Annotated in this window: 116 protein-coding genes, 1 tRNA gene and 1 pseudogene (2 of these 118 cut by a window edge); 47 read left to right on the top strand and 71 right to left on the bottom strand. The window is 58.5% G+C overall.

Annotation, left to right across the window (positions count from 1 at the left end):
* Window positions 1-1607, bottom strand: partial view of a methyl-accepting chemotaxis protein gene (locus AC097R_RS07030; RefSeq protein WP_479597049.1) — the 5' portion only. 361 nt of this gene lie to the left of the window's left edge; the window shows 1607 of its 1968 coding nt (coding positions 1-1607); it begins with the start codon at window positions 1605-1607; its stop codon lies off the left edge, out of view.
* A 193-nt stretch (window positions 1608-1800) separates the two neighbouring features.
* On the opposite strand from AC097R_RS07030, the gene prmC reads away from it, so the two are divergent.
* Window positions 1801-2622 (top strand): peptide chain release factor N(5)-glutamine methyltransferase, encoded by an 822-nt coding sequence (gene prmC, locus AC097R_RS07025; protein ID WP_479597047.1) that lies wholly within the window; start codon window positions 1801-1803, stop codon window positions 2620-2622.
* 75 nt (window positions 2623-2697) lie between these two features.
* On the opposite strand, the gene leuA is transcribed toward prmC, so the two are convergent.
* Window positions 2698-4425 carry a 2-isopropylmalate synthase gene (gene leuA, locus AC097R_RS07020; RefSeq protein WP_479597045.1) on the bottom strand — a complete coding sequence of 576 codons (1728 nt, stop codon included), beginning with the start codon at window positions 4423-4425 and terminating at the stop codon, window positions 2698-2700.
* Window positions 4426-4594: 169 nt separating this feature from the next.
* Window positions 4595-5071, bottom strand: a complete 477-nt coding sequence (locus AC097R_RS07015) for an FKBP-type peptidyl-prolyl cis-trans isomerase (protein WP_479597042.1) — start codon at window positions 5069-5071, stop codon at window positions 4595-4597.
* Between the two features lie 123 nt (window positions 5072-5194).
* Here AC097R_RS07015 and grxD point away from each other — a divergent pair, with 123 nt between their 5' ends.
* Together grxD and AC097R_RS07005 are read left to right on the top strand one after the other, a co-directional pair.
* Window positions 5195-5521, top strand: a complete 327-nt coding sequence (gene grxD, locus AC097R_RS07010) for a Grx4 family monothiol glutaredoxin (protein ID WP_479597040.1) — start codon at window positions 5195-5197, stop codon at window positions 5519-5521.
* A 395-nt stretch (window positions 5522-5916) separates the two neighbouring features.
* Entirely contained in the window at window positions 5917-6912 is a 996-nt protein-coding gene (locus AC097R_RS07005) for an AAA family ATPase (RefSeq protein ID WP_479597038.1), read from the top strand.
* A gap of 9 nt (window positions 6913-6921) precedes the next feature.
* On the opposite strand, the gene AC097R_RS07000 is transcribed toward AC097R_RS07005, so the two are convergent.
* A complete protein-coding gene (locus tag AC097R_RS07000; RefSeq protein ID WP_479597035.1) occupies window positions 6922-7563 on the bottom strand; it encodes a lytic transglycosylase domain-containing protein in 642 nt (213 codons plus the stop codon).
* On the bottom strand, window positions 7560-9302 hold the full coding sequence (locus tag AC097R_RS06995) for a proline--tRNA ligase (protein WP_479597032.1): 1743 nt from the start codon (window positions 9300-9302) through the stop codon (window positions 7560-7562). The genes AC097R_RS07000 and AC097R_RS06995 overlap by 4 nt, the downstream gene beginning before the upstream one ends.
* A gap of 91 nt (window positions 9303-9393) precedes the next feature.
* On the opposite strand from AC097R_RS06995, the gene AC097R_RS06990 reads away from it, so the two are divergent.
* Both AC097R_RS06990 and AC097R_RS06985 read left to right on the top strand, forming a co-directional pair.
* A complete protein-coding gene (locus tag AC097R_RS06990) occupies window positions 9394-10020 on the top strand; it encodes an RNA pyrophosphohydrolase (RefSeq protein ID WP_479597030.1) in 627 nt (208 codons plus the stop codon).
* Window positions 10013-10540 (top strand): CNP1-like family protein, encoded by a 528-nt coding sequence (locus AC097R_RS06985; protein WP_479597028.1) that lies wholly within the window; start codon window positions 10013-10015, stop codon window positions 10538-10540. Before AC097R_RS06990 ends, AC097R_RS06985 begins: the two co-directional genes overlap by 8 nt.
* A 7-nt stretch (window positions 10541-10547) precedes the next feature.
* Here the strand turns inward: AC097R_RS06985 and proB are convergent, their stop codons facing one another.
* From proB to rplU, 4 genes are all read right to left on the bottom strand, one after another.
* Complete coding sequence (gene proB / locus AC097R_RS06980) at window positions 10548-11684, bottom strand: glutamate 5-kinase (RefSeq protein ID WP_479597026.1); 1137 nt, start codon at window positions 11682-11684, stop codon at window positions 10548-10550.
* A 55-nt stretch (window positions 11685-11739) separates the two neighbouring features.
* A complete protein-coding gene (cgtA, locus tag AC097R_RS06975; RefSeq protein ID WP_479597024.1) occupies window positions 11740-12831 on the bottom strand; it encodes an Obg family GTPase CgtA in 1092 nt (363 codons plus the stop codon).
* A gap of 71 nt (window positions 12832-12902) precedes the next feature.
* Window positions 12903-13160 carry a 50S ribosomal protein L27 gene (gene rpmA / locus AC097R_RS06970; RefSeq protein ID WP_479597022.1) on the bottom strand — a complete coding sequence of 86 codons (258 nt, stop codon included), beginning with the start codon at window positions 13158-13160 and terminating at the stop codon, window positions 12903-12905.
* Window positions 13161-13172: 12 nt separating this feature from the next.
* The gene (rplU, locus tag AC097R_RS06965; protein WP_310339810.1) at window positions 13173-13484 is read right to left on the bottom strand and encodes a 50S ribosomal protein L21; all 312 of its coding nucleotides are present in this window, start codon (window positions 13482-13484) and stop codon (window positions 13173-13175) included.
* Window positions 13485-13690: 206 nt separating this feature from the next.
* Between rplU and AC097R_RS06960 the strand changes: the two genes are divergently transcribed.
* On the top strand, window positions 13691-14620 hold the full coding sequence (locus AC097R_RS06960; protein ID WP_479598105.1) for a polyprenyl synthetase family protein: 930 nt from the start codon (window positions 13691-13693) through the stop codon (window positions 14618-14620).
* A 185-nt stretch (window positions 14621-14805) separates the two neighbouring features.
* On the opposite strand, the pseudogene AC097R_RS06955 reads toward AC097R_RS06960, so the two are convergent.
* The 4 genes and pseudogenes from AC097R_RS06955 to galE form a co-directional block, all read right to left on the bottom strand.
* Window positions 14806-15282: pseudogene (locus AC097R_RS06955) on the bottom strand (FxDxF family PEP-CTERM protein); the annotation flags it as partial.
* Between the two features lie 179 nt (window positions 15283-15461).
* Entirely contained in the window at window positions 15462-16901 is a 1440-nt protein-coding gene (locus AC097R_RS06950; protein ID WP_479597019.1) for a mannose-1-phosphate guanylyltransferase/mannose-6-phosphate isomerase, read from the bottom strand.
* 30 nt (window positions 16902-16931) lie between these two features.
* Complete coding sequence (locus AC097R_RS06945) at window positions 16932-18035, bottom strand: nucleotidyltransferase family protein (protein ID WP_479597017.1); 1104 nt, start codon at window positions 18033-18035, stop codon at window positions 16932-16934.
* Window positions 18036-19052, bottom strand: coding sequence for a UDP-glucose 4-epimerase GalE (gene galE, locus AC097R_RS06940; RefSeq protein WP_479597015.1), 1017 nt, complete (start codon window positions 19050-19052; stop codon window positions 18036-18038). It lies immediately after the preceding gene.
* 371 nt (window positions 19053-19423) lie between these two features.
* Here galE and epsA point away from each other — a divergent pair, with 371 nt between their 5' ends.
* From epsA to AC097R_RS06815, 25 genes are all read left to right on the top strand, one after another.
* A complete protein-coding gene (epsA, locus tag AC097R_RS06935) occupies window positions 19424-20218 on the top strand; it encodes an XrtB/PEP-CTERM-associated transcriptional regulator EpsA (protein WP_479597013.1) in 795 nt (264 codons plus the stop codon).
* Window positions 20211-21632, top strand: a complete 1422-nt coding sequence (locus AC097R_RS06930; RefSeq protein WP_479597011.1) for an undecaprenyl-phosphate glucose phosphotransferase — start codon at window positions 20211-20213, stop codon at window positions 21630-21632. The genes epsA and AC097R_RS06930 overlap by 8 nt, the downstream gene beginning before the upstream one ends.
* A gap of 4 nt (window positions 21633-21636) precedes the next feature.
* Window positions 21637-22839, top strand: a complete 1203-nt coding sequence (gene epsL, locus AC097R_RS06925) for an XrtB/PEP-CTERM-associated polysaccharide biosynthesis outer membrane protein EpsL (RefSeq protein ID WP_479597009.1) — start codon at window positions 21637-21639, stop codon at window positions 22837-22839.
* Window positions 22840-22851: 12 nt separating this feature from the next.
* On the top strand, window positions 22852-23799 hold the full coding sequence (locus tag AC097R_RS06920; RefSeq protein WP_479597007.1) for an EpsD family peptidyl-prolyl cis-trans isomerase: 948 nt from the start codon (window positions 22852-22854) through the stop codon (window positions 23797-23799).
* Window positions 23800-23829: 30 nt separating this feature from the next.
* Entirely contained in the window at window positions 23830-24636 is an 807-nt protein-coding gene (gene epsE / locus AC097R_RS06915) for a polysaccharide export protein EpsE (protein ID WP_479597005.1), read from the top strand.
* Window positions 24637-24652: 16 nt separating this feature from the next.
* Window positions 24653-26029: a chain length determinant protein EpsF gene (gene epsF / locus AC097R_RS06910; RefSeq protein ID WP_479597003.1), complete on the top strand. Its 1377-nt coding sequence runs from the start codon at window positions 24653-24655 to the stop codon at window positions 26027-26029.
* A complete protein-coding gene (gene epsG, locus AC097R_RS06905) occupies window positions 26026-26874 on the top strand; it encodes a chain length determinant protein tyrosine kinase EpsG (RefSeq protein ID WP_479597001.1) in 849 nt (282 codons plus the stop codon). Before epsF ends, epsG begins: the two co-directional genes overlap by 4 nt.
* Window positions 26871-27764 (top strand): exosortase B, encoded by an 894-nt coding sequence (gene xrtB / locus AC097R_RS06900; RefSeq protein WP_479596999.1) that lies wholly within the window; start codon window positions 26871-26873, stop codon window positions 27762-27764. The genes epsG and xrtB overlap by 4 nt, the downstream gene beginning before the upstream one ends.
* Before the next feature lie 3 nt (window positions 27765-27767).
* Entirely contained in the window at window positions 27768-28451 is a 684-nt protein-coding gene (gene epsI / locus AC097R_RS06895; protein ID WP_479596997.1) for an exosortase-associated protein EpsI, B-type, read from the top strand.
* A gap of 38 nt (window positions 28452-28489) precedes the next feature.
* Window positions 28490-29782: an oligosaccharide flippase family protein gene (locus AC097R_RS06890; RefSeq protein WP_479596995.1), complete on the top strand. Its 1293-nt coding sequence runs from the start codon at window positions 28490-28492 to the stop codon at window positions 29780-29782.
* The gene (locus AC097R_RS06885) at window positions 29783-30943 is read left to right on the top strand and encodes a polysaccharide pyruvyl transferase family protein (RefSeq protein WP_479596993.1); all 1161 of its coding nucleotides are present in this window, start codon (window positions 29783-29785) and stop codon (window positions 30941-30943) included.
* Window positions 30936-32138, top strand: a complete 1203-nt coding sequence (locus tag AC097R_RS06880; protein ID WP_479596991.1) for a Coenzyme F420 hydrogenase/dehydrogenase, beta subunit C-terminal domain — start codon at window positions 30936-30938, stop codon at window positions 32136-32138. The genes AC097R_RS06885 and AC097R_RS06880 overlap by 8 nt, the downstream gene beginning before the upstream one ends.
* A 5-nt stretch (window positions 32139-32143) precedes the next feature.
* Window positions 32144-33520 (top strand): O-antigen ligase family protein, encoded by a 1377-nt coding sequence (locus tag AC097R_RS06875; RefSeq protein ID WP_479596989.1) that lies wholly within the window; start codon window positions 32144-32146, stop codon window positions 33518-33520.
* A complete protein-coding gene (locus AC097R_RS06870) occupies window positions 33510-35552 on the top strand; it encodes an acyltransferase family protein (protein WP_479596987.1) in 2043 nt (680 codons plus the stop codon). Before AC097R_RS06875 ends, AC097R_RS06870 begins: the two co-directional genes overlap by 11 nt.
* Window positions 35553-35588: 36 nt before the next feature.
* A complete protein-coding gene (locus tag AC097R_RS06865) occupies window positions 35589-36644 on the top strand; it encodes an acyltransferase family protein (protein WP_479596985.1) in 1056 nt (351 codons plus the stop codon).
* Window positions 36644-37669 carry a glycosyltransferase family 2 protein gene (locus AC097R_RS06860; RefSeq protein WP_479596983.1) on the top strand — a complete coding sequence of 342 codons (1026 nt, stop codon included), beginning with the start codon at window positions 36644-36646 and terminating at the stop codon, window positions 37667-37669. Before AC097R_RS06865 ends, AC097R_RS06860 begins: the two co-directional genes overlap by 1 nt.
* Window positions 37659-38594, top strand: coding sequence for a glycosyltransferase family 2 protein (locus AC097R_RS06855; RefSeq protein WP_479596981.1), 936 nt, complete (start codon window positions 37659-37661; stop codon window positions 38592-38594). Before AC097R_RS06860 ends, AC097R_RS06855 begins: the two co-directional genes overlap by 11 nt.
* Before the next feature lie 7 nt (window positions 38595-38601).
* Entirely contained in the window at window positions 38602-39834 is a 1233-nt protein-coding gene (locus AC097R_RS06850; protein ID WP_479596979.1) for a glycosyltransferase, read from the top strand.
* Entirely contained in the window at window positions 39831-40952 is a 1122-nt protein-coding gene (locus AC097R_RS06845; protein ID WP_479596977.1) for a glycosyltransferase family 4 protein, read from the top strand. Before AC097R_RS06850 ends, AC097R_RS06845 begins: the two co-directional genes overlap by 4 nt.
* Window positions 40949-42010, top strand: a complete 1062-nt coding sequence (locus AC097R_RS06840; protein ID WP_479596975.1) for a glycoside hydrolase family 99-like domain-containing protein — start codon at window positions 40949-40951, stop codon at window positions 42008-42010. Before AC097R_RS06845 ends, AC097R_RS06840 begins: the two co-directional genes overlap by 4 nt.
* Before the next feature lie 2 nt (window positions 42011-42012).
* On the top strand, window positions 42013-43113 hold the full coding sequence (locus AC097R_RS06835) for a DUF1972 domain-containing protein (RefSeq protein WP_479596973.1): 1101 nt from the start codon (window positions 42013-42015) through the stop codon (window positions 43111-43113).
* A 59-nt stretch (window positions 43114-43172) separates the two neighbouring features.
* Window positions 43173-44258 carry a glycosyltransferase family 4 protein gene (locus AC097R_RS06830; protein ID WP_479596971.1) on the top strand — a complete coding sequence of 362 codons (1086 nt, stop codon included), beginning with the start codon at window positions 43173-43175 and terminating at the stop codon, window positions 44256-44258.
* An 87-nt stretch (window positions 44259-44345) separates the two neighbouring features.
* A complete protein-coding gene (gmd, locus tag AC097R_RS06825) occupies window positions 44346-45461 on the top strand; it encodes a GDP-mannose 4,6-dehydratase (RefSeq protein ID WP_479596968.1) in 1116 nt (371 codons plus the stop codon).
* Window positions 45462-45469: 8 nt separating this feature from the next.
* Complete coding sequence (locus AC097R_RS06820; protein WP_479596966.1) at window positions 45470-46456, top strand: GDP-L-fucose synthase family protein; 987 nt, start codon at window positions 45470-45472, stop codon at window positions 46454-46456.
* Window positions 46457-46578: 122 nt separating this feature from the next.
* Window positions 46579-48015, top strand: a complete 1437-nt coding sequence (locus tag AC097R_RS06815) for a phosphomannomutase (protein ID WP_479596964.1) — start codon at window positions 46579-46581, stop codon at window positions 48013-48015.
* On the opposite strand, the gene AC097R_RS06810 is transcribed toward AC097R_RS06815, so the two are convergent.
* Window positions 48012-48662 carry a PEP-CTERM sorting domain-containing protein gene (locus AC097R_RS06810; protein WP_479596962.1) on the bottom strand — a complete coding sequence of 217 codons (651 nt, stop codon included), beginning with the start codon at window positions 48660-48662 and terminating at the stop codon, window positions 48012-48014. The two genes, AC097R_RS06815 and AC097R_RS06810, sit on opposite strands and share 4 nt — an antisense overlap.
* 20 nt (window positions 48663-48682) lie before the next feature.
* Window positions 48683-49099, bottom strand: coding sequence for a type II secretion system protein (locus AC097R_RS06805; RefSeq protein ID WP_479596960.1), 417 nt, complete (start codon window positions 49097-49099; stop codon window positions 48683-48685).
* 209 nt (window positions 49100-49308) lie between these two features.
* Here AC097R_RS06805 and rfbB point away from each other — a divergent pair, with 209 nt between their 5' ends.
* The 10 genes from rfbB (at window position 49309) to AC097R_RS06755 (ending at window position 58287) form a co-directional block, all read left to right on the top strand.
* Window positions 49309-50385 (top strand): dTDP-glucose 4,6-dehydratase, encoded by a 1077-nt coding sequence (gene rfbB / locus AC097R_RS06800; protein WP_479596958.1) that lies wholly within the window; start codon window positions 49309-49311, stop codon window positions 50383-50385.
* Window positions 50382-51287 (top strand): dTDP-4-dehydrorhamnose reductase, encoded by a 906-nt coding sequence (gene rfbD / locus AC097R_RS06795; RefSeq protein ID WP_479596956.1) that lies wholly within the window; start codon window positions 50382-50384, stop codon window positions 51285-51287. The genes rfbB and rfbD overlap by 4 nt, the downstream gene beginning before the upstream one ends.
* Window positions 51288-51291: 4 nt before the next feature.
* Window positions 51292-52191: a glucose-1-phosphate thymidylyltransferase RfbA gene (gene rfbA, locus AC097R_RS06790; protein WP_479596954.1), complete on the top strand. Its 900-nt coding sequence runs from the start codon at window positions 51292-51294 to the stop codon at window positions 52189-52191.
* Window positions 52191-52742, top strand: a complete 552-nt coding sequence (gene rfbC / locus AC097R_RS06785; protein WP_479596952.1) for a dTDP-4-dehydrorhamnose 3,5-epimerase — start codon at window positions 52191-52193, stop codon at window positions 52740-52742. Before rfbA ends, rfbC begins: the two co-directional genes overlap by 1 nt.
* 117 nt (window positions 52743-52859) lie before the next feature.
* Entirely contained in the window at window positions 52860-54593 is a 1734-nt protein-coding gene (gene pilB, locus AC097R_RS06780; RefSeq protein ID WP_479596950.1) for a type IV-A pilus assembly ATPase PilB, read from the top strand.
* Between the two features lie 19 nt (window positions 54594-54612).
* Window positions 54613-55830: a type II secretion system F family protein gene (locus AC097R_RS06775; RefSeq protein ID WP_479596948.1), complete on the top strand. Its 1218-nt coding sequence runs from the start codon at window positions 54613-54615 to the stop codon at window positions 55828-55830.
* A 2-nt stretch (window positions 55831-55832) separates the two neighbouring features.
* A complete protein-coding gene (locus AC097R_RS06770; RefSeq protein ID WP_479598104.1) occupies window positions 55833-56675 on the top strand; it encodes a prepilin peptidase in 843 nt (280 codons plus the stop codon).
* A gap of 4 nt (window positions 56676-56679) precedes the next feature.
* Window positions 56680-57288 carry a dephospho-CoA kinase gene (gene coaE, locus AC097R_RS06765; protein ID WP_479596946.1) on the top strand — a complete coding sequence of 203 codons (609 nt, stop codon included), beginning with the start codon at window positions 56680-56682 and terminating at the stop codon, window positions 57286-57288.
* A 22-nt stretch (window positions 57289-57310) separates the two neighbouring features.
* Complete coding sequence (zapD, locus tag AC097R_RS06760) at window positions 57311-58066, top strand: cell division protein ZapD (RefSeq protein ID WP_479598103.1); 756 nt, start codon at window positions 57311-57313, stop codon at window positions 58064-58066.
* Between the two features lie 17 nt (window positions 58067-58083).
* Complete coding sequence (locus tag AC097R_RS06755) at window positions 58084-58287, top strand: DNA gyrase inhibitor YacG (RefSeq protein ID WP_479596944.1); 204 nt, start codon at window positions 58084-58086, stop codon at window positions 58285-58287.
* 28 nt (window positions 58288-58315) lie between these two features.
* Here the strand turns inward: AC097R_RS06755 and AC097R_RS06750 are convergent, their stop codons facing one another.
* The 5 genes from AC097R_RS06750 to AC097R_RS06730 form a co-directional block, all read right to left on the bottom strand.
* Entirely contained in the window at window positions 58316-58804 is a 489-nt protein-coding gene (locus AC097R_RS06750) for an NUDIX domain-containing protein (RefSeq protein ID WP_479596942.1), read from the bottom strand.
* Complete coding sequence (locus tag AC097R_RS06745; RefSeq protein WP_479596940.1) at window positions 58801-59685, bottom strand: ATP-binding protein; 885 nt, start codon at window positions 59683-59685, stop codon at window positions 58801-58803. Before AC097R_RS06745 ends, AC097R_RS06750 begins: the two co-directional genes overlap by 4 nt.
* 11 nt (window positions 59686-59696) lie before the next feature.
* Window positions 59697-60926: a bifunctional glutamate N-acetyltransferase/amino-acid acetyltransferase ArgJ gene (argJ, locus tag AC097R_RS06740; RefSeq protein ID WP_479596936.1), complete on the bottom strand. Its 1230-nt coding sequence runs from the start codon at window positions 60924-60926 to the stop codon at window positions 59697-59699.
* A gap of 10 nt (window positions 60927-60936) precedes the next feature.
* Window positions 60937-63690 (bottom strand): preprotein translocase subunit SecA, encoded by a 2754-nt coding sequence (secA, locus tag AC097R_RS06735; protein ID WP_479596934.1) that lies wholly within the window; start codon window positions 63688-63690, stop codon window positions 60937-60939.
* 142 nt (window positions 63691-63832) lie between these two features.
* Window positions 63833-64789 (bottom strand): M23 family metallopeptidase, encoded by a 957-nt coding sequence (locus AC097R_RS06730; protein ID WP_479596932.1) that lies wholly within the window; start codon window positions 64787-64789, stop codon window positions 63833-63835.
* A gap of 27 nt (window positions 64790-64816) precedes the next feature.
* Here AC097R_RS06730 and AC097R_RS06725 point away from each other — a divergent pair, with 27 nt between their 5' ends.
* Window positions 64817-65134, top strand: coding sequence for a hypothetical protein (locus tag AC097R_RS06725; RefSeq protein ID WP_479596929.1), 318 nt, complete (start codon window positions 64817-64819; stop codon window positions 65132-65134).
* A gap of 19 nt (window positions 65135-65153) precedes the next feature.
* Here the strand turns inward: AC097R_RS06725 and AC097R_RS06720 are convergent.
* The 6 genes from AC097R_RS06720 to petA form a co-directional block, all read right to left on the bottom strand.
* Window positions 65154-65229, bottom strand: a tRNA-Thr gene (locus tag AC097R_RS06720).
* 50 nt (window positions 65230-65279) lie between these two features.
* The gene (locus tag AC097R_RS06715) at window positions 65280-65744 is read right to left on the bottom strand and encodes a ClpXP protease specificity-enhancing factor (RefSeq protein WP_479598102.1); all 465 of its coding nucleotides are present in this window, start codon (window positions 65742-65744) and stop codon (window positions 65280-65282) included.
* 21 nt (window positions 65745-65765) lie between these two features.
* The gene (locus AC097R_RS06710) at window positions 65766-66377 is read right to left on the bottom strand and encodes a glutathione S-transferase N-terminal domain-containing protein (RefSeq protein WP_105262683.1); all 612 of its coding nucleotides are present in this window, start codon (window positions 66375-66377) and stop codon (window positions 65766-65768) included.
* A gap of 103 nt (window positions 66378-66480) precedes the next feature.
* The gene (locus AC097R_RS06705; RefSeq protein WP_479596922.1) at window positions 66481-67236 is read right to left on the bottom strand and encodes a cytochrome c1; all 756 of its coding nucleotides are present in this window, start codon (window positions 67234-67236) and stop codon (window positions 66481-66483) included.
* Between the two features lie 18 nt (window positions 67237-67254).
* Entirely contained in the window at window positions 67255-68691 is a 1437-nt protein-coding gene (locus AC097R_RS06700; protein ID WP_479596918.1) for a cytochrome b, read from the bottom strand.
* Window positions 68692-68702: 11 nt separating this feature from the next.
* The gene (petA, locus tag AC097R_RS06695; RefSeq protein WP_477889737.1) at window positions 68703-69317 is read right to left on the bottom strand and encodes a ubiquinol-cytochrome c reductase iron-sulfur subunit; all 615 of its coding nucleotides are present in this window, start codon (window positions 69315-69317) and stop codon (window positions 68703-68705) included.
* A 153-nt stretch (window positions 69318-69470) separates the two neighbouring features.
* Here petA and mscL point away from each other — a divergent pair, with 153 nt between their 5' ends.
* Window positions 69471-69899: a large conductance mechanosensitive channel protein MscL gene (gene mscL / locus AC097R_RS06690; protein ID WP_479596915.1), complete on the top strand. Its 429-nt coding sequence runs from the start codon at window positions 69471-69473 to the stop codon at window positions 69897-69899.
* Window positions 69900-69980: 81 nt separating this feature from the next.
* Here the strand turns inward: mscL and pdxA are convergent, their stop codons facing one another.
* Genes pdxA through AC097R_RS06675 form a run of 3 tightly spaced genes read right to left on the bottom strand, consistent with a single transcriptional unit; the run spans window position 69981 to window position 72150 of the window.
* Window positions 69981-71027 carry a 4-hydroxythreonine-4-phosphate dehydrogenase PdxA gene (gene pdxA / locus AC097R_RS06685; RefSeq protein ID WP_479596912.1) on the bottom strand — a complete coding sequence of 349 codons (1047 nt, stop codon included), beginning with the start codon at window positions 71025-71027 and terminating at the stop codon, window positions 69981-69983.
* Entirely contained in the window at window positions 71024-71776 is a 753-nt protein-coding gene (locus AC097R_RS06680; protein ID WP_479596910.1) for a Nif3-like dinuclear metal center hexameric protein, read from the bottom strand. The genes pdxA and AC097R_RS06680 overlap by 4 nt, the downstream gene beginning before the upstream one ends.
* Window positions 71773-72150: a hypothetical protein gene (locus AC097R_RS06675; protein ID WP_479596908.1), complete on the bottom strand. Its 378-nt coding sequence runs from the start codon at window positions 72148-72150 to the stop codon at window positions 71773-71775. Before AC097R_RS06675 ends, AC097R_RS06680 begins: the two co-directional genes overlap by 4 nt.
* Window positions 72151-72241: 91 nt before the next feature.
* Between AC097R_RS06675 and AC097R_RS06670 the strand changes: the two genes are divergently transcribed.
* Complete coding sequence (locus tag AC097R_RS06670; RefSeq protein WP_479596906.1) at window positions 72242-73384, top strand: S1C family serine protease; 1143 nt, start codon at window positions 72242-72244, stop codon at window positions 73382-73384.
* 103 nt (window positions 73385-73487) lie between these two features.
* Here the strand turns inward: AC097R_RS06670 and tatC are convergent, their stop codons facing one another.
* From tatC to AC097R_RS06600, 14 genes are all read right to left on the bottom strand, one after another.
* Window positions 73488-74279, bottom strand: coding sequence for a twin-arginine translocase subunit TatC (gene tatC, locus AC097R_RS06665; protein ID WP_310339892.1), 792 nt, complete (start codon window positions 74277-74279; stop codon window positions 73488-73490).
* Between the two features lie 21 nt (window positions 74280-74300).
* A complete protein-coding gene (gene tatB, locus AC097R_RS06660) occupies window positions 74301-74744 on the bottom strand; it encodes a Sec-independent protein translocase protein TatB (RefSeq protein WP_310339894.1) in 444 nt (147 codons plus the stop codon).
* 13 nt (window positions 74745-74757) lie between these two features.
* Complete coding sequence (gene tatA / locus AC097R_RS06655; RefSeq protein ID WP_479596903.1) at window positions 74758-74994, bottom strand: Sec-independent protein translocase subunit TatA; 237 nt, start codon at window positions 74992-74994, stop codon at window positions 74758-74760.
* Between the two features lie 50 nt (window positions 74995-75044).
* Entirely contained in the window at window positions 75045-75419 is a 375-nt protein-coding gene (locus AC097R_RS06650; RefSeq protein ID WP_479596901.1) for a histidine triad nucleotide-binding protein, read from the bottom strand.
* A complete protein-coding gene (locus AC097R_RS06645) occupies window positions 75416-75811 on the bottom strand; it encodes a DUF4870 family protein (protein WP_479596899.1) in 396 nt (131 codons plus the stop codon). The genes AC097R_RS06650 and AC097R_RS06645 overlap by 4 nt, the downstream gene beginning before the upstream one ends.
* A 13-nt stretch (window positions 75812-75824) precedes the next feature.
* Entirely contained in the window at window positions 75825-76214 is a 390-nt protein-coding gene (locus AC097R_RS06640) for a phosphoribosyl-ATP diphosphatase (protein ID WP_479596897.1), read from the bottom strand.
* A gap of 4 nt (window positions 76215-76218) precedes the next feature.
* Window positions 76219-76632: a phosphoribosyl-AMP cyclohydrolase gene (hisI, locus tag AC097R_RS06635; protein ID WP_201740886.1), complete on the bottom strand. Its 414-nt coding sequence runs from the start codon at window positions 76630-76632 to the stop codon at window positions 76219-76221.
* A gap of 59 nt (window positions 76633-76691) precedes the next feature.
* Window positions 76692-77471, bottom strand: a complete 780-nt coding sequence (gene hisF / locus AC097R_RS06630; RefSeq protein WP_479596895.1) for an imidazole glycerol phosphate synthase subunit HisF — start codon at window positions 77469-77471, stop codon at window positions 76692-76694.
* Window positions 77471-78211 carry a 1-(5-phosphoribosyl)-5-[(5-phosphoribosylamino)methylideneamino]imidazole-4-carboxamide isomerase gene (gene hisA, locus AC097R_RS06625; protein WP_310339907.1) on the bottom strand — a complete coding sequence of 247 codons (741 nt, stop codon included), beginning with the start codon at window positions 78209-78211 and terminating at the stop codon, window positions 77471-77473. The genes hisF and hisA overlap by 1 nt, the downstream gene beginning before the upstream one ends.
* Before the next feature lie 68 nt (window positions 78212-78279).
* Window positions 78280-78939 (bottom strand): imidazole glycerol phosphate synthase subunit HisH, encoded by a 660-nt coding sequence (gene hisH, locus AC097R_RS06620; RefSeq protein ID WP_479596893.1) that lies wholly within the window; start codon window positions 78937-78939, stop codon window positions 78280-78282.
* Window positions 78939-79571: an imidazoleglycerol-phosphate dehydratase HisB gene (hisB, locus tag AC097R_RS06615; protein ID WP_315495379.1), complete on the bottom strand. Its 633-nt coding sequence runs from the start codon at window positions 79569-79571 to the stop codon at window positions 78939-78941. The genes hisH and hisB overlap by 1 nt, the downstream gene beginning before the upstream one ends.
* Window positions 79568-80716, bottom strand: a complete 1149-nt coding sequence (hisC, locus tag AC097R_RS06610) for a histidinol-phosphate transaminase (RefSeq protein ID WP_479596891.1) — start codon at window positions 80714-80716, stop codon at window positions 79568-79570. The genes hisB and hisC overlap by 4 nt, the downstream gene beginning before the upstream one ends.
* A gap of 24 nt (window positions 80717-80740) precedes the next feature.
* Window positions 80741-81208, bottom strand: coding sequence for a PIN domain-containing protein (locus tag AC097R_RS06605; RefSeq protein WP_479596889.1), 468 nt, complete (start codon window positions 81206-81208; stop codon window positions 80741-80743).
* Window positions 81201-81425 carry a CopG family transcriptional regulator gene (locus tag AC097R_RS06600; RefSeq protein WP_315480798.1) on the bottom strand — a complete coding sequence of 75 codons (225 nt, stop codon included), beginning with the start codon at window positions 81423-81425 and terminating at the stop codon, window positions 81201-81203. The genes AC097R_RS06605 and AC097R_RS06600 overlap by 8 nt, the downstream gene beginning before the upstream one ends.
* Before the next feature lie 215 nt (window positions 81426-81640).
* Here AC097R_RS06600 and AC097R_RS06595 point away from each other — a divergent pair, with 215 nt between their 5' ends.
* Together AC097R_RS06595 and AC097R_RS06590 are read left to right on the top strand one after the other, a co-directional pair.
* Window positions 81641-82261, top strand: coding sequence for an LbetaH domain-containing protein (locus AC097R_RS06595; protein WP_479596887.1), 621 nt, complete (start codon window positions 81641-81643; stop codon window positions 82259-82261).
* Between the two features lie 132 nt (window positions 82262-82393).
* Window positions 82394-83086, top strand: coding sequence for an outer membrane beta-barrel protein (locus AC097R_RS06590; RefSeq protein WP_479596885.1), 693 nt, complete (start codon window positions 82394-82396; stop codon window positions 83084-83086).
* A gap of 13 nt (window positions 83087-83099) precedes the next feature.
* Here the strand turns inward: AC097R_RS06590 and AC097R_RS06585 are convergent, their stop codons facing one another.
* From AC097R_RS06585 to AC097R_RS06450, 28 genes are all read right to left on the bottom strand, one after another.
* Window positions 83100-83471, bottom strand: coding sequence for a hypothetical protein (locus AC097R_RS06585; RefSeq protein ID WP_479596883.1), 372 nt, complete (start codon window positions 83469-83471; stop codon window positions 83100-83102).
* A 29-nt stretch (window positions 83472-83500) separates the two neighbouring features.
* The gene (hisD, locus tag AC097R_RS06580) at window positions 83501-84817 is read right to left on the bottom strand and encodes a histidinol dehydrogenase (protein WP_479596881.1); all 1317 of its coding nucleotides are present in this window, start codon (window positions 84815-84817) and stop codon (window positions 83501-83503) included.
* An 18-nt stretch (window positions 84818-84835) separates the two neighbouring features.
* On the bottom strand, window positions 84836-85474 hold the full coding sequence (gene hisG / locus AC097R_RS06575; protein WP_479596879.1) for an ATP phosphoribosyltransferase: 639 nt from the start codon (window positions 85472-85474) through the stop codon (window positions 84836-84838).
* Window positions 85475-85479: 5 nt separating this feature from the next.
* Window positions 85480-86757 (bottom strand): UDP-N-acetylglucosamine 1-carboxyvinyltransferase, encoded by a 1278-nt coding sequence (murA, locus tag AC097R_RS06570; protein WP_479596877.1) that lies wholly within the window; start codon window positions 86755-86757, stop codon window positions 85480-85482.
* 10 nt (window positions 86758-86767) lie between these two features.
* Window positions 86768-87010 carry a BolA family protein gene (locus AC097R_RS06565; protein WP_479596875.1) on the bottom strand — a complete coding sequence of 81 codons (243 nt, stop codon included), beginning with the start codon at window positions 87008-87010 and terminating at the stop codon, window positions 86768-86770.
* A 6-nt stretch (window positions 87011-87016) separates the two neighbouring features.
* Window positions 87017-87772, bottom strand: coding sequence for an ABC transporter permease (locus AC097R_RS06560; RefSeq protein WP_479596873.1), 756 nt, complete (start codon window positions 87770-87772; stop codon window positions 87017-87019).
* Window positions 87769-88698, bottom strand: a complete 930-nt coding sequence (locus tag AC097R_RS06555; protein ID WP_479596871.1) for an ABC transporter ATP-binding protein — start codon at window positions 88696-88698, stop codon at window positions 87769-87771. Before AC097R_RS06555 ends, AC097R_RS06560 begins: the two co-directional genes overlap by 4 nt.
* A 28-nt stretch (window positions 88699-88726) precedes the next feature.
* Entirely contained in the window at window positions 88727-88993 is a 267-nt protein-coding gene (locus tag AC097R_RS06550) for an STAS domain-containing protein (protein WP_479596869.1), read from the bottom strand.
* A gap of 1 nt (window position 88994) precedes the next feature.
* On the bottom strand, window positions 88995-89639 hold the full coding sequence (locus AC097R_RS06545) for an MlaC/ttg2D family ABC transporter substrate-binding protein (protein ID WP_479596867.1): 645 nt from the start codon (window positions 89637-89639) through the stop codon (window positions 88995-88997).
* Between the two features lie 72 nt (window positions 89640-89711).
* Window positions 89712-90464: an MlaA family lipoprotein gene (locus AC097R_RS06540; RefSeq protein ID WP_479596864.1), complete on the bottom strand. Its 753-nt coding sequence runs from the start codon at window positions 90462-90464 to the stop codon at window positions 89712-89714.
* Window positions 90461-90943 (bottom strand): outer membrane lipid asymmetry maintenance protein MlaD, encoded by a 483-nt coding sequence (gene mlaD / locus AC097R_RS06535; protein ID WP_310339943.1) that lies wholly within the window; start codon window positions 90941-90943, stop codon window positions 90461-90463. The genes AC097R_RS06540 and mlaD overlap by 4 nt, the downstream gene beginning before the upstream one ends.
* A 10-nt stretch (window positions 90944-90953) precedes the next feature.
* Window positions 90954-91736, bottom strand: a complete 783-nt coding sequence (gene mlaE, locus AC097R_RS06530) for a lipid asymmetry maintenance ABC transporter permease subunit MlaE (RefSeq protein ID WP_479596859.1) — start codon at window positions 91734-91736, stop codon at window positions 90954-90956.
* A complete protein-coding gene (locus AC097R_RS06525) occupies window positions 91733-92572 on the bottom strand; it encodes an ABC transporter ATP-binding protein (protein WP_479596857.1) in 840 nt (279 codons plus the stop codon). Before AC097R_RS06525 ends, mlaE begins: the two co-directional genes overlap by 4 nt.
* Window positions 92573-92628: 56 nt before the next feature.
* Window positions 92629-94095 carry a glutamate synthase subunit beta gene (locus AC097R_RS06520; protein ID WP_479596853.1) on the bottom strand — a complete coding sequence of 489 codons (1467 nt, stop codon included), beginning with the start codon at window positions 94093-94095 and terminating at the stop codon, window positions 92629-92631.
* Between the two features lie 69 nt (window positions 94096-94164).
* On the bottom strand, window positions 94165-98898 hold the full coding sequence (locus tag AC097R_RS06515; RefSeq protein WP_479596851.1) for a glutamate synthase-related protein: 4734 nt from the start codon (window positions 98896-98898) through the stop codon (window positions 94165-94167).
* Between the two features lie 184 nt (window positions 98899-99082).
* Window positions 99083-99775 carry an REP-associated tyrosine transposase gene (locus AC097R_RS06510; RefSeq protein ID WP_479596849.1) on the bottom strand — a complete coding sequence of 231 codons (693 nt, stop codon included), beginning with the start codon at window positions 99773-99775 and terminating at the stop codon, window positions 99083-99085.
* A gap of 56 nt (window positions 99776-99831) precedes the next feature.
* Window positions 99832-100299 carry a glycine zipper 2TM domain-containing protein gene (locus AC097R_RS06505; RefSeq protein ID WP_479596847.1) on the bottom strand — a complete coding sequence of 156 codons (468 nt, stop codon included), beginning with the start codon at window positions 100297-100299 and terminating at the stop codon, window positions 99832-99834.
* A gap of 47 nt (window positions 100300-100346) precedes the next feature.
* On the bottom strand, window positions 100347-101276 hold the full coding sequence (locus tag AC097R_RS06500; protein ID WP_479596843.1) for a class I SAM-dependent methyltransferase: 930 nt from the start codon (window positions 101274-101276) through the stop codon (window positions 100347-100349).
* Between the two features lie 12 nt (window positions 101277-101288).
* Window positions 101289-101858, bottom strand: coding sequence for a DUF1415 domain-containing protein (locus AC097R_RS06495; RefSeq protein WP_479596839.1), 570 nt, complete (start codon window positions 101856-101858; stop codon window positions 101289-101291).
* Between the two features lie 3 nt (window positions 101859-101861).
* On the bottom strand, window positions 101862-103058 hold the full coding sequence (locus AC097R_RS06490) for a deoxyguanosinetriphosphate triphosphohydrolase (RefSeq protein WP_479596835.1): 1197 nt from the start codon (window positions 103056-103058) through the stop codon (window positions 101862-101864).
* 60 nt (window positions 103059-103118) lie between these two features.
* Complete coding sequence (gene aroB, locus AC097R_RS06485) at window positions 103119-104228, bottom strand: 3-dehydroquinate synthase (RefSeq protein ID WP_479596833.1); 1110 nt, start codon at window positions 104226-104228, stop codon at window positions 103119-103121.
* Between the two features lie 68 nt (window positions 104229-104296).
* Window positions 104297-104821 (bottom strand): shikimate kinase, encoded by a 525-nt coding sequence (locus tag AC097R_RS06480; protein WP_479598101.1) that lies wholly within the window; start codon window positions 104819-104821, stop codon window positions 104297-104299.
* A 31-nt stretch (window positions 104822-104852) separates the two neighbouring features.
* Window positions 104853-106943 carry a type IV pilus secretin PilQ gene (locus AC097R_RS06475; protein WP_479596831.1) on the bottom strand — a complete coding sequence of 697 codons (2091 nt, stop codon included), beginning with the start codon at window positions 106941-106943 and terminating at the stop codon, window positions 104853-104855.
* Window positions 106940-107482 (bottom strand): pilus assembly protein PilP, encoded by a 543-nt coding sequence (locus AC097R_RS06470; RefSeq protein ID WP_479596829.1) that lies wholly within the window; start codon window positions 107480-107482, stop codon window positions 106940-106942. Before AC097R_RS06470 ends, AC097R_RS06475 begins: the two co-directional genes overlap by 4 nt.
* Complete coding sequence (locus AC097R_RS06465) at window positions 107479-108144, bottom strand: type IV pilus inner membrane component PilO (RefSeq protein WP_479596827.1); 666 nt, start codon at window positions 108142-108144, stop codon at window positions 107479-107481. Before AC097R_RS06465 ends, AC097R_RS06470 begins: the two co-directional genes overlap by 4 nt.
* An 11-nt stretch (window positions 108145-108155) precedes the next feature.
* Entirely contained in the window at window positions 108156-108785 is a 630-nt protein-coding gene (locus tag AC097R_RS06460) for a PilN domain-containing protein (RefSeq protein WP_479596825.1), read from the bottom strand.
* Window positions 108782-109861 carry a pilus assembly protein PilM gene (locus AC097R_RS06455; RefSeq protein WP_479596823.1) on the bottom strand — a complete coding sequence of 360 codons (1080 nt, stop codon included), beginning with the start codon at window positions 109859-109861 and terminating at the stop codon, window positions 108782-108784. Before AC097R_RS06455 ends, AC097R_RS06460 begins: the two co-directional genes overlap by 4 nt.
* Before the next feature lie 48 nt (window positions 109862-109909).
* Window positions 109910-110221, bottom strand: a complete 312-nt coding sequence (locus AC097R_RS06450) for a hypothetical protein (protein WP_479598122.1) — start codon at window positions 110219-110221, stop codon at window positions 109910-109912.
* On the opposite strand from AC097R_RS06450, the gene AC097R_RS06445 reads away from it, so the two are divergent.
* A protein-coding gene (locus AC097R_RS06445; RefSeq protein WP_479596821.1) for a penicillin-binding protein 1A crosses the window boundary here: on the top strand, window positions 110142-112392 show its 5' portion. Its footprint extends 125 nt past the window's final position; only the first 2251 of its 2376 coding nucleotides appear in the window; it begins with the start codon at window positions 110142-110144; its stop codon lies off the right edge, out of view. The two genes, AC097R_RS06450 and AC097R_RS06445, sit on opposite strands and share 80 nt — an antisense overlap.

Below are 112392 nucleotides of genomic sequence, written 5' to 3'. Positions count from 1 at the left end.
ACCGCAAAGCCACGCCCCTGTTCGCCCGCGCGCGCGGCTTCCACCGCCGCGTTTAGCGCCAGGATGTTGGTCTGGAAAGCGATGCCATCGATCACGCTGATGATGTCGCTGATCTTGCGGGAGGCATCGTTGATGCCCTTCATGGTCTCCACCACCTGGCCTACGACGTCACCGCCTTGCACGGCAACCGTAGAAGCGCGCATGGCCAGCTGGTTGGCCTGGCGCGCGTTCTCGGCGTTTTGCTGCACGGTGGAGTTCAGCTCTTCCATGCTCGCGGCGGTTTCCTCCAGCGCACTGGCCTGGTGTTCGGTGCGTGCGCTCAGGTCGTTGTTGCCCTGGGCGATTTCGGCACTCGCATTGGCCACGCTGTCGGCACTGCCGCGCACCTGCGCCAGCACGCCATGGATCTTGGCCACAAACTGGTTGAATCCCGAGCCAATGGCGGCGAGCTCGTCATTGCCCTGCACCTCCAGCTTGGTGCGCAGGTCGGCCTCGCCACTGGAGAGGTTCACCATGGCCTGGCTGAGCGCGCGCAACGGGCGCATCAGCCGCGACACCACGGTAACCAGGATCAGCGCCGTAGCCAGCGCGCACACCACGGACACCACCAAGGTGTAGACCGTGAGTTGGCGCGACGATGCGGTGGCCACGCTGCGCGGAAAGCTCATGCGCACGCTCCAGGGCGCCGTGTCGGTGTGGATCACGACGGGCTGCAACAGATGCACCACGTTCTGCGCGTCACGGTACTCGTACGGCTGACCCTTGCGCACCGCTTCCAACCCCTCGGCGGGAATGTCTTCGGCCTTTTTGTTGATGCGCTCGGCATTGGCGTGGCTGGCGTACAGGCCGCCGTTGGAGATCAGCGCCAGCTCGCCACCGTCCATCACCTTGGTGTCCGCCAGAATCTTGCGCAGCTGAGTCAACGAAAAATCAGCGCTGGCAACCCCCTGGAACTTGCCCCCCACCATGAGCGGCGCCACCAACGAGGCCATCAACACGTCCTTGCCCTCGATGGGGTAGATATAAGGCTCGGTGAAGTAAATCTTGCCGCTCTTCTTGGGGATGTCGTACCAGTCGTCCGCGCCGGCGGTCTTGGGGTCGAACACGATGGGGTCGACATGGAAGGTGTTGCCCGCCGAGCGCGTCCAGTAGGGCATGTAGCGGCCGGTGTCGTCGTACTCGGGCTTCTTGCCCGCGTACTCGGCGTCTTTGCCGTCCAGCGCGTTGGGCTCCCAGGTCACGGCGGAGCCAATGAAGTCCTCGGAGCTGGACAGCGTGGCCTTGGTCAGCTCACTGATCTGCTCGCGCGTGGGTGGCATGTTGGCGGTCTTGGTAGACACCATGGCACCCGCCAACGCGGTCACGTTCGACAGGTTGGAGCGTATACGGGTCTGCAGGGCGCCAGCGGCTTCGCGGGCCGAGGTGCGCGCCAGGTTCATGGTGGCCTCTTCGGCCGCACCACTGCTTTTGATGCCGATGACCGAGGCGGTGATACCCAGGCTGAGCACCACCAGTACCGTAGCGGCCAGGCAGATTTTTACATTCAAGGACAAGCTGCGGCGGGCGCGGGGCACCAGACCGGGGGCAGTGGACAATGTGGCGGCCATTTCGGTTTTCCTTTGGTGCAAAAAGGGCGCCCCACCAACGCCAGACAGGGTGTTGTTCCTCTGTACTTATTTGTAATTTGCATGCTACTCCAACTATTCATTTGCTGTCGATGAAGAAATGCCATGCCTTCCCCATTCCTTTGCCTACCGCACGCACATGCTGCGCCAGCAGCTCCTTTTTTCATAGCACACCGTGACTTCCATCGCCCACAGCATTGATACGCTTTTGTCGCACGGGCTGGACCGGCTGGATGCCCAGCTGCTGGTGCTGCACGTGGCGGGCCGCCCCGCCCACGACCGCGCCTGGCTGCTGACCCACGACACCGATACCCTGCCCGCCCCCGCGCTGGCCAGCCTGCAGACGCTGGCGCAGCGCCGCCTGCAGGGCGAACCCATTGCCTACCTCACGGGCCACAAGGCGTTTTATGGGCTGGATCTGCAGGTGGACGCGCGCGTGCTGGTGCCCCGCCCGGATACGGAAACACTGGTGGACTGGGCGCTGGAAGTGCTGGCTCCCACGCCCAACGCCACGGTGGTGGACCTGGGCACGGGCAGTGGCGCGATTGCGCTGGCGCTGAAACACACGCGCCCCGCGCTGCGGGTGCAGGCGGTGGACTACAGCACCGATGCACTGGCCGTGGCCCAAGCCAATGCGCATCGCCTGGGCCTGGAGGTGGCGTTTGCCCAAGGCTCATGGCTATCGGGCGTTACTGGCACGTTCCACGCCATCGTCTCCAACCCACCCTATATCCGCGAAGACGACGAACACATGCCCGCGCTGCGCCACGAGCCACGCCAGGCCCTGACCTCGGGGGCCGACGGACTGGACGACATCCGCACCATCATCCATCAGGCCCGCAGCCGCCTGCTGCCCGGTGGCTGGCTGTTGCTGGAGCATGGTTATGACCAGGCGCCCGCGGCGCGCGCACTGCTCATGGAGGCGGGTTTCACCGAAGTACACAGCCGCCAGGACCTGGCAGGGATTGAACGTTGCAGTGGTGGAAACTGGTCCTAGCCCCCGTCAAAACTGCGCAAGTTGCTATAAAAACCGTAGCAAACAGTTTCCATAGCCACCCGCACTCACGACTAGTCAGGCGGCTTCGGTCTCCAAAGCACCGGCCTGCACCAACCCCAGGCGGTTCACACCGCTGATGAGGGCCTGGATGGAAGCAGTGACGATGTTGGTGTCCATGCCCACGCCAAAGCGCTCTCCGCCCTTGCCGGTATCGCCGTGGGCAGACACCAGTTCCAGGAAGGCACAGGCTTGGGCGTCGCCGCCGTCGGTGCTGGCTTTGGTGGAGCGCTCTTCATAGCTGCGCACCTGCACCTTCACCCCCATGCCTTGCAGCGCATGCACGGCCGCGTCGATCGGGCCATTGCCTTCGCCACTGAGCAGCATGGGCTGGCCATTCACTTCCACGCCGATGCGGACGCCCTGCACATGCTTGCCGGTCTGGCCGGGGTGGTCGAACAGGTGGTGTTCCACATAACGCACCGCGGCGGTGGGACTGTTCAGGTAGGTGGCATCAAACAGGTCCCAGATGTTTTGGGCCGTCATCTCGCCGCCATGGGCGTCGGTGTGGGCCTGCACCTCTGCGGAGAACTCCACTTGCAGGCGGCGCGGCATTACCACGCCGAACTCGGCTTCCATCAAATACGCCACGCCGCCCTTGCCGCTTTGGCTGTTGACGCGGATGACCGAGTCGTAGCTGCGGCCCAAATCGGCCGGGTCAATGGGCATATAGGGCACGTTCCACAGGCCGTCGGGCTTTTGCGCGGCAAAGCCTTTTTTGATCGCATCCTGGTGCGAGCCGCTGAACGCGGTGAACACCAAATCGCCCACATAGGGGTGGCGTGGGTGGATGGGCAGCTGGTTGCAGTGCTCCACGGTGCGCGCCACGGCGTTGATGTCGGAAAAATCCAGCCCCGGCGCGATGCCCTGGGTGTACATGTTGAGCGCGAGCGTGACCACGTCCACATTGCCGGTGCGCTCGCCATTGCCGAACAAGCAGCCCTCCACGCGGTCGGCGCCGGCCATCAAGCCCAGCTCAGCCGCGGCCACACCGCTGCCGCGGTCGTTGTGCGGGTGCAGGCTCAGGATCACGCTGTCGCGGCGCGCCAGGTTGCGGTGCATCCACTCGATCTGGTCGGCGTACACATTGGGGCTCGCCACTTCCACCGTGGCAGGCAGGTTGAGGATGACCTTGTTGGTGGGCGTGGCGCCCCACTCGGCCGTCACGGCGTTGCAGACCTCCAGCGCAAAGTCCAGCTCGGTGCTGGTGAACACCTCGGGGCTGTACTCCAGCACCCATTCGGTTTCGGGCGCCTGGGCGCACAGCGCCTTGATGAGCCGCACGGACGACACGGCCAGCTCTTTCACCTCGTCGCGGCTCATGCCGAACACCACGTCGCGGAACACGGGGGCCGTGGCGTTGTACACGTGCACGATGGCGCGGCGTGCGCCCTTGAGCGACTCCATGGTGCGGCGGATCAGGTGTTCGCGGGACTGGGTCAGCACCTCAATGGTCACGTCGTCGGGGATATGCCCGTCGGTGATCAGGGTGCGCACAAAGTCAAAGTCGGTTTGCGAGGCGCTGGGGAACGCGACCTCAATCTCCTTGAACCCCACCTGGCACAGGGTGCGAAACATGCGCATCTTGCGCTCGGCGTTCATGGGCTCGAACAGCGACTGGTTACCGTCACGCAGGTCGGTACTCATCCAGATCGGTGCCGCGGTGATGGTGCGGCTGGGCCACTGCCGGTCTGGCAGGTTGACGGGGGGAAAGGCGCGGTACTTGGTGGCGGGGTGGGTCAACATGGCTTACATCTCCTCTTGGGCCGATACAGGTTTAGGTTCCTTGTATCGTAGGCCCGCAGAGGGAGCAGTCGATTGCGAATGCGCGTCTTTTTCGTCTCAATGAAGCTGAATATGCCTTACTTGTCTAAATATCAGCAATATTCAACCCATCAATAAGAAAAACAGGCAATCAATGGTGGTGGCCGTGGGCGCCGTGCACGTGGCCGTGGGCGATTTCTTCTTCGCTGGCAGCGCGCACTTCCAGCACCTTCACCGCAAAGCGCAGAGCCTTGCCGGCGTGGGGGTGGTTGCCGTCCAGGTGCACCACGGGACCCTTGATCTTGGTGACCGTGAAGACGATGGTGTTGCCGTCTTCGGCGCGGCCTTCCAACTGGCCACCCACCTTCACACCAGGGGGAAACTGGGTTTTGGGGATGGTTTGCAGCAGGGCTTCGTTGTAGTCGCCAAAGGCATCGGCCGCTTGCAGCTCGATGGTGGCCGCAAAGCCCACGCCCTGGCCTTCCAGCGCTTCCTCGATCTTGGGGAAGGTGTTGCCGTAGCCGCCGTGCAGGTAGGAAATGGGCTCCTGGCTTTGGTCCAGCAGTTTGCCGGTGGTGTCGGAGACTTTGAATTGCAGCGTGACTGCGGTGTTTTTGGTGATGTTCATGGCCCCTATTATCCGAAAAAATCCGAAAAAGCCCTGCCCGCCGCGCGCCATGTGCGAGGGCCCGCGCACCGGAGGCGGTGAAGGTGAAATAATCGGGCTATCTTTCTCTTCGGAATCTGCACCATGAGCGACGCACAGCAACGCATTGACGATCTCGTCAAATCCAATGAAATCCTGCTCTTCATGAAGGGCACGGCCAGTTTCCCCCAGTGCGGCTTCTCCGGCCGCGCCATCCAGATCCTCAAGGCCTGCGGTGTGGACACCAAGACCGTGAAGACTGTGAACGTGCTGGAAGACGACGGCATCCGCCAGGGCATCAAGGAATACAGCAGCTGGCCCACTATTCCCCAGCTCTACGTCAAGGGCGAGTTCATCGGCGGCTCGGACATCATGATGGAGATGTACGAGAACGGCGAGTTGCAACAGGTCATCGGGACGCCTGCGGCCTGATCTCTCTCTGCGCCTGCGAACTAGCCACCTTCGGGTGGCTTTTTTACGTCGCTCTTTTGTTGACGCCCGCTGCAGGCCCGGGGTAAGTGCCGCCGCTCATGTCCCCCGGCCTGTGGCCTCCTCCTTGACTTCGCTTTGGCACTCACCCCGGACCTGCGGCTTGGTTTGATAGCCGAACGTGAGCGAGCACAGTCGCTGCGGTTCGGGTGGGTGGGGTGTTCTGCACAGTGAGGTCAAGGAGGAGGCCCCTCACGGGCCGGGGGACACGAACGGAGCAGAGCACCCCACCCGCCTGAACCCGAAAAAAAACAGCCCCTAACAAGGCTGTTCGAAGGCTTTGAGCTGGCACACCGCATGCTTTAATGAACGCGTGGTTTGTTGACAAGGAGTACTTTATGGATTCCCGCAGTCTCGTTCCCCATACCCCCGGCTTTCGCCTGCCGATCGCCCACATGCGCAACGTCTTCGCACCCGACGACGTAGAGCGCAAGCTGGCCAAACTCCCCGACCGCGATTGCGAAAGCCTGCGCAGCACCTACCAGCGCATGCTGGAGCGTGGCCCCGAACGCTTCCAGGTCAAACCCTCCGGCATTCCCGACATGGGCGAGCTGTACGCCCAACTGCCCAACTTCACCGACGTGCTCGATGACGTCAAACGCCATGTGGCCCTGAGCCACGACTGCCGTGATGGGCTGGAAGTCACCCCCATCCTGCTGCTGGGCAACCCTGGTATCGGTAAAACCCACTTTGCCAAAAAGCTGGCGCAGCTGCTGGGCACCGGCATGAACCTGGTGCCCATGAGCTCCATGACGGCGGGCTGGCTGCTGTCCGGGTCGTCATCCCAATGGAAAGGCGCCAAACCCGGCAAGGTATTTGAGACGCTGGTCGACGGCCAGTACGCGAACCCCGTGATCGTGGTGGACGAAATTGACAAGGCCGCGTGCGATGCGCAGTACGACCCGCTGGGCGCGCTTTACAGCCTGCTGGAGCATGACACGGCAGGCAGCTTTACCGACGAGTTTGCCGAGGTGGCCATCGACGCCAGCCAGGTGATCTGGATCACCACGGCCAACGACGCGCGCGCGATTCCAGACCCGATTCTGAACCGCATGAATGTGTTTGAGATTGACCCGCCCACGCCGGAACAGGCCCGCGCGATTGCGCGCAACCTGTACCAAAGCATTCGCGGCGAGCACGACTGGGGTCGCCACTTTGGCGCCGAACCGCACAGCGATGTGCTGGACCAACTGGCCGAACTGGCACCCCGGGAAATGCGCCGCGCGCTGATGACGGGCTTTGGCAATGCACGCCTGGCGGGCAGCGAGGAGATCCGCAGCGATGACCTGCCCAAGGCGAGCACGGGTAAAAGCAAGATTGGATTTTTGCAGTAGGCGCAGCGCTTAGCCGGCGAGGTCCCACAGCCGCTTGGCGCCCAGCACGGCGTTGGGGTAAGGGGCTTTGCCGCGCGAACCGTTGTAACGGCCCAGCGCCATGAACACGTCGCCACGCTCACGGTCCAGGTAGTGGCGCAAGATCACGCAGCCAAAACGCAGGTTGGTGCCCATGTGGAACAGCTTGCCGGCATCGCCATCGCCGATCACGCGCGTCCAGAACGGCATGACCTGCATGTAGCCACGCGCGCCCACACTGCTGACGGCGAATTTGCGGAAGTTGCTTTCTACCTGAATCAGTCCCAGTACCAGGGACACGTCCAGCCCCGCGCGCTTGCTCTCGTACCAAACGGTTTGCAGGAAGTCTTTGCGGGTTTGCCAGTCGGGCTTTTTCTTCTTGAGCCGCTCGCTCATGGCGCCCAGCCAGCGCAGGTACTTGAGGCGCGACTCGGTGTCGGCAAACACCGGCTCGGGCGGCGCGGTATTGGCAATGGCCGCACTGAGTGCCGTGCGCACGGCGTCGGCCAAGGGCTCTTCCACCTGGGCACCGGCCTGCGCTTGCTCTGCAAATGAGAGCACCCCGCACAGCGCCAACAAGCGCTGCAGGCCAATTCGCCGTGAAATCCGTGGCTCGGCCTGGCCTGGCGTCATGCCTTCAGGCGTGACAACAGCAGGCCGGCAATCTCCGCCACCGGCACCTTGGTCGCTTCGGTGTCCCGGCGGTGCTGGTACTCCACCACGCCTTCCTTGAGCGCACGGTCGCCAATCGTCACGCGGTGCGGCACGCCAATCAGCTCCCAGTCGGCAAACATGGCGCCGGGGCGCTCGTTGCGGTCGTCCAGGATCACGTCCACGCCGGCTGCCAACAGCTCGGCATACAGCGTGTCAGCCGCGGCCTTCACGTCGGCAAACCGATCGGGGCTGATGGGACACAGCACTACGGTGAAAGGCGCCAATGCGTCGGGCCAGATGATGCCCTTGTCGTCGTGGTTCTGCTCGATAGCCGCTGCGGGCAGGCGGGTGATACCAATGCCGTAGCAGCCCATCTCCATGAACTGGGGCTTGCCGTTCTCCCCCAGGAAGGTGGCGTTCATGGCCTTGCTGTACTTGGTGCCCAGGTAGAACACATGGCCCACTTCGATGCCGCGCTCAATCGCCAGCACGCCCTTGCCGTCGGGCGAGGCATCGCCCGCCACCACATTGCGCAGGTCTGCCACCACATCGGGCTCGGGCAGATCACGGCCCCAGTTGACGCCGCGCAAGTGGTAGTCCACCTCATTGGCGCCGCAGACCATGTCCGCCATCAACGCAACTTCGCGGTCCGCAATCACCTTGAGCGGCTTCTTCAAGCCCACCGGGCCGAGATATCCCGGTTCACAACCAAAATGCTCATCGATTTCGGCGAGTGTGGCAAAGCGGAAGTCGGCCAGGCCGGGGAGCTTGCCAACCTTGACCTCGTTCATGCTGCGGTCTCCACGGATCAGCAGCAGCCAGACCTGGGACTTCACCACCGCCCCCTTGTCGTCGCGCACATCCGTCGCAACCACCAACGATTTGAGCGATTGCTCGAGCGGCAGATTCAAATACACGGCCACATCTTCGCAGGTGCTCTTGCCCGGCGTTGCTACTTTTTCCATAGCAGCCTGCGCAGCAGCTCTGGGGGCTGTAGGCGCCAAAGCCTCTGCCTTCTCCATATTCGCCGCGTACTCACTGTCCGGGCAGTAGACGATGGCATCTTCGCCCGTCGCGGCAATCACCTGGAACTCTTCAGAAAGATCGCCACCAATGGCGCCACTGTCTGCCGCCACCGCGCGGTAACGCAAACCAAAGCGGTCAAAAATCTTGCGGTAAGCGCTGGCCATAACCTGGTAGCTGGCCTTGGCCGACTCCTGGTCGCGGTCAAAGCTGTAGGCGTCTTTCATGATGAACTCGCGGCCGCGCATCAGGCCAAAACGGGGGCGGCGTTCGTCGCGGAACTTGGTCTGGATCTGGTAGAGATTTTTGGGCAGCTGCTTGTAGCTCTTGATTTCCTGGCGTGCGATATCGGTCACCACCTCTTCACTGGTGGGCTGGATGACGAAGTCACGGTCATGCCGGTCCTTGATGCGCAGCAGCTCGGGGCCCATCTTGTCAAAACGACCGGTTTCCTGCCAGAGCTCGGCCGGCTGCACCACGGGCATGGCCAACTCCACGGCGCCAGCGCGGTTCATCTCTTCGCGCACGATGGCTTCTACTTTGCGGATGACGCGCAAGCCCATCGGCATGTAGTTGTAAATGCCAGCGCCCAGCTTCTTGATCATGCCCGCGCGCATCATGAGTTTGTGACTGACCACCTCGGCGTCCGCAGGCGCGTCTTTGAGGGTGGAGATAAGGAATTGGGAGGCTTTCATGGGGGAACTCGCTGGCGACGGAGGCGTTCTGCGCTTGATGCACCGCATTCGCTGTGCATAATGAACGAAGTTTAAAAATTGGGGTTTGATTATGCTCGACCGGGACGGATTTCGGCCCAATGTCGGCATCGTCCTGCTCAACCAGAAAAATCAGGTATTTTGGGGCAAGCGCATACGTACCCATTCGTGGCAGTTTCCGCAGGGCGGCATTGACCGGGGCGAAACTCCCGAGCAGGCCATGTTCCGCGAATTGCACGAGGAAGTGGGGCTCCAGCCGGAGCACGTGAGCATCGTTGCCCGTACCCGAGATTGGTTGCGCTACGAGGTGCCAGACCGGTACATCCGACGTGACGCACGCGGTCACTACAAAGGCCAAAAACAGATCTGGTTTTTGCTCCAACTGGTGGGGCACGACTGGGATTTGAACCTGCGCGCCACCGACCATCCAGAGTTCGACGCTTGGCGCTGGAATGACTACTGGGTGCCGCTGGACGCCGTCGTTGAATTCAAGCGCGGTGTCTATGAAATGGCGCTGACCGAACTCGCGCGCTACCTGCCCCGGCACGAACCGCGCAACCGCTTTTTGCGCCACGGCCACCGGTCGCGGGAGATGGACGAATCCACTCCCGAGCACCAGGCCCCACCGATCATGGAATTACCCCCAGGCGCATCCTTTGAACCCGACCCCGGCACCAATCTACCTACGCACCATGACTAAGGGATCTATCACTAAAAAAGGCTTCACACTAGCCCTGTACTGGCTCGCTGGCGTCGTTTGTGCACAAAATACGTTGGACAACCCGGACTGGGTGGAGGAGAAAGAACCACCGCCGCCCGCCTATTCCACTACAAAAGTACTTCCACTGGAAATGCCCGACTACGTTTCTGTAAAGGTGTCTATAGATCCCTTCACCGTATTGGTTGGCAGCGATGGCATCGTGCGTTATGTAGCGGTCATGACCAACCGCACAGGCACAACGAACGCCGTATATGAAGGTATTCGCTGTGTTAGCGACGAGGTGAAAACCTATGCCCGTGCAGGCTCCAGCGGAGAATGGTCTTTAGTATCTGAGCCCGTATGGAAACCGGTCAATGACAACCTTCCATCCAAACATGCCTATGCGTTCGCTCGGCAAGCAGCATGCCAGTCCAGAGTGGCCAGCAGTAAATCAGAAATTATCAGGGCACTACAAACTCGGAAAAAACCTGGTCAAGGTGATAAGGTCTTTAACGACTGAGGAAGCTTCAGCGTGTCAGCACTAGGTTGTCACGGTGCAGCATTTCCGGCTCTGCCGCATAGCCTAGTAGACGCTCAAACTCCGACGAAGCCTTGCGGCACAGCAACCGCGCCTCCGAGCTGGAATAGTTGGCCAGGCCGCGCGCAATCTCTTGCCCTGCGTTGTCACGCACCGCGATCACGTCACCGCGCGAAAAATCACCTTCCACTTGCACCATGCCAATCGGTAGCAGGCTCTTGCCTTCATCACGCACTTTGGCGGCGGCGCCTGCATCCACCACCACGGCACCACGCAACTGCAGATGGTCCGCCATCCACTGCTTGCGGGCCTGGCTCTTTTTGGTTTGCGCAATGAGCAACGTGCCAATCGCATCGCCCTGCGTCAACCGCATCAAAGCATCGGTCTCACGACCCCAAGCAATCACAGTAGACGCGCCTGAGCCCGCAGCGCGCTTGGCCGCCAGGATTTTGGTCAGCATGCCACCACGGCCAATGGAAGAACCAGCGCCGCCGGCCATCAGCTCCAGTGCGGGGTCGCCTGCCTTCGCTTCGTGCACAAATGTAGCGGCTGGGTCTTTGCGCGGGTCGGCGGTGTACAGACCCTTTTGATCTGTCAGGATCACCAGCGCATCGGCTTCCACCAGGTTGGCAACCAAGGCCCCCAAAGTATCGTTGTCGCCAAACTTGATTTCGTCGTTGACCACCGTGTCGTTCTCGTTGATCACCGGCACTACGCCCAGCTTCAACAGCGTCAACAAGGTGGACCGGGCATTGAGGTAACGCTCGCGGTCTGCCAAATCGGCATGCGTCAACAACACTTGGGCGCTGCCCAGACCATTGGCCTTCAGCTTGGTCTCGTACATCTGCGCCAAGCCCATCTGCCCCACGGCGGCGGCGGCCTGCAGTTCGTGGATAGCCTTGGGGCGGGTGGCCCAGCCCAAGCGCTTCATGCCCTCTGCCACGGCGCCGCTAGACACCATGATGACCTCGCGCCCGTCGCGAATCAGATGTGCCAGTTGGCGGCACCATTCGCCAATGGCCTGCTCATCCAGTCCGCGCCCCTCATTGGTCACCAGGCTGGAGCCCACTTTGACCACCACACGCCGTGCGTCGCGCAATACAGGGGAACTGAACTTCTGAGTCATTTTGGCCTGTAGCCCTTGAATTCACTGCGGACGCAGCTACGAAATTGATAGTGTTTTAGGAAGCAGGCGTATCGGAGGAGTCGACAGAACCGGCGGTGAAGCGTGGATCCACTTCCACGTGCGGTTGCTCTGCCAGCTGCTGTGCTTTAACGTGCTTGTAGATTTCCTTGATCAAAGGTTCGCAGCCCTCGCGCGTCAAGGCGGAAATTTCAAACACCGGGCCTTTGAACTTGTAGCGTTTGACAAAGTCCTTGATGAGGGCAGCGCGCTCGTCGGTGGGCACCATGTCCAGCTTGTTGAGCACCAGCCAGCGCGGCTTTTTGTACAGGTTTTCGTCGTACTTCTTCAACTCGTTGACGATGGCCTTGGCCTGCGCCACCGTGTCCACGCCTTCGTCAAACGGGGCCATGTCCACTACGTGCAGCAGCAAACGGGTGCGCTGCAAGTGGCGCAAGAACTGGTGGCCGAGACCCGCACCTTCTGCGGCGCCCTCGATCAGACCCGGCAAATCAGCGACCACAAAGCTTTGCTCCGGCCCCACACGCACCACGCCCAGATTGGGGTGCAGGGTGGTAAACGGGTAGTCCGCAATGCGAGGGCGTGCGTTGGAAACCGCGGAAATGAAGGTGGACTTGCCCGCATTGGGCATGCCCAGCAGGCCCACATCGGCCAGCACCTTCAGCTCCAGCTTGAGGTTGCGCTTCTCACCGGGCCAGCCCGGTGTTTTCTGGCGCGGTGCACGGTTGATCGCGCTCTTGAAGCGCATATTGCCAAAACCGCCGTCGCCACCCTTGGCGATGGTGATCACTTCACCTGGCACCAGCAGCTCAAACAGCACCTCGCCGGTTTCGGCGTCGGTAATGATGGTGCCCACAGGCATTTTGAGGGTGATGTCATCGCCGGCTGCCCCAAACATGTCGGAGCCCATGCCGTGCTCGCCGCGCTTGGCGTCGTAGCGGCGCGCAAAGCGGTAATCCACCAGGGTGTTGAGGTTGATGTCCGCCACTGCATAAACGTGACCACCACGGCCACCGTCCCCGCCATTGGGGCCACCAAATTCTTTGTACTTCTCGTGCCGGAAAGAGACGCAGCCAGCGCCACCATCTCCCGCGGAGATATCAATGTAGGCTTCGTCAACAAACTTCATGGCATATACCGAGGTTAGAAATGAAAAACCCCGCGCAGAGGGCGCAGGGTTTCTCGGGGAGCATGGGCAGATTACGCTGCGGTCACGCTCACTGTGTGCTTGTTCAGCGCGCCCTTGACGGCGAACGACACATGGCCGTCTACCAGTGCAAACAGGGTGTGGTCCACGCCGATACCGACGTTGTTGCCGGGGTGGAACTTGGTTCCACGTTGGCGCACGATGATGGCGCCAGCGGTGATCAATTCACCGCCAAAGGCCTTCACACCGAGCATCTTGGGCTTGGAATCGCGCCCGTTTCGCGTAGAGCCGCCGCCTTTTTTCTGTGCCATGACCTGTGCCCCTTATGCGGAAATCGCGCCGATTTGCAGTTCTGTGAACTGCTGGCGATGCCCTTGACGTTTCTGGTAATGCTTACGACGACGCATCTTGAAAATGCGCACTTTGTCGTGCTTGCCATGAGAAATTACTGTGACCGTGACGGTCGCACCGGACACCAAGGGTGTGCCAACCTTCAGTTCAGCGCCGTTTCCGACCGCCAGAACCTGATCAAACACAATCTCTTGGCCTACGTCCGCAGCAATCTGTTCTACTTTAATTTTTTCGCCGGCAGCAACGCGATATTGCTTACCGCCGGTTTTTATGACCGCGTACATGTTGACCTCTTCGACTAGGAATTCTGCAAAAGAATTTTTACAGAGCCTTGGAGTATACCATTTTGGCGAATTTGTCCAACCCCTGCACTTGGACCACCCAAAGCACGGTGATGGGCTTCCTATAATGACGGGATAACAAACCGGTCATTGCCTTGCAAGTCACTACTCCCGGCTCATCGACGGGGCTCTCCATCGTCGAACAGGACATGCGCCATGTAGACAGGGTCATTGCCCAGAGGTTGGACTCTGGTGTGCCTCTGGTCGGCAGCGTTTCCCAGTACATCATTTCTGCCGGTGGCAAACGCCTGCGCCCTGCCCTGCTCCTGCTCTGCTGTGGTGCGCTGGGCTACCAAGGGGAACAACGCTACACCCTAGCAGCCGTCGTTGAGTTCATTCACACGGCCACCCTGCTGCACGACGACGTCGTAGACGATTCCGCCTTGCGCCGCGGCCACGCGACCGCCAACGCCAAGTTTGGCAACCCGGCCAGCGTGTTGGTGGGTGACTTTTTGTATTCCCGCGCCTTCCAGATGATGGTGGAAGCCCAGAGCATGCGCATCATGCAAGTGCTGGCGGACGCCACCAATGTGATCGCCGAAGGCGAAGTGTTGCAATTGATGAACATGCACAATGCCGCGCTGGACGAGGCTGGCTATCTGCAAGTGATTCGCTCCAAAACTGCAAAGCTGTTCGAAGCCAGCGCCCGGGTGGGGGCCATCCTGTCAGGTGCCAGCGAGTCCCAAGAAGAAGCCTGCGCCGAATTCGGTCAAGCGTTGGGGACTGCATTCCAGGTGATTGACGACGTGCTGGACTACACAGGCGACGCGGCCGTGATGGGCAAAAACCTGGGTGACGACCTGCGCGAAGGAAAAACCACATTGCCCCTGATTGCCGCCATGCAACGTGGCACGGCAGCCGAGCGGTTGCTCATTCAAACCGCCATTGAAACCGGCGAGCTGAGCATGCTGGGCCAGGTCATCGCCATTGTCAAAAAGACCGGCGCTTTAGACGTGGCCCGCGATGCAGCCCATGCCGAGGCGCAACGCGCCGTAGCTGCCGCGCAGCGGCTTCCCGCCTCTGCGCATACGGACTGCTTGCTGCAACTGGCGACCCAATTGCTAGAGCGAAATCACTGATTTCTGCGATTCATGAAACCCAACACCACGGGTGTGTAGCTTAGGCTGGTAGGGTGCTGGATTCGGGACGTAGAGACCGGAAATTCGAATCTTCTCGCGCCGACCATTTCTAACGTGGTCCCCTTCCGACTCCCAATGAAAAAAGGCTTGTCTTTCGACAAGCCTTTTTTACTAAGCGCATGAAATTACGCGGCCGTAACTTGCTTGCGGCGGCGGGCGATACCACCCATCAGACCCAGACCGGCCAACAGCATGGCGTAGGTTTCGGGCTCTGGCACGGGTGCCGCGCTCAATGCAATACCGTAGCTACCACCGGCAGCTCCAGTCGCGACCCCAGTGATGTCCACATGGTAGCTACCAGCAGAAGGCAGGTTGAAGGTGTAGGTACTGTTATTGCCTGCAAAAGAGCCGAAATTCACAGTCCCGTTGGGATGGCTGTTATTCCAGACGTTTACGGTCAAACCAGCAATGTCAAATAAGGTAGAGCCGAACAAAGACAACACAATATTGTTTGCCGAACCACTCAATACAGAGGGCCCACTCACATCAAAGTTCACGGTGTCAGAGAAGCTACCAGCAGTACCATGCGTAAACAAGTTCGTATTAGCAAGAACTCCAATCGTTCCAACTGAGCGTGTTTCAGCGTGTGCTACGCCTGCAGCCAATGCGGTGGCGATGAAGCCAGCGATCAGTGTTTTTTTCAAAATCATATTTTTCCCTTTTGAGTATGTGAACCCGGCGCATACCCAAAACGGGTTGACTACGAGTTAGGGTAAGTTTCTATGGATCGCCAAATATCGTCTATAGCCTGATCGGACTAGGCGTGTGAATTACTGCACACTTAACGCCCGTAGACGTCCTCAAATCGCACGATATCGTCCTCACCCAAATAGCTACCCGATTGGACTTCAATCATCTCCAGCTCCACTTTGCCGGGGTTCTGCAGGCGGTGCGTCGTACCCAACGGGATGTAAGTCGATTCGTTTTCGGAAAGCAGAAAGGTCTTTTCACCCTGTGTCACCTTGGCAGTGCCGCTCACCACAATCCAGTGCTCCGCACGGTGGTGGTGCATTTGCAGCGACAAGGCCGCACCGGGTTTGACCACAATGCGCTTGACCTGAAACCGCTCGCCCGAGTCCACGCTGTCGTACCAGCCCCAGGGCCGGAACACCTTCCGATGCGTCTGCCCTTCGCTGCGACCGGCCTGTTTCAGGCGATCCACAATCTTCTTCACGTCCTGCGTCTTGTTCTTGTGTGCGACCAAAATCGCATCAGCGGTCTCCACCACGATCAAGTCGTCCACACCCACGCAGGCAATCAACCGCCCCTCGGACAAGGCCAGGGTATTGCGGCTGTCCTGCATCAACACGTCACCCTGCGCCACATTGCCCTCGGAATCTTTGGGCAATACATTCCACAACGCCTCCCAGGCACCCACATCCGACCACCCGGCTGACAGTGGGATCACCACGCCCACAGGCAAGCTGGCGTTTTGGCCAGCAGCAATCCGCTCCATCACCGCGTAATCGATCGAGTCGCTGGGACACAGGCTGAATGCATCCTTGCCGACCCGCACAAACTCGCCATCGGCACTGCCTTGGGACCAGGCAGTTTCGCAAGCTGCGGCAATATCTGGGCGGCAGGCCTCCAAAGCAGCTAGCCACACGGAGGCGCGCATCATGAACAACCCGCTGTTCCAGGAATAGCTTCCTTCGTCGAGATACGCCTGCGCGGTCTCTACATTGGGTTTCTCCACGAAGCGAGCAATCCGTTTGGCACCATCGCTGCCAAAGCTCTCGCCTGACTGGATATAGCCGTAGCCGGTTTCGGGAGCATCGGGCGTAATACCAAAGGTCACCACCACACCGCCATCCGCCAAAGCTGCGCCTTTGCGCACAACGTCCTGAAAGGCCTGGGTATTCACGATCACATGGTCAGCTGGCATAACCAGCAGCACCGGATCCGCTCCGTTTTTCATAGCAGCTAGCGCAGCGATCGTGAGGGCTGGAGCGGTATTTCTCCCCAAAGGCTCCAGTACCACGGTGCCAGGCTTGCCCATTACCCGCAGTTGCTCCGCAATCACGAAACGGTATTCTTCGTTGCACACCACCAATGGCGCAGCCAATTCGACGCCCGCAATGCCATCCACGCGGCGCACTGTCGCTTGCAGCAACGAGTCTTCACCAATCAAGGGCAGCAATTGCTTGGGGTATTTTTCGCGGGACAGAGGCCACAAGCGTGTCCCCGATCCACCAGACAGCACGACCGGTTGAATCAACATATCAGTTCTTTCAAAAGTTAACCTTTGGCTTCAGGCGCGGGCGTCGCCCCAGCGCAGGCGGGCTGTGTCATCACCGCGATATAGCGTCTCGCCATGGCGGTTGACGCAGTAGTGGCGCGACACAATCATTTCGAAGAAGTGCATATCGGCGGGTATGCGTGTGTACTCAAACAGTACGCCACGCGTGATACGGGCGCCCGTGCGGATCACACTCCCATGGCCAATCCAAGCAGGGCCAATAATGGTCGCGCCGGGCTCAATCTTCACGCTCGAGCCGATGTACACCGGCCCTTCAATCTTCACTTGGTCCCAAGGGATTTGCGTGTTCAAACCCACCCATACCCCTGGTTTCACTTCCTTACCCGGCATGCGCATGTAGTCGATTTCACCCTGCAGCACCCGCTGCAGCACCGACCAGTAGTCACTGACTCGGCCGATATCGAGCCAATTGAAGGGGCGGTTTTGCACAAAAAATGGCAGTTTTTCATCTGCCAACTGAGGGAACAGTTGTGAACCAATGTCGTACACCTTGCCCGCCGGGACTTTGTTCAACACTGCAGGTTCAAAGATGTAAATGCCCGTGCTGGCCAGCGTGGATTTGGCTTCTTCAGGCTTGGGCTTTTCCTGGAAGGACTGAATCCGCCCATCGGCATCCGCCACCACCATGCCGTAGGAGGACACCTCTTCCAATGGCACCTCTAGCGCAACTACGCTTGCCAATGCACCCTTCGCCTTGTGTTCGGCCAGGGCGGCGGTGATGTCCAGATCAATCAGCGCATCACCGCACAACACCAGCGTGGTGTCGTCAAAAAAGCCGCTGAAGTCCTGAATATGCCGCATGCCTCCCGCAGAGCCCAGGGGACGGGGAAGGATGTCGCCGTGCTCGCGTACGCCTTCGTAGGAGTAGCCGATTTCCACTCCCCAGCGCTGCCCGTCCCCAAAGTACTCTTCAATGCGCTGGTGGTGATACGCCACATTGACCATGATTTCCTTGACGCCGTGACGCGCAAGGTGCTCGATCAGGTACTCCATCACCGGCTTGCCCAAGATGGGCACCATGGGCTTGGGTAAGTCGCGCGTCAGAGGACGCACACGGGTTCCCTGGCCTGCGGCCAAAATCATTCCTTTTGCCATTTATTTCTCTCCCTTATAACCATTCGGATTCATTTCTTGCCATCGCCAGGTGTCTTCACACATTTGCGAAAGGTTACGTTCCACACGCCATCCCAGCAGCTTTGCGGCAAGGGACGCATCGGCCCAGTAAGCGTCTAAATCACCGGCCCGGCGGGGCCCTATTTCATAGGGTATGGACCTTCCACTGGCGACTTCAAAAGCTTTCACCAAGTCCAACACGCTGCTACCTATGCCGGTGCCGAGGTTGATTGCCAAACATTCAGAGTGGTTTTCAAGGTACTGAATCGCCTTGACATGTCCAAGAGCCAAGTCAACAACGTGGATGTAGTCCCGTACCCCCGTTCCGTCCGGTGTTGGATAGTCGTTGCCCCACACATTCAGGTGCGCACGACGCCCCACAGCCACTTGCGCGACGTAAGGCATAAGGTTGTTGGGCACGCCTTGAGGATCCTCACCCATCAAACCGCTGGGGTGAGCCCCCACAGGGTTGAAATACCGCAACACGGCGATTCGCCAGGTGGAATCGCTGCGATGTAAATCCCGCAGCATGTTCTCAACCACCAATTTGGTGGTGCCATATGTATTGGTGGCTGACAGCCGGTGGTCCTCGGTGTAAGGAAGTTTCTCTGGCACACCATAGACCGTCGCAGACGAGCTAAACACTAGGTTTTTGATATCACAGGCCTGCATGGCCTCCAGCAAACGCACAGTGCCAATCACATTGTTGTCGTAGTACATAAGGGGCAGTGCTTCAGACTCGCCAACCGCCTTCAAGCCCGCAAAATGCACGACAGCTGACGCACCGGACTCGCGCAAGGCCAGCTCCAAAGTGACACGATCGCGGATATCGCCGTGCACTACATGAACGGCCTTGCCGGTGATGCGTTGCACCCGTTCGATGGCTTCTATCTGGCTATTGGAGAAATTGTCATACATGGTGACGTTCATCCCCGCATTGAGCAGCTCTACGCAGGTGTGCGAGCCGATGTAGCCTGCACCTCCAGTCACAAAAATCATGCAGCTGCCCCCCTATTTTTACGTCGGTTGAGTGTACTGGTTACCCCCTAGTCCATATGGACTACGGGGCGTGGCCCATATGTAACCAACACACAAAAACAAAGCCCATCGCTGTCATGGAGATGCCATCACTATGTGAGCCAATGACAGACGCAATGCCCCCTGCGCGGCGTCTGTTACTAAGGTGAAACAGATGAAATTTCATGTCCCAATAATTTTGACAAATGTGCATTAGTTCACATTTGTCTGTCGCTTCGTACCAATTGGCACAAATTCACCCGTTTGGGGGATGGGCACATGACCAAGGCCTACTTATCATCGCGCACTTGTCTCCATATTCGCGTTAACCCTAATACTTGCGTACCCCACCCATGCTGTTCCTGCCCTCGCTTTCTACCGAGGATCTTCACCACTATCACCGGGTTGTGACCCATTCGGTGGAAGTGCGCAGCCACTTTGACGTGCTCATTTGGCTACAAGGCGACATGCAACGTTACTTGCCCCACGACATCCTGGTGGCGGCTTGGGGCGATTTTTCGAGTGGCGCCGTGCAGCACGACATCATTTCCGCGATGGCCGGCGTGCGCTCCCATGTGTCGCATGCCCCGGCCATAACACCACTCCTAATGACGCTGTTCAATCGCTGGGCTGAATTCGGGAACAAACCTTTCAGCCTGAATGCGGGAGAAAGCGGATTCCTGCTGAACGACTCTGGCCTAAAAAGTGCTTTGGGCGGTGCATTGCAAAAAATGCGCTCCGCCACGGTGCACGGCATTCGGGATGAGCGGGGGAGTCACGATTGTCTCTACGTGGCGTTCAGCGTCAAAGACCTCTTCACGGATATAGAGCGCGGAGCTATGTCCATGGTGCTGCCCTATATTGATACAGCTCTGCGGCAAGTGGAGCACCTGCCCCATCAGGCACAACTGCAGTCCCACAGTAACGGCAAAGATACACCGCTGACGGTGGAGCACGAACTTACCGACCGGGAAGCCGAAATCCTGAAATGGGTAGCCCTGGGCAAAACCAACCCCGAGATAGGCAGCATCCTGGAGATCAGCGCCTTCACGGTCAAAAATCACATGCAACGTGTTTTCAAGAAACTCGACGTCTCCAACCGCGCCCAAGCCGTGGGCAAATTCCGCGCATGGGTCAACCATGTCTAAGGCTCACGTTACGCTATCTGCCGCCGCTCTCAACCGCGGCTCAGACCACCCTACGCTAGGGAAAGACAACCTGCTGAGCCTGTTTGAGTCGGCGGTCTGCCCGGGCGCGTTAGTGGCCTCTTTGTGGGTAGTCGCCTATTACTTCGAGGGCAGCTTGCCCCCGGCATACCTGCTGCTGGCCGTACTCACCTTCGCACTGACCTTCCCTGGTGAATCACGGCTGCAAACACCCATGGGCACAGTGTTGCTGGACATTGCCATCAATTGGGTTTGGATTGCAGGCTTGCTGGGCATTACCGGATACGCTACCGGCTACATCAAAGAATTTTCCCTGAATGCGCTAACCGCGTGGCTTTGGGTCGCCCCATCGGCCGAATTGCTCGCCTGCATTACCCTTCGTGCCGCTGCACCCTGGGTACTCAAACTCCAGGGACCCAAACAACGTGCCTTGATTGTGGGAATGAACGAACAAGGCTTGGCGCTGGCGAACAAACTGAAGGACTCCCCCTATTCGCGCATCGAATTTGCAGGCTTTGTGGACAGTCGCGGCACCGACCGCCTTCATCCCAACGCACCCCATGCTTTGCTGGGCAAGATTGATCAACTAGCCGGCATCGCCCAGCAAAACCGTATTCAAGTCATCTACCTGTCGCTGCCGATGGCATCCCAGCCGCGGATCTTGCATATCTTGGACGAACTGAAAGACACCACTGCGTCGATCTACTTTGTGCCCGACATGTTCGTCACTGACCTGATCCAGGGCCACCCTAGTGCCGTATGCGGCATGCCCGTAATATCTGTCTGTGAAACGCCTTTCAGGGGATTCGACGGTGCGGTGAAACGCATGAGCGACGTCGTGTTCTCCGCGCTAATTTTATTGCTTATCACGCCGGTACTCATTGCCATTGCCATTGCAGTCAAACTAGGCTCGCCTGGCCCCATCATCTTCAAGCAGCGCCGCTATGGGCTGGACGGCGAGGAGATCTTGGTTTACAAATTTCGGTCAATGACAGTCACCGAAGATGGTGCAGCCGTCCAGCAAGCCACGAAGAATGACTCACGAATAACTCCCCTAGGGGCTTTCCTGCGCAAGACATCTCTGGACGAACTACCGCAATTCATCAATGTGTTACAGGGCCGCATGAGTATCGTAGGGCCCCGTCCCCATGCCGTAGCCCACAACGAGCTCTACCGCAAGCTCATCAAAGGCTACATGGTCCGCCACAAAGTCAAGCCGGGGATTACTGGCTGGGCTCAGGTCAACGGCTATCGCGGTGAAACCGAAACGCTGGACAAAATGCAGGGCCGTATTGACTACGACCTAGACTACCTGCGCAACTGGTCACTGCGGCTGGACATTCACATCATTCTTAAAACCGTGCGCCTTGTGGTCAAAGACCAGCAAGCGTACTGAGCGCATGCTACACATTGCTCCTCTTCATGGGTCGATTGCGCTACTCCTATGCGTTACGGTACCCGTACACGCCCAGGAAAAGCCCTTGGTGTTCAATGCGAGCTACGCCGTTCAGACCGATAGCAACTTGTTTCGCTTGCCGAGCAACGCGAACACGCAAGCCCTCATTGGCAAAAGCAGCGCGGCAGAACAAATTGGCATCACCACCTTAGGGCTGGGCTTTAACACGCAACAAAGCCTGCAAAAGTTTGAGCTGGATTTGACGTTAGTGGACTACAAATACCAAAACTTCAACTACCTCAGCTTCACGGCCAGCAACTATGCGGCAGCTTGGCATTGGGCGGTGACACCCGACCTTACTGGCAATTTCACTACCGACCGCAAAGAAACACTCAACAGCTATAGCGACTACCAAGGCTACAACGTGCGCAATCAGCGCGTGGACACTACTACTCGCGTGGACGCCATTTACGCTTTGGACGGCCCATGGCGTGTGATTGCGGGCGCAAGTACCACCCGCCAAGCCAATCAGCAAGCATTGCTGGCTGGCGGTGACTACACCATCACGTCGGGAGACGCCGGGCTACGCTATGTGTTTGCCTCAGGCAGCAGTCTGACCTATCAAGCACGCCTAGGGAGCGGAAACTACCTGAGCCGAGTGGTCCCCAACGCAGGCGCATATGACGACCAATTCAAACAACTGGACAACGACCTGCGTTTGCGCTGGAACCTGAACGGCAGTAGCAATGCAGAGGTGTATATCACCCACATTAATCGCGCGCACCCTACCTATGGAGAGCGTGACTACAACGGCTTCAATACGGGGGCCAACCTGGACTGGGGCATTAGCGGGAAATCCTCTTTATCGCTTGGATTTAGCCATTTGCTGGATGCGTACGCCACCAGCAACAGCAACTATAGCCAAACTGACAAGTTTTCTGTGGGGCCCATTTGGCAATTTAGCCCCAAGGCAGCTTTGCGCCTGCGCCATGAATGGGCCCAACGCGACTACCTAGGGAGCCCGACCACCGCGACAAGTAGCCAACGGCACGACGTCACTCGTGACACCAGCGTATCTGTGGACTGGCGCCCGTACCAGCAAGTTTCTCTGAATGCCGGCTTGCAGAACAGCAACCGCGGCTCAACACAAGCCGGGCTTGATTTTGAAAGCACCCTGCTGTTTTTTACTGCCCAAATCAATTTCTGATCGCACTACACCATGAACATTTCCTCACATCGCTTCGCCACCGCCGTCTTGGCTGCATCCATCGCTTTCGGCCTGGCCGCGTGCGGCAACAAAGATGATAAAAAAGTGGCTACGCAAGTCGCTGCCAAAGTTGGTTCGGAAGAAATTTCAGTACACCAAATCAACCAGGTGCTCAGTCGCACCAACATGAACGGTGCCGACCCACAAGCTGTTCAAGCCATGGGACGCGATATTCTGGAAAAACTGATCGATCAGCAATTGGCGGTGGATCAAGCCACAGAAAACAAGCTGCACCGCTCACCTGAGGTGGTGGCCCAAATTGAAGCTGCCCGCCGCGACATTTTGGCCCGTGCGTATATCCAACAAATCAGTGCTGCCACACCCAAGCCGTCGGCGGACGAAACCAAAAAATACTTTGCCGACCACCCTCAGCTGTTTAGCGAACGTCGGGTTTACAACGTACAGGAAATCGTGGTGCCGACATCTGCGGGCGTAGCAGAACCTTTGCGTGCACTCGCCGCTGCTGGCAAGCCCATTGAAGACGCAGCAGCACTACTCAAGTCAAAAAATATCCAATTTGGCGGTGGCGCGGCAACTCGTGCAGCGGAACAAATTCCATTGGAAATTCTGCCTCGCATTCATGCGCTGAAGGATGGTCAAAGCACTCTCATTGAGACACCCCAAACCATCACGCTGCTGCGTGTGGTGTCTTCGCAATCCTCCCCCGTGACGCAAGAGGCTGCGCTACCTCGCATTGAGCAGTTCCTGGTCAACCAACGTGCGGGCGAAGCAGTTGCGGCCAACATCAAGCAGTTGCGCTCCAGCACCAAGATTACCTATATGGGTGAATTTGCCAATGCCGCAAGCGCTCCGGCCGCAGAGATGCCCGCCGCTATATCACCCGCACCGGAAAGCGCGAATAAGACCAACATCGAAAAAGGTGTGGCTGGCCTCAAATAAGTCCGCACATCACTTGCACAGATTGCTTCTATGAAAACACTCCGTCTTCCCCAATTTCTATTCGCCGCATTGTTGACGCTGAGTAGTCTTGTAACATTTGCGCAAGATAAGTCGGATTACCCTTTAGGCGCTGGCGACACCATTCGTGTACAGGTTTTCCAAAACCCGGACCTCACCATCGAAACGAGAGTATCCGAGAGTGGCAGCATTACCTACCCCTTGATTGGCGCAGTGGAACTGGGTGGGTTATCTGTCGCTACCGCAGAAAAGAAAATTGCAGATGCCTTGCAACGCGGCGGTTTCATTCAAAAACCCCAAGTGAACATTGCCCTCATTCAGATCCGTGGCAATCAGGTATCTGTGCTCGGCCAGGTGGCTCGACCTGGGCGTTTTCCGCTGGAAACCGTAAACACCCGGCTGAGCGACATGCTGGCCAGTGCCGGCGGCGCCACCCCCGGAGGAGATGACATTGCGATTGTGACCGGCGTGCGAGACGGCAAACTGTTCCGCAAAGAAATCGACATCCCTTCCATCTTTCTGTCGGAAAAGCTTCAAGACAACCTAATCCTCCAAGGTGGAGACACTATCTACGTCCACCGTGCGCCGGTTTTCTATATTTATGGGGAAGCACAACGCCCCGGTTCCTATCGCATTGAGCGCGACATGACAGTCATGCAAGCCCTTGCCCAAGGTGGTGGTCCCAGTGCCCGCGGATCAGAAAAGCGTCTGCGCCTGCATCGCAAATTGCCCAACGGCGGTATTCAGCAAATTGAACCGCAATTGACCGACCCCGTGCTACCCAATGACGTTATTTACGTCAAAGAAAGCATCTTCTGATTTCGGGCACCACACCATGACACTCCAACAATTTCTACTTATTTTGCGGGCCCGCTATCGCATGGCGTTGCTGGCCTTCGCGGTCACCGTTTTCACCACCGTAGGTATCAGTCTATTGCTGCCCAAACAATACACGGCCAGTGCCGCAGTCGTTGTAGACGTGAAATCGCCTGATCCGGTTAGCGGGCTCATGCTGCAGGGGATGATGGCTCCTGGCTACATGGCCACCCAAGTGGACATTATCAACAGCGATCGCGTTGCACAAGCTGTGGTGAAAGGGTTGGGCATGGAGAAAAGCCCGGCTATTCAAGCACAGTGGCAAGAAGCAACCCTGGGAAAAGGCCAACTGCGTGACTGGCTTGCCAACCTGCTGCAAAAAAATCTTGACGTCAAACCCTCTCGAGAAAGCAACGTCATCAGCATCAACTACACCGGTGCAGACCCCGAATTTTCTGCGATTGTAGCCAACGCCTTTGCCCAAGCGTATATGGATGTAAATCTCGATTTACGCGTTGCGCCAGCCCGTCAGTTCGCCACATTTTTTGATGAACAAACCAAATCGGCCCGCGACAAACTGGAAAAAGCCCAACAAGCTTTGTCCGACTATCAGCAGAAAAACGGCATCACCTCCACCGACGAACGCATGGACTTTGAGACTGCAAAACTCAACGAGACCAGCAGCCAACTGACAGGCGTGCAAGGCCAGACCACTGACAGCCAGAGCAAGCGCCAGAGTGGCAAGGCCGATACCGTGGCAGAAGTCATGCAAAGCCCTCTCATCAATGGCCTTAAAGCAGACATCGCCCGCGCCGAGGCCAAATTGGCGGAAAGCAAAGGGAACCTCGGTGCCAACCATCCTCAAATTCAGCGCGCCGAATCCGAGCTTGCGACCTTGAAAGCGCAACTGGATGCAGAAACACGCAAGATCACAACCTCGATCGAAACCGCCTACCAAGTCGGTAAACAGCGCGAAACTCAGTTGCAGGGTGCGCTTGCAAATCAAAAAGCACGTGTATTGGTACTCAATAAACAACGTGACGAACTGAATGTCCTGCGCCGCGATATTGAATCCGCTCAGCGTGCATTTGAAATTGTGAGTCAGCGCGCGTCGCAAACCAATATTGAAAGCCAGACCAACCAAACCAACATCGCAGTGCTGAACCCTGCCATTGCGCCACCCGACCCGTCCAAACCCAAGATTTTTCTCAACACCCTTGTCTCCATATTCCTCGGGGGGTTGCTGGGCGTTGGGTTGGCATTGGTTCTGGAGCTGATGAACCGCCGCGTGCGCTCGACAGAAGACCTGGTCGAAGCGCTGGAATTGCCTGTACTGGGCGGCATCAGCTCGGCATCGGGCATGTTTAAACGCACGGCCATTGGAGTACGCGCATGAACCAAGTAAGAACCATAGGCGACATTTTGGTGGCCACTGGCCGCCTGAGCCACGACGATGCGGTGCGCATTGTGGAACGCCAACATAAAGACCAGGTGCAGTTTGGTGATGCAGCATTGGCATTGAAAGTACTGACCAAAGACGACATCGACTTCGCCCTCAGCAAGCAGTTTGACTACTCATATCTAAACGACCAGGACGACAGTGTCAGCCACGAGCTGGTCGCAGCCTACAAACCATTCAGCCGCGTAGGTGAAAACTTGCGTGCCGTGCGAAGCCAACTCATGCTGCGCTGGTTCAACACCGATCCTGCTCACAAAGTACTGGCCATCGTGAGCCCGGGCGGCGGCGAAGGGCGAAGCTTCATCGCAGCTAACTTAGCCGTCGTGTTTGCCCAGCAAGGTGAACGCACGCTGCTCATAGATGCAGACATGCGCGCCAAGCCTGATCGTGCACAGCACGCATTGTTCAAGCTGGGCAAGAGCGCCGGCCTGTCCGGAATTTTGGCAAACCGCGCAGGCCTGGAAGTCGCGCAACTTATTCCCGGTTTGCCTGGTTTGGCTGTGCTGCCAGCTGGTGCCATACCGCCCAATCCCCAAGAGCTGCTGGGGCGCCCCGCATTTGGTGATCTGCTCCGCATTGCCAGTCTGCAGTTTGACGTGATCATCATTGACACGCCCGCTGGTACCGAATATGCCGATGCAGAAATTGCTGCTGCACGCGCAGGTGCTGCGCTGCTCGTGGCTCGCAAAAACGCAAGCCTGCTGCCGCAGGCCACCCAACTGTCACGCCGCCTGCAAGACAGCGGGGTCGCTTTGGTGGGCTCGGTACTGAACGACGCATGAACTCCGTGGACCGAGGAAGAACCACCATCCAGGTGCAGCTGCTGACCTGGTTGCCCGTAATACTCGGGCTTGCCGCGTTGTACCTGCCCAGCCTTTACAACCTATTCACTGGTATCTGGGCAAAGGACGAGCAGATGCACGGCCCCATCGTGCTGGGCATCTCCTGCTGGCTCATCTATCGCAATTGGTCCAACATGCTTGCGGCCAACCAAGGCAACGGCCCCTCCGCCTGGGGCTGGCCCTTCTTTGTCTTGGGCTTATTCCTCTATGCGCTGGGCCGCTCGCAAGACATCTTGCTACTGGAGGTTGGCTCCGTCATCTGGCTGTTGGTGGGCATTGCACTCCTCACCCTAGGCCCCAAAGCACTAAAGGCCCAGTGGTTTGCCTTGTTCTTCATGTTCTTCATGGTGCCGCTACCGGGTGTGATCGTGGATGTGGTCACCATGCCCATGAAAATGGCCGTGTCATACGTGGCAGAGCATGTGCTCTTTTGGGCAGGCTATCCGATTGGCCGAAACGGCGTCATTTTGCAAATTGGCCAGTACATGCTGTTGGTGGCCGATGCTTGTGCCGGCCTGCACACACTGCTCACGTTAGAGGCTCTGGGGCTGCTGTACCTCAACATCGTTCGGCGCGACTCTTTGTTTAGAAACGTGGGTTTGGCCGCACTGATCGTACCCATCTCTTTCACCGCCAACGTCATTCGCGTGATGGCGCTGAGCCTCATTACTTACCACTTTGGTGATGCTGCGGGCCAGGGCTTTTTGCATGGCTTTGCAGGCATGGTTTTGTTTTTAACTGCACTATTGCTGATCATCGGGTTCGACAACGCGCTGCAAGCTCTCGAAACTATCAAAGCACGCAAAACAGCGTCACTGAGCCTGAGGTAACCCATGTTGAACCAATCAAAATCCTGGGTTTTGGCACTCTGCATGCTCGGTGCCGCAGTGGCAGCATGGGCCCTTACGCCGCACACACTTATGTCGGACCAGCGGACGAAGGTCACACTTGCGGACCTCATACCCACCGCATTTGGCGACTGGAAAGAACTACCTCAGTCTGGCAGGCAAATTGTCAATCCGCAGCAAACCGCCATCTTGGATGAGATCTACTCCGAGACCCTGTCCCGGGTCTATGTGAATACCAGTGGCGCTACTATCATGCTGTCGCTAGCCTATGGCGCCAACCAGTCTCGCGACCTGCAAATCCACCGTCCCGAGGTCTGCTACTCAGCGCAGGGTTTTCAAATTTTAGGCACCGAGAAAACCAACATCCCCACCAGCGCAGGGGAGGTTCCCGCAATGCATGTGGTCGCCAAGCTGGGCCAGCGCAACGAACCCATCACCTATTGGGTTCGCATTGGCGAGAAAGTTGTGCGCGGCAACCTTGAGCAGGGTTTCGCCCGCCTTGGCTATGGGTTGGGTGGAGTAGTTGCAGACGGCATTCTGTTCCGCGTATCCAGCATCTCGGCAGAAACCGACAAGGCCTACGCCACCCAGAAGCAATTCATTGACGACCTCTTGAACTCTGTCCCCGCCGATACAAAGTCGTATCTGCTTGGCGATGCAAAGTCCTAGCCCTTGCTGGCTAGAACTACCCAACGGAGAGGCATCCTGTGCTACGACACACCATTTTCATGGCGCTATCCACAGCACTGCGGTTGCTCACCGGTGTTGTGATCTTTATCGTCATGGCCCGCATGTGGGGCCCAGAGCGCTTTGGCTCTTTCATGTACTTGTTCACGGTGACTTCACTGGTCGCGCTCATCATCGACTATGGCTTTGGGCAACAGCTCATGCGCGACATAGGGTGTGACAAAAACAGGACTCGGCACATCATGTCGGGTGTGCTCGCCGCCAAGCTGCTCCTATCTGCTGGCGTAGTACTTGTTTTTGCGATCGCATCAATCACTCCTTGGGGCGCATCGCAACCCATTGGAGTGTTCTGGATCTTATTGGCCACTTGCATCGCAAGCTCTTTTGCCGAAACGTACACCTGTGTTTTTCGGGGCCTAGGCCAGTACCAGGAAGAAACGGTCATTGCCGCTTGGGTCAACTTTGTACACTTTGGCGCAGTGCTTGCGCTTCTTGCGCTGGACTACGGCGTCACGGCCGTTGCCTTGGGTTTCCTGGCTTCACGCATCCTTTTCCTCGTGTTGACGCTCCGCACTTACAGACGTATTGCACCTGTGGCCGAGCTCATTCGTAGCTACCGCCTGCGCGAAGGCCTACACAACCTACGTGCCGGGTTACCGTTTGCAGCAGAAGCTGGTTTTACCAATTTTCAATCGCAGGCAGACACCCTCATCGTCCATCACTTTCTGGGGCCAGCTGCAGTGGGCATATACCAGGCTGGCCTGAGGCTCATGCAAGGTGCCAATACATTCGCACAGGTATTGAGCAACGTCTACTTACCCCCCATGGCAAGCAAGATCAACGATGCGCCAGCACTCAAACACCTTGCCAACCGCCTCTTCATTCAGATGCTTCTGCTCGGCACGGCATCGCTGCTGATATTTGGTTTTGGTGCCAATCTCATTACGCACACGCTCTACGGCAACAAGTTCCAGGAACTCAGCAAACTACTGCCCTGGTTTGGTGTATTGCTGCTTTTTCGCTACATCGCCGCGAGCCACGGCGTAACGCTTAGCGCCGTAGGGCTTCAGTCCACACGGGTCGCCGCGATTTCTGCAGCGCTCATTGCGCTGTTCACTTCTGCTTACTTTTTGCTACCGCGCTATGAGCTACCGGGCATGCTCTATGCATCCATCATCGCCATCGCATGCCTCTATGTGGTTTACGCACTAAACCTGGCCAGCCGGGGCTTTCCACTAGGCATCAACAAGCTCAACGGCGCAGCCTTTGCAGCTGTGCTTGGCATCACAGTTTTCTTGATATCTGGAATATAAATGTTAACCATCGGCCTACTTTGGCACTCCCTCAGCTCCAGCAACTTAGGAGTTGGTGCGCTCACGCTTTCCCAGATCGCCATCATTGAAAAAGCCGCTGTCCGCGTTGGCAAGCAAGTGCAATTCAAAGTCTTTGGCACCATCGGCGTAGAAAGCTATGGCACCACACCCGGCGTAGTCAGCATCCTCGGGCTTGAGCGTAACTTCATCGCCCCCTGGAAGTCTCCCTATTTCAAGCAGATACGCAAATGCGATTTGGTGCTCGACATTGGCGAGGGTGACAGCTTCACCGACATCTACGGGCTGGAGCGGTATTTCATCTTGGTGGGTACCAAATACGCAACATGGTTATCCGGCATTCCGCTGATTCTGAGCCCGCAAACCATTGGACCGTTCAATGGCGCAGCTACCCGTGCAGGCGCCAAATTCATCATGCGCCGCAGCAAGCGTGTGTTTGCGCGTGACCACTTGTCCATGGAATATCTGCAAACCAATGGCATCAAAAATGCGGATGAAGTGATTGACGTCGCCTTCGCCCTGCCCTTTGAGAAGCAAACTCCCGCAGTAGATGGAAAGACTCGCGTCGGCATCAATGTCTCTGGCCTGCTGTACCACGGCGGCTACACCCGCAACAACCAGTTTGGCCTTAGCCTGGACTACGCAGCCCTCACCCACGCCATGCTGGATTGGTTCACTGCCAAAGCAGACTGCGAAGTGCATCTGGTTTCTCACGTAGTGCCGGAGTCCATGCCCGTGGAAGACGACTACCAAATCTCTTTGGAGCTGCAAAAGCGCTACCCCACTGTGCACGTGGCCAAGCGCTTCACCTCCCCCAGTGAGGCCAAATCTTATATATCGGGCCTGGACTTTTTTGTGGGTGCACGCATGCACGCCTGCATCGGCGCGTTCTCCAGCGGCGTACCTGTAGTACCACTGGCCTATAGCCGCAAATTCAATGGTCTGTTTGAATCGCTGAACTATCGCCATTTTGGTGATTGCAAAAAAGACAGCTTGGACCAAGCTCTCACCAAAGTGCAAACATCGTTTGACAACCGCCACGCACTCAAAGCTGAAGTAGATGCCGGCAACCTGGTTGCAAAAAACAAACTGGCCAAATACGAAGACTACTTGGCCGGCGTGCTGAAAGACCTCAATGGCTGAAACCAAAAGCATTGGATGGATCACTGCCAGCGGGCTGTGCACGGGTTGCGGCCTGTGCGGTTCCATGTTTCCTGGCAAGGTGAAGATCGGATTGCATGCAGACGGGTACCTGCGCCCTGTGGCTCGCACGCCGCTTACAGCAGCAGAAAACACCAAGCTGTTTGACACCTGCCCCGGCGTTCTGATTCAGCACGAAGCCAAACAGGCCAATTACCACCCGCATTGGGGCCCATTGGTAGAAGTGCGCACCGGCCATGCCGCCGACGCCACCACCCGCCATGAAGGCTCGTCGGGCGGCGTGCTGTCCGGCCTGCTTATTCACTTGCTGGCAAGCAAAGAGGTCGACTTTGTGGCCCACGTCAAAGCCGCTACTGATGACCCCTTGGGCAACGAAGTCTCCATCAGCCGCACGCGCGAAGACGTGCTCGCGGGCGCCGGCTCACGCTACGCACCGTCCGCCCCCCTGGCCAAGTTGGCCGAACTGCTGGCGCTACCCGGGCGCTTTGCCTTTGTCGGCAAACCTTGTGACGTGGCAGCTCTGCGCCGCTACGAAAAACTGAACCCCGACATCAGCGCCAAAGTGCCATACATGCTCTCGTTCATGTGTGCAGGCATTCCCAGCCGCAAGGGCACCGTGGCCATATTGGACAAATTTGGCGTTGCACCAGAGCAGGTCAAGTCATTTGCGTACCGTGGTGACGGCTGGCCTGGCAAAACAACCGCCATTACCCACAGCGACCAGCGCTTTGAGACCGACTACTCCACATCGTGGGGTACCGTGCTCAATCGCCACCTGCAGTTCCGCTGCAAGATTTGCCCAGACGGCACAGGTGAATTTGCCGACGTAGTTGGCGCAGACGCTTGGTACGGCAAAGATGGCTACCCGGACTTTGCCGAACGCGAAGGCCGCAGTCTCGTGCTGTCTCGCACCGCCAGAGGGGAAGCCTTGGTGCAAAGCGCCAAAGCAGCCAACGCCATTGCCACCGAGCCATTGGCCGTGGAAGAAATTGCCAAGATGCAGCCTTACCAGTTGAACCGCAAGCGGCTGGTGCTATCGCGCATCGCCGCGCTGTGGTTTACGCGCCGCCCTGCCCCGCGTTATGCCCACTTCCCTCTCTTTCGCCTGGCAACCCAGCTTAGCCTGCGCGAAAACATCAGCAGCTTCAGAGGCACTCTACGTCGCCTGATTGCCTAAATGCCATGCGCGCACAACAAGCCACCTCAGCGAAAGAAACTAAGTACTTCTATTTGTTCTTAGCTTTGATATTCATATTGCCACTGTGGCCCAATTACGCCGAATTAAAGTTTGGTGGCATACCCAATTTGGCACCAGATCGACTTCTACGCGTCGCTCTATTTTTTGGTTTTATTGGTATTTTCTTCACCAATTCAGTACCGGTGAAGGTAATGAAACAACGTTTGGAAAAGCACTGGGTTCTCGTGCTTATGCTGATAACGTATTACAGCATGCGAATATTGAGTGCTTTGGCATCGCCCAGCACCGTTTTTCAACTTTATGCGTTCTTTCGGAACGAATTTTTAGTCACATTTCCCATATTCTTCTATGCGCTGTTAGCTATTAAAGACGAGAAGAGTGTCAACAAAATATGGGTGACACTTGTGATTTCTGGCTTCTTTGCCAGCCTCGTTGCTTTGGTGGACTACTACAAACAGAAAAATCTCTTCATGGGTTTGGTACCAGTCAATAGTGACTACCTAATGGGCGTGTTTTTGGATAAAACCCGAGATGATGCGTACCGTGCACAAGGCACATTCGAACACCCAATCATGCTTGGGCAGTTTTTTATATTTTTACTGCCAATAATTTGGACACTTTTCCGCCAGAGAACTAAATTTCTGCATCAGGTCTTTTACGCAATTGCTGGCCTTTTGGCCATTGCCTCAATTTACGCCAGTGGATCGAGAGCCGCACTTGGTCTGGGTTTAGTAGTTATTACACTATTCATATTCTGGGAAATATATGCTTGGACCAAAACATCCAAGAATAGAGTATTACAGTATCTTGTAATATCTCAAATTCCCATTCCAATAGTAGGCGCACTTGTCGTTCTATATGCCTATAAAGGAACGGCACTAGGGAAGACTCAAGAGACTCTATCCAGTACCAATGCGCGTATAGATATGCTAATTGGTGGTGGGCCAAAGATTTTCGAATCTCCCATATATGGTCATGGCCTCGGTGAGGCACTTTCTATTTTCTCGTTGGTTGGCAGAGCTGGATTGCGCACACTAGACAACTATTACATTTTAATAGGACTTGAAACGGGTGTTATTTGTTTAATAATATTTTTACTTTTGCTATTAGTCCCCAGTTTCAAGTTATTTCGAAGCAGTCTTAGTACGAAGCATGCCTCATCCAGAATAAATATTGCTTTTGCACTAATTCTTATGTCCTATATGGTGCAAATGGCCGTCCATTCACTTCCACAGCAAATTTGGTTTATTTTTTTACTGTTTGCTTGCAATATCGCGTTGCTGGAACAATCGAGCAAGGTAACAAGCACTGCGCCTAAAAACACAAACAATCATGCATTGAACTTGCAAGATGCAACATAAATACGTTCCGCAAATTGATTCATTGCGTGCATTGGCCGTAATTAGCGTTATCGCATATCATCTGAATTCAAAATTACTTCCCGGCGGTTTCAGTGGTGTTGATGTATTTTTTGTTATTTCAGGATATGTAGTATCCGCCTCCTTAAGCAGTATAGAGAATTTATCTTTTGAAAAATTCATTGCAACTTTTTATGCCAAAAGATTACTCCGAATACTTCCTGCACTTTTGGTTTGCCTAGTCACTGTTGCCTTAGCAACTACCTTATTTATCCCTAAGTCTTGGTTGGGCGGATCCACGACTTATACAATAATTTTGGCGTTCGTAGGGCTGAGCAATTTCACTCTAATGAATGCCGGAGATAGTTATTTCTCCCCACGTACTGATTTCAACCCAGCGACACACACATGGTCCTTAGGCGTTGAAGAACAATTTTATTTGCTTCTTCCGCTTATTTACTACCTCACATTAAACAAACGTCGCGCATTGCGACTGAGTTCAATAGTGACATATGTATTGCCTGCAGCAATCATCGCATCATTCATTTACTCTGCAAGCATATCCGCCTCGGATTCCTCAAAGGCCTATTACTCAATTTTCAGTAGATTCTGGGAGTTGGGTTTAGGAGTCACTCTATTCTCCTTACATAGTCGCGGGGAGCGCCTTCCTTTTTTGGGTGATCGACCTAAGACAACTACGGCGTTGGGTTTTCTTTTAATCTTTATTTCATTTTCATTAGCGAACAAAGATCATTTCCCATATCCTTGGGCTATTGCCTCAACCGTAGGAACTGTGCTTTTGATTGAGGCTGTTACCGGACCGTTTGCGCTCAAAAATCGAGCATCGCAGGTATTGAGCAAATGGCTAGGTCCAGCAATTGGAAGGCGTTCTTATTCGCTATATTTGTGGCATTGGCCAGTTTTTGTTCTATTTAGATGGACTTGTGGAATTGATAGTCTTCCAACACAAGCCTTGGCTCTCTTCACAACTCTATTGCTAGCAGAATTTTCTTTCAGGTATGTTGAGTCCACGACTAGAAACAATGCAACGCTAATAGCTTTAACTTCTTCGCGTTTAGTCGGTACTTTGATTTTTTGCTGCGCAATAGTGGCAAGCATGAGCGGCATCGCGCTCATGTCTCAATCCAAAATTTCTCTTAGTGTTACCAGCAACGCAAGGGAATGGACATCGGACGCAAGTGATGTCTTGGAAATCACCAGAAGCAACGGTTGTCACCTGACTCGGATGGAGAGCGCCATGGGAGGTGGATTCTCTATTTCCTACAAACAAACAGGTTGCTCGCAAGATTCTAAGAATCCACGACTTTTCATAATTGGTGACTCGCACGCAACTGCGCTCAACAGATTCGCAGCGCTATACGCCAATACGCATGAAACAGAAGTCTATATTTATACAAAACTTGGATGCTCATTCCTAAACCTCTACGAAATTACCAAACCCGAGTGTCAAGACTTTTTTGATATCGCTACTACAGCTGTATTAAAAAATACACGTCCAGATGACCAACTTTTGCTCTCGTCACTGCGCTTGAGACGACTCAGTGATCAATGGACGCGCTTCAATACAGCTGATGTTGTAAGAAAATCTTTTGATAACACAGCAGTGATCGCCAGAAAGAATGCAGTAATTGAGGCGAATGCTTGGCTCGATCGAGTGAGTTCAAGCAAATTAAAAATAATATTTCTGGCACCGCCGCCTATCTTTGGTGCCCCAGCATTTAGATGTTCCGATTGGTTTAACAGCAAAAATCCAATTTGCGAAGGATTACTTACTTCAAAGCGTGACTTTCAATTGCAGTACCGAAGCTCTGTTATATCTGCAATGAATGAACTGAAATCCAGGCATGCGGCCGTTTCCATTTTTGATCCTTTTGAACAATTCTGTCCTGATTCAGAATGTTCTACTAAGCAAAATGGGAAAAGTCTATTCTTTGATGGAGATCATCTATCTGGACACGGAAATGACTTTCTCTTTAATTTGTTTGAAATAAAAAAAGAAACGTATGCACAATGAGCGTTCCATCATAGAACGCAATTCATCACAAATCAAATGAATAGATTTATATTTTTGGACTGCATGCGAGGAATAGCGGTATTGCTAGTTATGCTAACTCACTTCACTGAAGGAAAAATGCATGTTATTGATTCAATCAATAATAATTTTCTGCAAATAGGTCAAATGGGGGTATCGATTTTCTTTTTAATTAGTGGCTATATCATTCCACGTTCTATTTCGTCAGCAAAGTCAATGAAGGAATTTTGGACGCATAGATTTTTTCGTTTATTTCCGATCTATTGGCTTTCTATTTCTTTGGCCTGTCTTCTCTCTTATCTTGGTTTGATGCACCTACCAACCAATATCAGCGTGCCGGAGATTTTGCTAAATCTTTCTATGATGCAAGGTTTTTTGGGTGTGCCGAATGTTATCGGTGTTTTCTGGAGTTTGAAATTCGAACTCGTCTTTTACTTTTTGATGACTGTCGTTGCAATATTTCGAGTATTAAATTACTCTGTATTTGTAAGTTTAATTTATTCTTTGATTATCGCCCTCGTCGCCGTTTGGATGTATTTTTTCCAAGGGCGGTATTTTGCGTATGGTCTGTTCCATATACAACTAATGTTGATTGGTTGGGTACTTAGTGAAGCACGAACCACTACAAGTGATGGAATTAAGACAAGCCTAGTAATTGCAGCGGGAGTGCTTGTGGCTGGCCTAACAGCATTTACATCCTTCTATGGGCGTGCTGACTCCAGCGCAGGCGGCACGCTTTCGTTCACCCCAATGATTTCCGCTTGGCTGCTAGGGTTGGCTTTTTTTTCACTAGCTGTGAGATATAGGGGCTCGACTTTCTGGCCTCAATGGCTGAGCTGGATTGGGCGAGTGAGTTATTCCGCTTATTTATTGCATGTACTTGTTCTGTTTGTATTGGCCCCGGTTATGAGGGGTTGGGGGGTATTTGCTTTACCAGTTTTGTTTGGTATTTCTTTGTTGTTAGCTTGGATTGGTTATCGGTTTGTAGAGCTTCCATCTATCGCTGTAGGCAAACGAGTGGCTAACTACTGGGCCGTCAAAAAAACTCATGCTCAATTCGAGGCGTTCAAATAATGTCAACAAACAAGGGAGCCCTGTCCTCAAGGCACGCATCTTGCGCGGTCTTATTGCTGAACTGGAACGGCTGGCGAGACACCATTGAATGTCTGGAAAGCGTCTCCCAAAGCACAGGCGTAGCATTCAGCGTCGTGGTTTGCGACAACGGCTCAAAAGACAATTCGCTGGAGAAAATCACCGCATGGGCCGATGCGGCGGCCAAGCCTTTTGCCTTGTATGACCGCGCACAAGCCGAGGCTGGTGGCGCCATTGGCCAAGACGAACCGTTGGTGTTAATCCAGACCGGAGCCAATTTGGGCTTTGCTGGCGGCAACAACGTGGGACTGCGCTATTGCCTGGCCCATGGCGGCTTTGACTACGTGTGGGTGCTCAATAACGACACAGTGGTGGCACCCGATGCACTGCAGCAGCTGGTAACGCGCATGCAGCAAGACCCGGCTGTGGGCATCTGTGGGTCCAAACTGGTTTTCTACCACCAGCGGGACCAAGTACAGGCCTATGGTGGGTCTGCCTTCAATGCGCGGCGTGGCGTGGTGGCGCCCATTGGGCAGTTTGCGCCCACAGATGCCGCTTGCGATGTGGCTGCAGTGGAGGCTCAAACCGCGTATGTAGTGGGCGCGTCCATGCTCGTCAGCACACCGTTTTTGCAAACAGTAGGGCTGATGTGTGAAGACTATTTTCTGTATTTTGAAGAAATAGACTGGGCCTTTAGGTCGCGGGGCAAGTTCAAGCTGGCCTATGCAGATGCCAGCGTGGTGTGGCACAAAGAGGGCGGAACCATTGGATCCAGCAGTACCAAAGAACCCTCCGCCACATCCACCCGCTACCTCTATCGCAACCGGGTGATCTTCAATTGGCGATACAACCGCGCGCACTTTGTGCGCTGCCTCATGCAAGTGGGCTTTGAAATGCTGGTGTTGCTCAAGCGCAAGCAATTCAAAACCGTGAAGGTAGCGTTGCAGTCCACCCTGGTGGGGTTGCTGGCGCTGCGCCGCACAGGGGGGGGGCCTTATGCAGGCTAAGCCACTGCTATCCATCGTGATAGTGAACTACAACGGCCTGCGTTTTCTGGACGAATGCATTGCGTCGATTACGCAGCATGTGCACTGCAACCATGAAGTCATCATTGTGGACAACGCGTCTGCAGACGACAGTGCGCAGTACATCGCGTCAGCCTTTCCACATGTGCATCTGATCCAGAGTGCCGTCAACACAGGCTTCACCGGTGGCAACAATATTGGGGTGCGAGCTGCGCGGGGCGAACTGGTGCTGCTGCTCAATAACGATACCAAATTGCTAAGCCCATTGGACGACGCAGTGAACGCGTTTGGCGACCCTACGCTAGGGGCGCTGGGGGTGCACCTGTTTTACGGTGATGGGCGCAACCAACCATCGGTGGGCTACGAGCACACACCCCTGCGCATTGTGTTGTCATGGTTGGGCCTGGCGTCTGTCAGTGCTCTACCCAGCGTGTTCCGCCGCACGGAAACACGCACCACTTTTTATGACCGGCCCCACGCCAATGTGGCCTGGGTGTCCGGTGCATTTTTGCTAACGCGCCGCAGCCTGTGGAACACCATCGGTGGGCTGGACGAGCGTTACTTCATGTATGTGGAAGACGTGGACTATTGCAAACATGTGCAGTTAAACGGCTACACCGTGGCCTACCTCCCAGGCGTGCAGGTGTGCCACTACGAAGGTGCGGGCAAGGCCTGGATAGGCCAAGGTGCGCTGACACGCACGGTGCGCTCGTATCGCCTCTATCTCAGCAAACATTACGGTGCGCTGGTAGCGCGCACCACCGGTCTGCTACTGGCAGCAGTGCTGGCGCTCAGGGTGCCGCTGTATGCGCTAAAGCACAGGCTGCAGGGGAATGCGATAGCGGGTGAAAAAGCCAAGGGCTACGCCGCCGCGGCCAAGCAGGCCTTGGCAACGCTGCAGGGATAAGACAGCCATGAAACTCATCGTCTTGTCTCCTTTTGTTTACTACCCGGGCGTGCCGCACGGGGGCGGCGCCCTGTGCTGGGGGCAGCTGGAGGGTTTGGCTGCGGAGCACGAAATTCACTTCGTGGCGTTTGTACAAACGAGTTCTGCGGAGTTGGTGGCTGCGTTGCCACACTTGCAGCGTATTTGCGCCTCCGTCACCACGGTGCACCAGCCGCTGGACAAACTCACTATATTGCGGGCCAAGCTGGCCCAGCTACTGCTTACGCCCGTAGGCGCATCGATATGCAATGTGCCCGCAATGACGGCAGCACTGCAAAAAACCCTAGCCGAGACACAGGCAGACGCCGTACTGGTGCAGTTTCCGCAAATGGCGCAGTACGTGGCTGCGTGCAGCGGCGTACCCACACTGATGGATGTGCAGGACGCCTACTCGGTGTCGGGCTATCGCCAGTACAAGGCTGCAGGCTCTTGGATCAAACGCCTGCTGGGCATGCTGAACTGGCTGGGGTGGCTGCGCTACGAGTCGCGCTGGTACCCCAGGTTCAGCACCGTAGCGGCTATTACCGAGCAAGACCGTTTGGTTCTGGAAGTATTCAGCCCCGGCCTGGCCGCGGCCACCAGCCCCGCAGCGGTTGCCTTGCCAGCCCAAACCTGGGTACCGGTACACACCAAAAAAATTGCGTTCATTGGATCGTTCACCCACCACCCCAATGTTGCGGCCCTGCTTTTTTTCATCCAGCAAGTGCTGCCCCGCGTGCTGCAGGCCCATCCGGATGCGGTGTTTGAAGTGGCAGGCAAAGGCGTGCCACCGGCCGTGCTGGCTTTGGCGAACAAGAACATTCAGTTTGCGGGCATGGTGCCCGATGCCTACGACTTCGTGCGTTCGGCGGCGGTTGTGGTCGTGCCGCTCCTCAGCGGTGGGGGCATCAAGATCAAGACGCTGGAGGCCATGGCCTGCGGTTGCCCCATAGTGACCACCAGCATTGGTGCTGAAGAAACGGGGGCCAGCTCTGGCCAGCAAATGCTAATTGCGGATGCGCCGCACCACTTCGCTCAGCACGTGATCACGCTGCTGGACAACCCGACGTTGAGCCAGCAGTTGGGCGACAACGCCAGAGCGCTGGCGCAGCAGCATTTCTCCTGGCCGGCCAAATGGGCGTCGCTCAATAGCCTGCTGCAACAAGCCGTAGACCGGCACCAGACCAAGATGGCGACACCAACCGAAAGCACCCAAGTATGAGAGTGGGCTTTGACCTGCATGTAGTGGATGGCCTTTTTCAGGGCTCACGCACCCACGTGATTGAGCTGTTCGCCCGCGTGGCCAAGCTGTGCCCGGAGATAGAGTTTGTTTGCCTACTGGAGAACACTGACTCCTTCTTGAAAAACTACCCGGCATTTGCATTGCCCAATGTCCGACTGGAACGCCTGGCCCACACGGGGGCCGTGCGCCGGCTGATGTGGGAATTGCCCCGCATGCAAAAACGCCTGAGCCTGGATTTGTTGCATACGCAGTACATCATTCCCCTGCCCTCGCTGTCAAAAACCGTGGTGACCATCCACGATGTGCTGTTCGAGAGCCACCCGCAATACTTCCAGCCGATGTTCCGTCTGCGTTCCCGCATCTTGATGCGCTGGGCCGCGTATCAGGCGGAGCACATCTTCACGGTCAGTGAGTTCTCCAAACGCGAAATTTGCAAGCGCTACGGTGTAGCCCAAGAGCGCGTGACAGTGACCACCAACGCAGCAGACAAGGGCCGATTTTACCCCGCTGTGGATGGAGCAGACTTGGTGGCAGCGCGTGGACTGCAATCTGGTGGATATTTTTTAACCGTGGGACGCCTGGAGCCGCGCAAAAACCACGTGACCCTGTTCAAGGCCTACGCAGCGCTGGGGCCGGATGCCCCCCCGCTGGTGGTGGCGGGGCAAAAGGATTTTGGCTTTGACGCCATATTCGACGTACTGGCGCAAACCGGCCTGCAGGACAAAGTAGTTTTTCTGGACAACGTGGGAGATAAAGAACTGCCCGCGCTATACCGCCATTGCCTGGCATTTGCGTACCCGTCTTTGGCAGAAGGCTTTGGCATGCCACCGCTGGAGGCCATGGCCAGTGGGGTACCGGTGATTGTGGCCAACAACACGGCGCTAACCGAAGTGGTGGGCGACGCAGGGGTATTGGTGGAGTCCACCGATGCAACGGCCTTGCGAGATGCCATGCAAGCGCTGGCAACCAACGCCCACCTGCGCGCAACACTGGCGCACAAGGGGCAAGAGCAGGCACAACTATTTTCTTGGGACGAGGCTGCCAGCAGGGTGGCAGCCCAGTACAGGGCTATTGCAGCAAAGGACAACACACCATGATGATCCGTACTCTTTTGGCACTGGCTTTGGCCCTGTGCGCCCAGCTGGCCACAGCCCAAACCAATAAATACAACGTGGGGGTGTACTACTTTCCTGGTTGGGCAGACAACCAAAAGGGCTCCGCATTTACCCAGCCTTGGGAGAAGATCAAACCCTACCCCGAGCGTGAGCCAAAACTGGGGTGGTACAAGGAAGGCTCTGACGATGTCATGCGCCAGCAAATTGACTGGATGGCGGAATACGGCATCAACTTTGTAGCCTACGACTGGTACTGGAGCAAGGACAGCAAGGTACTACTGGAACACGCGATTGCCGCACACATGCGCGCACCCAACCGCGACAAGGTGAAGATCTCTTTGCTGTGGGCCAACCATGACGGAGTGCCTTCCAGCCGCGAAAGTTTTGAGCGCATGGTGACTTACTGGGTGAAGTACTACTTTCAGCGGCCCGAGTTTTTACGTGTGAATGGCAAACCGGTGGTGTTTGTGTTTTACGCCGATTTTTTGAAAGCCGATGCGGCCAAATTTGGCGCCACGACAAAAGAGCTATTGGACTCTGCCCAGGCCATCGCCCAACAAAACGGGCTGCCGGGCATTTACTTTGTTGCTGGCACTGGAGCCGGGTCTCCCATGATTGACAGCTACGCAAAGGAAGCGGGGTATTCAGCCTTATCTGCTTACAACCTACATCAGGGCTTGAATTGGACAGTGCAGTCTCGTAGCTATCCAGAGCTGGACAAAGCCTATCAAGAGCACTGGGGCCGTTTCGTTGCCAAGGGCAACCTACCCACCATCGTGCCCATGAGCGCGGGATGGGACAAACGCCCCTGGGGTGGCAGCAAGGACGCGCTGCATGACCAGTCCATCAGCAACGCCAGTCAGTTTGAAGCGCACCTGAATGCGGCCAAAGCCGCTATGGATGCAGCCAAACCCGGCAGCCCGAAGATGGGCGTGATTTGTTGCTGGAATGAATTTGGCGAAGGCTCCTACATCGAGCCCACCAAGAAAGACGGTTTCAGCTACCTCGAAAAAGTAAAGAAAGTGTTTGGAGCTCCGTGACTATGAAGACCCTACGCATTCTGGGCACCCGCGGTGTGCCTGCCGCCCATGGTGGCTTTGAAACCTTCGCCGAATACCTATCGCTCTACCTGGTAGCCCAGGGCTGGCGCGTGGTGGTGTATTGCCAGGATGAGGGTACTGGCCCCGTATTTGAAGACACCTGGCAAGGTGTGGAGCGAGTGCACATTCCGGTAACCCAAGAGGGTCCCAAGGGCACCATTGTGTTTGACTGGCAAGCCACCGCGCATGCCGCAAAGCACCGGGACTTGTGCCTCACACTGGGCTACAACACAGCAGTGTTTTGCGCTCTGTTGCGGCTCAAAGGCATACCCAATGTCATCAACATGGACGGCATTGAGTGGTCGCGCATGAAGTGGGGTCCCGTAGCCAAGACCTGGTTTTGGCTGAACGACTGGGCAGGTTGCTGGCTGGGCAACCACCTTGTGGCAGACCACCCACAAATCAAAGTGCACCTGACCAGCCGTGTACGGGCCGACAAGATCACCACCATTCCCTATGGGGCTGATGCGGTGACTGCAGCGCCAACAGCCCCCGTAGAGGCGCTGGGGTTGCAGCCCGGCAGGTATCTGAGCGTGATTGCCAGACCTGAGCCCGAAAATTCTTTGCTGGAAATCGTGAAGGGCTTCTCCGTCAAGCCGCGAGGTATGCAGTTGGTAGTTTTAGGCAACTACTCGAGAGAAAATGCCTTTCACCGCGCCGTAATGGATGCCGCAAGTGAAGATGTGAAGTTTGTTGGTGCTCTCTACGACAAGACAGTGGTGCAAGCGCTGCGCTTTCACAGCGCAGCCTACGTGCACGGCCACCAAGTGGGCGGTACCAACCCGTCGCTGGTAGAGGCGCTGGGCGCGGGCAATGCAGTCATTGCACAGGACAACCGGTTTAACCGTTGGGTAGTGGGCGACGGCGCGGTGTACTTCACCGGAGCAAGTGGCTTTGCGGCCTGCATGGACCAACTGCAAGCCCAACCCGAGACCCTGGCCACTCTGCGCAAAAATGGGAAGGTTCGCTTTGAGCAAGAATTTACTTGGCCCCACGTGCTGCAACAATATGAAACCTTGCTGGCAGAATACCTTACGCGCTAGATTTGCTATAAAAAGAGAAGCTGCTTGCACAATATCCATAAGGCCTAGAAACCCATTTCATGCGTATGCGCGTTTTTGTCATGCTGCCTCGCCACTTGAACGCGGCGCATTGGCAAGAATGTTTTTCCAATGGGAGCGTGCCGGATCAATCGCCCTACGGTTACCACTTAGCGCGAGCGATGGGGGCAGAAGTCACCTTTTCGCAGGCGACCCCCACCCCTTGGGGGCCCTTAGGGTTCTTGGACAGAGGCCTCAAGTACCTGCTGGGTTTTGACCTCCGGCACGTGTGGAGGAACCGTGCGGCTGTCTTCGGGCCGAACTTTGACATCGTCTGGACGCATACCGAATACGAGCACTTGGGCATTGCAGCGCTGAAACTCTTGTCAAAACGCAAAGGAATTCCGGTGATTGCCCAATCAATCTGGCTTGTCGACGAATGGACGAGCTTTGGGCGCTTGAGGAAATCTCTGTATCGCCTGCTGATGAAGCAAGCCGCAGTGGCAACATTTCTGTCCCCTGAAAACCAGTCGGCGGCACGCAAACTCGGGCTTCACCAGAAAACGGAGGTACTGCAGTTTGGCATCTCGCTGGAGAGCTACCCGCTGGAACCGCCTGCATCACGGTTTGGTACGGGCAGGCCGATTCACGTTTTGGCGCTGGGGAACGATCGTCACCGTGATTGGGACACCTTATTTGAGGCGGTAGGACACAAAACAGAGTTCGAACTGCACGTCGGATCAACTAAATGGCCACGGCGACTTCATGCGCCAAACGTATCCGTATCCGCAATTGCGCAAACAGATGTGCGCGCCGCCTACGAATGGGCAGACTGTGTGGTTGTTCCATTGAAGCCTAATCTTCACGCATCCGGAATCACGGTTGTTATGGAAGCAATTGCAAGCGGACTTCCGGTGATTGCCACTTTGACCGGAGGGCTAAAAACCTATTTCGACGACGACGCTGTTCGCTATGTACCGCCAGGTAACGCCGAAGCAATACGCTTGGCTATATCCGCACTCGCTAAAAATCCGTCGAAGGCACTGGAAGCAGCAATGTCTGCACAGAAACAGCTCATTGCGCTTGATCTGACCACACGGGGTTTTGCGCGGCGACATATGCAACTGTCGAAACGGGCCCTGTCTTAGACATAGGGTGTGCGTTAAGCTGATGCTTAAGGGAATTTATCCTACACTTTGCGGCAAAATCGCCCCCATCTACCCTGCGGAACTTCCATGAAAAAAATTGCACTCGTCACTGGGGTGACCGGCCAAGATGGCGCGTATTTGGCCGAATTGCTGCTGAAAAAGGGCTATGAAGTGCACGGCATAAAGCGCCGGGCATCGAGTTTCAATACGGACCGCATTGACCATCTGTACGAAGACCCGCATGTCTCTTCCCGCAACTTCACGCTGCACTATGGTGACCTGACCGATAGCAGCAACCTGATTCGCATCATTCAGCTGGTGCAACCCGACGAGATTTACAACCTGGGGGCGATGAGCCATGTGGCGGTAAGTTTTGAAAGCCCAGAGTACACAGCGGATGCAGACGGCATGGGTACCCTGCGCATTCTTGAAGCCATCCGCATTTTGGGATTGGAGAAGAAGACACGTTTCTACCAGGCGTCCACGTCTGAGCTGTATGGGCTGGTTCAGGAGATCCCGCAAAAGGAGACAACACCGTTTTACCCCCGCAGCCCGTACGCGGTGGCCAAGATGTATGCCTACTGGATTACGGTGAACTACCGCGAGGCCTATGGCATTTACGCCTGCAACGGCATCTTGTTTAACCATGAGAGTCCTTTGCGGGGCGAGACGTTTGTCACGCGCAAGATCACACGTGCCATCAGTCGCATCGCATTGGGTCTGCAAGAGTGCTTGTACTTGGGTAACCTGAGCGCCCTGCGCGACTGGGGACATGCGCGGGACTATGTGGAAATGCAGTGGCTGATGCTGCAGCAGGACCATGCGGAAGACTTTGTGATTGCCACAGGCGTGCAGTACAGCGTGCGCCAGTTTGTAGAGTTTGCCGCGGGAGAGCTGGGCATCCAGCTGGCATGGACGGGCGAGGGCGAAAACGAGACAGGTACCGTGTCGGCCGTGACAGGCACGCAGGCCAAGTGCAAGGTGGGGGATGTGATTGTGCGGGTAGATCCACGCTACTACCGCCCGACCGAGGTGGAAACCCTACTGGGCGACCCCACCAAGGCCAAGGAAAAGCTGGGCTGGGTGCCCAAAACGACGTTGAAAGAGCTAGTGGTGGAAATGGTGCGAGCCGACTTCACCAGTGCCAAGCGCGACGCCTTGGTCAAATCGGCCGGCTTTCAGACCTACGATTACCACGAGTAACACCACGTATGAAAAAGACCGCAAAGATCTATGTGGCAGGCCACCGGGGTTTGGTGGGGTCTGCCATTGTGCGCAATTTGCAGGCGGCGGGCCATTCGAACCTGCTGCTGCGCACGCACGCCGAACTGGATCTAACCAATCAAGCCGCTACATCAGATTTTTTTGAAACGGAGCACCCAGAATATGTGTTCTTAGCAGCTGGCAAGGTGGGGGGTATCCTGGCCAACAACATTTATTCTGCAGACTTTATTCGGGACAACCTAGCGATTCAGTGCAACATCATTCATGCGGCCTATGAGACCGACGTTCAGCGGCTGATGTTTTTAGGGTCTAGCTGCATTTATCCCAAATTGGCACCCCAGCCTATGAAGGAAGAGTCGTTATTAACGGGCCCGCTGGAGCCAACCAACCGCCCTTACGCATTGGCAAAAATAGCCGGTATCGAGATGTGCTGGAGCTACAACCGCCAGCACGGCACCAAGTACTTGGCCGCCATGCCCACCAACCTATATGGCCCGGGAGACAACTATCACCCTGAAAACAGCCATGTGATCCCGGCACTGCTTCGCAAATTCAACGAAGCCAAGGCAGCTAAGACCAAAGAGGTGGTGGTGTGGGGAACGGGTACGCCACGCCGCGAGTTCATGTACAGCGAGGACATGGCGGCGGCGTGTATCCACATCATGAACCTGCCGGACAACAAGTACGAATCCCTGTTGGGCAGTGACGAAAACAAGACAGGGCGGTTTGAACCTCCGCTGATCAACATTGGAGTGGGCGAGGACCTGTCTATCAAGGAACTGGCGCAGGCGATACAAGCCGTGGTCGGTTATCAGGGGGCCCTAGTGTTTGATACCAGTAAACCTGACGGCACCCCCAGGAAACTGATGGACGTCTCCAAGCTGAACAGCGCGGGCTTTTACACATCGACCCCCCTGCTCACCGGCCTGGAAAAGGCGAACGCGGATTTTTTGCAATCAGAAGGTTTTCGCTAAATCGATTGCTATCGAAAAAATGAGCCTCTTGCGCATATTTCATGCGGGCTGCAGGCCTATCCAATGCACGAACCCAAAGGAACTATAGACGTTGCCCAGCAGCCCTTTTAATATGCCGCCCCATGAACGTTTCTACCCTGCAAGACATTGCCACCCAATCGGGCGTGGCATTCGGCACCAGCGGTGCGCGCGGCCTGGTGGTCGATATGACGCCAGCGCTGTGCCATGCCTACACCACGGCGTTTATTAATGCCGTGGCCCCCAAGGCCACCACAGTGGTACTGGGTCACGACCTGCGCCCCAGCAGCCCGGCCATTGCCGCGGCTTGTGCTGCTGCCCTGACAGACTTGGGCCTGAGCGTGGTGTATGGCGGCGCCCTGCCCACCCCAGCCCTGGCCTTGTATGGTGCGCAAACTGGCGCCCCCACGGTGGTGGTGACCGGCAGCCACATTCCGTTTGACCGCAATGGCATCAAGTTCTACCGGGAAGACGGAGAGATTTCCAAACCCGACGAACAGGCCATGCTGGGATACCTAGTGGGATTGCCCAAGAATCTGACAGTGCCCGCCCTGCCCGCACCTACGCCGCAGGTAGCGCAGGCCTATGTACACCGCTATGTGGATTTTTTTGGCGCCGGCACACTGAGCGGTGTGACCGTCGCGGTGTACGAACACTCCAGCGTGGGGCGCGACGTGCTGCGCCATATTCTGGAGGCGCTGGGCGCCGAAGTGATCTCGCTGGGCCGCACCGACATCTTTGTACCCATCGACACCGAAGCGGTGCGCCATGAAGACGTGGAGCAAGCCAAAGAATGGGCGGAGCTGTATGACTTTGACGCCATCGTCTCGACCGACGGCGATGCCGACCGCCCTTTGATTGGCGACGAATTGGGGCAATGGCTGCGCGGCGATGTGGTGGGTATTTTGTGTGCCCAGTACCTGCAGGCCCACGCCGTCGTCACCCCCGTGAGCAGCAACACGGCACTGGAACAAAGCAAGGCGTTCCCCCAGGTGGTACGCACGCGCATTGGTTCGCCGTATGTGATTGAGGGCATGGAAGACGCGCTGGCCAATGGGTCGGAGCTGGTGGTGGGCTACGAGGCCAATGGCGGTTTTCTGCTGGGTAGCCAGGTGCTGCGCCATGGGCAACGATTGGGCCCCCTGCCCACGCGCGACGCGGTGCTGCCCATCGTAGCGCTGCTCTGTGCCGCCAAGGAACGGGGACTAAAGATGTCGGAGCTGGGCTACGACCTGCCCAAACGTTTTACCGCCAGCGACCGGCTGCAAAATTTTGCCACGCTGAAAAGCATTGGCCTGATCGCCCGCCTGAAGGCGGATGCCCGCCTGCTGAGCGAGTTGCTAGCGCCGGGCGCGGGGCCTGTCACTGCAGTGGATGAAACCGATGGGTTGCGCGCCACGTTCACCTCTGGCGACATCGTGCACTTGCGCCCTTCAGGCAACGCGCCAGAGCTGCGGTGCTACGCGGAATCCAGCTCAAGCAAGCAAGCGCGCGCGCTGTGCGATGCCTGCCTGTTGCAGGTGTTGAAGGTAGCGGGTTAAGCCGCGCGGGTGACGCCTGCCGCACCACGGCGACGAACCGCTGTCGCGACCAAACCAAGCCCGGCCAGCAACATGACCAAAGTTTCAGGTTCTGGGACAGGCGTGACAGTGATATTGATGTTGTCCAAGCCCACATACACGGCGCGGTTCCCGTCTACCCCGGTCACGCGAAGCGACTGCAAGCCAGTAAATCCAGCAAAGGTCGCTGGACCATAACTTGCGACTTGGCCGCCTGTCACAGTCAACAAGCCAGAGGTCACGACAGTGCCATTGGTACGGATACCCGTGATGGTGAGGTTGCGTGTTTCATTGGTTTGGAAGTAGGCGGCACCGACAAGATCCAAGCTGCTAAGTGCAAAAGCGCTCGGCACCCCGCCGGACAGAGACATGGTTTCGAAGGCCTCTGTCAGCGCGTAATAGCCCAGAAAACTGCCTGCACCGTAGTTCTGCACATAGCTGGCGCCATTGAGCAGGTATTGGTTGCCACTGGAGTGTTGGAATTGCACGCCGTAAGTTGCACTTGCCGCACCCAAGTTGCCTGCGAGATCGTCAAAAGTGATCACGGTAGCTTGCGCCTGGGCAGTCATCGCAGCGCCTGCCAGGACAGCAACGCGCAAGGTCTGCCGGAAGATGTTTTGTAATGTCATTGTTTTCCCTTTGATGTTTTTTAGAGTATTCCGGTCACTGCCACGATGGCAGAGGTGCTATTGGGTCCACTGAGCGTGCAATTCACCGTGGTGCCTACGGGTACAGGGGTTGGGGGTGAACCACCTCCCACCGTATACCCCGTAGGCAAGCCGCCTTGCAGTAAAAATTGGACATCAACGCAGTCGGCGATGGTTACGCCTTTGCTTGGGTTGACAGACCGCGCACCATAGTTAATCGCAGAGGCTGACGAAATCGCACCTGCCACACCTTTGGTGGCGGCGTCTTGTGCCTCAGCCTTTAAATCGACAAATTTGGGCAGGGCGACCGATGCCAGGACACCCAGAATAACAATGACCATGACCAACTCGATGAGCGTGAAGCCCCGCTGAGTCTGATAGAAGCCATCCACACGTAAGTCGTGACCAAAAGTCTGCATAGGTAACAATTTGTTACTTTAGATGATAAGCAGAATGAAGTACTTTGCAAATAGCCCGTTGGGATCAGATGAAACGCTCTCCTAGGCACCGAATTTGCTCTAAATATTCCATAGTCTGATCGGACTACCCAAAGTACGTCGGACTGAAACCGCAGTCGTCGACAGCGATAATCGATCACGCTTTTAGCGCTTCCAGGGATTTATTCACAATGACTATTATGGTTACCGGCGGTGCCGGCTTTATTGGCAGCAACTTTGTTCTGGACTGGCTTACTGGTTCCGCCGAGACGGTGGTCAACTTGGACAAACTGACTTACGCGGGCAATCTGGAGAATCTGGCCAGCCTGGCCGGGAATCCGAGCCATGTCTTCGTCAAAGGGGACTTTGGCGACGCTGAGTTGGTGAAGCAGTTGTTAGCCACCCACCAGCCACGTGCAGTGGTCAACTTCGCTGCCGAGAGCCATGTGGACCGCTCCATCCACGGCCCCGAAGACTTCATCCAAACCAATATTCTGGGCACCTTCCATCTGCTGGAGAGTGTCCGCGGGTATTGGAGTGCGTTGGAAGAGGATGCCAAGACAGTATTTCGCTTTTTGCACGTCTCTACCGACGAGGTCTATGGGTCTTTGTCCAAAACCGATCCTGCGTTTACCGAAGACAACAAGTACGAGCCCAACAGCCCTTACAGCGCCAGCAAAGCCGCCAGCGACCACTTGGTGCGCGCCTACCACCACACCTATGGACTGCCGGTGTTGACGACCAACTGCAGCAACAACTACGGCCCTTTCCATTTCCCTGAGAAGCTGATTCCACTGATGATCGTCAATGCCCAAGCCGGAAAGCCGCTACCGGTGTATGGTGATGGTCAGCAAGTGCGCGACTGGTTGTACGTCAAAGACCATTGCAGCGCCATTCGCCGAGTTCTCGAGGCGGGAGCCGTTGGTGAGGTCTACAACATAGGTGGCTGGAACGAAAAGCCGAATTTGGACATCGTGCACACCGTGTGTGTGCTGCTAGATGAGCTGAAACCTCGCGCCGACGGCAAACCTTATAAAGAGCAAATCACTTACGTCACCGACCGCCCCGGACACGACCGCCGCTACGCGATTGACGCCCGCAAAATTGAGCAGCAACTGGGCTGGAAGCCAGCCGAAACGTTCGAGACCGGCATCCGCAAGACGGTGCAGTGGTACCTGGACAACCCCACTTGGGTAAACAATGTACTCAGCGGTGGCTACCGCGACTGGGTGAACAAACAATATGGCACCGCCAAGGCCCTGGCATGAAGATTTTGTTGTTGGGCCGCAATGGCCAGGTCGGCTGGGAGCTGCAACGCGCCCTCAGCGTGCTGGGTGAAGTGGTGGCACTGGAATCGGACGCCGCAGGCAACCCCAACGGTTTGTGCGGCAATTTGACTGACCTGCAAGGCTTGGCGGAAACTGTGCGGAGGGTAGCACCGGACGCGATCGTGAATGCCGCAGCCCATACAGCTGTCGACAAAGCAGAGAACGAACCGGACCTTGCACGCACCATTAATGCCCTAGCCCCCGCATTGCTTGCGCGAGAAGCTACAAAAATAGGAGCATGGTTGGTGCACTACAGCACCGACTATGTGTTCGATGGCAGCGGCTCCACGCCTTGGAAAGAAACCGATGCCGCTGGCCCTTTGAGCGTGTATGGCCAAACCAAGCTGGAGGGGGAGCAGGCTGTAGCAGCCACGCCCAAACACCTGATCCTGCGCACCAGCTGGGTGTATGCCGCACGTGGCGGCAACTTCGCAAAAACCATGCTACGACTGGCCGCCGAGCGCGATGCGCTGACTGTGATCAACGATCAGTTTGGAGCCCCCACATCGGCTGAGCTACTAGCCGATGTCACCGCCCACGCTCTACGCGTGTTGTCCCAACGACCCGGGTTGGCGGGTTTGTACCACTGTGTCGCCGGCGGCGAGACCACTTGGCACGGCTATGCCCAGTTTGTGCTGGATCAGGCGCAGGCAATGGGGTGGCCTTTGAAGGCAGGCTCAGCCCAAGTTAATCCAACATCCACCAGCAGCTACCCCACACCAGCCAAACGCCCTTTGAACTCACGACTGGACACCAGCAAACTGCAAGCGGCCTTTGACCTAACGCTTCCGCACTGGCAGGCCGGCGTGGCGCGGATGCTGACCGAAATTTCAGGGAAATAAATATATGACCAACACAAGCGCAAAACAACGTAAAGGCATCATCCTCGCGGGCGGGTCTGGCACTCGCCTTTACCCCGCGACACAAGCAGTCAGCAAGCAGCTGCTGCCCATTTACGACAAACCCATGATTTATTACCCGCTCAGTGTTTTGCTGCTGGCGGGCATACGCGAGGTGCTGGTCATCAGTACCCCGCAGGACACTCCGCGATTCGAACAGTTGCTGGGAGACGGTAGCCAATGGGGCATTCAGATTACCTATGCAGTGCAGCCGTCCCCTGATGGTCTCGCTCAGGCATTTCTGATTGGCAAGGAGTTTTTGAACGGCGCGCCGAGTGCTCTGGTGTTGGGTGACAACATTTTTTACGGCCATGACTTCGCTAGCTTGCTGGACAGCGCCACCGAACAAACCACTGGAGCCACCGTATTTGCCTATGCCGTGCAAGACCCGGAGCGTTATGGCGTGGTGGAGTTCAATGCAGAAGGCCGCGCTATCAGTCTCGAAGAAAAACCGGAGGCTCCAAAGTCCCGATACGCGGTAACAGGCCTGTACTTCTACGATGACCAAGTGGTAGAGCTGGCCAAACAGGTCAAACCCTCAGCGCGCGGAGAACTGGAAATCACGGATCTGAACCGCCTGTACCTGGAGCGCGGCCAACTTGACGTGCAGACTATGGGCCGCGGCTACGCTTGGCTGGATACGGGCACGCACGAATCCATGCTGGAAGCCAGCCAGTTCATTTACACCATTGAGAATCGGCAAGGGCTCAAGGTTGCAGCCCCAGAAGAGATCGCTTGGCGCAGTGGATGGATTGACGATGCACAACTGAAAAGACTGGCGCAGCCGCTTGCCAAGTCTGGCTACGGCCAGTATTTGCTTCGCTTGCTAAAGGACAAGGTGTACTGATGAAAGTAACTGCTACGGCAATTGCCGACGTGTTTTTGTTGGAACCCAAGGTGTTTGGAGACGAACGGGGTTTCTTCTTTGAAAGCTTTAACGAACGAGTGTTTCGCGAGGTCACTGGAGTGACTCTTCCGTTTGTGCAGGATAACCACTCCAAGTCTGGCCAAGGCGTATTACGCGGGCTGCACTACCAGCTCAAACAAGCTCAAGGCAAATTGGTGCGGGTGGTTGCTGGTGAAGTGTTTGATGTTGCCGTGGATATCCGGCCGCAGTCCCCCTCTTATGGGAAATGGGTAGGTGAAATTTTGTCGGGAAACAACAAGCGCCAGTTGTGGGTGCCGCCGGGCTTGGCCCATGGCTTTCTGGTGCTGTCCGATTCCGCCGAGTTTTTGTACAAAACCACCGACTATTACGCTCCGGAATTTGAACGCTGCATCGCCTGGAACGATCCTACGTTAGCAATCCCTTGGCCAGCTATTGCCCACCCCCCAAAACTGTCGGCCAAGGATGCATCAGGCACTCCATTTGCACAAGCCCAACTGAGCCTAGCCTGAGTACCGTCAGTGTCAGGCGTAAAGGTGGGGAATTTGCCACGCACAAACTGGTAAATTTGTTACTTGGCACCAGCTTTGGTGCGCTATTGCGCCTGTCATCGTATATCCTAGTTGGCTATGGCGTCTGCTGATACCCTGAACCGCGAAACCACCACCATAGCCTTGCCCGGAATTGGCCGCGCCTTGGTTTCCGCTGGCAAGCTGGGGCAGAAAGCTGCCGAAGAAATTTACCGCAAAGCTGTAGGCGGCAAAAATAGCTTCATGGCCGAATTAGTGGGTTCGGGCTCCGTGTCCCCTGGAGACCTTGCACACACCCTGTCACAGGCTTTCGCAGCACCGCTGGTGGATTTGGACGCCGTAGATATACAGCGGCTCCCAAAGGGGTTGCTGGACCCCAAAATTTGTGCCGACTTCCGCGTATTGGTATTGAGCAAACGGGGTAACCGCCTGATCATTGCCACCGCCGACCCTTCCGACCAAGCAGCAGCAGAGCGCATCAAATTCTCCACGCAAATGGGCTTTGACTGGGTCATCGCAGAATACGACAAACTGTCCAAACTGGTCGATGCAAATGCCACCACCGCCACCGAAGCGATGGAAGACATCATTGGCGGCGACTTTGAATTCGATGAAAGCGCGACCGAAGTCGCGACAGAAACCACAAACAACAACGCAGCCGAAGTAGAGGACGCGCCCGTCGTTCGCTTCCTCCACAAAATGTTGATGGACGCATTCAGTATGCGTGCGTCGGATTTGCACTTTGAGCCCTACGAACACACGTACCGGGTGCGTTTTCGGATCGACGGTGAGTTGCGCGAAATCGCCAGTCCTCCGATTGCCATCAAAGACAAGTTGGCGTCGCGGATCAAAGTGATCTCACGCATGGACATCTCCGAAAAGCGTGTGCCCCAAGACGGACGCATGAAACTCAAGGTGGGAGCAGACCGCGTCATCGATTTCCGGGTTAGCACCCTGCCCACATTGTTTGGCGAAAAAATTGTGATCCGGATTCTGGATCCCAGCAGTGCCAAGCTTGGAATTGATGCGCTGGGTTACGAGGCAGAAGAAAAGGAGCGCCTGATCAAGGCCATTGGTCGGCCGTACGGCATGATTTTGGTGACCGGCCCTACGGGCTCCGGTAAGACCGTGTCGTTGTACACCTGTCTGAACATGCTGAACCAGCCTGGGGTGAACATCGCCACGGCCGAAGACCCGTCCGAAATCAATTTGCCTGGTGTAAACCAGGTGAACGTGAACGAGAAAGCCGGTCTGACCTTCGCCGCGGCACTGAAATCTTTCTTGCGCCAAGATCCCGACATCATCATGGTGGGGGAAATTCGGGACCTGGAGACGGCTGACATCTCCATCAAGGCAGCGCAGACGGGACACTTAGTGCTCTCTACGCTGCATACCAACGACGCACCCACCACGCTCACCCGCATGCGTAATATGGGCATTCAGCCTTTCAATATCGCGTCCAGTGTCATACTGATTACCGCGCAACGCCTTGCTCGCCGCCTCTGTCTGAATTGCAAGCAAGTCGCAGATGTACCAGCACAAGCTATGCGTGATGCTGGTTTCAAAGACAGTGAGTTAGATGGCAGCTGGAAACCTTATCGCGCGGTAGGCTGCTCCATGTGCAACAACGGCTACAAAGGCCGTCTCGGTATCTATCAGGTGATGCCTATCAGCGATGAAATCCAGCGCATCATCCTGCGCGACGGTAGCGCCATGGACATTGCAGCGCAATCAGAGCTTGAAGGCGTGCGTTCGCTGCGCCAGGCAGGTCTGCACAAAGTGAAATTAGGGCTGACTTCGTTGGAAGAAGTGCTGGCCGTCACCAACGAATAAAAGACCACCAGGGGACCCTATGGCTACAGCAAAACCTGCTGACAATAAAGACGCAGTTTTCGAGTGGGAAGGCAAAGACCGCAACGGCAAACAAGTGCGCGGAGAAATGCGCGCGGCCGGGGAAAACCAGGTCAAATCTTCTTTGCGCCGACAAGGGGTCACCCCCTCCAAAATCAAGAAGCGCCGCATGCGCTCGGGCAAAAGCATCAAGCCCAAGGACTTGGCAATTTTCACACGCCAATTGGCCACCATGATGAAAGCCGGTGTGCCTCTCTTGCAGGCGTTTGACATTGTGGGTCGGGGCAACCCCAACCCCAGTGTGACCAAGTTACTCAACGACATACGCCAAGACGTAGAAACCGGCACGTCCCTGAACGCCGCGTTCCGCAAGTTTCCACTTTACTTTGACAATCTGTATTGCAACCTGGTTGAGGCCGGTGAATCGGCGGGTATTCTGGATCAATTGCTAGATCGGCTCGCGGTCTACATGGAAAAGACCGAAGCCATCAAGTCCAAAATCAAGGCAGCACTGATGTACCCGATTGCCGTGCTGGTCGTGGCTTTCGTCGTGGTCTCAGTCATCATGATTTTTGTCATCCCGTCATTCAAACAGGTCTTTTCCTCATTCGGTGGTGAGCTACCGGCCCCTACTCTGATCGTGATCGCGATGAGCGAGTTTTTTATCAGCTATTGGTACCTGATTTTCGGTGGCTTGGGCGGTGGTATTTATTTCTTCTTGCAAGCTTGGAAGCGCAACGAAAAAGTGCAGGCCTTCATGGACCGCCTCATGCTCAAGCTGCCTATTTTCGGGACCATGGTGGACAAGAGTTGCGTCGCCCGCTGGACCCGGACTCTGTCCACCATGTTCGCAGCAGGCGTCCCTCTAGTAGAAGCACTGGACTCCGTGGGTGGAGCCTCGGGCAACATCGTTTACCAATTGGCAACTCAAAAAATTCAGCAAGAAGTTTCAACAGGCACAGCCCTGACCGCCGCCATGACCAACGCCAATCTGTTCCCCAGCATGGTGCTACAGATGTGCGCCATTGGCGAAGAATCCGGCTCCATTGACCATATGCTGGGCAAAGCGGCAGACTTCTTTGAAGCCGAGGTAGACGACATGGTGGCAGGCATTTCCAGCCTGATGGAGCCCGTCATCATTGTAGTGCTCGGTACAGTGATTGGCGGCATCGTGGTGTCCATGTACCTCCCCATCTTTAAGCTGGGACAAGTGGTTTGACGCTGAGCGGCGTGCAATGGCTGGACGCCAGCCTATCGGGCTTGCTGGGACTTCTACTCGGGAGCTTCCTCAATGTGGTGGTTTACCGCTTGCCCAAAATGATGGAGCAGCAATGGGCGGCTGAATGCGCGGAGCTGTCCGGTAAGGAGCCCCCTGAATCGCCTCCATTCAATTTGATGGTGCCGCGCTCACGCTGCCCGCACTGTGGCCATGCCATCCGCTGGTTTGAAAACATCCCGATCGCCAGCTATTTGGTGCTGGGTGGCAAATGCTCTGCATGCAAAGCTGCGATCAGTCCGCGCTATCCCATGGTGGAACTGGCTACTGGCGCCTTGTTCTTTTGGTGCGCTTGGCAATGGGGCGTAGGGGCCACTGGCCTCGCCTGGTGCACCTTCAGCGCCATGCTGCTGGCCTTGGCGCTGATCGACTGGGACACCACGCTGCTACCCGATGACATCACTCTGCCCTTGCTGTGGCTGGGCCTGATCGCTGCCGCTTTGCAATGGACTGCAGTGCCTCTGAGCACATCTCTGTGGGGCGCAGTCGCGGGCTACATGTCACTGTGGACCATCTACTGGATTTTCAAACTGGTGACCGGCAAAGAAGGCATGGGCTACGGTGATTTCAAGCTCTTCGCGGCCTTAGGGGCCTGGTTTGGTTGGCCTTTGTTGATTCCTATTATTTTGCTGGCCTCCGTAATTGGTGCCATCGTAGGCATTGGCATGAAGTTCACCAGCGGGCTGAGAGAAGGTGGCTATGTGCCCTTTGGTCCCTTCCTCGCCGGTGCAGGCCTCACGGCATTGCTGCTGGGCCCACAGGTGATGCGCCAAGCCGTAGGTCTGTGAAACCATGTCCACTGCCCTGCGTTTAGGCCTCACTGGAGGCATAGGCAGTGGCAAGAGCACCGTGGCGGCCTTGCTGGCTAGCCAAGGGGCCACAGTGATCGACGCCGATGCGTTGGCACATGCCACCACCGCGCCCAACGGGCCCGCGATCCCCCCAATTGTTGCTACCTTTGGCCCAGCAATGCTCACCTCTGAAGGCGCCTTGGACCGCACAAAAATGCGCCAACTGGCCTTTGCAGACCCTTCAGCCAGAGCCAAGCTTGAAGCCATTGTCCACCCCTTGGTTGGGCAAGCCATAGGACAAGCTACGCAGGTGGCGAACGCAGCAGGCGCTGCACTTGTCGTCTACGACATCCCCCTGCTCGTCGAGTCCACGCACTGGCGGCGCAGTCTGCCGCGGGTGCTGGTGGTTGACTGCAGCCGGGAGACCCAGATCCAGCGGGTGGTGGCGCGCAATAGCCTGAGCGAGGCCGAGGTGGCACGAATCCTGGCAGCCCAGGCTCCACGCGCGCAGCGCTTGCGGGCCGCCGACATGGTGGTGTTCAACAACGGGATCTCTCTAGCAGAACTTGCACTTCAAGTGCAGCAAATTGGCCAACAGTTCGGGCTATGATTCGCCGACCGGAAAATACAGCGTGATCCTCTACGAATACCCCTTCAACGAACGCATTCGCACCTATTTGCGACTTGAACACCTGTTTCTGCGTCTCGCAGAACTGATGTCACGCTCCGCACCACTGGACCACCATTTCGCGCTGACCACCATCTTTGAAGTGATGGACGTGGGCGCCCGGGCGGACCTGAAATCAGACGTCCTGAAAGACTTGGACAAACAAAAACAGGTGCTGAATGGCTACCGGGGTAACCCCGCGATTGCTGAAGGCGTGCTGGACAAGGTGATCGCCCAGTTGGACCACTGTTTTACTTCCCTGAACGGGTTGACCGGTAAGGCAGGACAATCGCTCACCGAAAACGACTGGCTCATGAGCATCCGCAGCCGCGTCGGCATTCCCGGCGGAACCTGTGAATTCGATTTGCCCGCCTACTACGCGTGGCAACACCGTGATGTCGCAACACGCCAGGCAGACCTACAGCGCTGGGCATCAACCTTGGCTCCATTGGCTGAATCCATTCACCTGCTGCTGAAAATGTTGCGCGACTCCGGCGCGCCCCAGAAGGTTGTTGCCGTGGGTGGGCAGTTCCAGCAAAACCTGCCCCAAGGGCGTACCTTCCAATTGCTGCGCCTGGCGCTGGACCCCGCACTGCAGCTGATCCCGGAAATCAGTGGAAACCGCCTGATGGTGTCGATTCGCCTGATGCGCCACGACGCGGACGACCGCCTGCATTCCAGCGGAGAAGATGGCGCGTTCGAACTGACCTTGTGCTCTTGAACTGCGGTTGCTAGGTGATGGCCCAGACGGATACACCCAAGATCGTGCGTTGCCCCCAATGTGGCGGCGACAGCGTGTACGGCCCCAGCAATGTTTATCGCCCGTTTTGTGGCGAGCGTTGCAAGAACCTGGATCTGGGCGCCTGGGCCAGTGAATCATTTCGCGTGCCCACTGAAGCGCCACCCGATGATCAAGTGTTTGGCGACGCCAAACTACAGTGAAATAGAGACCAAATAGGCCTCTAGCCCCCTAGGAATCTGCGCCAATAGCTACAAAATGTGTAGCACCCTGGTGCGCGCGCTCGGCGGCAAACCAGTCCAACACCGGCACCGTGCCGGGCAATACCGGCTGTACCTGCACCGGCAACTGCTCCCAAGAACAGCTTTGTGCCTCGCGCATCTGCAGTTCACCCGACCAGTCAAAGACCTTGCAGAAATGTAACCGCACCAAAGCGTGCGGATAGTCGACTAGCTCCACCTTCCAGGGCGTGGCTGCAGCGATGGTGATGCCAATCTCCTCCTGCAACTCACGGCGCAGGGCCTGCTCTACGGTCTCGCCGGCTTCCAGTTTGCCACCCGGGAATTCCCAGTAGCCCGCATACGCTTTGCCTGCAGGCCGTGACGTCAGCAGAAAAGCGCCATCGTCGCGTACCAGCACACCCACTGCCACTTCCACGGCCTTGCGGTCCGGACCACCATCACGCGCAGTGCCAGGATCGGCTACCAAAGGTTCTCTCATACCGGGTCACGCCCTGCGAAATCCTTGGCGAACTGGTAGGCCACGCGGCCACTGCGCGATCCGCGCTCCAGCGCCCACAGCAAGGCGTCTGCACGGGCCGCTGCAATGCGCTCGGGCACAATTCCCAAAGCGCTGAGCCACTGGGCCACGATGACCAGGTACTCGTCCTGGTTGAACGGATAAAAACTCACCCACAAGCCAAAGCGCTCGGACAGAGAAATCTTTTCTTCCACCCCCTCACCCGGATGCACCTCACCATCCTCGGTGTGCTTGTAGGTCAGGTTCTCGGACATGTACTCGGGCAGCAAGTGGCGGCGGTTGCTGGTCGCGTAGATCAGCACATTGGGCGTGGCCGCAGCCACGGAGCCGTCGAGCACCGACTTCAACGCCTTGTAGCCCGCTTCGCCTTCGTCAAAGCTCAGGTCGTCACAAAACACGATGAATTTCTCAGGTCGCTGTGCCACCAGATCCACGATGTCGGTCAGGTCAACCAAGTCGGCCTTATCGACTTCAATCAAACGCAAGCCCTGCGCCGCATAGGTGTGCAGGCAGGCGCGGATCAGCGACGACTTGCCAGTACCCCGTGCACCAGTCAGCAGCACGTTGTTGGCAGTAGCACCCCGTACAAACTGCGCAGTGTTGCGCTGGATTTTTTCCTTCTGGTCGTCGATCTCTTTCAGGTCGTCCAGATTCATTGTCCCCACGTGCTGCACCGGCGTGATCACACCCTGGCCCGAGCGCCGACGGCGGTAGCGAAAGGCGATGGACGCGTCCCAGTCTGGTTGCTCCACGCCGTGCGGCAGGGAGGCTTCCACCCGGGCCATGAACAGTTCGGCACGCGCCAGAAAACTGGCCAACTCTTTGGTCAGGGTGTCGGTCATGGGGGCGTCGCTCAGGAGCGGTAGTCGGCGTTGATGGTGACGTACTCGTGGCTGAAATCGCAGGTCCACACCGTCTCGGTGGCGGCACCGCGGCCCAGACCCACACGCACAGTGATTTCGCTTTGCTTCATCACGCGCTGGCCGTCCTCTTCGCGGTAGCTGGGGTTGCGCCCACCGCGTGTGGCCACGTGCACATCGTCCAAGTGCAGCTCGATGCCCGTCTGGTCCAAGTCGTCAATACCGGCGTAGCCCACGGCCGCCAGAATGCGGCCCAAGTTGGGGTCACTTGCATAAAACGCGGTCTTGACCAAAGGTGAGTGCGCAATCGCATACGCCACCTTGCGACACTCTTCAGCCGTGCGCCCGCCTTCCACCTGCACGGTGATGAACTTGGTCGCGCCTTCGCCATCGCGCACGATGGCCTGCGCCAGCTGGCGTGCCACGCCAAGCATGGCCACCTTGAGCGCCTGGCCGTCGGCAGACTGCAAGGACGTGATTTCGGGATTGCCGGCCTTGTTGCTCGCAATCACCACCAAAGAATCGTTGGTAGACGTATCGCCATCCACTGTCACGCGGTTGAACGAGCCTTCGGCCAGTTCCAGCGACAACTGGTGCATGACGGACTGGCTCACGCACGCGTCGGTGGCGATAAAGCCCAGCATGGTGGCCATATTGGGACGGATCATGCCCGCACCCTTGCTGATGCCGCTTACGCTGATCTGTTTGCCACCCAGGGTGACTTGGGCGCCGAAGGCCTTGGGCTGGGTGTCGGTGGTCATGATGCCCTCAGCCGCCTTCAACCAGTTGTCCAGGCGCGCATCGGCAATTGCGGCATCCATGCCCGCAGTGATGCGATCAATCGGCAACGGCTCCATGATCACGCCGGTGGAGAATGGCAGCACCTGCTGCGCGTCAATCCCCAACTTGCCAGCCAGCGCCGCGCAGGTGCTTTGCGCACGCGCCAAGCCATCGGCACCGGTGCCCGCATTGGCATTGCCGGTGTTGATGAGCAGCGCGCGCATGGACTGGCCGGATGCCAGATGTTCACGGCACAGCTGCACCGGGGCGGCACAAAAGCGGTTGGCGGTGAATACGCCGGACACGCTGGCGCCCTCATCCAGCAACACTACGGTCAGGTCTTTGCGACCGACCTTGCGCACCCCAGCTTCGGTCACGCCTATGCGCACCCCAGCGATGGGAAACAAAGTGGCCACATCGGGCAGGGGGAGGTTCACAGGCATGGGCGTGTTCTCAGGTCAGTTGGCCGTGGCAGTGCTTGTATTTTTTTCCGCTGCCGCAAGGGCAAGCGTCGTTGCGGCCCACGCGTGGCACATCGCCAGCGCTCGGCTTCACAGTCGTGTTGTCCACCGTGGTTTCCACCTCGCCGGTTTCGGTAGGTGCGCTGTAGGTTACGTTGGCAATGCTCTCGCCACGGGCTTCCATGGCATCGGCGGCTTGCTCCAGTTGTTCATTGGACTGGATCTTCACCGTCATCAGCACCTTGGTGACTTCGTGCTTCACTGAATCCAGCAACTGGCCGAACAGCTCGAACGCTTCGCGCTTGTACTCTTGCTTGGGCTGCTTTTGGGCGTAGCCACGCAGATGGATACCCTGGCGCAGGTAATCCAGCGCGCTTAGGTGGTCACGCCAATGGCTGTCAATGCTTTGCAGCAACACCATGCGTTCAAACTGCGTGAAGTTGTCGGCGCCCACCAGGTCGATCTTGACCTGGAACGCCGCATTGGCGGCCTCTACCACGGTGGCAACCACGTCTTCGTCGGCGATGGAGCTGGCTTCGGACACCTTCTTCTGCAGGTCCAGCGCCAGCTGGAAGTCGTCTGCCAGGGACTTTTCCAAGGCAGGCACATCCCACTGCTCTTCGACAGACTCGACGGGCACATACTGGCGCACCAAATCTTCAATGGCGCCTTCACGCAGCGAGGTAATTTGTGCGGTCAAGTCCTGTGCATCCAGAATCGCATTGCGCTGCTGGTAGATCACCTTGCGCTGGTCGTTGGACACATCGTCGTACTCCAACAGCTGTTTGCGCATGTCAAAGTTGCGCGCTTCCACCTTGCGCTGCGCACTCTCAATGCTGCGGGTCACGATACCGGCTTCAATGGCCTCGCCATCGGGCATCTTCAGGCGGTCCATGATGGACTTCACGCGATCGCCCGCGAAGATGCGCATCAGCGAATCGTCCAGGCTCAGGTAGAACCGCGAAGAGCCAGGATCCCCCTGGCGGCCCGAACGGCCACGCAACTGGTTGTCGATACGGCGCGATTCATGGCGCTCAGTCGCAATGATGCGCAAGCCGCCCAGGGCCTTGATGGCTTCATGGTCCTGCGTCCACTGGGCGCGCACAGCTTTGATTTTTTCTTCCTTGGCGGCAGCATCCAGACTCTCGTCGGTTTCCACCGTCTGGATATCTTTTTCGATATTGCCACCCAGCACAATATCGGTACCCCGACCGGCCATGTTGGTGGCAATGGTGATCATCTTGGCGCGGCCGGCCTGAGCCACGATGTCCGCTTCGCGCGCATGCTGCTTGGCGTTCAGCACCTGGTGCGGCAGCTTTTCCTTCTCGAGCAACTGGGCAATGATTTCGGAGTTTTCGATCGACGTGGTGCCCACCAGCACGGGTTGGCCGCGCTCGTAACACTCGCGAATGTCCTTGATGGCCGCTTCGTACTTTTCGCGCGTCGTCTTGTACACGCGGTCCAGCTGGTCATCACGGCGGCTGATGCGGTTGGGAGGAATCACCACGGTCTCCAGACCGTAGATTTCCTGGAACTCGTAGGCCTCGGTATCGGCCGTACCAGTCATGCCCGAGAGCTTGCCGTACAGGCGGAAATAGTTCTGGAAGGTAATAGAGGCCAGCGTCTGGTTCTCTGCCTGGATCTGCACGCCTTCTTTGGCTTCCACGGCCTGGTGCAGGCCATCGCTCCAGCGGCGGCCCGTCATCAGGCGGCCCGTGAACTCGTCCACGATGACGATTTCACCTTCTTGCACCACATAGTGCTGGTCGCGGTGGTACAGGTGGTTGGCCCGCAACGCCGCGTACATATGGTGCATCAGCGTGATGTTGGCCGGGTCGTACAGCGACGAGCCCGCAGGAATCAGGCCCAACTCGGCAAAGATCTGCTCGGCAGACTCGTGGCCCTGTTCAGTCAAAAAGACCTGGTGGCTTTTTTCGTCGAGTGTGAAGTCACCTGGCTTGGTCACGCCTTCGCCCGTGCGGGGGTCAGCTTCACCCTCTTGCTTCACCAGCTTGGGGATGGCCTTGTTGATGGCGATGTACAGGTCGGTGTGGTCTTCGGCCTGGCCGCTGATGATCAAGGGCGTGCGAGCCTCGTCGATCAGGATGGAGTCCACCTCATCGACGATGGCGTAGTTCAGGCCTCGCTGCACGCGGTCTGCCACCTCGTAGACCATGTTGTCGCGCAGGTAGTCAAACCCGTATTCGTTGTTGGTGCCATACGTGATGTCGGCACGGTAAGCGGCTTGCTTGTCTTCCCGCGGCGCCTGGGGCAGGTTGATACCTACGGTCAGGCCCAGGAAGTTATAGAGGCGGCCCATCCATTGCGCATCGCGGTTGGCCAGGTAGTCATTTACCGTGACCACATGCACACCCTTGCCACTGAGGGCATTGAGGTACACGGGAAGCGTGGCGGTCAGTGTCTTGCCTTCACCCGTGCGCATTTCCGAAATTTTGCCGTTGTGCAGCGACATGCCGCCCAGCAGCTGTACATCAAAGTGACGCATCTTCATCACCCGCTTGGAGCCTTCGCGCACGACGGCAAAGGCTTCGGGCAAAACGGAATCCAGTGTTTCACCTTTGGCAATGCGGTCCTTGAACTCCTGGGTCTTGGCGCGCAGACCATCGTCGGTCAACTGCTCGAACTGCGGCTCCAGCGCGTTGATCCGCGCCACAACGGAGCGGTATTGCTTGAGCAAGCGGTCATTGCGACTGCCAAAGATTTTGGTAAGGATATTGGTGGCCATGAATGCAAGACTGGCCTGGACCCCAACATGGGTTCGCAGAACAGCGCAGTCCTTTTTCTAGTCTGGGTGAAATGGGGGCGTTCCGGAAAAAGACAACCGCTGTAGCGGGCTGCCCAGCACCAGGAAAGCCAAACCCCTGATTTTAGCGTTGCGCGGCGGGCGCTTTAGACTGCGCGACTTGGGTAGCCGGCAGATGGCGACCGGCATTGAGGAATTTTTGTGGATCCTGGGGAACACCTTGCACCAACACCTCGAAATGCAGATGGGGTCCGGTGGAGCGGCCCGTGGTTCCCACCTCGGCAATTTTCTGCCCGCGCTTGATCAAATCCCCCTTTTTGACGAACACCTTGGAGGCGTGTGCATAACGGGTAATCAGGTCGTTGCCATGGTCGATTTCGACCATATTGCCGTACTGCGAGTGAAATTCCTGCGTGACCACCACCCCGCCGGCCGCTGAGTAGATCGGCGTACCAGGCTCGGAGGGGAAGTCCAGACCGGTGTGCAGCGCAGACCGGCCGGTGATCGGGTCAATGCGCCAGCCGAAGGTAGAGCCCAGGTTGGCGTCGTGCACTGGCGCCTGCGTGGGCACCATCATTTTCTTAATTTTTTGCTCGAACAGACGTGACTCGATCACCGTCATCACGTCAGTACGCTGGTTCGCCAGCAAGTCCAGATCGGCCAAGGTAGCGTCCAATTCCTGCAAAGTCAGATCGCGGCCATTGACCAACGCCCCGCCCTGCCCTGGTTTGATCTTGATGTCGGCGGGGTTCACACCGGCCAAACCGGACACGCGCTCGCCCAGCGATTCGAGCTGCAGCATCTTGGCCTGCATTTCGCCCAGTTTTTTGGCCAGCACTTCGATATTTTCGCGCATGTAGCGGTCGCGCTGGGCAAACTCGTCTTTCACCACCAAGCGCACCAGCGAGCCCACAATGGGCCAACCTTCACGTGCGCCTTTGAGAAACACCCAGTGGTATAGGCCCGCGGAAACCAGCATCAGAACAAACGACAGCCCTAGCAGAGACAGAATCAGCTTGGCGCCACTCAAGTGGAAAGCCCGGCTCTTGGCCATCCACGCGTCCGTGATAATCACTTGCATTGATTCAAAACCTTTTCTCTTCCAAGCATGATCCGAAACCATCGCGCCGTCACGGTGTTGCAGGCGACCCAAGAGTCGCCCACACTGGCCCGCCTGGCCGACATGGCCATGGAATCGTCAGCCCGGCTGAAGAGCCTGGAAACCTTGATTCCGCGCACTCTGCGCCCGGCGATCAAAGCGGGGCCGATTGATGGCCCGGTATGGTGCCTGCTACTGGACAACAACGCGGTTGCGGCCAAAGTGCGGCAATTGCTCCCTGCAATGGAAGCGCACTTGCGCTCCAAAGGGTGGGAGGTTAACTCAATTCGGTTAAAGATCCAAATGACGCCGACTGCCATGCGGTGAATGGCAACGGGTGGGGGAATGGTGCCGCTTGTCGGATTCGAACTGACGACCTACCGCTTACAAGGCGGTTGCTCTACCAACTGAGCTAAAGCGGCACGGGCTGGATTCTACATCACGCGCAGAGCAGGTTTGGCCTGCAAGGCGCTTATTTCACACGTGTGAGTGAGGGACGGCCACCTGTGGGGCGCGGCGTATCCGGTCCGCCATCGTCGGGCGTAGCGGGCACAGGCGCCAGTGCCGAAGGTTTGGGCTCAATGGCTGGAGCCTTGGTTTCTGTGGCTTCGGGCAATGCCGACACGGGGAACGCCATGCCCTGCCCGTTTTCGCGTGCATAAATCGCCAGCACCCTGTGCACTGGCACCAGGATGTCGCGCGCCACACCGCCAAAACGGCCCTTGAACTCAATGAACTCATTGCCCAGCTTCAACGCGCTGGTGGCGTCAAAGCTCACGTTCAACACGATCTCGCCATCCTTGACGAATTCGTGGGGAACGCGCACCGAGTCGTCCACCTGAACGGCAATGAAGGGCGTTAACCCGTTGTCCGTGCACCATTCATACAGAGCACGAATGAGGTACGGGCGGGTGGAGTTGGTGTCTTGGGCGTCCATCATGGCAGTGCAGTCGCCGAGTTACTTGCGCATGACCTTTTCAGACGGTGTCAGCGCCTCAATGTAGGCGGGGCGCGAGAAGATGCGCTCTGCGTACTTGAGCAGGGGCGCTGCGTTCTTGCTGAGGTCAATGCCGTAGTAGTCCAGGCGCCACAGCAGAGGGGCAATCGCCACGTCCAGCATGGAGAAGTTTTCGCCCAGCATGTACTTGTTCTTCAAGAACACGGGAGCCAGTTGCGTCAAGCGGTCACGGATGTGGGCGCGGGCTTTTTCCAGCGCTTTTTCGTTGCCCTTGGAGGCGCGGGCTTCCAGGGTCGACACATGCACGAACAGCTCTTTTTCGAAGTTCAACAAGAACAAACGCACACGGGCACGGTCCACGGGGTCACCGGGCATCAATTGAGGGTGCGGGAAGCGCTCGTCAATGTACTCGTTGATGATGTTGGACTCATACAAGATCAGGTCCCGTTCCACCAAAATCGGCACTTGCCCGTAAGGGTTCATGACGCTGATGTCTTCGGGCTTGTTGTACAGGTCCACATCGCGAATCTCAAAGTCCATGCCCTTCTCGAACAGCACAAACCGGCAACGGTGGGAGAAGGGGCAGGTTGTTCCTGAATACAGCACCATCATGGCGAGAGACTCCTAAAAAATGAAAAAGAGTGGGTCGCCTTGGCAAACCCACTCTGACACCATCACGCGCAGCCTAGAAGCCGCGGGACAGTACGAACAGCAGTTACTTAACGTCTTTCCAGAACGCTGCGTTCAGACGCCACGCGAACAGGGTCAACACTGCCAAGAACAACAACACCCACACACCCACACGCACCCGGGTGTTCTGGGCAGGCTCGCCCATCCACTGCAGGTAGTTCACCAGATCGCCCACGGCTTGGTCATATTGAACAGACGTCATCGTGCCTGGGGTGATTTGCTTCCAGCCCGTGAACACATGTACTTCGTGGCCGTGTTGTTCCACGGTCTCGTACTGGGGTTCACGCTTGCCCTGCAATTCCCACAAGGCGTGTGGCATGGCAACGCTAGGGAATGCCAGGTTGTTCCAGCCGGTGGCCTTGGTGTCATCGGGGTAGTAGGTGCGCAGGTAGGTGTAGAGGTAATCTGCACCGCTGCCATTGGAACCCGCACGTGAACGTGCGATCACGGTCAGGTCAGGTGGATTGGCACCGAACCATTCCTTGGCTTGGCGAGGGTCGATGGCTGCCTTCATGGTTTCACCGACTTTTTCGGTCGTGAACAGCAGGTTGTCCTTGATCTGCTGGTCGGTCAGGCCGATGTCTTTCAAGCGGTTGAAGCGCATGAACGCGGCCGAGTGGCAGTTCAGGCAGTAGTTCACAAACAGCTTGGCACCGTTTTGCAGCGAGACCATGTCATTGGTCTTGACCGGGGCCTTGTCCCAGGCGATACCGCCGGTGTTGGCTTGGGCACCAGCAACCAGGCCGAGCGCCATGGCAAGTGTCATCAATACTTTTTTCATCTGTCTTTTCTCCGGCGCTCAGTGGGCAACGTAGGTGACGCGGGATGGCACGGGCTTGGCTTCACCCAGCGCGCTCCACCAGGGCATCAGCAGGAAGAAGCCGAAGTAGCCAAAAGTGAACAACTGGGACACGCGCTGCGCGACGTCCTGACCAGCCAGGCTGCCCCACACACCAGGTGCCTGGATACCGAGGTAACCCAGAATGGCGAACATGAACACGAAGGCACCATAGAGGTACTTGTGCCAGTCAGGACGGTAGCGGATGGACTTGACCGGGCTGTTGTCCAGCCAAGGCAAGAAGAACAGGATGATCACAGCGCCACCCATCACCACCACGCCCCAGAACTTGGCATCGATGGAGAGCATCAGCACGGCCACGACCACAGCCGCGCCACCAATCAGGCCCTTGAAGATGGTGGGCATCTTGACCTTGAAGATGCCAAAGGCTGCAGCACCCAGCACACTGGCGATCAGTGCATACATCATCTCGCTGGTGATGGCACGCAGCATGGAGTAGAACGGCGTGAAGTACCAGACGGGCGCAATGTGCGCGGGTGTCTTGAGCGGATCGGCCGGGATGAAGTTGTTGTACTCCAGGAAGTAGCCGCCCACCTCGGGTGCGAAGAAGATGATGGCGGTGAACACCATCAGGAACATGCTGACCGCAAAGATGTCATGCACCGTGTAGTAGGGGTGAAAAGGCACGCCATCCAGAGGGTGGCCAGCCGCATCGCGGGGAGCGTTGGGGCCCTTGATCTCGATACCGTCGGGGTTGTTGGAACCCACATCGTGCAGCGCCAACAAGTGCGCCACTACCAGACCCAACAGGACCAAAGGCACGGCAATCACGTGGAAGCTGAAGAAGCGGTTCAGCGTAGCGTCGCCCACCACATAGTCACCGCGGATCAGCAAAGCCAGATCAGGGCCGACCAAAGGAACAGCCGCAAACAGGTTCACGATCACCTGGGCGCCCCAGTAGGACATTTGGCCCCAAGGCAACAGGTAGCCCATGAAGGCTTCAGCCATCAGGCACAAGAAGATGGCGCAACCGAAGATCCAGACCAGCTCACGCGGCTTGCGGTAGCTGCCGTACAGCAGGCCGCGGAACATGTGCAGGTAAACCACCACAAAGAAGGCGGACGCGCCGGTGGAGTGCATGTAGCGGATCAACCAGCCCCATGGCACGTCACGCATGATGTATTCGACCGAACCGAATGCCAGCGCGGCATCGGGCTTGTAGTGCATGACCAGGAAAATGCCGGTCACGATCTGGATCACCAGCACCAGCAGCGCCAGCGAGCCGAAGATGTACCAGAAGTTGAAGTTTTTCGGAGCGTAGTACTCCGACATGTGCACCTTGTAGGCATCGAAAGCAGTGGGGAACCGGTTTTCAAACCAATTGGTCACCTTTTCGCCAGCCGAGGCATTAGGGGAGATGTCCTTGAATGTCGCCATGTCTATGTTCCTCAGGCTTTCTTGTCTTCGCCGATCAGCAGACGGCTGTCGGACAGGTACATGTGCGGTGGCACTTCAAGGTTGTCGGGCGCGGGCTTGTTCTTGAACACGCGGCCAGCCATGTCGAAGGTGGAACCATGGCAGGGGCAGAGGAAGCCGCCGTGCCAGTCATCGGGCAGCGAAGGCTGGGGGCCGACCTGGAACTTGTCCGATGGCGAGCAACCCAGGTGGGAGCAAATGCCCACGGCCACGAGAAACTCGGGCTTGATGGAGCGGCCTTCGTTGCGGGCGTACTCGGGGGTCAGCTCGCTGGGCTTGCGCTCGGATTTGGGGTCGGCCAACTGGGCGTCTGCGCCAGAGAGGGCGGCCAACTGTTCAGGTGTGCGGCGCACGATCCAGACAGGTTTGCCGCGCCATTCGACGGTCATTTTTTCGCCGGGCTTGATGCCCGAGATGTCCACTTCCACGGCGGCGCCGGCGGCTTTGGCGCGCTCGGAGGGCTGAAAAGTGCTCACAAAAGGAATGGCGGTGGCAACACCGCCCACTGCGCCGGCGCAGCTGGAAGCTATCAACCAGGTCCGTTTGCTGGAGTCGATCTTTTTGCTGTCGACAGGAGTTTCACTCATGAGAATCCTCAATGAACATCGCTAGTAAGGGTAAGCCGGGATTGTAGCTGACGGCAGTAGGGGCATTCAACGAGACGTTTGGTCCGGACACGTGCTTGCGGTCCACTTTTGTGGGTAATACTGCGGGTCTTTCAACCTCAATGGAGCCGAGCGATGGGAATGATTCAGGAATTCAAGGATTTCGCGGTCAAGGGCAATGTGATTGACTTGGCCGTGGGTGTGATCATTGGTGGCGCGTTTGGCAAGATTGTGGATTCAGTGGTGGGCGACCTGATCATGCCGCTGGTGGGCGCCGTGATTGGCAAGCTGGACTTTTCCAGCCTGTTTGTGGTGCTGGGTGCCGTGCCGCCGGGTACCGAGGCCACCCTGGCGGGCCTGAAAAAGGCTGGTGTGCCCGTGTTTGCCTATGGCAACTTCATCACCGTGGCGGTGAACTTTGCGATTCTGGCCTTCATCATCTTCCTGATGGTCAAACAGATCAACCGCCTGAAGAAAGAAGCCCCGGCCGCCGAACCCGCGGCCGTGGTGACACCCGAAGACGTGCTGCTGCTGCGCGAGATCCGCGACAGTTTGCAGAAATAACGCCCCCACGCTCCGCCGCTGCGCGGGTCGCTGCCCCCCAAAGGGGGCTAATTTGCCTTAGGGCGGCCCAGCGGCAAATTGTTAGCCGGAGCAGAGCTGGCGCGCCATGCGGATGGCGGCCAGCAGACTGGAGGGGTCCGCGCGACCGGTCCCGGCGATGTCAAACGCCGTACCGTGGTCCGGGCTGGTGCGCACCAGCGGCAGGCCCAGCGTCACGTTGACGCCCTGCTCCACCCCCAGGTACTTCACGGGGATCAGCCCCTGGTCGTGGTACATGGCCACCACCACATCAAATTCGCCCGGATGTCCCGCTGCGTGGCGGGCGCGCATAAACACCGTGTCGGGCGCGTAGGGGCCAAACACCTGGCAGCCCTGGGCCCGCGCGGCCTGCACCGCCGGAATGACCGTGTCCAGCTCCTCGCGGCCGAACAGGCCGCCCTCACCCGCGTGCGGGTTCACGCCTGCCACCGCAATTCGCGGTGCGCGGCCCAGCGTGCGCAAGAGCGCGGCATGGGTGATCAGAAGGGTTTCCAGCACGTTGTCCACGGTCACCGCGGCCAGCGCATCGCGCAGCGAGACATGGATGCTGACCAGCACGGTGCGCAGCTCGTCATTGGCCAGCATCATGCGCACGGGCATCGCGTCCACGGCCACACCGGCATGGCGTGCGGCGGCGGCCTGCAGCATTTCCGTGTGGCCCGGGTAGGCGTCGTACGGGGCACCGGCCGCAGATAGGGCCTCCTTGTGCAGCGGCGCTGTCACCAACGCGGCCACGTCGCCGCGCAGCGCGGCATCCGCTGCCCACCACACACAACGCCCAGCAAATTCACCGGCGGCGGCACTCACCTGCCCCCAGGCCACAGGCGCCAAGGTCTCGCCCACCTGCAACACAGGCAGGCAACGCGGCGGCAGTTGCGCCACCTCAGCGGGCGTGGCGATCTGCACCACAGGCAGGGGCACGGCGCCCTGCACCACGGCCAGCGCGCGGCGCATGGTCTGCACATCGCCGGCCACAAAGCAGCCTTGCAAGGCCTCGGGTTCGCGCAGGAAGGACTGGGCAATGATTTCGGGGCCGATGCCGGCGGCATCGCCCAGCGTCAGGGCGAGGGGAAGAACAGTGGCGCTCATGCAGGGTTGTCGATGTCGATGAAGGTATGGGCCATGCCCAGCTGGGCGGCTACGTGCGCGGCGACCGCAGGCGCGCCATAGCGCTCGCTGGCATGGTGGCCGCATGCGATGTAGGCCACGCCGCATTCGCGGGCGTAGTGGGCCTGGGGTTCGGAAATCTCGCCGGTGATAAAGGCGTCGGCCCCAGCCGCAATCGCGGCTTCAAAGTAGCCCTGGGCACCGCCGGTGCACCAGGCGATGCGGCGCAGTTGCTGCGTGCCACCGGGCACCAGAGTGACGGTACGGCCCAGTGTGGCCTGCACATGGTCTGCCAGGGCCTGGGCCGTACTCAGGGCTGCGGGCGCAGCGCCCAGAAAGCCTAGCTGCTGCTCGCCAAAACGTGCGTCCGCCACCAGCCCCAGCACCCTGCCTAGCTGCGCGTTGTTGCCCAGCTCAGGGTGGGCGTCCAGCGGCAAGTGGTAGGCCAACAGGTTGATGTTGTGCGCCAGCAGCAGACCCAGGCGCTGGCGCATCCAGCCGGTCACGCGGCCGTCGTAGCCGCGCCAGAACAGGCCATGGTGCACCAAGATGGCATCGGCGTTGGCGGCAATGGCTGCCTCGATCAGCGCCAGGCTGGCCGTAACGCCCGACACCAGGGTGTGCACCTCGGTGCGGCCCTCCACTTGCAGGCCGTTGGGGCCGTAGTCTTTGAAACGCTCGGGCTGCAGCAGCGCGTCCAGCGTGGTGAGCAAGGTGGTGCGGTCGGTCATGGGGTGATTGTCGGGGACGATTCGGGCTGCAGCGTGCTGTCGCAGCCCTGCCCGGCGGCTACCCAGCGGCGTGCGGCACGGTGCAGCACGGCCGTGGCCAGCGCCTGCACCCAGCACAGGCCGCGGCGCCCGGCCCAGGGCAGCGCCGCCTGCACCACCGCCGCGGGCGCAGTGATGGCGCCGCAGCGGTATGCGGCTTCGGCCTCGCTCCAACGCAACGCGTCGCACGCACCGTGGCGCTTGCGCGAGAGCAACATGCCCAGCGGACACGGTTCGACCAGACAGCACACGCCACAGCCGTTGCAGGCCGCGCCCAGTGCGGGCTTGCGCGGGGCTTCGGTATGGATGTGGATGGTGTGGGTGGGCAGTGGCATATGTGGCAGCCCCACTGTAACGCGGGGGTGCTTGCCGCCTACAATTTGCCCGGTGCGGCGCGCCTGTGCGCTGCAAATGCTGGATTTACCGATGAAACGTCTCTGGTTGCTGTTCTCCCAAACCGCCACGGTGCTGCTGGCAGCCTATTTTGTGGTGGCCACGCTCAAGCCGCAATGGCTGGGCCACACGCCCAGCGTGGGTGGCGTGGTTGCGCTGCTGGAAGCGCCCGCCCTGGCGCCGGGTGAAGTGCCACCCGGCAGCTTCCGCCTGGCCGCGCAAAAGGCCTCGGCCGCGGTGGTCAGCATCAACACCAGCAAGGCCGCGGCCAAGAACCCCAATGCCAACGACCCCTGGTTCAAGTTCTTTTATGGCGACCAGGGCAGCGAAGCCCAGGGCGGCCTGGGCAGCGGCGTGATCGTCAGCGCCAGCGGCTACATCCTGACCAACAACCACGTGGTGGAAGACGCCGACGAGATCGAGGTGTTTTTGAACGACGGCCGCCACACCAAGGGCAAGGTGATTGGCACCGACCCCGACAGCGACCTCGCCGTGGTGAAGATCGACCTCGACAAGCTGCCCACCATGGTGCTGGGCAACTCCGACAACCTGCAGGTCGGTGACCAGGTGCTGGCCATTGGCAACCCGTTTGGCGTGGGCCAGACCGTGACCAGCGGCATCGTCAGCGCGCTGGGCCGCAACCAGCTGGGCATCAACACCTTTGAGAACTTCATCCAGACCGATGCGGCCATCAACCCCGGCAACTCGGGCGGCGCGCTGGTGGACACCAATGGCCACCTGCTGGGCATCAACACCGCCATCTACTCGCGCTCGGGCGGTAGCATGGGCATTGGCTTTGCCATTCCCGTGACCACGGCCAAGCAGGTCCTGGACGGCATTGTGAAAGACGGCCAGGTCACGCGCGGCTGGATTGGCGTGGAGCCCAACGACCTGTCGCCCGAGCTGGCCGAGACCTTTGACGTGAAGACCAAAGAGGGCGTGATCATCACCGGCGTGCTGCAAAACGGCCCCGCCGCCCAGGCCGGTGTGCGCCCCGGCGACGTGATCGTGAGCATTGCCGACCGGCCGATTGCCGACGTGACGCAGCTGCTGTCGGTGGTGGCGTCGCTCAAGCCCGGCACGGCAGCGGCCTTCACCATCGAGCGCAAGAACCAGAAGGTGCAGCTGAACGTGACCCCCGGCGTGCGGCCGAAGCCCAAGGCGGCGCCCCACTAGACGGTGCAAGCCCCATGCAAAAAGGCGACCCCAGGGTCGCCTTTTTGCTATGGATTCAGGAGCTAGTCGCGCAATATCTACGGGGGCTAGCGGCCTAAAAGTTTTAAGAACCCGGGGTGGGCGCCTCTTCAGGCGGCGCCTGGGTGTGCTTGATGAAAATCTGTGCGGCCCAGATGCCAATCTCGTACAAGATGCACATGGGAATCGCCAACGCCAGCTGCGACACCACATCGGGCGGCGTGACGATGGCGGCGGCCACAAAGGCCACCACGATGAAGTAGCTGCGAAAGCCCTTGAGCTTCTCGATGCTGACCAGCCCCATGCGCGCCAGCACGATCACCACGATGGGCACCTCAAACGCCAAGCCAAAGGCCAGGAACATGGAGAGCACGAAGTCCAGGTAGGACTCGATATCAGGCGTGGCCGAAATGCTTTTGGGCGCAAAGCTCTGGATGAACTTGAACACCTGGCCGAACACAAAGAAGTAGCAAAACGCCACGCCGATGAAGAACAGCAGCGTGCTGGAGATCACCAGGGGCAGCACCAGCTTTTTCTCGTGGCTGTACAGGCCCGGCGCCACAAAGGCCCACACCTGCCACAGCACCACCGGCAGCGCCAGCAAAAATGCCGTCATCAGCATGATCTTCAGCGGCACCAGAAACGGTGAGATCACCGAGGTGGCGATCAGCTTGCCGCCCGCGGGCAGCGAGGCCACCAGCGGTGCGGCCAGGATGTCGTACAGCGCGGCGGGGCCAGGGAAGATCGCCAGCACGGCCAGCGCCACGCCCACGGCGATAGCGGCCTTGACCAACCGGTCGCGCAGCTCCATCAAATGCTGCACAAAGGGCTGCTCGGTGCCGGCAAGCTCGTCTTGCGGATTGTTGTCTGATGCCATGGGGAAAAGTGTTGGTGCCGGTCAGCGCACGCGGGGCGGACGGAACCGTGCCACGCGGGCTGCGCCCGACTGCGCCCGGGTACGCACGCCAGCGCGCGCCTTGTACCACTGGGGCATGGCGCCTTGCTTAAGGCGCCAGTTCTTGTTCGGGTGCTTGTATTGGGGGGCTTGGGGCTCCAGCGCGGCGTCGGTGGCGTCAGACCACGATTTCTCGAAATCGCTGGCCTGCGTCTGGATGGAGTTTTCCACGTCGCGGGCCGCTCCCTCCACCGTTTCGCGCATCTTCTTGAGCTCGTCGAGCTCCATGGAACGACTCACCTCGGCCTTCACGTCGGCCACATAGCGCTGCGCCTTGCCGAGCAAGGCGCCCACCGTGCGGGCCACTTTGGGCAGCTTCTCCGGCCCGATGACGATCAACGCCACCGCGCCGATCAGCGCCATCTTCGATATGCCGAGATCAATCACGCAGTGCTATCGCTCAGTGTTTTTGCTTGGCTTCCACGTCGATCGTGGTTTTTTCAGAGGCGTTGGCTACTTGCTGTGCGGGGGCAACGGGCTTGTCGTCGGCCGAGGCTGCGCCGTCCTTCATGCCGTCCTTGAAGCCCTTGACCGCGCCGCCCAGGTCAGAACCGATGTTCTTGAGCTTCTTGGTGCCGAACACCATGACCACGATCAGCAAAACGATCAACCAGTGCCAAATAGAAAATGAACCCATGATTTACTCCTAACGATGTATTGAATTCTAGTCGCCGCGTGTGAACGCGATCAGCCGCGCAGCCAGGGACGCGGACCGCCCATGACATGGAAGTGCAGGTGGTGCACCTCCTGCCCCCCTTCCGCGCCGGTGTTGGTCACCAGGCGGTAGCCGCCATCCGGGTAGGGATTGCAACCCTCCTGCAAGGCCAGCTTGGGTACCAAGGCCATCATATGCCCCATCAGTGCGGCATGTTCGGGCCCCACATGCGCCATGCTGGCAATGTGGGCTTTGGGCACCAGCAAGAAATGCACCGGCGCCCAGGGGTTGATGTCGTGGAAAGCGTAGACCTGCTCGTCCTCGTAGACCGTTTTGGACGGGATCTGTTTGGCGATGATCTTGCAGAAAATGCAGTTGGCGTCGTGCCCTGGCGTGTGCTCACTCATGCACCAATCTCCTGTCCCTTGTTCATGGCGATGAAGCCGCTGATGATGCGATAGAGGAACCACAGCGAAACCAGCCCCCAGGCGATGTAGCCGGGGATGATGAGCAGGAGCCACAGGGGTGTGGTGACGAGGTACAGCAGCCCCGCAATCAACACCGAGCGGATGCGCCAGCGGAAATGCGAGGCGTGCCAGGTGCCGGCTGCATCATCGCGCTTGACCATGTCCAGAATCAGCGCCGCCAGCAGGAGAGCCACCCCGAACTGGCCGCCGGGAATGAAGGCGCTGATGGCCACAATCAGGTGCAACACATAGCTGATGGTGCCCACGGTGTTGAGCGACTGCAGCTTTTGCAGGCTGGCCGCGTCATTGGGGGTGGTGAAGTTCTGGCTCATGCGCACTCCTGGTTCAGGGTTCAGCTTTGGGCTCCGCCTCACGCGCAATGACTTTGCGCAGGGCTTTTTCTTCCAGGCCGCTGGTGCCCACACGGCGCTCCAGCTCGGCAATCACATCGGCCGGCGACAGACCATAGTGCGACAGCGCCACCATGCAATGGAACCACAGGTCGGCCACTTCGTAGACGATCTTGCTGGCGTCGCCGCCGTGGTCTGCGTCCTTGGCGGCCATGACCACCTCGGTGGCTTCTTCACCAATTTTCTTCAAAAAGGCGTCGGGCCCCTTGTGCAGCAGGCGGGACACGTAGCTGGCATCCGGGTCGCCACCATTGGCCAACTTGCGGCTTTCAATCACGGCGGCCAGGGCGGCCAGGGAGTCCTGCGAAGTCGAAGTGGAGGGCATAACGCTATTTGTAGATGGATTCAGGGTCTTTCAAGACCGGATCGACAGATTTCCATTCACCATTCTCCAACACGCTGAAAAAACAGCTGTGGCGGCCGGTGTGGCAGGCGATGCCGGGCTCATGGCCCAGTTGGGTCACCTTGAGCAGGATCACGTCGTTGTCGCAGTCCATGCGGATTTCGTGCACGGTTTGCACGTGGCCGGACTCTTCGCCCTTGTACCAAAGCTTGTCGCGCGTGCGGCTGAAGTACACGGCCCGGCCCAGCTCCACGGTCTTTTGCAAGGCCTCGCGGTTCATCCAGGCGAACATCAGCACGTCGTTCGTGCCCTGCTCCTGCGCAATCACGGGCACCAAGCCCTTGGAATCCCAGCGGATGTGTTTGAGCCAGCTCACAGGCGGTGTGGGGGTGGGTTCCATGTGCTATCCAATTTATAGCTGCTCGCGCAGCGTTTACGGGGGCTAGAGGCCTAAAACGCTTAAATCCGCACGGGGATGCCGCGTTCGGCCATGCGGGCCTTGGCCTGGCCTACGGTGTACTCACCGTAGTGGAAGATGCTGGCGGCCAGCACCGCATCAGCCCCGCCCTGCTGCACGCCATCGGCCAGGTGGTCCAGATTGCCGACACCGCCCGAGGCAATGACGGGCACGCTGATCGCGTCGGCCACGGCGCGGGTCAGCGCCAGGTCAAAGCCGCTCTTGGTGCCGTCGCGGTCCATGCTGGTGAGCAGGATTTCGCCAGCCCCGCGGCGCGCCATCTCGGTGGCCCAGGCCACGGCGTCCAGGCCGGTGTTTTTGCGGCCACCATGGCTGTACACATCCCAGCCGGCACCGCGGGTGGCAGCGTCTTCCGCAGAGCGGCGTTTGGCGTCAATGGCCACGACGATGGCCTGGGAGCCGTATTTCAGGGAGGCGTCTTCAATGACTTGCGGGTTGGACAGCGCGGCCGAGTTAAAGCTGATCTTGTCGGCCCCCGCGTTGAGCAGACGGCGCACGTCTTCCACCACACGCACCCCCCCCCCCACAGTCAGCGGGATGAAGACCTGGCTGGCCACGGCTTCGATGATGTGCAGGATCAGGTCGCGCCCATCGCTGGTGGCAGTGATGTCCAAAAACGTGAGTTCGTCGGCGCCCTGGTCGTTGTAGCGGGCCGCGATTTCGACGGGGTCACCGGCGTCGCGCAGCTCTACGAAATTGACACCCTTCACGACGCGACCGCCGGTCACGTCCAGGCAAGGAATGATGCGTTTAGCGAGCATCAGCCGTTCAATTCGTCGGCGCGGGTCTGTGCAGCAGCAAAGTCCAGGTCGCCGCTGTAGATGGCGCGGCCGCAGATCACGCCCTCCACGCCTTCGTCTTCCACGGCGCACAGGGCTTCAATGTCGGCCATGTTGGACAAGCCGCCCGACGCAATCACGGGGATGGTCAGGGCCTGGGCCAGCTTGACGGTGGCATCGATGTTGATGCCGGACAGCATGCCATCACGGCCGATGTCGGTGTAGATGATGCCTTCGACGCCGTAGTCTTCAAATTTCTTGCCCAGGTCCACCACGTCGTGGCGGGTGAGCTTGCTCCAGCCGTCGGTGGCCACTTTGCCGTCGCGTGCGTCCAGGCCCACGATGATGTGGCCGCCAAACGCGGTGCAGGCGTCTTGCAGAAAGCCTGGGTTCTTGACCGCGGCGGTGCCAATGATGACGTAACGCAAGCCGGCGTCCAGGTAGCGTTCGATCGTGTCCAGGTCGCGGATACCGCCGCCCAGTTGCACGTCGATCTCGTTGCCCACTTCCTTGAGGATCTTGCGGATCGCCATCTCGTTTTTGGGATGGCCGGCAAAGGCACCATTCAGATCGACCAGGTGCAGACGCCGTGCCCCTTTGTCCACCCAGCTGCGGGCCATGACCGCGGGGTCCTCGCCAAACGTGGTGGATTGGTCCATATCGCCTTGTTTGAGGCGTACACAGTGGCCGTCTTTGAGGTCAATCGCAGGAATTAAAAGCATGGTGCTTCAGGGTTGGAGGGAAAGGAGAGTCGCGTTGCCAGATGCAGAAATGCGGCAAGGATAAAGATTCAAGGATTCCAGTGCAGGAAGTTACGGTAGAGGGCCAAGCCATGCTCAGCGCTTTTTTCAGGGTGAAACTGGGTTGCGAAAATATTATCGCGTGCAATCACCGCTGAGAAGCGTTGGCCATAGTCCGTCTCACCTACGCTGTGGCGCGCATCAGACGGTTGGGCGTAGTAACTGTGTACAAAGTAGAAGTAGCTGCCATCGGGCACCTCGCCCCACACCGGGTGCTTGGGCGCGCCGGCATGGCGGGTCTGCCAGACCTGGTTCCAGCCCATTTGCGGCACCTTGTAGCGGCTACCATCGGGCTGAATCTGCCCGGCCAGCTCGAATTTCACCACCTTGCCCGGAATCAGGCCCAGGCTGGCGGTGTTCAGCTCATCGCTGTGGTCCAGCAGCATCTGCATGCCCACGCACACGCCCATGAGCGGTTTGTTCGCCGCCGCGTGCATCACGGCGTCGAACATGCCGGAGTCGTGCAGCTCGCGCATGCAGTCGCGCATGGCGCCCTGGCCCGGCAGCACCACGCGTTCGGCATCCATCACCTCTTGCGGGGTGCGGGCCCAGACCACTTCGACCCCGGCATCGGCCGCCACGTGCATCACCGCCTGGGTGACCGAACGCAGGTTGCCCATGCCGTAGTCCACCACCGCCACTTTTTTCATTACAGCGAACCCTTGGTGGAAGGAATCACGCCCAGGGCGCGCGGGTCGAACTCGATGGCGGCGCGCAGCGCGCGGGCAAAGGCCTTGAACACCGTCTCAGCCTGGTGATGGGCGTTTTCGCCCTTGAGGTTGTCGATGTGCAGGGTCACGAAGGCGTGGTTCACAAAGCCCTGGAAAAACTCGTGGGTCAGCTGCGTGTCAAACGCGCCGATCATGCCGCTCTTGAACGGCACGTTCAGCTCCAGCCCGGGACGGCCCGAGAAGTCGATCACCACGCGGGAGAGCGCCTCGTCCAACGGCACATAGGCGTGGCCGTAGCGGCGGATGCCCTTCTTGTCGCCAATGGCCTGGTGAAAGGCCTGGCCCAGCGTGATGCCCACGTCTTCCACGGTGTGGTGACCGTCGATGTGCAAGTCGCCGTCGGCCTCGATGTCCAGGTCGATCATGCCGTGGCGGGCGATCTGGTCCAGCATGTGGTCAAAGAAGCCAATGCCGGTGGACAGGCGGCTGACGCCGGTGCCGTCCAGGTTGACGCGGACCTTGATCTTGGTCTCGGCCGTGTTGCGCGATACCTCGGCAATGCGGGGCGCGTAGGTCTGGGGCACTTCGGTCAATGGGTAGTTGGTAGTCATAGGGATTCCTGCAGAGCCTGCAACAGCTGCGCGTTCTCGGTGGCGGTGCCAACGGTGAGCCGCAAACATTGGGCCAGCAATGGGTGCATTTTAGAAACGTTCTTGACCAGAACACCGCGCGCCTTGAGGCCATCGAACACTTTTTGTGCCGAATCCCCTTCACCCGCGATGCGAACCAGCACCATATTGGCGTCGCTGTTCCAGGCCTTAACCCCCGGCAACGCCCGCAATGCTCCTAAAAGCGTAGCGCGCTGCGCACAGATTTCGCGGGCTTGCGCCGCAAAAGCCTCTTGGTTCTCCAGCGCAAACAGCGCGCACTCGTAGTTCAGCACACTGATGTTGTAGGGCGGGCGCACTTTATCCACCTGGGCGATGAGCGCCTGCGGGCCCACCATGTAGCCAATGCGCACGCCGGCCAGGCCAAACTTGCTCAGGGTGCGCATCAGCAGCACGTGGGCGTTGGCGGTGGGGTTGGCGCGGATCACGTCGAGGTAGGTGCGGCTGGAAAACGGCTGGTAGGCCTCGTCAATCGCCACAATGCTGCCCGCCGCCTGGGCCGCGGCCACCACGCGCGCCATGTCGGCCTCGGCCCACAGGTTGGCCGTGGGGTTGTTGGGGTAGGCCAGGTAGACGATGGCAGGCTGGTGGGCCTCGATGGCCTGCACCATGGCCGGCACGTCCAGCGCAAAGTCGGCCGTCAGCGGCACGCCCACAAAGTCCAGCCCCTGCAGCTGCGCGCTCATAGCGTACATCACAAAACCGGGCGTGGGCGCCAAAATGGCGGGCTTGGGCTGACCGGGCGCCACGGGCACATCGCAGGCCATGGCCAAGAGCGAGATCAACTCGTCCGAACCATTGCCCAGCATGATGTCGAAGCCCTCGGGCATGCCCGCATAGGCGGCCAGCGCCTGGCGCAGGTCGTTCACACGGCCATCGGGGTAGCGGTTCAGCGCCAGTGCGCCCAGGCGGCGGCCCAACGCCTCTTGCAGCTCGGCGGGCAGGCGGTGCGGGTTCTCCATGGCGTCGAGCTTGACCATGCCTTTGGAGTCCTGAACGTTATAGGCGTGCATGGACTGCACGTCCTGGCGGATGCGGCGCTGGATGAGCGCATTCACGGTGCTGTCAGTGGAAGCGGTAGCAGTCATGCGGGGACTTTCAGAGCTAAAAAACTAGTCGGCGGCCAGCGCCACATCGGCGGGCGTGGCTTGCAGGGGGCTGAGGATGGTGACGCCATCGATCTGCTGGCCGTGCTGCAGGTCCAGCGAGAGCACGTGGGTGGAGCCGCTTTGCGCCGCGGCCGCCACGATGAGCGCATCCCAGTAGGACAGGCCAAAGCGAGCCTCCACGCCCCAGGCGGTTTCCACGGTCTGGTGGTCAATCTGCCAGGGCTGCCAGAGCTGGTAGCGGCGCAGCTTGGCGCGCGCGTCACCCTGGGGCATGGCGAAGTGCTGCGTGGCGCTCACGTAATAGGCGTTCAGCACCTGGGTGCTGACCCGCCCGGCACGCCGCTGCCACAGCGCCTGCAGCCAGTCGCGGACACGGGCCTGGCGGGTGGCATCAAACGCGTCGTCCGCGGCCAACAGCACATTCGTATCGACAAAAACAATGGCGCCAGAGGTGTCGAGCGGGCTAGCCATTCAGAACCTCCCGCTGCGGGTACGCCTTGCCGCCGGAGCTGAACGACGAGGTGTCCGCCACCCAATCGCGCTGGGCGCGGGCGTAGGCATCGTCGTGCTGCATCTTGTCGGTGAGCATCTCCCCCACCAGACGCGACACGCTGGTATTGCGCCGGGCCGCCTCGATCCGCACCCACTCCAGCGTGGCGTCTTCGACGGTGATGGTGACGTTTTTCATATGGCCGTCAGTTTACACGAATTTCGTGTTGCACGAATTTCGTGTAAATAGTACTGGGCCGGACTATTCGATCGACGCGTCGCACGCACCGCTCTAGTGGACTGACACAAAGGGAGAGGAAGTTGCATGCAGCATGAAACGCTATCTTTATGGGAGCAGGTTGCGCATATTCCACGAGGGCTAGAGGACGATTTGCCTACGCACGCAAAGTGTCTATGACCGTCCCCGTAGAGATCGCCAGCTTTGTCGAATCCATCGGAGCGTCTCCTTTGCAGAGCTGGATGCACCTCCCACCCTGGGAGATCACCACCAACGCAGCGGCCATCGTCCGCACCTTGCTCGACCAAACTGACCTGCGCGACTACCTAGTAACCGACGATGTGGCCGTGCACCGCAGCGTGGTTATCGAGACTGGTGCCACGCTCAAAGGGCCGTTGCTGCTGGGCCCCAGCTGTTTCGTGGCGGCCGGCGCCTACTTGCGCGGCGGCAACTGGGCCGCCGCGGACTGCAGTTTTGGCCCGGGCACGGAGCTCAAGTCGTCGTTTGTGTTCAGTGGTACCAAGCTGGCGCACTTCAACTTCGTGGGCGACAGCATCCTGGGCGCAGACGTGAATCTGGAGGCGGGCAGCATCATCTGCAACTACCGCAATGAGCGGCCTGACAAAGAGATTGTGGTGCGACTGGGCGCCGCACTGCACCGCACTGGCGCACAGAAGTTTGGAGCGCTGGTGGGTGACCATGCACGCATTGGCGCGAACGCAGTCCTGGCGCCCGGCGCCTTATTGGGCAAGGGCGTGGTGATTGGGCGCACCGCGTTGTGCGACCAGGAAATGTAGCGATGTAGTCGACATTGCGTGTTGCAAATGCTTACCTTCCCCAACGCACTATGCACGACAGCGCACAGAGGGTGAGCGAAGAAAAATTCACAGTCAAACGGTGTTTCACCCTCTTACTAGGAATCTTTCACCATGCACACACGCCAACCCCTTGCCCCATCGCGCCGACCCTCGTTCGGAAGCCTGAAATCCTCGTCATTGCGCCGCGCAGCAAGCCTGTTGCTCGGAGTTAGCACCCTGGCCACCTGCGGCCTGGCCTTGGCGCAGAACAATGCGTCGTCCACGGACGCCTCCAACTCCGGCTCTGGGCTGAGCATGAACAATATGCGGGTGCCGGGGTCTAGCTACTTTGGCTTGAACGCTGGCACGGCCGACCTGTCGCGCCCGATTACCGGCTTTGGCACTTGGGGTGGCAGCAACCAATCCAACGCGTACAGCGTGTACCTGGGCAACTACTTCAACAACCAGAACTACGGTTTTGAAGTGGGCTACAACGACTTCGGCTCGATCAACCGCTCCGGTGGCACCACCAAAGTGGATGGCATCAACCTGAGTCTGATCGGACGCCTGCCAGTCAACCCCAACTTCAATCTGCTGGGCAAACTGGGTACCACCTACAGCCGCACGGACGTGTCCGCCAGCGCAGCCTCTGGCGTTCAAACGGGCAGCGAACGTGGCTTCGACTGGTCCTACGGGCTGGGCGCCGAATACCGCTTCACTGGCAATTGGTCGGGCGTGCTGCAGTACGACGAGCATTACGTGAAGTACCCCGGCAAGACCGAGCGCGTGAGCGCAACGACCTTGGGCGTGCGCTACAACTACTGATGCTGGCCCTGCGTTAGCAGGGATAGACCGTGGTTAGCGCATTGGTCACCACCAGCTGCACCGGCATGTCGGCCTCGTAGAGGTCGACATTGCGCTTGAGCTCGGTGGTGTACAGGTTCTTGGCCATGCTGGGTTCAAGCCGACGGCCGTTCAAGCAGATGCTGGGCTTGGCGCCGTTGCGCACGTCCTGTGTGTGGGCCTCGATGGCGCCCTCCATGACACCGACCAGGTAGTAGTCGGTGTAGGTGGCGCCTTGTTTTTCAGTCTTCTCCAGGGCTCGCATCTCGCGGATGGTCATGGCGTGGACGCTGGCCAGGCAGCCCACCGAGAGGGCCAGGGCCGTGGCAGCCTGTTGCAGAAAAGTGCGGGGTGAATGGATGTGCATGGGATTTAGTCGTCCGTCTGCACGCATTCTTACTTCAATCGCATTTCCGCCGCACGCGCGTGGGCTTGCAGGCCTTCGCCATGCGCCAGCACCGAAGCAATCTGCCCCAATGTCTGCGCCCCCTGCTCGCTCACCTCAATCAGGCTGCTGCGCTTCTGGAAATCGTAGACACCCAGCGGGCTGCTGAAACGTGCCGTGCCACTGGTGGGCAGCACGTGGTTGGGGCCGGCGCAGTAGTCGCCAAGGCTCTCGGACGTATAGGCGCCCAAAAATATGGCGCCCGCGTGCTTGAGCAAGGGTTCCCACTTGTGCGGGTCATTGCTGGACACCTCCAAGTGCTCGGGCGCAATGCGGTTGCTGATCTCGCAGGCCTCTTCCATGCTGCGCGTGTGAATCAGCGCGCCGCGGCCCGTCAGGCTCTTGGCGATGATCTCTGCGCGCGGCATCGCGTTCAGCAGGCGGTTGATGCTGGCCTGCACCTGGGCGATGTACGCCGCATCAGGGCACAGCAGGATGCTTTGCGCCAGCTCGTCGTGCTCGGCCTGGCTGAACAGGTCCATGGCCACCCAGTCGGGCGGGGTGCTGCCGTCGGCCAGCACCAAAATCTCGCTGGGGCCGGCAATCATGTCGATACCCACGGTGCCAAACACGCGGCGCTTGGCAGCGGCCACATAGGCGTTGCCGGGGCCGGTGATCTTGTGCACGGCGGGAATGCTCTCTGTGCCATAGGCCAGCGCGGCCACGGCCTGCGCACCACCGATGGTGAAGGCGCGCGTGACACCGGCTACATAGGCGGCGGCCAGCACGAGGGCATTTTTCTCGCCCTTGGGTGTGGGCACGACCATGATGATCTCGCTCACGCCGGCCACGTGAGCGGGGATGGCGTTCATCAATACGGACGAGGGATAGGCTGCCTTGCCGCCAGGCACGTAGATGCCCACGCGGTCCAGCGGCGTGACCTTTTGGCCCAGCAGCGTGCCGTCTTCGTCGCGGTAGCTCCAGCTTTCTCCGGAGGCTTTTTTCTGTGCTTCGTGGTAGCTGCGCACGCGCTTGGCGGCGGCTTCCAGCGCTTCGCGCTGCGCAGCGGGAATGCTGTCAAACGCGGCCTTGAGTTCAGACTGCGTCAGCTCCAGAGCCTGCATGGTGGGCACGCTCAGGCCGTCAAAGCGGGCGGTGTACTCCAGCACGGCCGCATCGCCCCGCTGCTGCACGTCCGTCAAGATGTCGGCCACGCGCTGCTCAATGGCCGCATCGGTATCGGCAGACCAGTGCAGGCGTGCCTTGAATTGGGCATCAAACTGGTCGTCAGCCGTCGTCAACAGTGCGGGAGCAGCTACAAAAGTCATAGCAAATGGAGAAAAAGGTTACTTGCCCACCGCGCCGGCAAAGGCGTCGATGATCTTGCGGATGGGGTCTTGTTTGAGCTTGAGCGCCGCCTGGTTCACCACCAGGCGCGAGCTGATGTCCATGATGCGTTCCACTTCCACCAGGTGGTTGGCCTTGAGCGTGTTGCCGGTGGAGACCAGATCGACGATCGCATCGGCCAGGCCCACCAAGGGCGCCAGTTCCATGCTGCCGTAGAGTTTGATCAGGTCCACGTGCACGCCCTTGCTGGCGAAGAATTCACGGGCAATCGCCACGTACTTAGTCGCCACCTTGAGGCGCGAGCCCTGCTTGACCGCCGACGCATAGTCAAAGTCGGCGCGCACGGCCACGCTGATACGGCACTTGGCAATCTGCAGGTCCAGCGGCTGGTACAGGCCCTGGCTGCCATGCTCCAACAACGTGTCTTTGCCGGTGATGCCGAGGTCGGCCCCGCCATACTGCACATAGGTGGGCACGTCGGTGGCGCGCACCACCAGCAAGCGCACATGCGGCTGGTTGGTGGCCAAAATCAGCTTGCGCGATTTCTCGGGGTCGTCCAGCACCTCGATGCCCGCGGCCTTCAAGAGCGGCAGGGTTTCTTCAAAGATGCGGCCTTTGGACAGGGCCAGGGTGATCATTTCGGTCACTTGATTCTTTCAATGTCTGCACCAATGCCACGCAGCTTGGCTTCCATCTGGTCGTAACCGCGGTCCAGGTGGTAAATGCGGTCCACCACGGTTTCTCCATCGGCCACCAAGCCTGCAATCACCAGACTGGCGGAGGCGCGCAGGTCGGTCGCCATCACGGTGGCGCCCGACAGTTTTTCCACGCCCTCGATCACCGACACCTTGCCGTCGATCTGGATGTGCGCGCCCAAGCGCACCAGCTCGTTCACGTGCATGAAGCGGTTTTCGAAAATCGTCTCAGTCACCTTGCTCGCACCCTGCGAAATGGCGTTGAGCGCCATGAACTGGGCCTGCATGTCGGTGGGAAAACCGGGGTACTCGGTCGTGCGGAAGCTCTGCGCCTTCAGGTGCTGGAAGGCGGGGCCCTGCGCTTGCACGCGGATGCCGCCGTCCATCGCAGTTACGGTCACGCCCGCATCGCGCAACTTGTCGATCACCGCATCCAGATGGTCAGCACGGCCGTGCTTCAAGATGACATCGCCCCCTGTGGCCGCCACGGCGCACAAAAAGGTGCCGGTCTCGATGCGATCTGCCACCACCTGGTGGGTGCAACCATGCAGTTTTTCCACACCCTGAATGCGGATGCGGCTGGTGCCGTGGCCTTCGATCTTGGCGCCCATCTTGATGAGCATTTCGGCCAGATCCGGAATCTCGGGCTCTTGCGCGGCGTTTTCCAGAATGGTTTCGCCTTCGGCCAGGCTGGCAGCCATCAGGAAGTTTTCGGTGCCGGTCACGGTCACCATGTCGGTCGCAATGCGCGCGCCCTTCAGGCGGGTGCGGCCCTTGGGCAGCTTGGCGATCATGTAGCCGTGCTCGACCACGATCTCGGCGCCCATCGCCGTCAGGCCTTTCAAATGCTGGTCGACGGGGCGCGAGCCGATGGCGCAGCCACCGGGCAAAGACACCGTGGCTTCGCCAAAGCGCGCCAGCAAGGGGCCCAGTGCCAGCACCGAGGCGCGCATGGTTTTCACCAGCTCGTACGGGGCTTCAGGGTTGGTCAAGCTGCCAGCGTTGGCGATTACCGAACCATCGGCCTGCTGCTCAATCTGCACGCCCATGTTGCGGATCAGCTTGAGCATGGTGGACACGTCTTGCAGACGCGGCACGTTCAACAAGGTCACCGGCTCAGGGGTGAGCAAGGTGGCACACAGCTCGGGCAAGGCGGCGTTTTTGGCGCCAGAAATCAGCACGTCGCCACGGAGTTGGCGGCCACCACGAATCAGGAGTTTGTCCATAAGAAATCTTTTAAGCGGATTGCGCTGCCCATTCGGCAGGCGTATAGGTTTTCATCGACAGGGCGTGCACTTCGTCAGTGTGCATGCGGCTGCCCAATGTGGCGTAGACCTGCTGGTGGCGCTGGATCAGGCGCTTGCCCTCAAAGGCGCTCGACACAATGGTGGCGTACCAGTGGCGGCCATCGCCTTCGAGCTGGCATTGCTCGCAGGACAGGCCTGCAGTGATAAGGGCTTGGAGTTGGTCAGCGGTCATAAAAAATCAGTGGCGGATTTTGTAGCCAGTGCGCAGCAGGTACACGGCAAGGGTGCTCACGAAGAGCAGGGCACCACCGACTACGCCCAGGCTCAGCCAGTGCGAAACATCGCTCTGGCCAAAAAAGCCGTAGCGAAATCCGTCAATCATGTAGAAAAACGGATTGAGGTGGCTCACCCCACGCCAGAACGCGGGCAGGGAATCGATGGAATAGAACACGCCGCTCAAAAACGTCATCGGCATGATCACGAAGTTCTGGAAGGCGGCGAGCTGGTCAAACTTCTCGGCCCACAGGCCAGCAATGAGACCTAGGGTTCCCAACAGAGCAGCGCCGAGTATGGCGAATATCACTATCCACAGCGGCGCCACAAAATGGATGGGTGTGAAGAAGATCGTGACGACGAAGACACCGGCTCCCACCACCAGGCCCCGCGCGATGCTGGAGCCCACGTAGGCAAAGAACCAGTTCCAGTGCGACAGCGGCGTGAGCAGCAAAAACACCAGGTTGCCCATGATCTTGCTCTGGATCAGCGAGGACGAGCTATTGGCGAACGCGTTTTGCAGCACGCTCATCATCACCAGGCCGGGCACCAGAAATGCGGTGTAGCTGATGGTGTCGTAGACCTTCACGTGGTCGCCCAGCGCATGGCCAAAGATCATCAGGTACAGCAGAGCCGTAAGCACGGGCGCGGCCACGGTTTGGAAGCCCACCTTCCAGAAACGCAACGTTTCCTTGTACAACAGGGTTTGCCAGCCGTTCATGCGCCCACCTCTTCCGTGGCACCCATGACGTCCAAAAATACGTCTTCCAGATCCGCCTTGCGGATCTCTACGTCTTCCACCGTGACACCGGCCTGGCGCACGGCAGCCAGGTATTGTTCAATCTCCAGCGCGTTGTGCGCCGGCAGTTGCACGATGCGACCGGTGATACGGGCCCGCGCTGCCAGTTCAATCGGCAAGGCATCGTTGGTTTTGAAGCGCAGCACGTTGCTACTGGCGGCCTTGAGCAAGTCGCTGGTCTTGTCCAGCGCCACAATGCGGCCGGTCTTGAGCATGGCAATGCGTCCGCACAAGGCCTCGGCCTCTTCCAGGTAATGGGTGGTCAACAGTACAGTGCTGCCCTGTTTGTTCAGGTTGGCCACAAACTGCCACAGGGTTTGGCGCAACTCCACGTCCACACCGGCGGTGGGTTCGTCCAGTACGATAACTGGGGGCTTGTGCACCAGCGCCTGCGCCACCAGCACGCGGCGCTTCATACCGCCCGAGAGCTGGCGCATATTGGCGTTGGCCTTGTCGGTCAGGCCCAGGCCTTCAAGCAGTTCATCCACCCAGGCATCGTTGTTCTTCACGCCAAAGTAGCCGGACTGGATGCGCAGCATTTCGCGCACATTGAAAAAGGGGTCAAACACCAGCTCCTGCGGCACCACGCCGAGCTTGCGGCGGGCCTCGGCATAGTCGGTCTGCACATCGCTGCCCAGCACGGTGACCCGACCGCTGCTGGCACGTGTCAGGCCTGCCAGGATGCTGATCATCGTGGTTTTTCCGGCGCCATTGGGGCCCAGCAAACCGAAAAACTCACCCTCTTCGATATTGAGGCTGACGTGGTCCAGTGCTTGGAAGGTGGTGCCTTGGGGCCCTCGGGGTGAGGGGTAGGCTTTGGAGACGGATTGGAATGAGATAGCAGGCATGTGAGCCCGCGATTTTACGCCGAGGGGCTCAGGAACCGGCCAGCAAGCCGTCAATCCCGTACAAAGTGGCCAGATCGCGCAAGCGCGCCGGCAGGCCCTGCACGGCAAACTGCTTGCCCACGCGTGCGCACTCGCGGCGCAGCTCCAGCAACACGGCCAGCGCCGAGGAGTCAAAGCGCTGCAACGACGCCCCATTGACCACGATGCGCTCCGGCTCCTGCCCCAGCCCCGAGCGCAACTCGGCCAGACAAGTCTGGGCAACCTCTTGCGTCAGGGTGGCGGGCAGGTTGAGCACATCAGCCTTTCTTGGCAGCGTTAGCCTTGTTTTGTTCAGCCAGTGCGTCAATCAGGCCGTCCACGCCCTTGGCGTTGATCTGCTGTGCGAACTGGCTGCGGTAGGTTTCCACCAGCCACACACCCAGCACATTCAGGTTGTAAATCTTCCAGCCCGCACCCACGCCGGGTGTTTTTTCCATGCGGTAGTCCAGCTGGATCGCATCGCCATGTCCCTTGACCTCGGTACGCACAATCACCTCTTTGTCCTCGGGCGCAGCGCGCAGAGGCTTCATGGCAATCGTCTGGTCGCTGACCTGGGCCAGCGCACCCGCATAGGTGCGCACCAGCAGGGTCTTGAATTCGTCTTGCAGGCGTTTTTGCTGCTCGGGCGTGGCCTGGCGCCAGCCGGGGCCGACGGCCGAGGCCGTCATGCGCTGGAAGTTCACATTGGGCATGATGCGGCTGTCCACCAGCGCCACCACCTTGGCCATATCGCCCGCGCGAATGGCCTTGTCACCCTTGATGGTGTCCAGCACATCCACTGACAGGCGTTTGATCAGGGCGTCCGGTGCTTCGTCTTCGGCGTGGGCCAGAGGCGCCCAGGCCAAGCTGCCGGCCACCAAAGACCCGGCTATGGCTGTCAATACACGTCGCTTGTTCCACATGGTTGGGTTCACTCCTGTAGCGAGATTATCTACCCCGCTGCCCCTTTTGTATCGGCATGGCAGAACAGCCCCTTAAGGCTCGGTGCCATCTTCTTCTGGCGGGTTACCGTCGTATTGTTGGTTACGCTGGCGCTGGAAATATGCGTCGCGTGTAAAGCTGTAGCGGTCCAACGCCGCGCCTTCCACCACATCACCCGCCCGCAGATACTTGGCGCGGGTATCCACAGCGTTCAGGACAGTCAGCCCGGTGCGCGTACCTTCATCTGGAATTTGCGACACCAGGTTGCCCTGCTGGTCAACTGGAATGGCCACCACTTCACGCAGGGTGTACGAACCCAACAGGGGCAGCACCACATAGGGCCCGGGCCGCACGCCCCAGCGCCCCAGCGTGACACCAAAGTTGCCGGGATGGCGTTCGATATTGAGGTCGCTGGCCACGTCCATCACGCCACCCAGCCCAATGGTGGTGTTCACCATGAAACGGCCCAGGTTGTCGCCCATGTCTCGGCCGCGCAGCTGCAGGCCGTTGTTAATGGCGGACCAGAAGTCTTCCAGATTGCCAAAAAAGTTGCCCACGCCCTTGCGCACCACCTCCGGCACCACGCCGCGGTACACAGTCGCTACCGGCTTCAGCACGGCCTTGTCCACCACATCGTTGAAGCCAAACACGCCGCGGTTGAACGATTCGATGGGGTCGCGCGCGTCCGGGTTCGCCACTGTGGCGCAGGCCTGCAGCAACACCACGCTACCCAGCACCGACCACAGCGCCAAACGGCGCAGGCCGTCCCGCAAACGGATATTCCGGAAGGAAAGACCCGGGGTCATTTGGCTGCCTTCTCCGACGAGGGGCCATCCGCTGCCTTGCTGTACAGGAACTGGCTGATCAGGTTTTCCAACACAACAGCAGACTGGGTGGTGCCAATGCTGTCACCTGCCGCCAAATTGGCCGAATCCGCACCGGCTTCAATGCCGATGTACTGCTCGCCGAGCAGGCCGCTGGTCAGGATTTTGAGCGAACTGTCTTTGGGGAAGGCAAAGCGTTTGTCCATGGACAGCACCACTTTGGCCTGAAAGCTCTTGTCGTCAAAGCTGATGGAATCCACCCGCCCCACAACGACGCCGGCGCTCTTGACCGCGGCTTTGGGTTTCAAGCCACCGATGTTGTCGAACTTGGCACTGACCGCGTAGCCACGCTCGAAGTTCAGCGACAGCAGGTTGGCCGATTGCAAGGCCAGAAACAGTAGAGCGGCCGCGCCCAGCAGCACAAACAAACCCACCCACACATCTTTGCCAGAACGTTGCATTTGCAATCCCCTAAATACTGAACATCATGGCGGTCAGGACAAAGTCCAGACCCAACACGGTCAACGACGCCACCACCACGGTGCGTGTGGTGGCATGGGCCACGCCCTCAGGCGTGGGCTGGGCTTCATAGCCCTGCAGCAGCGCAATAAAGCTCACGGCAAAACCGAACACCGCGCTCTTGAGCACGCCGTTGCCGACGTCCAGCCACACATCCACCCCACCCTGCATTTGGCTCCAAAACGAGCCGGCGTCAATGCCGATCATCAGAACACCCACGACCCAGCCGCCAATAATGCCCACCGCGCTGAACACGGCGGCCAGCAGTGGCATGGCAATCACGGCACCCCAAAAGCGCGGCGCCAAAATGCGTTGTACCGGGTCCACGGCCATCATCTCCATGGCGCTGAGCTGCTCGCCGGCTTTCATCAATCCAATTTCGGCGGTAAGCGAAGTACCTGCCCGACCTGCGAACAGAAGGGCTGTGATGACCGGCCCCAGCTCGCGCACCAGGCTCAGCGCCACCAGCAGCCCCAAGGCCTCGGACGAGCCGTAGCGTTGCAAGGTGTAGTAGCCCTGCAGACCCAGCACGAAGCCCACGAAGATGCCGGACACCGCAATGATGGCCAGCGAGTAATTGCCCATGAAATGGATCTGGTCGCGCACCAGGCCCGGGCGCCGCACCACCGTGCCGACAGACGCCAGCAGGCGGCCAAACAGGCGCGCGCCATAGCCCAGGTCCGCCAGCTTGGAGCGGACCGCCAGGCCCACATCGGCGGGGTGGTACCAGCTCATCGCGCTGCTCCCGCGGAAAAATCGGCATCCACACTGGAGGCCGGGTAATGGAAACGCACCGGCCCTTCGGGCAACGCGTTGACAAATTGGTGCACCAACGGGTCGGTGCTGTGGCGCACCTCATCGGGTGTTCCCTGGGCAGCAATCTTGCCGTTGGCCAAGATGATGACCTTATCGGCGATATGGAAGGTCTCTTCCAGGTCGTGCGAGACGATCACACTAGTGAGGCCCATGGTGTCGTTGAGCTGGCGAATCAGGCGCGCCGCGGTTCCCAGCGAAATCGGGTCCAGTCCGGCAAAGGGTTCGTCGTACATCACCAATTCGGGGTCCAGCGCAATGGCGCGGGCCAGCGCCACACGGCGGGCCATGCCGCCGGAAATCTCGGCGGGCATGAGGTCACGCGCACCGCGCAGGCCCACCGCATTGAGCTTCATGAGCACGATGTCGCGCACCAGCGCGGGAGACAGGTTGGTGTGCTCGCGCAGCGGGAAGGCCACGTTGTCGAACACGCTCAGGTCGGTAAACAGGGCACCAAACTGGAACAGCATGCCCATGCGGCGTCGGGCGGTGTAGAGCTGCTGCGCATTGGCCAGGCCCATGTCTTGCACGTCCTGCCCCTGCTGCGCCCCGTGCAATAGCAGTTTGCCTTTTTGCGCCTGGTGCTGGCCGCCAATGAGGCGCAGCACCGTGGTCTTGCCGCCGCCCGAGGCGCCCATGAGGGCCGTGACCTTGCCACGCGGGATGGACAGGGTCACACCGTCCAGGATCAGGCGTTCGCCGTAGCCAAAGGACAGGTCCTGCAGTTCAACAAGGGAATCGGAAGGGTTTTCAGCCATACAAGCAACAAGGCCGGGAGTACCCCGGCCTTGGAATCATAAGGGATTACCCGGAATCAACGGGGCAAGTCGCTGAAGCCCATGAGGAACTCGTCGACCGAGCGTGCGGCCTGGCGGCCTTCGCGGATCGCCCACACCACCAGACTCTGTCCGCGGCGCATGTCGCCAGCGGCAAACACCTTGGGCACGTTGGTGGCATAGCCGCCGATGAACTCGGTGCTGGCCTTGGCGTTGCCGCGGCCATCCTTGTCCACCCCGAACACGTCCAGGATGGTCGCCACGGGGTTCACAAAGCCCATGGCTAACAGCACCAGGTCCGCCTTCAGCACTTTTTCGGTACCGGGCACGTCGACCAATTTGCCGTCCTTGAACTCGACCTGCACGGTCTTCAGGCCGGTGACCTTGCCTTTTTCGCCGATGAATTCCTTGGTGGAGATCGAGAACACGCGCTCACAACCTTCTTCATGGCTGGAGCTGGTGCGCAGCTTCAGCGGCCAGTAGGGCCAGGTCATGGGGCGGTTTTCTTCTTCGGGTGGTTGGGGCATCACCTCAAACTGGGTCACGCTGACCGCACCGTGGCGGTTGCTGGTGCCCACGCAATCAGAGCCGGTGTCGCCACCGCCGATGACGATGACGTGCTTGCCGTCCGCACGCAACTGGCCCTTGAGCTTGTCGCCCGCGTTGACCTTGTTTTGCTGGGGCAGGAACTCCATCGCGAAGTGGATGCCATCCAGATCACGGCCGGGCACGGGCAGGTCGCGTGACTGCTCGGAACCGCCGGTGAGCAGCACCGCGTCAAAGTCTTTCTTCAGCTGGTCGGCAGAAATGGTTTCCTTGGCCCAGTTGGTGACCTTGGAGCCCTTGGGCATTTCACCCACCAGCACGCTGGTGCGGATGGTCACACCTTCGGCCACCAGCTGTTCGGCACGGCGGTCAATGTGGGACTTTTCCATCTTGAAGTCGGGGATGCCGTAGCGCAGCAGGCCGCCGATGCGGTCGTTTTTCTCGAACAGGGTCACGTCGTGGCCAGCACGGGCCAGTTGCTGCGCAGCGGCCATGCCGGCGGGGCCCGAACCGACCACGGCCACCTTCTTGCCGGTCTTGTGCTTGGCGGGTTGGGGCTTGACCCAGCCTTCGGACCAGGCGCGGTCGATGATGGCGTGCTCAATGGACTTGATGCCCACGGCGTCGTCATTCACGTTCAGCGTGCAGGCGGCCTCGCAGGGCGCGGGGCAGATGCGGCCGGTGAACTCGGGGAAGTTGTTGGTGCTGTGCAGCGTGTCGATCGCCGCCTTCCAGTTGTTCGTGTAAACCAGGTCGTTGAAGTCCGGAATGATGTTGTTGACCGGGCAGCCGTTGTTGCAAAACGGCGTGCCACAGTCCATGCAGCGCGCGGCCTGCTTGTTGGCCTGCGCATCGTCCAGACCCACCACAAATTCCTTGTAGTGCTTCAGGCGCTCGGTGACGGGTTTGTAGCCCTCTTCGAGGCGCTCAAACTCCATGAAGCCAGTGACTTTTCCCATGATGTTTCTCCATTCAGTTGGGGACAGAGCAGATTTGCTTCACAAATCCTGGTCTGTCCCGCAAGGTCGTTATTTAGCGGGCGCTGCTTCTTTTTTTGTAGCTGCTGGCGCAGATTTGACGGGGGCCTTGGCCACTTTTCGTGCATGAATCTCGCCCAGAGCACGCTTGTACTCGTTGGGGAAGACCTTGACGAACTTGGCGCGGGAGGTGTCCCAGTGGTCCAGCAACTCGCGGGCACGCTTGCTGCCAGTCCAACGGTTGTGGTCTTCCAGCAGCTTTTTGAGCTGGGCTTCGTCGCTCTCGCCACGGTGCCACACGGCCTTGTCGATGCTGGCTTCCTGCTCCTTGGCCGTCAGCACCTTTTCCAGGCTGACCATGGCCGTGTTGCAGCGCTTGGCGAACTGGCCGTCTTCGTCGTACACATAGGCAATACCGCCGCTCATGCCCGCTGCAAAGTTACGGCCGGTCTTGCCCAGCACGGCAACGGTGCCGCCCGTCATGTACTCGCAACCGTGGTCGCCGGTACCTTCCACCACGGCTGTGGCACCCGACAGGCGCACCGCAAAGCGCTCGCCGCCCACGCCGCTGAAGAAGGCTTCACCGGTGGTGGCCCCGTACATCACGGTGTTGCCCACGATGGTGTTGCGGATGGCTTCACCGCGGAAGTCGATACTGGGGCGCACCACAATGCGGCCGCCCGACAGGCCCTTGCCGGTGTAGTCGTTGGCGTCACCGATCAGGTACATGGTGATGCCCTTGGCCAGGAAGGCGCCAAAGGACTGGCCACCCGTGCCTTCGAGCTGGATGCGGATGGTGTCATCCGGCAAGCCTTCGGGGTGCACCTTGGTCACCGCGCCCGAGAGCATTGCGCCCACAGAGCGGTTCACGTTGCGGGCCACTTCCATGAACTGCACGCGTTCGCCCTTGTCGATGGCGGCACGGCTCTTGGCGATCAGCACGTTGTCCAGCGCCTTTTCCAGACCGTGGTCTTGCGTCAGCGTCTGGAAGCGGGGCACATCGGCCGGCACCTGGGGTTGCGCAAACAGGCGGGCAAAGTCCAGGCCCTGGGCCTTCCAGTGCTCGATGCCCTTGCGGGTGTCCAGCAAATCAGAGCGGCCAATCAGGTCGTCAAACTTGCGGATGCCCAGCTGGGCCATGATCTGGCGCACTTCTTCGGCGATGAAGAAGAAATAGTTGACCACGTGCTCGGGCTTGCCCGAGAACTTGGCGCGCAACACGGGGTCTTGCGTGGCCACGCCCACCGGGCAGGTGTTCAGGTGGCACTTGCGCATCATGATGCAGCCTTCCACCACCAGCGGTGCAGTGGCAAAGCCGAATTCGTCAGCGCCCAGCAAGGCGCCAATGGCGACGTCGCGGCCGGTCTTCATCTGGCCATCGGCCTGCACACGAATACGGCTGCGCAGGCGGTTCAGCACCAGGGTCTGCTGGGTTTCGGCCAAGCCGATTTCCCACGGGCTGCCGCAATGCTTGATGGACGACCAGGGGGAGGCACCGGTGCCACCGTCATGACCTGCGATGACCACGTGGTCAGCCTTGCACTTGGCAACGCCGGCGGCAATGGTGCCCACACCAATTTCAGACACCAGCTTGACGCTGATACCGGAGTGTGGCGCCACGTTCTTCAGATCGTGGATCAGTTGGGCCAAGTCTTCGATGGAATAGATGTCGTGGTGCGGCGGGGGCGAGATCAGGCCCACGCCAGGCACGCTGTGGCGCAGCTTGCCGATGTACTCGGACACCTTGCCACCAGGCAACTGACCACCTTCACCAGGCTTGGCACCCTGGGCCATCTTGATCTGGATCTGGTCGGCACTGTTCAGGTACTCAGCGGTCACACCAAAGCGGCCGGAGGCGACCTGCTTGATGCGCGAGCGCAAGCTGTCGCCGGCGTTCATGGGGATGTCCACTTCCACCACATCCTTTCCGATGATGTCGGCCATGGTCTGGCCTTGCTTGATCGGGATGCCCTTGAGTTCCTGGCGGTAGCGTGCGGGGTCTTCACCGCCCTCACCGGTGTTGCTCTTGCCGCCAATGCGGTTCATGGCAATGGCCAGCGTGGCGTGGGCTTCGGTAGAAATCGAACCCAGGGACATGGCGCCCGTTGCAAAGCGCTTGACGATTTCCTTGGCGCTTTCCACTTCATCCACGGGGATAGCCTTGGCGGGGTCGATCTTGAACTCGAACAGGCCACGCAGCGTCAGGTGGCGCTTGCTCTGGTCGTTGATGATCTGCGCGTATTCCTTGTAGGTGTTCCAGTTGTTGGCACGTGTGGAGTGCTGCAACTTGGCAATCGCGTCGGGCGTCCACATGTGGTCTTCGCCACGCACACGCCAGGCGTATTCACCACCGGTTTCCAGCGCGTTGGCCAGCACCGGGCTGTCGCCAAAGGCCAGCTTGTGCGTGCGGATGGATTCTTCAGCGATCTCGAAGACGCCGATACCTTCCACGCGGCTGGGCGTGCGGGTGAAGTACTTGTCGATGGTTTCGGTGTTCAGGCCAATGGCCTCGAACAGCTGGGCACCGCAGTAGCTCATGTAGGTGGACACGCCCATCTTGGACATGATCTTGGACAGGCCCTTGCCGATCGCCTTGATGTAGTTGTAGATGGCCTTGTCGGCGCTCAGGTCACCTGGCAGGTCCTTGTGGATGCTGGCCAGGGTCTCCATCGCCAGGTAGGGGTGCACGGCTTCCGCGCCGTAACCCGCCAGCACGGCAAAGTGGTGCACTTCGCGGGCCGTACCGGTTTCCACCACCAAGCCTGCCGTGGTGCGCAAACCAGCACCCACCAGGTGCTGGTGGATGGCCGACAGGGCCAGCAGCGCAGGAATTGCCACCTGCGTGGCGGCCACAGCGCGGTCGCTGATGATCAGGATGTTCTTGCCACCCTTGATCGCGTCCACGGCCTCGGCGCACAGCGAAGCCAGCTTGGCTTCCACACCCTCGTGGCCCCAGGCCAACGGGTAAGTAATGTCCAGCGTGTGGCTGCGGAATTTGCCCTGGGTGTGCTGCTCGATATTGCGCAGCTTGGCCATATCGGCAAAGTCCAGAATCGGCTGCGCCACTTCGAGACGCATGGGCGGGTTGACCTGGTTGATGTCCAACAGGTTGGGCTTGGGGCCGATGAAGGACACCAGCGACATCACTATGGCTTCGCGGATCGGGTCGATGGGCGGGTTGGTCACCTGCGCGAACAGCTGCTTGAAGTAGCTGTACAGCGGCTTGTTCTTGTCGCTCAACACGGCCAGGGGGCTGTCATTGCCCATGGAGCCAATGGCTTCTTCGCCAGCGCTGGCCATGGGCGCGATCAGGAACTTCAGGTCTTCTTGCGTGAAGCCGAAGGCCTGCTGGCGGTCCAGCAGAGACACTTCGCTCTCGGAGAAGGAGGCAGGCTCACCGCCGCCCTGCACGTCGTCCAGCTTGATGCGCAGATTTTCAATCCACTGCTTGTAGGGCTTGCTGTTGGCGAGGTTGGCCTTGAGCTCCTCGTCATCAATCATCCGGCCCTGCTCCAGATCGATCAGGAACATCTTGCCGGGCTGCAGGCGCCATTTGCGGACGATCTTGTTCTCGGGCACGGGTAGCACGCCGGACTCAGAACCCATGATGACCAGATCGTCATCGGTGATGCAGTAGCGTGAGGGGCGCAGGCCGTTGCGGTCCAGCGTGGCGCCGATCTGGCGGCCATCCGTGAACACGATGGAGGCTGGGCCGTCCCAGGGCTCCATCATCGCCGCGTGGTACTCATAGAAGGCCTTGCGGCGCTCGTCCATGGTGGTGTGCTGCTCCCAGGGCTCGGGGATCATCATCATCACGGCCTGGCTGATGGGGTAGCCCGCCATGGTCAGCAGTTCCAGGCAGTTGTCGAAGGTCGCGGTGTCGGACTGGTCGGCAAAGCTGATGGGGTAGAGCTTTTGCAGGTCCGCGGCCAGCACCGGAGACGACATCACGCCTTCGCGTGCCTTCATCCAGTTGTAGTTGCCCTTGACCGTGTTGATCTCGCCGTTGTGGGCGACATAGCGGTACGGGTGGGCCAGCGGCCACTCGGGGAAGGTGTTGGTGGAGAAGCGCTGGTGCACCAGACCCAGGGCCGACACGCAGCGCGCGTCTTCCAGGTCCTTGAAGTACACGCCCACCTGGTCGGCCAGCAGCAGCCCCTTGTAGACCACCGTGCGGCTGGACATGCTGGGAACGTAGTATTCCTTGCTGTGCTTGAGCTGCAGGTTCTGGATGGCGGCACTGGCGGTCTTGCGGATCACGTACAGCTTGCGCTCCAACGCGTCCTGCACGATCACGTCGTTGCCGCGGCCAATGAAGACCTGGCGCAGGACGGGTTCTTTGGCGCGCACGGTGGGCGACATGGGCATGTCGCGGTTGACCGGCACATCACGCCAGCCCAGCAGCACCTGGCCCTCGGCCTTGATCGCGCGTTCCATTTCCTGCTCGCAGGCCAAGCGAGAAGCATGCTCCTTGGGCAGGAAAATCATGCCCACGCCGTACTCACCGGGGGGCGGCAAGGTCACGCCCTGAACGGACATTTCTTCGCGGTACAGCGCGTCGGGCAACTGGATCAAAATGCCGGCGCCGTCACCCATCAAGGCATCGGCCCCCACGGCACCCCGGTGGTCCAGGTTTTCGAGAATCTTCAGGGCGTTCTTGACAATGTCGTGGCTCTTTTCACCGCGAATATGGGCCACGAACCCTACGCCGCACGCATCGTGCTCATTGGCGGTGGAATACAAACCGTGGTCTTTAAGGTGTTGGATTTCGGCTGCCGTGGTCATGGCGCGCTCCTGAAAATTACAGTGGAAGCGAAGAATACTGCAATGCAACAAGAGTGCCAAGCACAATAAATGGGGTCAGATCCTAATTATTGCTTGAACATTTTCATCGACAAATAAATGGGGACACATCAAAAATGATAGCTGCTTGCGCAATGAAATCGGGGGCTATAGCCCGATTTGACACCTAACTATCGGCGCTGGAGGGTCTGCCTGGGCTGCTTTTGCTGAGCCGGCGCGGCGTTTTCTTTTGGAGTTCGGACAGAAAGCCCTCTTCCCCCAAGGCCCAGCCGCGCAACACTGCGTCGGTTAAAGCCGCTTGCTGGCCTTGGCTAATGCCGTTTTGCACCAATTGGGCGTATGCCGCTTCGCGGGCAAACGGCGTGTTGCCGAGGTTCCAGACCAAAGGATGGGGGGTGACCAGCTTGTCGGCTTGCAAACCTGCGTACTGGCCGTAACTGGACCAGGGGTAGTCACGCGCCTGCGCCACCAGACCGGCGCGCACGGGGTTGAGGTCGATGTAGGCCATGCAGGCCAGCAGGTAGCGATTCGTCTCGATCAGGGTGGATTTGTAGCGCCCCTCCCACAGAGTGCCGCTGCGTTGGTAGCGGTCATTGAAGTAGCGCACATAGCTGCGGCCCACGGCCTGCATCATCTTGGGCAGGGCTTCGTCGGTAGACGGCGTAGCCAGCAGGTGGAAGTGGTTGTCCATCAGCACATAGGCGTGGATAGATACGCCGAACTTGCGCGCGTTCTCGTAAAACAGCCCCAGCAGGAATTGGAAGTCTGCCGTGTCCAGGCAGATGGGCTGGCGGTTGTTGCCCCGTTGGACAACGTGGTGTGGGTAACCGGCCAGGGTCAAACGGGGAAGACGTGCCATGGGCGCTAGTTTGCCTTAAGCCAGCCGGTGAGCTGGCCAGCGCCCAGGGCTTTGCGTTATTTGGGCGCTTTGGTGACGCGCACCTTGCCGCCGGTGGTGACAATGATCACAGAATCGCCTGCGGCGAGCAGTTCACTGCCCTTGGCTTGCACGATGGCACGGCGGTCGCCGCCCTTGAGCTGGACCAGGATTTCCACGGCGTCTTCCTTGGTGGCAAAACGCTCAATCGCGTTACCCGCTGCTGCACCGGCCACGCCGGCGAGCACACCCAACACCTGGGCTTCACGCGACACGCTGCTGCCGCTGTAACCGCCAATGGCACCCACTACACCACCCACCGCAGCACCGGCGCCAGTCTGGCTGCCATCCACCACCACATTGCGCACCGACAGCACCACACCGTCTTGCACCTGGGCCATGCGCTGGGCATCGCCGCGCTGAACCACGTCGGGGCTGCTGGTGGCACAAGCGCCCAAGACGGCGACCACAGCCACGGCACCCACCAATTTCATCCAAGTTTGCATTGAGCTCTCCAAATCTTTCATTCCAAACGCAATCTGCCCATAACGCCTCAGGCGGGCAATGCGTTGTCCTGCCCATTGTCTTCCGGCAATGTAAACCGTGTGTCAAGCAGGGCCAACAGGCCAAATTCTTCCAAAATGGCACGCAAACGCTGGGCCGCAGCACGTTTACGCTGGCCGGTGTAGCGGGCCAGGATGAGCTCGTTCTTCATGCTGTGCTCCCAGCCCACCAACTCGGTCACGGTGACCTGGTAGCCGTGGGCCTCCAGGTACAGGCAGCGCAGCACATTGGTGATCTGACTGCCCATTTCGCGCGTGTGCAGCGGGTGGCGCCACAGCTCGGCCAATGGGGTGCGCGTGAGCGAGAGCGCCTTGCTCTGGCTCAGGTGGCGTGCGACCTCGGCCTGGCAGCACGGCACCAGCACAAAGGCGCGCGCCCTCTTCTGCAGGCCAAAGGCAATCGCATCGTCGGTGGCTGTATCGCAGGCATGCAGCGCGGTCACCACATCGATCTGGTCGGGCAAGACCTCGGACTGGGTGGATTCGGCCACGCTGACATTCAGAAACGACATGCGGCCAAAGCCCAGCTGCTGGGCCAGCGCGCGCGACTTGTCCACCAGCTCGGTACGGGTCTCGATGCCATACAGGTGGCTAGCCGGCAGGTTTTTGAAGAATAGGTCGTACAAGATGAAGCCCAGGTAGGACTTGCCGGCACCATGGTCGGCCAACGTGAGCGCCCGCCCCTCGGCGGCGGGGAGCTCCAGCATCAGCTTTTCAATGAACTGGTACAGGTGGTAGACCTGCTTAAGCTTGCGACGCGAATCCTGATTGAGCTTGCCGTCGCGGGTGAGGATGTGGAGTTCCTTGAGCAACTCTACCGATTGACCAGGGCGCACTTCATCGGCCAGGGGATGGGTTGCGGCCGAGTTGGGCGCAGCGGCTTTGGGCGTGCATTTGGCGTTGGGGCGAGATGTCGTCATGGAAAGGCTTTCTCAGTGTGCGCCGGGCGGGGTGTGCAAGCCCAGGGCTGCCCAACCGGCATGGCCCAGATCCTCCAGCGTCTGCATGTTTTTCTCGAAGATCGCTTCGGCTTCGGGGAAGGCTTGTACGGCGCGGTCCAGGCTGTCTTCGCGCAGCAAATGCAGGATGGGATACGGCGCGCGGTTGGTGTAGTTGGTGATGTCGTCGGGCTCGGTACCGGCAAACTGGAACCGCGGATGGAAGCTGGCGATTTGTACCGTCCCCACCAGTTTGAGCCGGCGCAGCAGGGCATCCGCAGCTGCCAGAAAGTCGTTGAAGTCCAGAAAATCAGGGTGCAGTGCGGGCGCGATCAGCAGGGTCGTGTCGCGCTGCTCGGGGTCGGTCGCGTGCAGATCCAGCAACTCAGCCTCCAGCTGGTCCAACACCGTTTGTGCGTCACTGCTGCTGCACACCACGTAGTGGATCTGGCCCTTCACATGCACGGCCTTGGCGAAGGGGCAGAGGTTCAGGCCAATGACGGCGCGCTCCAGCCACTGCTGCGTGGCGGCGATCACGGTTTGCGGTGTTTCCAGATCAGCCATGCCCTACTCCACCAAGAGGCGCAGCCCGGTCAAGCGCTCGTGCTCACGCAGTGCGAACCGGTCCGTCATGCCGGCGATGTAGTCGGCAATGGTGCGGTGGAAGGCACTGGCGTCGCCCGCGGCCTGCTGTGCCACCAGTGAGTGGGCGCCGGCGCCACCCTGCATGTGCGCCGGGGTCTGGCTGTAGGCGTCAAAGAGCTCGCGTACCACTTGCTTGGCAGAGTCCATGGTCTGCATCACCTGGGGATGGCGGTACAGCTGGCGAAAGAGAAACGACTTCAACACCTTGGACTGCGCCCGCATGTCGGGGCTGAAGCAGACCAGCGCGCTGCTGGCGCGCACATCCTGCACGCTACGGGGCTTGTGCTCATCGAGCGCTGCCTGCGTGGCCGCCATCACGTCATACACTTGGTCGCTGAGCATAAGCCGGATGGACTCGTACAACAGGCGGCGCGACGGTCCGGCCTCTGCCAACGCTGGGTGCTGGCGCAGCGCCGACTCGCAATAGCCGTTGAACAGCGGCACCTCGCGCATCTGCGCCAGGGTTAACAAGCCGGAGCGCACCCCATCGTCAATGTCGTGCGCGTTGTAGGCAATCTCGTCGGCCACATTGCACAGCTGCGCCTCCAGGCTAGGCTGCGTGTGGTTCAAGAAGCGCTGCCCTACCCCGCCTGCACCATCGGCAAATGCAGGCTCCTGCGCCTCCAGCAGCTCGGCATTGGTGCGCGAGCAGTGCTTGAGGATGCCCTCGCGCGACTCAAAACTCAGGTTCAGCCCGTCAAACTGTGGGTAGCGCTCTTCCAGATGGTCCACCACACGCAGACTCTGCAGGTTGTGTTCAAAGCCGCCAAACGGCGCCATGCAATCATGCAGCGCGTCCTGCCCCGCGTGGCCAAACGGTGTGTGGCCCAGGTCGTGGGCCAGCGCCACGGTCTCCACCAAATCCTCGCTCAGGCCCAGTGTGCGAGCGATCGAGCGTCCCAGTTGCGCCACCTCCAGCGAATGCGTCAACCGGGTCCGGAACAGATCGCCCTCGTGGTTGATGAACACCTGGGTTTTGTAGACCAGCCGGCGGAAGGCGGTGGAGTGCACGATGCGGTCGCGGTCGCGCTGAAACGCGGTCCGCGTGGGCGCCTGTGGCTCCGCAAAGCGCCGGCCGCGCGACTGGGCCGGATCGCAAGCATAAGGCTGAAGACTCATGGAGAAATCAAGATTTAGCCCGTATGGATATTGCGCAAGCAGCTATCATTACGATAGCACTTACACGGTACAACAAGCATTGATTACTTCACGCACCAAGGCGTCGGGTGCACCGCGCACGGATGCACGCGCTGGGCCATCGATGACGACAAACCGGATATCACCAGCCTCGGATTTCTTGTCTAGGCGCATCAGCTCCAAGTAGCGACCCGCGTTGTCTGTGGCATCCAGCTGCGGCCCCACGATAGGGAGGCCTGCCTTCTGAATCAAGCGTGTGAGGCGCTCCACAAAGGCGACGTCGACCAGCCCCAGCTTCTGCGACAAATACGCTGCCATCACCATGCCGCAGCCCACGGCCTCACCGTGCAGCCATTCGCCATAGCCCAAGCCCGCTTCGATGGCGTGGCCAAAGGTATGGCCAAAATTCAGAATGGCGCGCAGGCCCGCTTCCCGCTCGTCCTGCCCCACCACCCAGGCCTTGATTTCGCAGCTGCGTCGCACGGCATGGGCCAGGGCCACTGGGTCCCGGGCCAGCAAGGCATCCAGGTTGTTTTCAATCCAGTCTAGGAAGGCCATGTCGGCAATCGGGCCGTACTTGATGACTTCGGCCAAGCCCGCGCTCAGCTCGCGCGGTGGCAGGGTTTTGAGCGTGTCCAGATCGCAGACCACCAGCAGCGGCTGGTAGAACGCACCGATCATGTTTTTGCCCAAAGGGTGGTTGATGCCGGTCTTTCCCCCGACCGAGGAGTCCACCTGCGACAGTAGAGTCGTAGGCACCTGCACAAACGGCACGCCACGCATGTAGCTGGCGGCAGCAAAGCCCGTCATGTCGCCAACCACGCCCCCACCCAATGCAAAGAGGATGGTTTTACGGTCACAGCCCTCAGATAACAGGGCGTCAAAAATCTGATTGAGTGTTTGCCAAGTTTTGAAAACCTCACCGTCTGGCAGCGTGACCAACTGAACGTTGGTGTAACGTGGCTTCAGTGCGGCGAGTAGCGCCTCGGCATACAAGGGCGCGACCGTGGTGTTGGAAACCACCACCGCGTGGGTCGCTTTTGGCAGCGCAACATACACATCTGCAGTGCCGAGCAGGCCCGTGCCCACCTGAATGGGGTAGCTACGCTCGGCCAGAGCAATGTCAACAGTGTGAAAATTCGGGGATGTCATACCCCCGAGTTTAGAGGTTCGGAACCAGGGGAAGATTCAGGCGCCGGCGAGGGCGCAGAAGTGCTTTTTCAGCAGGTGGGCAAATGCCCTGACAGTTCGAGCTGCATCACCACCATGTTGACCAAGGTCGCAACCGACGGACGACCGGTCTCCAACGTGAAATGGGCCGTTTCACGGTACAGCGGGTCACGAATCGTGAAGAGTTCGCGCATGCGCGCCAAGGGATCCGCCACCTGCAGCAAAGGACGGCTGACATCATGACGCAGCCGACGAAACAGCTCTTCAGGCGTGGACTTCAGATAAACCACATGGCTTCTGCCGTGCAAATGTGCGCGATTGCCCTGCCGAAGCACGGCACCACCACCGGTGGAGATCACACAGGCAGGATCTTGGGTCAAAGCCTCAATCACCTCTTCCTCGATATCGCGGAAGCGGGCTTCGCCTTCGCGATCAAAGAATTCGCGAATAGAGCAGCCTAACCGTGCCTCTATAGCCTGGTCAGAGTCCACAAAAGGCAGCCGCAACCGACGCGACAACTGCCGCCCCACCGTGGTTTTGCCCGACCCAGGCAAACCCACAAAACTAATGCGCAACTCCGAACTCAAACCATCCATCCAACCCGCATCAACGACCGATAGCCTTGTCTGCCAAGGTTTTGGGCGTGATGAAAACTAGCATTTCCCGTTTGGTGGTGGAGCGTGCACGGTTGCGGAACAACACGCCAAGGCCAGGCAAATCCCCAAAGAAAGGCACCTTGGTTTCGCTCTCCGTCTGATCTTCAGTAAAGATGCCACCGATTACGACCGTACCGCCGTTTTCCACCAAGACCTGCGTTTGGACATGCTTGGTATCAATCGCGAAACCTGCCGGAGTCGATTGACCCACCGTGTCCTTGGTAATGTCCAAGGCCAAAATTATGTTCCCCTCTGGCGTAATTTGAGGAGTCACCTCCAGCTTCAAATTGGCTTTGCGAAATGCGATGGAAGTAGCACCGCTGGACGATGCTACTTGATAAGGGAGTTCTGTACCTTGTTCAATCAACGCTTTAATCTGATCAGCTGTTACTACCCGAGGACTAGACACCACTTTGCCCTTCCCATCAGCCTCTAAGGCGGAAATTTCCAGATTCAGAAACCGATCGGCCGCCGCTCCGAATATCGAAAAAGCGATTTGTCCTGGTGTGCTCGAACCCAATGCGCCAGTAGAGGGCAAATTCACGAAATTACCAGAAGTGGTAGCAGCAGAACCCACTACGTAACTGGAACCGATCGCAACACCTGGTCGATCCCCAGAAGCAGCGGCAGTACCGCCGCCGCCCAACTTCACCCCCAGTGATTTGCCAAAGCTGTCTGATGCTTCGACAATGCGTGCCTCAATGAGGACTTGGCGCACGGCGATATCAATTTTGGCAATTAGTTGCTGCACCTGCTCCAACTTGCTGGGTATGTCCGTCACAAAGAGTTGGTTGGTTCGGTTCTCATAGATCACGCTGCCTCGGCTACTGAGAATACGACTAGGGGTAACGCCAGCACCGGGGCCGGAGCCCGCCGCGACTAGGCCCGCAGCAATATCCGATGCTTTGCCGTAGTTAATTTGAAAGGATTGTGTTCGCAATGGCTCTAAGTTCTGCACTGCAACCACAGTTTCCAAATCCAGCTTTTCCTTCGCAGTGATCTCGTCTTTAGGCGCCACCCAAAGTACATTGCCACTCTTGCGCATGCCCAAGCCTTTGGCCTGCAGAATAATATCCAACGCCTGATCCCAGGGAACATCCTGCAACCGCAGGGTCACCGAACCGGATACTGAATCCGACGTGACGATGTTGAAGTTCGTAAAGTCTGCTATGACTTGCAATAAGGAGCGTACTTCAATATTCTGAAAATTAAGTGACAACTTTTGACCGTTGTAACCCGTACCCTGAGTCAACTTCTTAGGATCGACCTTCACTTCTTTCACTTCAATGACAAACTGCTCATCACTTTGATAGGCACTGTGCTCCCATAACCCTTGGGGCTCAATGACCATCCGAACGCGATCACCCGATTGAGATGACGTGACAGTCCTCACCGGGGTTCCAAAATCGCTTACATCCAAACGACGACGCAAACCTTCAGGCAACGTGGACTTCATGAATTCAACCACCAAGGTTTGCCCTTGTTGTCGAATATCGACACCGACTTGGTTGTTGGGCAAGGACACCACGATCCGGCCGGCACCATCGCCCGTACGGCGAAAATCCAAATCTTTAATCGGAGCCGTATCACGGCTACGGCTCTCAGCAAATGCCGTTGCGGGCGCGGCATTTGTAGCTACAGCTGTCTCTAGAGAAATTAGCAGCGATTTCCCTTGAATTTCTGCCTTGTAAGCAGCCGGTGTCTTGAGGTTCAAAACCACACGCGTTCGGTCTCCTGCCTGAACAACGCTGACAGAACGCAGATTACCTTGATTGATTTCAATTGTGGACCGCCCCATGGCATTCGCGACACCAGGAAAGTCCAAAGCAACGCGCGCCGGGGATTGAATGGCGAAGCCTGTCGGCAACGCCGTCAAGGGTTGCGATAAATCAATGCGTACCACCTCCATCCCGCCCTGAACGGATCCAGTTACGGACTCGATAGTAGTTTGCGCCTGTGCAACCCCGGCTATACACAACAACAGCAACACTCGCAAGCTTCTGAACATCCGGAATCCCCGCAAAAAAAACTGATTCATCATTTCGACCTCTCTTGCAACTCTAGCGTTGCAGCGCGTTCAATCCATTCGCCTGCAGCGTCCTGCACGATTTCACGCAGCGTCACAACGGTCTCGCTGATTTTGGTGACTCGTCCATAGTTTTGTCCCAGATAGTTGCCCACCTTCACTTGGTAAAGCAAGTTATCAACCTTGACCAAAGCTATGGGTTGCCCTGCCTTCACAAGACTTCCGACAAGAGCTGCAGAATCCAGCGGAAAGGCCTCCAAAGGCTCCTTACGCCTTGCCAATTCGGGGGCTACAAGCGCTCCATTCGCCACCGTCTGGGATGAATCACGCTTTAACGCTTGCGTTAACTTTTGATTGCTAAACGGTTCAATAGATGTATTATTCGCGTATGCCTCAGGCACAAATTGCTTCGGGGCAGGTATAGGTGGCACTTTCGGACGAGTCTGATTCCGCTCATCAACCATCCATTGGCGTATCTCATCTTCACTCGAAGAGCCGCACCCCGCCAGCACAAACAATATGGCTGATAAGCTCAAAACTTTGAAACTTATCATTGCTTCGCCCCTGTGGCTTTGCGTTGCGCTGCCACCTCATTGGAATCCAGATAGCGAAAGGTTTTTGCGGTGGCGTCTAAAGTTAATGTGTTGTCTCCACGAGGAGCAATCGTCAAATTATTCAAAGTCACGATGCGAGATAGATTTGCAATGTCCGACGCAAATGATCCGATGTCATGATAGCGGCCAGTAACTTTAATGGTGATTGGAAGTTCTGCGTAATACTCCTTCACCGCGATTTGTCCCGGCCTAAACAAATCAAATAGCAAGCTACGGCCAAGACCCGCTTGATTAATATCCGAGAGCAATGCGTCCATTTCAGCCTTACTTGGAAGTTGTTTCTCAAGTTGCGTTACATACTGCTGCACTTGCTCTCGCTGCTTTTTTAAAACATCTAGATTGACTGCTTTGGTTAGTTTCTTTTTATAGTCTTCACGTAGCGTCGCCTCTTTCGTTTGCTCTTGCTGCAAAGTCTCCTCGGACCCACTCAACCAGGCAAACCACAAAGCAACCACGATGACTAAGCTAGTCAGGGCAAACAATGCATACTTCGGAATAGAGGGCCACAATGATGGGTCTTTAGGATCCAGATCGCGAAATTGAGTCAGCAGCTTCTCTTGCAATACTGCGAAATCAAAAGATTTGGTAGAACTAGTTGCCATAGCGGATATTTCTATTTTTTAGCATCTAGACTGGCCGAAGCTGCAGGAGCCGGGGCGAGCCCCACGACTTTAGCAGCCTCACTCGAACGTACCAGCCGAACTCTGATCACAAAGTTAGCCACTCTCTTCTGCTCTTTAGCAGAAACGGACACCGAGCCGGACACAATCTCAACCAATTCAGGTTTGGCGAACCAAGGAGTATTGTTGGCCAAATTTCTTAGTAATTCAGACACTCGCTCATTCGACTGAGCCACGCCATTGAGCGTGACCGACTGATCGACCTGGGTCATCTTGTTTACGTAAACGCCGTCCGGCAGTTGATTGACTAACTCTGTCAACAGATGCACGGGGAGATTGCGATCAGACTGCAAATCCTCCACAGCCTGCTGGCGGGCCCTGAGTGCGGCAATCTCGCCCTCCAGCGTGGCTATATCCTTGATCTGGCCTTCCAGTTTTTTGATCTCGGTTTCGAGAATCAAATTATTCGACTGCTGCGATGCAATCGCCGCCTGGTACCAGAGAAAAATAGAGCCCGCCATCAACCCGCCTAAGAGAGCAGACGCGCCCAAAGAAACATTGAAAACATCACGCCGCTTTTTACGCGCAGCCTCGCGATGCGGTAGTAAATTAATTAAAATCATTGCGAAAACCTCCGCAATGCCAGACCGCAAGAGGTCAGGTACGACGGGGCCTCACGCGTCATGCGCTTGAGGCGTACACCGTCACCAATTTCCATTCCATCAAATGGATTGAGCAGACTGCAGGGGAACGTTGTGTGCTGTGTCACCACAGTGGTCAAACCCGGCAGGGCTGCGGAACCACCGGCCAACATGATGTAGTCCACTTTGTTGTGCGGCGTACTTGTGAAGAAGAATTGCAAGGCTCGTCCCAGCTCCTGCACCATCGTGTCGATAAACGGCTTGAGTACCGCAGACTCATAGTCCTCCGGTAACTCGCCGCTACGCTTCTTGCTCTCGGCTTCTTCTTGTGAAAAGCCGTATTGGCGAACAATAAGCTGCGTCAGCTGGGCGCCGCCAAAGGCTTGGTCGCGGTCATACAGCACTTCCTCGTCGCGCAGCACCTGCATGCTGGTCGTTAAGGCGCCAATCTCGAACAAGGCGACGATCAAACCGGCACCTTTGCTAGGCAAGTTCTCAATCAAACGTCCCGCTGCCAAGCGGGACGCATAGGATTCCACGTCAACAATCACAGGAACCAGCCCTGCAGCTTCCGCAAGCCCCTGGACATCCTGTACCTTTTCACGGCGGGACGCGGCGATGAGCACCTCAATGTCGCCCGCAGATGCTGCACTGGGTCCGATCACGCAAAAATCCAGGCTCACCTCATCCAAGGGGAATGGGATGTATTGATTGGCCTCTGACTCCACTTGGGCTTCGAGATCCAAATCCGTCATGCCACCGGGCAAAATGATTTTTTTGGTAATCACCGCAGATGGCGGCAATGCCATGGCGACGTTCTTTGTCTTGGTCCCGCTTTTCTTGACCAGACGGCGCACGGCGTCGGCTACTTCATCGAACTTCTCGATGTTGCCGTCAGAGATCCATCCACGCTCCAAAGGCTCAATGGCGCAACGTTCCAGCACCAAGTTTCCCGCTTTGTCACGGCCCAGCTCCACCAGCTTGACGCTGGACGAACTAATGTCCAACCCCAACATGGGAGCTGGCTGTCGACTGAATAACGACCCCAATGAGATCAAAACGGTCCCCTGAAACGGCTCGGCAAATGGCCGGACAAACTTAAGAAATCACTTGAATGCTATCAGTAAGATCCTTGTCCCGCAAAGGTTTTTTGGGAATTTGATTTGTGGGAGCGTTGCCAAAAGCAGACGTTTTCTGCTCCTTTTTACATAGCGGTCGTCGAGAATACCTATGACCGTAGCTTCCGGCACACTCTGGGCTGCTCTGCATCCGCCAGCTACCGCGCCCGCCCCTAAAAGCGCATTTTTATAATGCCCACGCGAACTTACCGAATGTTTTATGTCCACCTCCAGCCCGTCTAACGAAAAAAGCAGCAAGCCAACTTCGCCACGCAAAGCATTGCACTGGTCGGTGCGCATCCTCTTATGGATCCTGGGGTTAGGCCTGGCGGGAGTGGCGTCCGTGCTGATCTTGGTCGCGCTGGCCTTGTCGATGGCGTTTCCCAACCTGCCAGATATCTCGGACTTGTCCGACTACCGCCCCAAACTTCCCTTGCGGGTCTTTTCTGCAGACGGCGACCTGATTGGCGAATTCGGCGAGGAGCGGCGCAACCTGACCCCCATCAAGGAAATCCCCAAAGTCATGACCGACGCCATCTTGGCGGTGGAAGACGCCCGGTTCTACCAGCACGGGGGCGTGGACTACCTGGGGGTCATCCGTGCCGGACTGGCCAACGTGGGTCGGGTCAAAAGCCAAGGCGCCTCCACCATCACTATGCAGGTCGCGCGCAACGTGTACTTGTCATCGGAAAAAACATTCACCCGCAAAATTTACGAAATTTTGCTGACTTTCAAGCTGGAACACGCGCTGACCAAGGACCAGATTCTGGAAATCTATATGAACCAGATTTTTCTGGGGAATCGGGCCTATGGGTTTGCGGCCGCGTCAGAGACCTACTTTGGCAAGCCGTTGAAGGACATTACCGTTGCTGAGGCGGCCATGTTGGCGGGCTTGCCCAAAGCGCCCTCTGCCTACAACCCCATCAGCAACCCCAAGCGGGCGAAAATTCGCCAGCAGTACATCATTGACCGCATGCTGGAGAACGGCTTCATCAACGACCAGGAAGCCGAAACTGCCAAAAAAGAGGAATTGACGATCAAGACGGGGCCGGCTGCCAACCAGGTGCATGCCGAATACGTGGCCGAAATGGTGCGCCAATTGATGTTTGCCCAGTACGGCGAAGAGACCTACACCCGCGGTCTGAATGTGCAAACCACATTGCGCACAGACCAGCAAATCGCCGCCTACAAGGCCCTGCGCCGCGGCATCATGGATTTCGAACGCCGCCAGGTGTACCGGGGGCCCGAGAAGTTCATCAACCTCTCCAACAACCCGCAAGAGATCGAGGATGCGATTGATGAGGCGCTGGACGAGCACCCCGACAACGGGGATGTGATGTCCGCCGTGGTGCTAGAAGCTGACACCAAACATATCAAGGCGATTCGTCAAAACGCCGAGCTGGTCGAAATCACCGGCGATGGCCTGAAACCCGCCCAATCCGGCCTGTCTGAGAAAGCGCAGCCCAATATCAAGATCCGCCGCGGCGCCATCATCCGCGTTGCCAAGACGGTAAAGGGCACTTGGGAAATCACCCAGTTGCCCGAAGTCGAGGGCGCATTTGTTGCGATCGATCCCCGCGACGGATCGATCAAGGCTTTGGTCGGTGGCTTCGACTTTGCCAAGAACAAGTTCAACCACGTGGTCCAGGCATGGCGCCAGCCAGGCTCCAGCTTCAAGCCGTTTATCTATTCAGCGGCGCTGGAAAAGGGTTTCACCCCGGCCACCGTGATCAACGATGCCCCGTTGTTTTTCGATGCGGGCGTGACCGGCGGACAACCTTGGGAGCCCAAGAACTACGACGGCACCTTTGAAGGCCCCATGACGATGCGCCGCGGTCTGGCCAAATCGAAAAACATGATCTCGATCCGCATCCTGCAAAGCATTGGCACACAGTACGCCCAAGACTGGATCACCAAGTTCGGCTTTGACGCGGAGAAACACCCGCCGTACCTGACCATGGCCCTGGGGGCCGGCAACGTCACACCCATCCAGATGGCCGCAGGCTATTCGGTGTTTGCCAATGGCGGCTACCGCGTCAACCCCTGGTTGGTGTCCAAGGTCAGCGAACAACGCGGCAAGGTGCTGGTGGAATCGGCACCGCCTGTGCTGGCGGACTCTGAGCGTGCCATTGACGCACGCAATGCATTCATGATGTCCAGCCTGCTGCAGGAAGTGACACGATCCGGCACCGCCGCACGCGCACAAGCCACCTTGAAGCGCCCCGACCTCTATGGCAAGACCGGCACCACCAACGACTCCATGGATGCCTGGTTTGCCGGCTACCAACCCACACTCACTGCAGTCACCTGGATTGGCTACGACACTCCACGCAAACTCGGTGACCGAGAAACCGGCGGCGGGCTGAGCCTGCCGGTCTGGATCAGCTTCATGGAAACCGCGTTGAAGGGTGTGCCAGTGATGGAACCTGCCGCACCCGAAGGCGTGGTGCACCTTGGCAACGAGTGGTTTT

The organism is Rhodoferax sp. ZS1R25 (assembly GCF_056521335.1).
The sequence above is the reverse complement of the archived record's forward strand: the minus strand, read 5'-3'. Positions and strand labels throughout refer to the sequence as shown.

What these genes read in the sequence shown, in the direction of transcription:
- leuA (WP_479597045.1), bottom strand. Translation starts at nt 4,425, where the DNA reads ATGTTGACCCACCCCGCCACCAAGTACCGCGCCTTTCCCCCCGTCAAC.
- AC097R_RS07015 (WP_479597042.1), bottom strand. Translation starts at nt 5,071, where the DNA reads ATGAACATCACCAAAAACACCGCAGTCACGCTGCAATTCAAAGTCTCC.
- grxD (WP_479597040.1), top strand. Translation starts at nt 5,195, where the DNA reads ATGAGCGACGCACAGCAACGCATTGACGATCTCGTCAAATCCAATGAA.
- AC097R_RS07005 (WP_479597038.1), top strand. Translation starts at nt 5,917, where the DNA reads ATGGATTCCCGCAGTCTCGTTCCCCATACCCCCGGCTTTCGCCTGCCG.
- AC097R_RS07000 (WP_479597035.1), bottom strand. Translation starts at nt 7,563, where the DNA reads ATGACGCCAGGCCAGGCCGAGCCACGGATTTCACGGCGAATTGGCCTG.
- AC097R_RS06995 (WP_479597032.1), bottom strand. Translation starts at nt 9,302, where the DNA reads ATGAAAGCCTCCCAATTCCTTATCTCCACCCTCAAAGACGCGCCTGCG.
- AC097R_RS06990 (WP_479597030.1), top strand. Translation starts at nt 9,394, where the DNA reads ATGCTCGACCGGGACGGATTTCGGCCCAATGTCGGCATCGTCCTGCTC.
- AC097R_RS06985 (WP_479597028.1), top strand. Translation starts at nt 10,013, where the DNA reads ATGACTAAGGGATCTATCACTAAAAAAGGCTTCACACTAGCCCTGTAC.
- proB (WP_479597026.1), bottom strand. Translation starts at nt 11,684, where the DNA reads ATGACTCAGAAGTTCAGTTCCCCTGTATTGCGCGACGCACGGCGTGTG.
- cgtA (WP_479597024.1), bottom strand. Translation starts at nt 12,831, where the DNA reads ATGAAGTTTGTTGACGAAGCCTACATTGATATCTCCGCGGGAGATGGT.
- rpmA (WP_479597022.1), bottom strand. Translation starts at nt 13,160, where the DNA reads ATGGCACAGAAAAAAGGCGGCGGCTCTACGCGAAACGGGCGCGATTCC.
- rplU (WP_310339810.1), bottom strand. Translation starts at nt 13,484, where the DNA reads ATGTACGCGGTCATAAAAACCGGCGGTAAGCAATATCGCGTTGCTGCC.
- AC097R_RS06960 (WP_479598105.1), top strand. Translation starts at nt 13,691, where the DNA reads ATGCGCCATGTAGACAGGGTCATTGCCCAGAGGTTGGACTCTGGTGTG.
- AC097R_RS06950 (WP_479597019.1), bottom strand. Translation starts at nt 16,901, where the DNA reads ATGTTGATTCAACCGGTCGTGCTGTCTGGTGGATCGGGGACACGCTTG.
- AC097R_RS06945 (WP_479597017.1), bottom strand. Translation starts at nt 18,035, where the DNA reads ATGGCAAAAGGAATGATTTTGGCCGCAGGCCAGGGAACCCGTGTGCGT.
- galE (WP_479597015.1), bottom strand. Translation starts at nt 19,052, where the DNA reads ATGATTTTTGTGACTGGAGGTGCAGGCTACATCGGCTCGCACACCTGC.
- epsA (WP_479597013.1), top strand. Translation starts at nt 19,424, where the DNA reads ATGCTGTTCCTGCCCTCGCTTTCTACCGAGGATCTTCACCACTATCAC.
- AC097R_RS06930 (WP_479597011.1), top strand. Translation starts at nt 20,211, where the DNA reads ATGTCTAAGGCTCACGTTACGCTATCTGCCGCCGCTCTCAACCGCGGC.
- epsL (WP_479597009.1), top strand. Translation starts at nt 21,637, where the DNA reads ATGCTACACATTGCTCCTCTTCATGGGTCGATTGCGCTACTCCTATGC.
- AC097R_RS06920 (WP_479597007.1), top strand. Translation starts at nt 22,852, where the DNA reads ATGAACATTTCCTCACATCGCTTCGCCACCGCCGTCTTGGCTGCATCC.
- epsE (WP_479597005.1), top strand. Translation starts at nt 23,830, where the DNA reads ATGAAAACACTCCGTCTTCCCCAATTTCTATTCGCCGCATTGTTGACG.
- epsF (WP_479597003.1), top strand. Translation starts at nt 24,653, where the DNA reads ATGACACTCCAACAATTTCTACTTATTTTGCGGGCCCGCTATCGCATG.
- epsG (WP_479597001.1), top strand. Translation starts at nt 26,026, where the DNA reads ATGAACCAAGTAAGAACCATAGGCGACATTTTGGTGGCCACTGGCCGC.
- xrtB (WP_479596999.1), top strand. Translation starts at nt 26,871, where the DNA reads ATGAACTCCGTGGACCGAGGAAGAACCACCATCCAGGTGCAGCTGCTG.
- epsI (WP_479596997.1), top strand. Translation starts at nt 27,768, where the DNA reads ATGTTGAACCAATCAAAATCCTGGGTTTTGGCACTCTGCATGCTCGGT.
- AC097R_RS06885 (WP_479596993.1), top strand. Translation starts at nt 29,783, where the DNA reads ATGTTAACCATCGGCCTACTTTGGCACTCCCTCAGCTCCAGCAACTTA.
- AC097R_RS06880 (WP_479596991.1), top strand. Translation starts at nt 30,936, where the DNA reads ATGGCTGAAACCAAAAGCATTGGATGGATCACTGCCAGCGGGCTGTGC.
- AC097R_RS06875 (WP_479596989.1), top strand. Translation starts at nt 32,144, where the DNA reads ATGCGCGCACAACAAGCCACCTCAGCGAAAGAAACTAAGTACTTCTAT.
- AC097R_RS06870 (WP_479596987.1), top strand. Translation starts at nt 33,510, where the DNA reads ATGCAACATAAATACGTTCCGCAAATTGATTCATTGCGTGCATTGGCC.
- AC097R_RS06865 (WP_479596985.1), top strand. Translation starts at nt 35,589, where the DNA reads ATGAATAGATTTATATTTTTGGACTGCATGCGAGGAATAGCGGTATTG.
- AC097R_RS06860 (WP_479596983.1), top strand. Translation starts at nt 36,644, where the DNA reads ATGTCAACAAACAAGGGAGCCCTGTCCTCAAGGCACGCATCTTGCGCG.
- AC097R_RS06855 (WP_479596981.1), top strand. Translation starts at nt 37,659, where the DNA reads ATGCAGGCTAAGCCACTGCTATCCATCGTGATAGTGAACTACAACGGC.
- AC097R_RS06850 (WP_479596979.1), top strand. Translation starts at nt 38,602, where the DNA reads ATGAAACTCATCGTCTTGTCTCCTTTTGTTTACTACCCGGGCGTGCCG.
- AC097R_RS06845 (WP_479596977.1), top strand. Translation starts at nt 39,831, where the DNA reads ATGAGAGTGGGCTTTGACCTGCATGTAGTGGATGGCCTTTTTCAGGGC.
- AC097R_RS06840 (WP_479596975.1), top strand. Translation starts at nt 40,949, where the DNA reads ATGATGATCCGTACTCTTTTGGCACTGGCTTTGGCCCTGTGCGCCCAG.
- AC097R_RS06835 (WP_479596973.1), top strand. Translation starts at nt 42,013, where the DNA reads ATGAAGACCCTACGCATTCTGGGCACCCGCGGTGTGCCTGCCGCCCAT.
- AC097R_RS06830 (WP_479596971.1), top strand. Translation starts at nt 43,173, where the DNA reads ATGCGTATGCGCGTTTTTGTCATGCTGCCTCGCCACTTGAACGCGGCG.
- gmd (WP_479596968.1), top strand. Translation starts at nt 44,346, where the DNA reads ATGAAAAAAATTGCACTCGTCACTGGGGTGACCGGCCAAGATGGCGCG.
- AC097R_RS06820 (WP_479596966.1), top strand. Translation starts at nt 45,470, where the DNA reads ATGAAAAAGACCGCAAAGATCTATGTGGCAGGCCACCGGGGTTTGGTG.
- AC097R_RS06815 (WP_479596964.1), top strand. Translation starts at nt 46,579, where the DNA reads ATGAACGTTTCTACCCTGCAAGACATTGCCACCCAATCGGGCGTGGCA.
- AC097R_RS06810 (WP_479596962.1), bottom strand. Translation starts at nt 48,662, where the DNA reads ATGACATTACAAAACATCTTCCGGCAGACCTTGCGCGTTGCTGTCCTG.
- AC097R_RS06805 (WP_479596960.1), bottom strand. Translation starts at nt 49,099, where the DNA reads ATGCAGACTTTTGGTCACGACTTACGTGTGGATGGCTTCTATCAGACT.
- rfbB (WP_479596958.1), top strand. Translation starts at nt 49,309, where the DNA reads ATGACTATTATGGTTACCGGCGGTGCCGGCTTTATTGGCAGCAACTTT.
- rfbD (WP_479596956.1), top strand. Translation starts at nt 50,382, where the DNA reads ATGAAGATTTTGTTGTTGGGCCGCAATGGCCAGGTCGGCTGGGAGCTG.
- rfbA (WP_479596954.1), top strand. Translation starts at nt 51,292, where the DNA reads ATGACCAACACAAGCGCAAAACAACGTAAAGGCATCATCCTCGCGGGC.
- rfbC (WP_479596952.1), top strand. Translation starts at nt 52,191, where the DNA reads ATGAAAGTAACTGCTACGGCAATTGCCGACGTGTTTTTGTTGGAACCC.
- pilB (WP_479596950.1), top strand. Translation starts at nt 52,860, where the DNA reads ATGGCGTCTGCTGATACCCTGAACCGCGAAACCACCACCATAGCCTTG.
- AC097R_RS06775 (WP_479596948.1), top strand. Translation starts at nt 54,613, where the DNA reads ATGGCTACAGCAAAACCTGCTGACAATAAAGACGCAGTTTTCGAGTGG.
- coaE (WP_479596946.1), top strand. Translation starts at nt 56,680, where the DNA reads ATGTCCACTGCCCTGCGTTTAGGCCTCACTGGAGGCATAGGCAGTGGC.
- AC097R_RS06755 (WP_479596944.1), top strand. Translation starts at nt 58,084, where the DNA reads ATGGCCCAGACGGATACACCCAAGATCGTGCGTTGCCCCCAATGTGGC.
- AC097R_RS06750 (WP_479596942.1), bottom strand. Translation starts at nt 58,804, where the DNA reads ATGAGAGAACCTTTGGTAGCCGATCCTGGCACTGCGCGTGATGGTGGT.
- AC097R_RS06745 (WP_479596940.1), bottom strand. Translation starts at nt 59,685, where the DNA reads ATGACCGACACCCTGACCAAAGAGTTGGCCAGTTTTCTGGCGCGTGCC.
- argJ (WP_479596936.1), bottom strand. Translation starts at nt 60,926, where the DNA reads ATGCCTGTGAACCTCCCCCTGCCCGATGTGGCCACTTTGTTTCCCATC.
- secA (WP_479596934.1), bottom strand. Translation starts at nt 63,690, where the DNA reads ATGGCCACCAATATCCTTACCAAAATCTTTGGCAGTCGCAATGACCGC.
- AC097R_RS06730 (WP_479596932.1), bottom strand. Translation starts at nt 64,789, where the DNA reads ATGCAAGTGATTATCACGGACGCGTGGATGGCCAAGAGCCGGGCTTTC.
- AC097R_RS06725 (WP_479596929.1), top strand. Translation starts at nt 64,817, where the DNA reads ATGATCCGAAACCATCGCGCCGTCACGGTGTTGCAGGCGACCCAAGAG.
- AC097R_RS06715 (WP_479598102.1), bottom strand. Translation starts at nt 65,744, where the DNA reads ATGGACGCCCAAGACACCAACTCCACCCGCCCGTACCTCATTCGTGCT.
- AC097R_RS06710 (WP_105262683.1), bottom strand. Translation starts at nt 66,377, where the DNA reads ATGATGGTGCTGTATTCAGGAACAACCTGCCCCTTCTCCCACCGTTGC.
- AC097R_RS06705 (WP_479596922.1), bottom strand. Translation starts at nt 67,236, where the DNA reads ATGAAAAAAGTATTGATGACACTTGCCATGGCGCTCGGCCTGGTTGCT.
- AC097R_RS06700 (WP_479596918.1), bottom strand. Translation starts at nt 68,691, where the DNA reads ATGGCGACATTCAAGGACATCTCCCCTAATGCCTCGGCTGGCGAAAAG.
- petA (WP_477889737.1), bottom strand. Translation starts at nt 69,317, where the DNA reads ATGAGTGAAACTCCTGTCGACAGCAAAAAGATCGACTCCAGCAAACGG.
- mscL (WP_479596915.1), top strand. Translation starts at nt 69,471, where the DNA reads ATGGGAATGATTCAGGAATTCAAGGATTTCGCGGTCAAGGGCAATGTG.
- pdxA (WP_479596912.1), bottom strand. Translation starts at nt 71,027, where the DNA reads ATGAGCGCCACTGTTCTTCCCCTCGCCCTGACGCTGGGCGATGCCGCC.
- AC097R_RS06680 (WP_479596910.1), bottom strand. Translation starts at nt 71,776, where the DNA reads ATGACCGACCGCACCACCTTGCTCACCACGCTGGACGCGCTGCTGCAG.
- AC097R_RS06675 (WP_479596908.1), bottom strand. Translation starts at nt 72,150, where the DNA reads ATGCCACTGCCCACCCACACCATCCACATCCATACCGAAGCCCCGCGC.
- AC097R_RS06670 (WP_479596906.1), top strand. Translation starts at nt 72,242, where the DNA reads ATGAAACGTCTCTGGTTGCTGTTCTCCCAAACCGCCACGGTGCTGCTG.
- tatC (WP_310339892.1), bottom strand. Translation starts at nt 74,279, where the DNA reads ATGGCATCAGACAACAATCCGCAAGACGAGCTTGCCGGCACCGAGCAG.
- tatA (WP_479596903.1), bottom strand. Translation starts at nt 74,994, where the DNA reads ATGGGTTCATTTTCTATTTGGCACTGGTTGATCGTTTTGCTGATCGTG.
- AC097R_RS06650 (WP_479596901.1), bottom strand. Translation starts at nt 75,419, where the DNA reads ATGAGTGAGCACACGCCAGGGCACGACGCCAACTGCATTTTCTGCAAG.
- AC097R_RS06645 (WP_479596899.1), bottom strand. Translation starts at nt 75,811, where the DNA reads ATGAGCCAGAACTTCACCACCCCCAATGACGCGGCCAGCCTGCAAAAG.
- AC097R_RS06640 (WP_479596897.1), bottom strand. Translation starts at nt 76,214, where the DNA reads ATGCCCTCCACTTCGACTTCGCAGGACTCCCTGGCCGCCCTGGCCGCC.
- hisI (WP_201740886.1), bottom strand. Translation starts at nt 76,632, where the DNA reads ATGGAACCCACCCCCACACCGCCTGTGAGCTGGCTCAAACACATCCGC.
- hisF (WP_479596895.1), bottom strand. Translation starts at nt 77,471, where the DNA reads ATGCTCGCTAAACGCATCATTCCTTGCCTGGACGTGACCGGCGGTCGC.
- hisA (WP_310339907.1), bottom strand. Translation starts at nt 78,211, where the DNA reads ATGCTTTTAATTCCTGCGATTGACCTCAAAGACGGCCACTGTGTACGC.
- hisH (WP_479596893.1), bottom strand. Translation starts at nt 78,939, where the DNA reads ATGAAAAAAGTGGCGGTGGTGGACTACGGCATGGGCAACCTGCGTTCG.
- hisB (WP_315495379.1), bottom strand. Translation starts at nt 79,571, where the DNA reads ATGACTACCAACTACCCATTGACCGAAGTGCCCCAGACCTACGCGCCC.
- hisC (WP_479596891.1), bottom strand. Translation starts at nt 80,716, where the DNA reads ATGACTGCTACCGCTTCCACTGACAGCACCGTGAATGCGCTCATCCAG.
- AC097R_RS06605 (WP_479596889.1), bottom strand. Translation starts at nt 81,208, where the DNA reads ATGGCTAGCCCGCTCGACACCTCTGGCGCCATTGTTTTTGTCGATACG.
- AC097R_RS06600 (WP_315480798.1), bottom strand. Translation starts at nt 81,425, where the DNA reads ATGAAAAACGTCACCATCACCGTCGAAGACGCCACGCTGGAGTGGGTG.
- AC097R_RS06595 (WP_479596887.1), top strand. Translation starts at nt 81,641, where the DNA reads ATGACCGTCCCCGTAGAGATCGCCAGCTTTGTCGAATCCATCGGAGCG.
- AC097R_RS06590 (WP_479596885.1), top strand. Translation starts at nt 82,394, where the DNA reads ATGCACACACGCCAACCCCTTGCCCCATCGCGCCGACCCTCGTTCGGA.
- AC097R_RS06585 (WP_479596883.1), bottom strand. Translation starts at nt 83,471, where the DNA reads ATGCACATCCATTCACCCCGCACTTTTCTGCAACAGGCTGCCACGGCC.
- hisD (WP_479596881.1), bottom strand. Translation starts at nt 84,817, where the DNA reads ATGACTTTTGTAGCTGCTCCCGCACTGTTGACGACGGCTGACGACCAG.
- hisG (WP_479596879.1), bottom strand. Translation starts at nt 85,474, where the DNA reads ATGATCACCCTGGCCCTGTCCAAAGGCCGCATCTTTGAAGAAACCCTG.
- murA (WP_479596877.1), bottom strand. Translation starts at nt 86,757, where the DNA reads ATGGACAAACTCCTGATTCGTGGTGGCCGCCAACTCCGTGGCGACGTG.
- AC097R_RS06565 (WP_479596875.1), bottom strand. Translation starts at nt 87,010, where the DNA reads ATGACCGCTGACCAACTCCAAGCCCTTATCACTGCAGGCCTGTCCTGC.
- AC097R_RS06560 (WP_479596873.1), bottom strand. Translation starts at nt 87,772, where the DNA reads ATGAACGGCTGGCAAACCCTGTTGTACAAGGAAACGTTGCGTTTCTGG.
- AC097R_RS06555 (WP_479596871.1), bottom strand. Translation starts at nt 88,698, where the DNA reads ATGCCTGCTATCTCATTCCAATCCGTCTCCAAAGCCTACCCCTCACCC.
- AC097R_RS06545 (WP_479596867.1), bottom strand. Translation starts at nt 89,639, where the DNA reads ATGTGGAACAAGCGACGTGTATTGACAGCCATAGCCGGGTCTTTGGTG.
- AC097R_RS06540 (WP_479596864.1), bottom strand. Translation starts at nt 90,464, where the DNA reads ATGACCCCGGGTCTTTCCTTCCGGAATATCCGTTTGCGGGACGGCCTG.
- mlaD (WP_310339943.1), bottom strand. Translation starts at nt 90,943, where the DNA reads ATGCAACGTTCTGGCAAAGATGTGTGGGTGGGTTTGTTTGTGCTGCTG.
- mlaE (WP_479596859.1), bottom strand. Translation starts at nt 91,736, where the DNA reads ATGAGCTGGTACCACCCCGCCGATGTGGGCCTGGCGGTCCGCTCCAAG.
- AC097R_RS06525 (WP_479596857.1), bottom strand. Translation starts at nt 92,572, where the DNA reads ATGGCTGAAAACCCTTCCGATTCCCTTGTTGAACTGCAGGACCTGTCC.
- AC097R_RS06520 (WP_479596853.1), bottom strand. Translation starts at nt 94,095, where the DNA reads ATGGGAAAAGTCACTGGCTTCATGGAGTTTGAGCGCCTCGAAGAGGGC.
- AC097R_RS06515 (WP_479596851.1), bottom strand. Translation starts at nt 98,898, where the DNA reads ATGACCACGGCAGCCGAAATCCAACACCTTAAAGACCACGGTTTGTAT.
- AC097R_RS06510 (WP_479596849.1), bottom strand. Translation starts at nt 99,775, where the DNA reads ATGGCACGTCTTCCCCGTTTGACCCTGGCCGGTTACCCACACCACGTT.
- AC097R_RS06505 (WP_479596847.1), bottom strand. Translation starts at nt 100,299, where the DNA reads ATGCAAACTTGGATGAAATTGGTGGGTGCCGTGGCTGTGGTCGCCGTC.
- AC097R_RS06500 (WP_479596843.1), bottom strand. Translation starts at nt 101,276, where the DNA reads ATGACGACATCTCGCCCCAACGCCAAATGCACGCCCAAAGCCGCTGCG.
- AC097R_RS06495 (WP_479596839.1), bottom strand. Translation starts at nt 101,858, where the DNA reads ATGGCTGATCTGGAAACACCGCAAACCGTGATCGCCGCCACGCAGCAG.
- AC097R_RS06490 (WP_479596835.1), bottom strand. Translation starts at nt 103,058, where the DNA reads ATGAGTCTTCAGCCTTATGCTTGCGATCCGGCCCAGTCGCGCGGCCGG.
- aroB (WP_479596833.1), bottom strand. Translation starts at nt 104,228, where the DNA reads ATGACATCCCCGAATTTTCACACTGTTGACATTGCTCTGGCCGAGCGT.
- AC097R_RS06475 (WP_479596831.1), bottom strand. Translation starts at nt 106,943, where the DNA reads ATGATGAATCAGTTTTTTTTGCGGGGATTCCGGATGTTCAGAAGCTTG.
- AC097R_RS06470 (WP_479596829.1), bottom strand. Translation starts at nt 107,482, where the DNA reads ATGATAAGTTTCAAAGTTTTGAGCTTATCAGCCATATTGTTTGTGCTG.
- AC097R_RS06465 (WP_479596827.1), bottom strand. Translation starts at nt 108,144, where the DNA reads ATGGCAACTAGTTCTACCAAATCTTTTGATTTCGCAGTATTGCAAGAG.
- AC097R_RS06460 (WP_479596825.1), bottom strand. Translation starts at nt 108,785, where the DNA reads ATGATTTTAATTAATTTACTACCGCATCGCGAGGCTGCGCGTAAAAAG.
- AC097R_RS06450 (WP_479598122.1), bottom strand. Translation starts at nt 110,221, where the DNA reads ATGCGCACCGACCAGTGCAATGCTTTGCGTGGCGAAGTTGGCTTGCTG.